This window comes from Amycolatopsis deserti, from assembly GCF_014653945.1.
Lineage (GTDB): Bacteria > Actinomycetota > Actinomycetes > Mycobacteriales > Pseudonocardiaceae > Amycolatopsis_E > Amycolatopsis_E deserti.
The window spans coordinates 392,579-505,329 of the sequence record NZ_BNAU01000001.1; the positions used below are offsets into that span (position 1 = coordinate 392,579).

Consider the following 112,751-nt stretch of genomic DNA (forward strand, 5'->3'; position numbering starts at 1 on the left):
TGTTGACCGTCCGGCCGCGCACGATGCCGATGAACTGCTCCATCAGGTCGGTCGTCTCGTCCTCGAGCCAGGACAGCGCGACACGCGACTGCGGCGCGTCGGTCAGCGGCCGGTACGTCAGGTCGCGCCGGTGGTGCAGGCGGGCGAGCGACTGCGGCACCACCAAAACCCCGACCCCGGCCGCGACCAGCTGGATCGCGTCGGCCGTCGTGGCGGGGCGCTCCAGCGCGGGACGGCCCGGCGGGTGCTCCCAGCCGAGCGTGTCGTCGAGCGGGTGCAGCACCAGCTCGTCGGCCAGGTCCTCGCTGGTGATCTCGTCCGCGGCGGCCACCAGGTGGTCCTTCGGCACGACGGCGACCGTGGTCTCGGTGTAGAGCGGGATGGCGTGCAGGCCGCTGCGGTCCGTCGGCAGGCGCAGCAGCACCGCGTCCACCGCGCGGTCGCGCACCCGGCCGGCCGCCTCCGCGGCGGTGACCTGCACCAGCTCCAGCGGGATGTCCGGCGTCCGCTCCTGCCAGATCCGCACCCACTTGCCGGGCGTCACCCCCGGGACGTACCCGAGGGTGAAGGACGTCGGCTCTGTCACCACGCCAGGTTACCGGCCGTGACCGCGGTCGTTACCCTGGACCGCATGACGTCGCAGAAGACCTCCCAGACGATGAAGCCCGCGACGGCGGCGAAGAAGCTGGGCGTGTACCTGGAAGCCACCCCCGCGGAGTTCCAGGAGGGTGTCGTCTCGCGCGACGAGCTCAACGCCCTGCAGGCCGACCCGCCGGAGTGGCTGCGCGAACTGCGCCGCAACGGCCCGCACCCGCGGCCGGTGGTCGCGGCGAAGCTGGGCGTGTCCATCGGCGGGCTGGCCCGCGCCGGGATCACCGAGCCGCTCACCACCGAGCAGATCGAGGCGCTGAAGGCCGAGAACCCGGAGTGGCTGCAGCACGAGCGCGCCACCCAGGCCGAGGTGCGCAAGGAGGCGGCGCGGCTGAAGGAGAAGAAGCAGAAGTAGGCGCGATCGAGCCGGTCTCCCGCGCGCGGGGACCGGCTTTTTTCGTACCCCTTGACGCAACCTGTTGGTTGCCATAATGTGGCAACCAACGAGTTGCGACAGGAGGCGTCATGGCATTTCCGGATCGCATCGAGCGGGTCGTCGAGCTGGGCCATCCGCCGGCGAAGGTGTGGGCCGCGCTGACCACCGCCGAAGGCCTGGGCACGTGGTTCGGCCAGGAGGCGTCGATCGACCTGCGGCCGGGTGGTGCCGGAGAACTGAAGTGGGACAACGGGTTCCGCCAGGACCTGCGTGTCGAACGGATCGAGGAACCGCGCGTGTTCGGCTTCACCTGGCGGATCTACGGCCTGCCCGAGGACGATCCGCGCCGGACCTACGTCGAGTTCACCCTCGACCCGACCGAGCACGGCACGCGGCTCACCGTGGTGGAAACCGGCTTCGCCCAGCTGCCCGACGACGAGCACCGCGAAGCGTTCGACGGCAACACCGGAGGCTGGGCCCGTGAACTGGACGAGCTGGCCGGCTACCTCGATGCCGCGTGACGCCGAGGCGGTCGCCGAGCAGGTCTTCGCCGCGCTGGCCGATCCGACGCGGCGGGCGATCCTGGCCGAGCTGGCCGCACGGGGACCGGCCACGGCCACCGACCTCGCCGGCCGGCTGCCGATCACCCGGCAGGGCGTCGCCAAGCACCTGGTCCTGCTCGCCGACGCCGGTCTGGTGACCGCCGAGCCGGGGGAGCGGCGCCGCGTGCGCTACCACCTCCGGTCGGCCCCGATGCGGGTGGCGCAACAGTTCCTCGCCGCACTGGCCCGCGACTGGGACGACCGGCTGGCGAAACTGCGCGACCACCTGGGAGGCACCGCATGATCGTCCATAGTGGAAGGTGGAGATTCCGATGAGGACACCCCCGATCGTCTCGCGGCAGGAGTGGGAGACCGCGTGGCGGGAGCTCCTGGTCAAGGAGAAGGAGCTGACCCGCGCCAAGGACGCGATGGCCGCCGCGCGCCGCCGCATGCCGTGGACCGAGGTGGACCGGGAGTACCGGTTCGACGGACCGGACGGGCCCACGACCCTGCTCGGCCTGTTCGACGGCCGCCGCCAGCTGATCGTCTACCGGGCGTTCCTCGAACCCGGCGTGCACGGCTGGCCGGACCACGCCTGCGTCGGCTGCTCGATGGTGGCCGACCAGGTCGCGCACCCCGCCCACCTGAACGCCCGCGACACCACCCTGGTGTTCGCCTCCCGGGCGCCGCAGCCGGACATCGCGCGGGTCAAGGCGCGGATGGGCTGGACGATGCCCTGGTACACCATCCTGGACGACTTCGACACCGACTTCGGGGTGGCCGACTACCACGGCACCAACGCCTTCATCCGCGACGGCGACCGCGTGTTCCGCACCTACTTCGTCAACAACCGCGGCGACGAGGCGATGGGCGGCACCTGGAGCTACCTCGACATCACCGCGCTCGGACGGCAGGAGACCTGGGAGGACTCGCCCGAGGGCTACCCGCGGACGCCGCCGTACGAGTGGTGGCACTGGCACGACGACTACCCGGCCTGATCCGTTCGCCGCGCGGCGAAAGATCGACCACCGACCGGACGCCTGGACCGCAGGTGGATGCTGTGCGCCTTCCTGGCGCTGCTGACGGTGGCGAACGTCGTCGCGGCCGCCGCGCCGGGGTTACTGGGCCGTGCTGGTGTCGCGGGATGCTCCTGATCTACGGCACGGCCGGGCTCGGCGCGGCGGCGCTCCCGCTCGAGCCCGGTCTGACCGTCACGGGCTGAGGGTGCCCGCCTGGTCCGCGACCTCCGAATCGCTGTCGGAGACCCACTCCAGCAGATCGCCCGGCTGGCAGTCGAGCACCCGGCACATGGCCTCCAGCGTGGAGAAGCGCACCGCCTTCGCGCGGCCGTTCTTCAGCACCGCCACGTTCGCCGGGGTGATCCCGACGCGCTCGGCGAACTCGCCGACGCTCATCTTGCGCTTGGCGAGCTGGACGTCGATGCGCACGACGATCGGCATCAGATCACCGCTTCCATGTCGGTGCGCAGCGTGGTCGCCTGCCGCAGCAGCGCGCGCATCACGACCATCAGCAGGCCGACCACGGCGACCCCGACCACCAGCAGGAACAGCACCAGCGGCAGCCCGGGGTCGTCGGCGTTGAAGCCGACGTAGAGGAACACCGCGACGAGCACGAGCCACCCGGCGGCGATCGCCCCCACGATCACGTTCACCCACCGCATCGAACCCTCGCTGAAGATGCGGTCCGCGCGCACCATCGTCAGCAGCCGCCACATCGCCACGATCACCACCTGGACGCACAGCACCCAGAACACGGTGACGGCGGTGGCCGGCCATCTCAGGTAGGCGAGGTCGGGGTTCTCGCGGGCCATGTGGGCGAACTGCCCGGGCAGCGACATCACCTGGAACAGCACCAGGATCCCGAACAGCGCCACGAGGAAGATCCGGAGGAGGGGGACGACCCAGCGTTCAGCGACCATGCACCGAGTATCGCGCGGTATCTATCGAAAATCAATTGATTGCTGTCGTTTCTCGGCTACCCGGCGATGTTGACCTTGGTATTGACCCACATGGTGGGTCTATGTTCATAATGCGGAGGTCAGTGCAACGAGGCACGAGCGACAGGACAACCGCATGTCAGACACGGCAACACTGATCAACACCGGGGTCACGGTCGCGGCCATCGTGGTGTTGATCGTCCGCTTCCGGCTCAACCCGGTCATCGCGCTGGTGCTCGGCTCCTGCTACCTGGGGCTGTCCACCGGGCTCGGCGTGAGCAGGACGGTGGAGGAGATCACCACCGGCTTCGGCGACGTGATGGCCGAGATCGGCCTGCTCATCGCGTTCGGCGTGCTGATCGGCGCCATCCTGCGCGATCTCCGGGCCATCGAACGCCTGGTGGACAAGCTGCTCAAGGTGTTCGGCCCGCGCCGGATCCCGTATGCGATGGCGCTGACCATCACCACCGTGCTGCAGTCGATCTTCCTCGACGTGCTGCTGGTGATCTCCGGTCCGCTGGCCAGGGGGATCGGCAAGCGGCTCGGCCCGCGCGGCCTCGCGCGCATGGCCACCGCGCTGGCGATCGCGCTGGAGTGCGGCATCGTGTTCACCGTTCCCGGCGTCGGCGCGCTGGCGCTGGCCGGGCTGTTGCACGTGCCGCTGGGCAAGTACCTGCTCTTCGGGCTCGTCGTGGTCATCCCGACGGTGACCGTCGCGATCGCGATCATGTCGGTGCTCTTCGCGCGCGGCTGGTGGGACCCGGCCAAGGACGAGATGGCCGACGAGGTCGTGGCCGCGGAAGCGCCGCGGGGTGGTCCGGGCACGGTGGCCGCGGCGGACCTGCGCAAGCCGCCCGCCCTGCCGGTGGTGTTCAGCCCGCTGCTCGGCGCGCTGGTGCTGATTGCCACGGGTGCCGTGGCCGAGATGCTGGAGTGGTCCAACCCGGTCGTGGCGTTCCTGTCCAGCCCGGTGGTCGCGCTGCTGCTCGGTCTGGTCGGCACGTGTCTGATCGGGCGGCGGTTCATGGGACAGCCCGCGGTGGAGTCCGCGCTCGGCTCGGGCCTGCGCGACAGCGGGCAGATCCTGCTGCTCAACGGCGTCGGCGGCTGCCTGGCCGCGGTGCTGGCCGCCGCCGGGCTCGGCGACATCCTTGGCAAGTACTTCTCCGCCGGCACCTGGGCGCCGCTGCTGCTGGTGTGGCTGATGGCCGCGGTGCTGCACATCGCGGTCGGCTCGGTGACGATCTCGGCGATCACCTCGGCCGGCCTGCTCGCCCCAATCGCCCCGTCGCTCGGGCTGGACCCGGTCCTCATCGCGCTGGCCGCGGGCGCCGGATCGCTGTTCATGGTCCACCTGACCAGCAACACGTTCTGGCTGCTGCAGTCGCTGCTCGGGCAGACCACGCGCGGCGCGCTGAAGACCGTCTCGGTCGGCGTCTCGGTCGCCTCCGTGGTGGCGCTGGGCCCGATCCTGGCCCTCAACCTTGTCCTCTAGGCACGGAAGGGTTCCGATGGACACCGAACACGCACACCTGCCGTTGCGCGGGATCCGGGTCCTGGAGCTCGGCAACTACATCGCCGGGCCGACCGCCGGGCGGCTGCTCGCCGACCTGGGCGCCGAGGTGATCAAGGTCGAGCGCCCCGGTCGCGGCGACGAGCTGCGCAGCTGGCGGCTCTACGCGGGCACGGTGTCCATGCTGTTCCACACCGTCAACCGCAACAAGAAGTCGCTCGCGGTCGACCTGCGGACCGCGCCGGGGCGGGAGATCGTGCTCGACCTCGTGCGCCGCTGCGACGTGGTGATCGAGAACTTCCGCCCCGGCACGCTGGAGAAGTGGGGCCTGGGACCGGCGGAGCTGGAACGGGTCAATCCGGACGTCGTGCTCGCCCGGATCTCGGCGTTCGGCCAGACCGGGCCGCTGGCCGGACGGCCCGGGTTCGCCGCGGTGGCCGAGGCGATGGGCGGCATGCGCAACCTGGTGGGGGAGGCCGACCGGCCGCCGTCGCGGATCGGGGTGTCCATCGGGGACTCGATCGCCGGGCTGTACGCCGCGTTCGGGGTGATGGTCGAGCTGTACGAGCGTGCCGTGGTGCCGAGGCGGAGGCCGCTGCGCGAGCGGGTGGTCGACGTCGCGCTGCACGAGGCCGTGTTCTCGATGATGGAGTCGCTCGTCCCGGACCACCTCGCCTACGGGGTCGAGCGGCAGCGCGTGGGCGGGCGGATGGAAGGCATCGCGCCCAGCAACGCCTACGAATGCGGCGACGGCGCCAGCGTGGTGATCGCGGGCAACGGCGACTCGATCTTCCGCCGCTACATGCACGCGATCGGCCGTCCCGACCTGGCCGAGGACCCCGGGCTGGCGGACAACGCGGGCCGCTGGGCGCGGCGCGACGAGCTGGACGAGGCGATCGGGGAGTGGACCCGCGGCCGCGACCGCGACGAGGTGCTCAAGGTGCTCGACGAGGCCGGGGTGCCGGCCGGTCCGATCTACACGGCGGCCGACATCTGCGCCGACGAGCAGTACCGCGCGCGGGCGATGATCCAGCCGCTGCAGGTCGACCCGGGCACGGGGCAGGAGGTGCCGATCGGGTTTCCCGGGGTGGTTCCGGTGATCGGCACCGAGTCGCTGCCCCTGCGCACGCCGGGTCCGAAGCTCGGCGAGCACACCGAGGAGATCCTGCACCTGCTGGGCCGGAAGGACGCGCGGGAATGACCGATCTGCGGGACGTGACGCTGCGGGACGGCCTGCAGCTCACCGGGAAACCGCTGCCGACCGCACGCAAGGTCGCGGTGATCCGGGAGCTGCTGGACGCCGGGGTGCCCAGCATCGAGATCGGCTCGATGGCGCGCCCGGACCTGGTGCCGCCGCTGGCCGACACGCTCGACGTGATCAGGTCGCTGGAGCCGGGCGAGCTGGCGCGCTGCTGGGTGTGGGTCGCCACGCCGCGGCACGTCGAACGCGCCGCGGACGCCGGGGCGGTGAACTTCCAGTACTGCCTGTCCGCCTCGGACGCGCACAACCAGGCCAACCTCGGACGCTCCACTGAGGACAGTCTCGCGGCGATGCCACGGGCGGTGGCGGCGGCCGCCGCGGCCGGTGGCCGCATCCAGCTGTGCGTCGCCACGTCGTTCACTTGCCCGTTCACCGGCGCGGTGCCGGAGGAGCGGGTGCTGGCGATCGCGCGCGACCCGCGCGCCGAGGGCGCCGGGGACATCGTGCTGTGCGACACGCTCGGGCAGGCCGTGCCCGCGCAGGTGACGAGCCTGGTCAGGCGGGTGGAGACGGAGACACCCGCGCGGCGCATCGTCTACCACGGGCACGACACGTGGGGCCTGGGCGTGGCCAACACGCTGGCCGCGATCGCGGCGGGGGCGTCCGAAGTGGATGGTGCGCTGGGCGGGCTCGGCGGATGTCCCTTCGCGCCCGGGGCCAGCGGGAACGCCGCCACCGAGGACCTGCTGTTCGCGATGCGGCCGTCGTGGCTCACACCGTCGTCGTTCGCGCGGATCGTGCGGTTGTCCGGTGACCTGCTGGACGAGCTGGGCGAGCCGAACCGGTCGCGGGCCGCGCAGGGAGCCCGCACGAGCGCGACGGCGTTCCCGTGGGCGACCGGCGAGGCGGCGAGCTGCCGGTGAGGTTCCTCGGTCGATGACCCGTGAGCGGCTCAGGCCGGGAAGCGGCCGCCCAGTGCCCGCGTGATCCGTTCGGCGTGTTCGACCAGCACGTCCACCCATTCCAGGCACTTCTCGTACGGCATGCGCATCGTCGGGCCGCTGATCATGAGCGCCCCGACCAGGTCGGCCGCCGAATCGAACACCGGCGCGGCCAGGCCGGAGGCGCCGTCCACGCGCTCGCCCACCGTGATCGCGTAGCCGTCGGCCGCGGTCTGCTTGATCAGGCGCCGCAGCTCGTCCCGGTCGGTCACCGTGCTCTCGGTCAGCTGCGGCAGGTCCTCCCGCAGCACCTCCTCCGCCAGGCCCGGCGACCACGCCAGCAGCACCCGCCCGGACGATCCGACCGTGATCGGCGCGATCCTGCCGACCGACATCTCCCGGCGCAGCGCGTGCCGCGTCTGCGCGACCGCGATGCACACCCGGTGGTGCCCCTCCGCGCGGAAGAAGCACGCCGTCTCACCGGTCGCATCGCGCAGGTCCTTCAGCACCGGGTTCACCGCCGACAGCACGTCGAGGTCCTTGCCCGCCGCGGCCCCCCAGTACGCCATCCGCACCCCGAGCCGGAACCCGTCCCCGGCGCGGTCGAGGAAACCGTGCGAGACCAGGTTCGTCACCAGCCGCTGCACCGTCGACTGCGGCAGCCCCGTCTTCTGCTGCAGCTCCCGCAGCGTGAGCGAGGGCTGGTGCAGGGTGAACGCGTCCAGGATGTCGACGATCTTGCCCAGCACGAGCAGCGGACGCTGACCGCCCTCACCGTCCGCCCTGCGCTCGTCCGCGGTGCTCATAGGCAGAAAATACGGCACCAGCATCAGATCGGCGTGCAATCGGCGCGGTCGGTCCAGTTCGCGCCGCACAGGTACAGCGTGATCGGCGCGGTGTAGCCGTAGCGGGCGCCGAGCGTCGTGTACTCGGTGACGTCCACCCGCCCGGCGACGTAGTGGTCGGTGGCGGTGCCGACGGCGGTGTCGCTGTAGGTCGGCGTGCCGGGGCCGGTGCCCTCGTCGGCGATGCCCCAGAAGCGGCCCATGTGGTAGGCCGCGCAGATGTTCACGTCGAGGAGGTAGGCGCCGGCGGTGCCGCACTGTGTGGCCTGCGTGCCCGGGTCGACCGGCTGGCCGTGTCCCATCCCGGTGATCTGGAAGTACTCGACCACGCCGCCGTAGACCCGGTGCGGGTAGCCGGCGACGGTGTCGCTCACGTCCGGCGTCTGGTCGGTGCCGGCCACGTCGGTCCACTGCTCGACGAGTTCGGTGGCGTTGCGCGGGGCGACGGTGGTGTCGGCGGTGCCGTGCCAGATCGACACCCGCGGGTGCGTGCCCGAGTGGTCGGCGGCGGCGCGCACCTTGTCGCCCCACTGCGCCGGGGCCTGATCGGTGCCCGGGTTCATGCAGCTGAACGCGGTCACGGTGGAGGTCGCGCACCCGTAGGGCAGCCCGGCGACGATCCCGCCGCCGGCGAACACGTCCGGGTAGGTGGCGAGCATGACCGCGGCCATCGCGCCCCCGGCGGACAGCCCGGTGACGTAGGCCGGCGATGCGCCGAGGTCGGCCCTCGTGCGGTCGACCATCTGCTTGATCGACAACGCCTCGCCCGAGCCGCGGCGCGTGTCGGCGGGTTCGAACCAGTTGAAGCAGCTGTTGGCGTTGTTGGCGGAACTCTGCTGCGGGAACACGACCGAAATGCGCCACTGGTCGGCCAGCTTCATCCAGCCGGTGCCGGTGGCGTAGCCGGTCGCGTTCTGGGTGCAGCCGTGCAGGGCCACGACGACCGGGCGGCCGGCGGGCAGGCCGTCGGGGGCGTAGCGGAACATGCGCAGACCGCCCGGGTTCGAGCCGAAGCCGGTCACCTCCTGCAGCGTGGCGGCCTGCGCCGGAGGGGCCAGGCCGAGCAGGGCCAGGACGAGCGTCAGCAGGGCGGTCAGGGCGCGGCGCATCGGCACACCTCCACGTCGAGGTCGGAAACCGGTGCCGCTGATGGTAAGAACCGATCCGGGCTGCGACCGCGTTGCCGGGCAACACAATCGCCGCGCCGATCATGGTGGCGGTCACCACCGCGAATCCCGCGGTTTCGGTGGCGCGACCGGCCGGTTCGTGCTCTGATACCGGATCATGGACCAGCGGTGGCGAGTGCCCGGCTACACCGAACTGGAGGTGCTCGGCACCGGCGGCTTCGGCCACGTCGTGCTCGCCAAGCACGACGCCTCCGGGCAGCTCGTGGCGATCAAGTACCTGCATTCCGAGTTCCTGACCGACCCCGGGATCCTCGGCGGCTTCCGCCGCGAGGCGCACCTGCTGCACGGTGTGCGCAGCCCGCACGTCGCGCGGCTGCACGAGTTCGTCGAACGCCCGGAGGGCGCCGCGCTGGTGATGGAGGCCGTCCCCGGGGTCTCGCTGCGCGTGCTGCTGGCCGCGGAGAAGACCCTGGCGCCCGAATCGGCGCTGGCGATCCTCAAGGGCTCATTGCTGGGGCTGGCGGCCGCGCACGCCGTCGGCGTCGTGCACCGCGACTACAAGCCGGGCAACGTCCTGGTGTCGCAGGCGGGGGAGTCCAAGCTGGTGGACTTCGGACTGGCCACATTGGACGGTCAGGCCGGGCTGGCCGCCGGGTCGCCCTCCTACATGGCCCCGGAACAGTGGGCGGGCCTGCCGGGGATGCCCGCCACCGACGTCTACGCCGCCACCTGCGTGTTCTTCCAATGCGTCACCGGGCACCGGCCGTTCGAGGCGGACACCACCGAACGGTTGCGCGCGCTGCACCAGTCCGCGCCGGTACCGCTCGACGCGGTGCCCGAGCCGCTGCGGGCGCTCATCGCGCGCGGCATGGCCAAGGACCCCGGGCAGCGCCCGGTCACCGCCGAGGCGTTCGTGGCCGAACTCGAGGCCACCGCGCGCGCCGCCTACGGCGCGGACTGGGAAAGCCGCGGCTGGAAGCGGCTCGCCGCTCCCGTCGCCGCGCTGACCGCCCTCACACCGCTCGCGCTGCTCGCGACCGCCGGCTCCGCGGCGGCCCCGGTCGCCGCCGCCGCGCCGGCCGGAGCCGGGATCGCGGCCACGACCATCGGCAAGGTGGTCATCGGCGTCCTGGTGACCGCGGTGCTCGCCGTCGGCGGATTCCTGGTCTACCAGCAGTTCGACGACCCGCCGCCGCCGGTGCTCACCGTCGCCATCGAGACCACGACCGGCGCCGACACCGCCCTGCCGATCACCTACGACCTGCAGTACCCCCGGGTGACCGGGCACGCCGACGCCGCCGTCCAGGATCGGATCAACGCCGCGTTGCGGGCGCCGGTCGATGAGCGCCTGCGGTCGGTGCGGGCGGGGCTGGCCGATCCGGACATCCTCGCCGACATCCGGAGCCGGGGCGAAACCGTGGGTGTGCGCACCACCGCGGTCGTCACGCTGCGCACCGACCGGCTGGTGTCGGTGCGCTACGACCACGCGCTCGACTCGGACTTCCTGTCCCACGCCAGCTGGCGGTTCCCGGAGAGCGTCACCGTCGACCTGACCACCGGGCGGGTCCTCGGGCCGCGGGAGATCTTCCGCGACGACGTGCTGACCGCGCAGGGCATGGCGACGCTGACCGAACGGCTCGTGGCGCACTCGGCGAACGGGTTCTGCCGCCGGGTCAGCGTCAGCGGGTCCGGGGCACCGGCGTCGATCGACACCGCGGACACGCCCGGCGGGGGCGACCACGTGCCGGCCGCCGATGTCGTGTTCACGAACGCCGGGGTGGATTTCCTGGTGCGGTACTCCGACCTCGGCTGCGACACGGCCTCCGGTCAGGAGACGATCACGGTTCCGTATGCGGAGATCGCGGACCTGCTCCGGCCGGAGCTGCTCGCCATGCTCGGCCGCGGCGGCGGTGTCCCGTCGTCCACGCCGCCGGCGGACGACGGCACCTACACGAACGCGCGGTTCGGGTTCACGGCCCTGGTGCCCGAGGGGTACCAGCGGCAGCCCTACGCCCCGCCGGGCGGCGACGGCATGGAGTTCAGCGACCCGAGCCTCGGGGCGGCGATGACGGTGTGGGGAGCCAACAACCCGAGCGGCCGCTCACCCGCCGACGTCCTGGCCTCGACGGCGGAGGACATCCGCGCCGAGGGCGGGCAGGTGACGGTCCAGCGCGTGGAGGGCGAGCTGTACACGATCTCCGGCTACCGCGGCGATGGCCGCATCTTCTACGAGCGCGGTTTCGTCGGCCCCGGCTCGACGGCCACCCTGCGGTGGGTCTACCCGCGGGCGAGCAAGGAAGCACTGGACGGGCCGGTCAGCCGCACGGTGAAGACCTTCCGGGCGGGCGACCTCAGCCGGCCGCACTGAGCGGGCGCGGTGGCTCGCGGACCCTCGGCTTCCCCACGCGCGGCTGGATGACCTGCACACCAGGCTCGCCGCCACGCGCCGGCCGGACGAGCTGCCGAGGTGTGCCCGTCGCGGACCTGACCGGTGGGCAGTGCGGTACCTGCTGCCGGTCGTGCCCGCGCGCCCAGCGGCACCGGGAACACCTGCGGCGCGACCCGCCGGTTCCCCGGAGCTCGACGCGCCTCTGCTCACCTACGCCGGCTCCGCTGGACGAGCTGGCGGGCGATGAGGTTGCGCTGGATCTCGTTGGTGCCCCCGCCCACAATCATCAGCGGCGCGTCCCGAACACCCCCGGTGCCGGGTCAGTTCATCGTCACGGAGAAGCCCGACAGGGTGAAGCGGGCCGGGACGCCGTTGGTGGAGCAGAACTCGATGCCGTAGCCGATCTGATTCACCGTCGGGTTCGGCGGGATGTAACCGCGGCCGACCGCCCAGCCGATCATCGCCTTGAGGTCGAGGTTGCCGGAGTACTGGGTGGTCTGCGCGACGAACGCGAGGTAGCCGCCGCCGTCGTACCACACGTCGTAGGTCACGCCGCCCGCCGTGTAGGTGGCGACCTTGTCGCCGTTGGGCACCTGGTTGTGGTTCTCGGTCCACACCATCAGCTCGGTCACCCCGGGCTGCTGGCCGACGCCGTTGAGCCAGATGTCGTAGGCCACGTCGTAGATCCCGGTGGCGGGCCCGCGCCCGGCGAAGGTGGAGGTGATCGTCGAGTAGTCGGACAGCGGGGCGCCGTTGAGGTCGTTGATGTCCTTGTGGACGTTGGGATACGTCTTCACCGACGTCGTGTCGGTCTGGGTGGAGTCGACGTACCAGTTGTCGAAGGAGCAGGCGTGGAGGGTTTCCGGGCCCGCCTCGGCCTGGTTCCACATGTTGTTGTGCACGTAGTAGCCGCCGTCGGACCAGCCGCCGTCGGGGTCGCTGGTGGTGAACACCGGGTCGGTGCAGGTCCGGTCCGGGGCCGGGGCAGCCGCGGCGGGCGTGCTCGTGGCGGACACCGACCGCGTCGTGCTCTGGGACGTCCTGCTCTGGGACGTTGTGCTTTGGGACGTCGTGCTTTGGGACGTCGTGCTTTCCCGCGCCGCGCTGCTGCTCGACGTGCTGGGCGCGCTGCTGCCCGCGGCGGTCGTCGTGGTCGGCGCCGGGGCCGCGCTGGACGAGTGCGCATGGCTGGCGCGGGAAGCTTGCGCCGCCCACGAACTGCCCGGCTCACAGGCGGTCGTGCTGAGCAGGAGCAGGGGAGCGGCGAGCAGCACCGCCGGGATCGTGCGTTTCATGTGTGCGTCTTCCGTACCTGTCGGGTGGTCCCCCAGCCGAACGGTTCGGAAAGCTAGCACAGATAACGGCAAGATCACATCAATGTCACGGGAAAGTGTCTTCTGGGCCACTTCGCCCGCCGGTGCCAGCACGGTGGAGCACGTCGGGCCGGTGATCTTGGGGGGCGATGTGACCAGGGGACGAGTGGTGGCGCCGATCCGGCTGGTCCTGGCCGCGAGCCTCGTGCTGGCCGGCTGTGCGACGCCCGATCCGGGACCGCCGGTGCCCGAGCCCGCCGTGACCACCGTGGAGTTCGAGAACCGGCTCGCCGAGCACCTGTCCCGCTTCGCGACCGAGGTGCTGGAACCCGACGCGCAGGTGGCCGCTCCGGTGCGCTCGCGCGCCGCCGGCTGCCCCGGCGGGCCGGACTGGGGCGTCGTGCCGCGGGCGGAGGCGACCGTGACCGCGGGCGAGCAGACCGAGAAGTTCCTCGAAGACCTGCAGACCTGGATGGGTCGCAACGGCTTCGAGGACGCGTTCGAGGACGACGACCGCCGCTGGGCGGCCGACGACACCCGGACGGTGACCGGCTCCGGCGGCGACGGCACCGTGGTCCGCGTGCACCTGGCCCGGAACAGCCCGCGGTTCACCATCACCCTGGCCGGCCCGTGCACGTGGCCGCCGGACCGGCCCGGCGGCCCCCCGGAGACGGGCGTGCTCGCCCCGTTGCCGCCGCCGTCCGCGCCGTCCTCGCTCGGCGATTCCAGCTACCTCGACCCGGCGGTGTGCCGGTCCCCGAACCTCTACGTCCTCAACGACGACGCGCCCGTATACACGGGTCCCGGGCCGCACCCGATGGCGGTCGTGACCTACACCGGCCGGAAGAACTACGACGAGGAGGAGTTCGTGCACGACGAACTCCTCCTGTCCCGGAGCCTGGCGGCCCCTCACACCTCGGAGAGTTTCCCCGCGAAGTCGGCGCACCTCGTCGTGTGCGTGCACATCGGGATCACCGGCGACACCGGCCGGGACGTGACCTGCCGCTACACCTCCGAGCCGGCCGGATCGGGCAGCGGCGTCCCGGTCACCTTCGACCTGTACGACAGCGTCTACCGCGTCGCGGTCCGCGAGGCGCGCACCGGTGCGAAGGTCGCGGAGTTCACCCTCCCCGGAACCCGCGGCGGCGCGGACACCTGCCCGTTCCAGCTGCAGGGCCGCGATTCCCGCCTCACGCTGGCAGTCGACGACTCGGAGCTGGAACGCCGTCTGCGTCCGGTGTTCGACGGGCGCCGCTGAGGCGTCACCCGCGGCGTTGCTGCGCCTCCAAGCGTTCGGCCTCCTCGCCGCCGATGGCTTCGCCGCGGGCGACCAGCCCGGCCACGTCGGACAGCGGGATCTGCTTGAGCACCAGCGACAACGCGAACGCGATCCCGATGAACGGCAGCAGGTACCAGAACACCGGGGCGAGCGCGTCGGCGTAGGCGGTCACCACTCCGTCGCGCACGGGCTCGGGCAGCTGGTTCAGCGCGGCCGGGTCGAGGGTCGCCGTGGTGGCCGAGGCGTCCGCGGCCGAGGCGCCGGCCGCGGTGAAGACGCCGTTGAGGTTCTCCGTCAGGCGCGTGGTGAAGATCGTGCCGAACACCGCGGTGCCCAGCGCCGCGCCGACCTCGCGGAAGTAGTTGTTGGTGCTGGTCGCGGTGCCGATCATCGCGGCGGGCACCGCGTTCTGCACCACCAGCACGACGACCTGCATGATCAGCCCGAGCCCGGCGCCGAACACGAACAGGTACCCGCAGATCAGCCAGATCGGCGTGTCCGCGGCCAGGGTGGTCATCAGGACCATCGCCGCGGCGGTGACGACGGTGCCCAGGATCGGGTAGACGCGGTAGCGCCCGGTCTTGGTGATCGCCGACCCGGACACGATCGAGGTGCCGATCAGGCCGACCATCATCGGCAGGAGCAGCAGGCCGGACGCGGCCGCCGAGGTGCCCGCCGACATCTGCAGGAACGTCGGCACGAACCCGATCGCGGCGAACATGCCCAGGCCCAGCGCCAGCCCGATCGCGGTGGCGTTGACGAAGATGCCGTTGCGGAACAGGCTCAGCGGGATGATCGGGTCCGCGGCGCGCTTCTCGGCCACGACGAACGCCACCGCCGACACGAGCAGGCCCAAGCCCCACGCCCAGGTCTCCAGCGCCGCCCAGCCGTGGCCGGAGTCGCCGCCGAAATCGGTGAAGAAGATCAGGCACGTGGTGGCCAGCGACAGGAACACCACGCCGGCCAGGTCGATCGGCTGGGTCGCCTTCTTGCTCGGCAGGGTGAGCGCGAGCAGCGCGATGACGAACGCCGCGACGCCGACCGGGATGTTGATGTAGAACGCCCACTGCCAGGTGAGGTGGTCGACGAAGAACCCGCCGAGCAGCGGGCCGCCGACGGCCGAGAGCCCGAAAACACCGCCGAGCGGGCCGAGGTACTTGCCGCGCTCGTTGGCGGGCACGATGTCGGCGATGATCGCCTGGGACAGGATCATCAGCCCGCCGCCGCCGAAGCCCTGCAGCGCCCGGAACACCACGAACACCCAGAAGCCGGTGGCGAACGCGCACCCGACGGAGGCGAGGGTGAACAGCGCGATCGCGACGAGGAACAGCCGCCGGCGGCCCAGCACGTCGCCGAACTTGCCGTAGATCGGCATCACGATCGTGGTCGCCAGCAGGTAGGCGGTGGTGATCCACACCTGGTGCTCGACGCCGCCGAGGTCGCCCACGATCGTCGGCATCGCGGTCGCCACGATCGTCTGGTCGAGGCTGGACAGCAGCATGCCCGCGATGAGGGCGCTGAAGATGATCCAGATCCGCCGCTGGGTCAGCAGCAGCGGGGCGGGCGCGGTGCTCGTCATGACGTCCGTTCGGTTTCGGGGGACAGGAGGGTGCGCGCGGCCTCGAGCCGGCGCGTGAGGAGGTCGGCGAAGGGCGTGGCGCTGCCCTCGGTGACGAACTCGCGGACGGCCGCGCCGGCCAGGGCGCCGACGACCTGGACGGCGGTCGCGGCGCGCAGATCGCCGCGCGGCAGGCCTTCCCGCCGTTCGACCAGCTCCACATCGGACTGTTCGTCGCGCAGGAGCTGGTCGAGGAACTTGGCGAGCAGCCGGGGTTCCCGTTCCACGGCGGCCCGCACCTCGCGCCACTTCTCGACCGTCATGTCGGCGCGGGCCCAGCGCTGCGCCGTCAGCTGGGCGAGGTCTTCGAGCAGGGGAGCGGTGCCGGCGAGGAAGGCGGCCACGAGGTCCTCGTCGTCGCGGTGCGCGGACCGGCCCAGGACGGCGTCGTCCTTGGTGGCGAAGTAGTTGAAGAAGGTGCGGCGCGCGATGCCGGCGCGTTCGCACACCTCCTCGACGGTGAAGCCGGTCAGGCCCCGTTCGGCGGTGAGCCGGCGCGCCACGGTGGTCACCCGGGCGGCGGTGGCGGCCATCCGCGCGGAGCGGCCGGTTGGTGCACTATTCATATCATAGTGCATTGTTGCACTCTCGCCACCAGAGTGCAAAGCCATTCCCGAATGGCGGATTGCGTGGCCGGGGTTGGGTTGACGTACCGCGCCCGAACGGGGCGCACGGTGCCGAAAGGGCTCCCGCCATGACCACTGGCCTCCCCGCGTTTCCCGCCGCCGACGAAAGACCGCTCGACACGTGCCTCCGCCTCCGCGAGATCGCCCCGGTGGTCCGCGCGGAGTTCCCCGGCGGCGTGCCCGCCTACCTCGCGCTCACCCACAACGCGGTCCGGGAGGTCCTCGCCGGCGACAACAAGACGTTCGCCCGCGATCCCAAGCACTGGCCCGCGCTGCACGACGGCTCCATTCCCGCGGACTGGCCGCTGCGCAGCATCGTCCAGGGCGATCACCTCTCGACCAAGGACGGCGCCGACCACCGGCGGTTGCGCGGCCTGGTCGGCAAGGCGTTCACCCCGGCGCGGGTGCTCGACCTGGAGCCGCGCATCCAGGCGCTCGTCGAGGAGCTGCTCGACGGGGTCGTGGCCGCGGGCGACAGGGTGGATCTGGTGCCCTCGTTCACCGAGGTGCTGCCGATGGCGGTGATCTGCGAGCTGTTCGGCGTGCCCGGCCCGGAGCGGATGCGGTTGCGGAGGTGGACCGCCACGCTGCTGGCCCACACCACCCCGGCGGAGGAGGCGTTCGCGACGCAGGAAGCCCTGATGGCCTACCTGCGGGACCTGGTGGAGCGGAAGAAGGCCCAGCCCGGCGACGACCTGACCACCAGCCTGGTCCAGGCCCGCGACGAAGGCGACCAGCTCACCACCGACGAGCTGGTCGGCGTGCTGTGGCTGATGCTGATCGCCGGCCACGAGACCACCGTCCACCTGCTCGGCAACGCCGTCATCGCGCTGTCGCGGAACCCGGGCCAGCTCGAACTGGCGAAGCGCGAGGACCGCTGGGCCGACGTCGTCGAGGAGACGATCCGCTACCGCCACTCGGTGATGATGACCAGCTTCCGCTTCACCCTGGCGGACGTGACCATCGCGGGCGTGGACATCCCGAAGGGCAACGCGGTTGGCGTGGTCTACCAGGCGTGCGGGCTCGACCCGGAGGTGTACGGCGAGACCGCGGGGGAGTTCGACATCACCCGCGAGCAGGGCGCGAACCTGGGGTTCGGCCACGGCCCGCGGTACTGCATCGGCGCGCCGCTGGCACGCCTGGAGAGCCGGCTGGCGCTGGCCGCGCTGTACCGGCGGCTGCCCGGTCTGACCCTGGCCGTCGATCCGGACGACATCCCGTACTCGCCGTCGTTCTTCACGATCGGCCCGCTGTCGATCCCGGTGAACCTGGGCTGACCGGACGGGGGGCGAGGTGCCTCGCCCCCCGGACCGTCAGTCGTTGCCGGCTTCCAGCGCGGCGTGGTCGAGCAGTTCGACGTCCTCGGCGCTGGCGCCGCGCGAGGCGATCACCTCGGCGCCGCCCTCGGTCATGGCGCCGATCAGGCCCGTCGAGGCGGCCTGGGCGGCGCCGACCAGCGAGGGCTGCTGGGTGCCGCCGGTGCCGACCATGCCCAGGCCCGCGTACTGCTCCAGGCGTGAGCGCGAGTCGGCGATGTCCAGGTTGCGCATGGTCAGCTGGCCGATGCGGTCGACCGGGCCGAACGCCGCGTCCTCGGTCCGCTCCATCGACAGCTTGTCCGGGTGGTAGCTGAACGACGGGCCGGCGGTGTCCAGGATCGAGTAGTCCTCACCGCGCCGCAGCCGCAGCGTGACCTCGCCGGTGACCGCCGTGCCGACCCACCGCTGCAGCGACTCGCGCAGCATCAGCGACTGCGGGTCCAGCCAGCGGCCCTCGTACATGAGGCGGCCCAGGCGGCGGCCCTCGTTGTGGTAGCTGGCGATCGTGTCCTCGTTGTGGATCGCGTTGAGCAGCCGCTCGTAGGCGGCGTGCAGCAGCGCCATGCCCGGGGCCTCGTAGATGCCGCGCGACTTGGCCTCGATGATCCGGTTCTCGATCTGGTCGGACATGCCCAGGCCGTGCCGCCCGCCGATCGCGTTGGCCTCGAGCACCAGGTCCACCGCGGAGGCGAACTCCTTGCCGTTGATCCGCACCGGGCGGCCCTGCTCGAAGGCGATGGTGACGTCCTCGGTGGGGATCTCGACCTCGGGGTCCCAGAAGCGGACGCCCATGATCGGCTCGACCAGCTCGATGCCGGCGTCGAGGTGCTCCAGGGCCTTGGCCTCGTGGGTGGCGCCCCAGATGTTCGCGTCGGTCGAGTAGGCCTTCTCGGTGCTGGCGCGGTAGGGCAGGTTCCGGGCGGTCAGCCACTCCGACATCTCGGTGCGGCCGCCCAGTTCGGTTACGAAGTCGGCGTCCAGCCACGGCTTGTAGATGCGCAGGGCCGGGTTGGCGAGCAGGCCGTAGCGGTAGAAGCGCTCGATGTCGTTGCCCTTGAAGGTGGAGCCGTCGCCCCAGATCTGGACGTCGTCCTCGAGCATCGCGCGCACCAGCAGCGTGCCGGTGACCGCGCGGCCCAGCGGGGTGGTGTTGAAGTAGACGCGGCCGCCGGAGCGGATGTGGAAGGCGCCGCAGGCCAGGGCGGCCAGCCCCTCCTCGACGAGCGCTTCCCGGCAGTCGACCAGCCGCGCGATCTCCGCGCCGTAGGTCTTGGCCCGGCCCGGCACGGAGGCGATGTCGGGCTCGTCGTACTGCCCGATGTCGGCCGTGTAGGCGCAGGGGACCGCCCCCTTCTCGCGCATCCACGCGACCGCTACGGACGTGTCGAGGCCCCCGGAGAAGGCGATCCCGACACGTTCACCGACAGGCAGAGAGGTGAGCACCTTGGACACGAGGACAGTATATGCATGGCGATGCATGATCATGCAAAGGGGGCGGGGGTGTTCCCGGCCACGTGGGTCAGCCGGCGGAGCAGGTCCCGGGCTTCCCCGCGGCACAGCCGGCTCAGCCGGGCGAGCAGACGAGCGGCCTCGACCCGCACATGCCGCGGCGCCGCCTCGTCGTGGGCCACTTCGCGGGCGACGACGGCGGCCTCTTCCCGGCGATCGGCCCGGAGGCGGGCCATCGCCGTGGCGGCGCGCAGCCGGACCCGCGGGCCGAGCGTCCGGTCCGCCGCCAAGGCGCGCAACCCGAGCGCGCCGTCGAGGCTGTCGAAGTGCCCGATCGCTTCGCAGACCCGGACACGGGCCAGTGGCGTGCCGGTGTGGCGGAGGTGGTGCAGGACCCGCAGCATCTCGCCGCGCAGGTCGGGCCGGTGCCCGGCGAGTTCCCGGGCGGCGTCGGTGCGGACGAGGTGCGGCAACGTCTCGTCGTTCACGATTTCCTGCAACGCGGGCGCTCCCAGCTCACGACCGCGGTCGCCGGACGACATCAGGTCGCGTGCCGCGCGCCACCGCAACGCCGGACGGCCCGCGGGATCCGTGGCGAGGGAGTGCAGAGTCCGCACACCGGCCGAGCGGTCGGCGACGGTGTACCTGGCGAGCCGGTTCGCGACGGTCCACCGGATCGCCGCCGGTGCCGACCCGTCGTCCCGCATCCGGCGCAGCTGGTCGAGGCCGTCCAGGTCGCGCAGGAGGAGGCGGACCTCGACGCGGTCGAGGTCACCCACCACCTCCTCGTCGAGCACGCCGCGCAGGTATCCGGCCACCACCTCGGCGGAGACCAGGTCCACCAGCACCTCGGAGGCCTCGGCGTGGTCGCGCCAGTGCCGGGACTGGTCGGCGAGCACGGCGTGTGCCTCCGCGACGCGACGACGCCGCCAGTCCGCGCCGAGTTCGGCGAGTTTGTCCCACGCGAGGCGGCCGAACCGCTGCTGGGTGAACTCCGCGAGCACCGCGACGGCTCGCGGCAGGTGCCCGGGCGAGAGGCCGGCCAGCGTGGCGGCGGCCTCGACGCGTTCCGTGGGCGAAGCCTCCGGAGCGGTGAGGAGGTCGTGCAACGCCGACTCCGCGTCCGCGATCAGGTCCGGATCGTCCCAGGCGGTGAGACCGGCGAACCGCTCCTCGGGAGCGACCGCCGGGTCGTCGAGAAGCGCGAGCCGGGTCTCCCGGGTCTCCCGGCCGCGGTACCGCTGCGCGAGCCGCGCCCGGAACCAAGCCGTGGCCGCGGGGTCCCGGGCACGCAGGAGGTTGGCCTGCAGCAGTTCAGCGGTCTGGCCCGAGCTGAGCGCGTCCCACCAGTACACGGCGAGCTCGTGTTCGTGCGCGGCGCGTTCCGGGTCGCCGGCCAGCCGCCACAGGACGGCCAGGCAGCGCTCGGCCTGGGAGCCGTCGAGCTCGGCCAGGTTCTTCGCGGCCTCGCACCGGTCGGTGTGGGACTGCTGCTCGTCCTCGAGGACCTGGCGGAGGAAGACGGCCGCCTCGTTCCGCCGGTCGGGAGCCAGGGACGCGATCCGCATCCACACGTCCACGCGGTCGGAGAAGCCCAGGCAGTCGTCGGCCGCCTGGGCCTCGAGCTCGGCCAGCGCTTCCTCCCGCCGGCTCGGATCCAGCTCGGCGAGCAGCGCCGCGGCGATCTCGCACCGGAGGCGTTTCGGAGCACGGCCGGCCAGGACGTCGCGCAGCCCCGGCGCCAGGTCGGCGCCGAGCACGGCGAGGGTGCGCAGTCGCCGTTCCCAGCGGTAGTCGGAGGTGCCCCGGCTCGACAGGACCACGGCGGCGGCCGCGTCGATCCGGTCCGGTGCCGCCCGGGCCAGGGCGACCGCCGCGTCGCCGCGGGACTCCCCGTCCGCCGTCTCGTCGAAGGCGATGCGCTCCAGCGCCGTGATCACCTCGGGATCGCCACGGTGACCGAGGTTGTCCAGAGCCTCGGCCACACCGCACACGGTCGCCGCGGTGGCGGCCGGCGCGCGCAGCACTTCGCGAAACGCCTCGGCGGCCTCCTCGCGCGGCGCGTGCCCCAATCCCGTCAGGCTCCGCGCCAGCCAGCGGAGTTCCAGGGCCGGCACGGTGCCCGACCGCAGGAGGGCGACCACACCGTCCAGTGCGTCGCGGTGGTACGGGCGGCCCAGGTCCACCAGGGTGGTGGCCGCGGCCCTCCGGGCGTCACCGCGCCGCATCGGGTCCCGGAGCACCTCGATCGCCGCGCGAGCCAGTGCCTCGTGGTCGTCGGTGTCGGAGAGCTGAGGCGCCGGGTAGTCCCGCCACGCCGTCCAGGTCGAGCCCTCGTCCGGGCCTAGCAGGCGGAGCAACTCCGCGGCGGCCCGGTCCCCGGACGGGCCGTCGAGACGTCGCAACAGCCGCCAGGTGTCGGACCGCAGGTCCGGGTCCCTGCGGCGGTGCGCGATCTCGCTCAGGTGCTCGACGATCTCCGGGTGGAACTCCGGTCCCAGGCGGGCCAGCTGCTTGGCCGCCTCGAGGCACAGGTGGGGATCGGCCGCCCCGTCGGCGAGGGTGCCGCGGAGGGCGTCCACCGCGGCCGCCCGGTGTGGTTCCCCGGCCGCGGCCAGCCACGCGAGCGCCGCCATCCGCTCGAACCCGGCGGCCAGGGGATGTTCGGCCAGGCGCTGGAGCAGCGGAGCGGCTTCCCCGGCGTACCGCGGCGCGGCGTCCCCGAGACTGCGGGCCGCCCACAACCGCTGGTTCACGGTGGCTGTGGGGTCGGCGAGAACCGCGCGCAGGTGCGCGACCGCCTCCTCGTGCGAGCCGAGATTGGCCAGCGAGTCGGCCAGGAATCGCCGCTCCGCCGGGGTCACGCCGAACTCGGTGCCGAGGGCCTGCAGGAGGGTGACCGCGTGCGCGCGGTGCTGCGGTCCCAGCTCCGCCAGCGCCTCGACGGCGAAGATCCGCTCGACCCGGTCGTTGCGCCGGTCCTTGATCCATCCGGTCAGCGCCGCCACCGCTTCGTCGAGGTGGGGTGTGCCCAGCGAAGCCAGAGCCTGGGCGGCGTCGGTCAGGTCGGTGTTGAGCCCGGTGTGCCGCCCGAGGATGGTGCGGAACACGTCCGCGCACCGCTCGTGGAACTCCACCCCGATCTCCACCAGGCCGGTCGCCGCTTCGACCAGATCGCGATCGGGCGCCCAGGAGTCCGCCAGGACGGACTCGAGCGCCCGCACCGCCCGCGCCCGGGCCGCGGAACCGAACGCCGACAGCACGACCGCGGCCTTGCGGCGATCCAGGCCGCTCGTGCGGGGGTCGCCGAGCACGGAGACCAGGCCGTGCTCGGCGATCGCGCGGTCGTCGCCGCCGCACTCCGACAACGCCTCGGCCGCCGCGAGCCGGACCTCCACGGCGATCGCCTCGTCGTCGATCACCGCACGCAGCCGGCGGCGCGCGGCGTCGCCTTCCGCGCCGCGCAGCCGGGTGGCCAGCGCGGTCGCGGCCTCCACCCGCGACGGCCACGGGAGGTCCTCGTCGGTCATCAGACCGGACAACCAGCCGGCGATCCCGGGGTGGTGGGTGGCGCGGCCGGCCTGCGCCAGGATCTCGCCGCCCGGGGATTGTGTGGTGCGCGCCCAGGCGCGCACGGTCGCCAGGAAATCGTCGACGACGCCCACTCCGGCGGGCACGCGCCAGGCCAGCAGGCGGGCGGCGAGGAGGTGCTCGTCGGCGCTGCCCGCGTGCAGCCAGCCGATGAGGCGATCGGCCTCGGTCGTGTGCAGGCGGGTGTAGTGCAGCAACACGGCCCGGGCGTGGCGGCCCCGGTTGTCCCCGTTCGCGGCGTGCAGCAGGAGGGCGAAGTCCGGGTGCACGGGGTCGAACCGCGCCGGGAGCAGCCTGGCCTGTGCCGTCGCGGCCAGGTGCTCGGCGAAGCTGTGGTGCAGGAACCGGAGGTCGCCGGCGCGGCGGACTAGCGGGCCGGCCGCGGTCAGCGAGGAGATCAGCTCGTCCCCGGCGTCCGCGGTCCAGCCGGGAACGTGCTGCTCGGCCCAGGAGAGTGCGGCGTCGGTCAGCGAGGTGTCGGCCTCCAGCCGCACCCGGCCCAGGTGCTCCAGCAGCGGTCCGCACACCTCGTCGAACCGGCCCGGCCTGGTCGCCTGGGCCGAGCGGAGGTATTTCAGGTAGCTCTCGTAGAGCTCGTACTGGCTGTCGGGCAGCGGACGGTCGCCGTGCTGCTCGAAGATGATCGCCGCGATCGTCGCGAGCAGGGGCACGCGGACGAGCTCGTCCAGGTGGGCCGCACGGATCTGCCGGACGAACCGGTCGGCGTCGTCGCCAGGGCCGAACCACTTGCCCGCGAAATCGCGCAGTGCCTTCTCGTCGAAGGGCTGGAGTTCGTAGCGGTTCGCGCCGATGCGCTGCAGCGGGGCGAGGGCGGCGCCGTCGATCGGCCGCGTGGTGAGGACGATCCGGTAGGGCGCCTCGGCGGTCGAGGCCCACGCCGCGAGCACGGTTACCAGGCGGTCCCGCTCCACGGCGTCGGCGACTTCGTCCAGCCCGTCGACGAGCAGCAGCCAGCGGCGTCCGGCGACGCGCTCGCCCAGCCGTTCGGGGTCCACGGGCTTGGCGAGCAGCGCGCCGTACTCGGCGCGGATGCTCGCCGCGATCGCGTGCGGGAACGGCGTGTCGAGGCGGGACGCGAGTTCCCGCGCGGTCAGCCGGAGCGGCAGGACCGGCTCGAGCGCGCCCGCGTGGCCCTCCTGACCCGGCGCCCACCACCCGGCGAGATCGGCCGCGAGCCGCAGCGACAGGGTCGACTTGCCCTGGCCGGGGCCGCCGGTCACCACGACGTGGTCGTCGCTGGCGAGCACGTCGTGCACCGAGCGCGACGGCGGGCGCACCACGAGCCGGGCCACCGGGGCCGCCGGGTTCACCAGCCGGCCCCGGTCGTCCACGATGGGGGCCGGCCGCTCCGGCTCGGGCTGGTCGTCCTCCGATCCGCTGCCGAGCTCCTGGCGCACGTACAGCGTGGCCAGCGCCGGGCGCCGCGCGCCGGGCAGCCGGTACGGCAGTTCCTGGGCGGCCTGGGCCTGTGCCCGGAGCAGGGCCTGGACGTCCGCGGGCAAGGCCGCGGCCTCGCCCCAGCCGGCCGGTGCGGCCGGGTGGGGCGCCGGTGCGGCGCCGGGCGGGGACAGGTGGAAGTGCACGCCACCGGTGATGGATCCGGCCTGGACAGCCGCGCCGTGGACCGTGCCGCTCAGGTCGTTGCTGATGCGCTGCTCGTCCACGCCCCCTCCTTCGCCGCGGCGAAGGCATCTTCTCACGAAGATCGGTTGTGGCGGGACGGAACGCGCTAGTCCGCGGCCGCGGCGGTGGGGATGTCGTTCGCCGCGGCCCAGGCCGCCACGTCCTGCCGCTGGATCGCCGCTGCCATCAGGTCCGGGAACACCTCCGGCGTGCAGGCGAACGCCGGGATCCCGAGCGCCGCCAGGGCCGCCGCGTTGTCGTGGTCGTACGCCGGTGCTCCGTCGTCGCTCAGGGCCAGCAGGCAGATCACCTGCACGCCGTCGGCCTTCAGCGCCTGCGCGCGCTGCAGCATTTCCTCTTCGTTGCCGCCCTCGAAGAGGTCGCTGATCAGCACCAGCACCGTGTCCCGCGGGGCGTCGATCCGGGTCTGGCAGTACGCCAGCGCCGCGTTGATGTCCGTGCCGCCGCCCAGCTGGACCCCGAACAGCAGCTCCACCGGGTCGGACACCGACTCGGTCAGATCCGCCACCGCGGTGTCGAACGCGATCACCTGCGTGCGCAGCGACCGGATCGACGCCAGCACCGCCCCGAAGACGCTCGCGTACACCACCGACGCCGCCATCGACCCGCTCTGGTCCAGGCACAGCACGATCTGCCTGCTCACGCTCGGCAGCCGCCGCCCGAAACCCACCAGCCGTTCCGGCACCACGGTGCGCTGCTCGGGCTGGTAGTGCTTCAGGTTCGCCAGGATCGTGCGGTTCCAGTCGATGTCACCGTGCCGTGGGCGGCTCGTGCGGTTGGCCCGGTGCAGCGCCCCGCTCACCGCCTGCCGCGTTGGTTGCGCCAGCCGCTTCTCCAGGTCCTCGACGACCTGGCGCACCACCGCCCGCGCGGTTTCTCGCGACCGCTCGGGGATGGCGCGGTTGAGCGACAACAGCGTGCCCACCAGGTGCACGTCCGGCTGCACCGACTCCAGCATCTCCGGCTCCAGCAGCAACTGCCGCAGCCCCAGCCGCTCCATCGCGTCGCGCTGCATGACCTGCACCACCGAGCTGGGGAAGTAGCCGCGGATGTCGCCCAGCCACCGCGCCACCCGCGGGGACGATCCGCCCAGCCCGCCGCGGCGGTCCTTCTCCTTGTCGTACAACGCCTCCAGCGTCGCGTCCCGCTGGGCGTCCACACCGGACAGCGACACCCCGGTGCCGTCGGCGTCCTGCCCGCCGAGCATCATCCGCCACCGCCGCAACCGGTCGCTCATCCCAGCAGCTCCAGGATCCGCGGCACCACCAGGGCCGCCCGCTCGTGGTCCAGGTCCTCGTCCGCCGCGCGCACCCCGGACGCGCCCTCGCCCCGGTCGAGGCGCTTCACCCGCAGCCCGATCTCCCGCCGCTCGGTCGCGGTGAACTCGGCGAACGTCCGGCGCAGCAACGGCAGCAGGTGGTCGAACACGTCCTCGCCCACCCCGGTGGCCCACCGGTCGACGATCTCCAGCAGCTCCGGCTCGTGCACCAGCAACGCCGCCTCCCCGGACAGGAAACCCTCCAGCCAGCCCGCGGCCTGTGTGGCGTCCGCGGCCAGGGACAGCTGCCGCGACAACCGGCCCGCGGCGTCGGTCACGTCGAGCAGCCCGGCGTCCAGCAGCAGCCGCACCGCGCGGCCGGCGATCAGCCCGGGCACGCCGAGCCGGTCGGCGACCGTCCGCAGCGCGCCGTACCAGACGTCCCGCAGCTCCCGCTGGTCGAGCAGCCCGATGCCGCGCTGCACACCGTCGAGCAGCTGCCGCACCTCACGCCCGGCGTCTTCGTCGAGACCCGCGCACGCGGCGGGCAGCCCGACCGCGATGCGCGTGACCACCCCGGTCAGCACGCGCTGCACCAGCTCGGTGTCGGCGCGGCGCACGTTGCCGTAGCGGCGGACGCGTGCCATCGGCTCCACCGCCGCCATCAGGCGCGTGGTGTCGTGCTGGCGCGCCGCGCGCTCGTCCAGCGCCGCGAGCACACCCGCCAGCGCCTCCGGCAGATCCGCCGTCAACGTGTCTTCCACGAGCGCGCTCAGCTCCGCGATGTCGGCCTCGGCGGTGCGGTGCGCCACGACGGCCGTCGCCGCGGACTCGATCGTGGTGCCGTGCCCGCTCGCCTCGATCAGCGCCACCGCCAGCTCCGGGTGCCACTGCAGCACCCACGACTCGCGGAACGTGCCCTTCGTGCGCGAGGTCTCCGCCGGCTCACCCCACCGCACGCCGAGCAGCAGCAGCCGGTGCAGCAGCTTGCTGCGTTCCAGGTGCGTCGGCGTGCGCAGGTCCAGGTCCAGCGGCTGCTCGGCCGCGCTCTGCTTGAGCCGCAACCGTTTCCGCGTCGCCTCCAGGTCCTTGGCCAGCGGCACCATCGGCGTCTCGGCGGGCACGCGGCCGAGGATGTCGCCGACCAGCAGCTCGCGGGCGACCAGCCGCATCGGGACCTCCGACCCTCCACAGAGGACCGCCTGACAGGCTTCCAGCACCTCGGGCAGCCCGGGGTGGGGCCGGTTGCGCAGCACGGCGAGCGCGTCGGCGAGCCGGACCGCTTCGATCACCGCGGCCGGGGACACGTCGTGCTGCTCGCGGCGCAGCAGGTGCGCCACCCGCACCAGCCAGCGGCCCACCGCCTCGTCCCGGGCGGTGGTGAACAGGTGGTGGTACCAGCCGGGGGAGGAGATCCCGGCGCCGTAGCCGCTGGCGAAGGCCAGCCGCGACGACGTCCACGGCACCCAGGTCGCGGCGACCTTCGTCGTGCGCAGTCCCTTGAGCAGCCGGTTGTCCGCGGCCTGCGACGGGAAGTCCGATGGCACCAGCACCGGCGCGTGCCAGGCGCCGCACACCACCGCGACGGTTTCGGCGCCGCCGCGGATGACCGCACGCAGCACCCGCCGCATCGCGGCTTCGCGGCGTTGCGTGCGCAGATCCGGCACGTGCCCTTCGCGCAGCGCGCGCATGGCGTCCAGCAGCGCGTCGAACACCTCCAGCCCGTGGTAGCGCAGCTCGACCGCGTCCTCCCACCAGCGCTCCGGATCGTCGTAGCCGGCGGCCCCGGCCAGGGTCGCGATCGGGTCGATCGGCGGCTCGGCTTCCGGGTCGTTTTCGTCCTCCAGCACCAGCGCGACGTTCGCGGGCAGGTCGAGGAACCGCACCTGCCTGCCGTGCTCCAGCGCCCACCGCAGCGCCACCCACTCCGGGGAGAACACCGCCATCGGGTAGAACGCGGCGGTCGCGGGCCGGTCGGCCGCGTACACCAGCCCGGCCACCGGCGGCCGCATGCCCGCCGCGGCGGCGAGCGGGGCGACCGCGTCCAGCTCCGGCGGCCCCTCGATCAGCACCACCTCGGGATCGAGGCGGCCCAGGGCGTCGGCCACCGCGCGGGCCGAACCCGGCCCGTGGTGGCGGATGCCCAGGACGTGGACGGTCACACCAGTTCCCGGCACGCGCGGTAGAGGTCGGACCACGGCTTGCGCTCGCGGACCACGGTCTCCAGGTACTCCTGCCACACGATCCGGTCCTGCACCGGGTCCTTGACCACCGCGCCGTGCAGGCCGGCCGCCACGTCGTCGGCCCGCACCACGCCGTCGCCGAAGTGCGTGGCCAGGGCGATCCCGTTGGTCATCACCGAGATCGCCTCGGCGGTGGACAGCGTGCCGGACGGCGACTTGATCTTGGTGCGGCCGTCGGTGGTGACCCCGTCGCGCAGCTCGCGGAACACCGTGACCACACGGCGGATCTCGTCGATGTTCTCCGCCCCGGCCGGCAGCTGCAGCGACCGGCCCAGCTGCTCGACCCGCAGGCGGACGATCTCCACTTCGGACTCCGCGTCGTCCGGCAGCGGCAGCACCACCACGTTGAAGCGGCGCTTGAGCGCGGCGGACAGGTCGTTCACACCGCGGTCGCGGTCGTTGGCCGTGGCGATCACGTTGAAGCCGGCCAGCGCCTGCACCTCGCTGTCCAGCTCCGGGATCGGCAGGGTCTTCTCGCTGAGGATGGTGATCAGCGCGTCCTGCACGTCGGAGGGGATGCGGGTCAGCTCCTCGATCCGCGCGATACCGCCGGTCTCCATCGCGCGCAGCACCGGGCTGGCCACCAGCGCCTTGGGCGAGGGGCCTTCGGCGAGCAGGCGCGCGTAGTTCCAGCCGTAGCGGATCGCCTCCTCCGCGGTGCCGGACGTGCCCTGCACCAGCTGCGTCGAGTCGCCGGAGATCGCCGCGGCCAGGTGCTCGGACAGCCACGTCTTCGCCGTGCCGGGCACGCCCAGCAGGAGCAGCGCGCGGTCGGTGGCGAGCGTGGCGATCGCGACCTCGACCAGCCGCCGCGCCCCGAGGTACTTCGGCGTGATCGGGGTGCCGTCCGGGGCTTCGCCGCCCAGGACGTAGGTGGCGACCGCCCACGGCGACAGCTTCCAGTTCGGCGGCCGGGGCCGGTCGTCGGCGGCCGCGAGCGCGGCCAGCTCGTCGGCGTGCTGCTGCTCGGCGTGTGCTCTCAGCACATCCGTCATGTGAACTCCTGCAGGATGGTCGCTCGGATGGTCAGCGCGTGGGCGATGCCGCGCAGGGCACGCGCGACGGGCTTGTGGTCGGTGCCCAGCGCCAGCAGCCAGTTCTCGACGGCGGCGAGCGCGGCGGGGTGCAGGTGCTCGGCCATCGCGCGGGCGGCCAGCCGCAGGACGGCCTCGGCCTTGCCGGTGCGCAGCCGCCCGACGATCTCGGTGGAGAACGCCGCCGGCCACGGCCCGGGCGCGGCGGCGAGCAGCGCACCGAAGCGGGCGTCGAGTTTGCGGTGGCCGCTCAGGATTTCCGCGGCGGTGTCCGGGGTGAGCGCGGCGATCATCTCCGGGGTGGGCTGGTGGCGGGCGAGCGCGGCGAGCCACTCCCGGTCGTGCTGGCGCAGCGCGGCCTTGGTCCAGCCGAGCAGGACGTCGTGGTCCGCCGCGGGGATCCAGCGGGTGTCCCAGGTGGACAGTGGGGTGGCGGCGAGGATCTGGATCAGCCGGGACGCGGCGCGGCCGAGGCCGGGTTCACGGTGGTCGGTCACGCCGTCGCGACGGGCGGCCGCGTCGGGTTCACCGGGCAGGTCGAAGGCGCCGTCGGCCTGGTGCAGCTGCCGGGCGCGCTCGGCCATGCGCCGGGCGCGGGCCGAGGCGGGCAGGTGGTCGAGCAGGGCGGTGGCGGCCGCACGGACGGTCGCGGCACGGTCGTCGAGAGCGCGTTCGAGCAGACGCTCGTCGTCGGCGGACAGGCCGGTGCGCAGGGTGTCCAGGAACGCGGCGCGGGTGGCGGCCGGTTCGGCGGCCCAGGTTTCCTCGACCAGTTCGCGGGCGCGAGCGGGCTCGGTGGCGCGCAGATCGGCCAGCAGCGCCACCCGCTCGGCGCGGGTGCCGGTGGCGAACCGCTCGGCCACCTCACTGGGCGGGACGGTCGCCGCCCAGCTCCACGCCGGGTTGTGCCCGGCCAGCCAGGTGCCGCGCGGGCCGATGACCTCCCGGACGAGACCGCGGACGGTGGTGGTGGTCGTGCCGAACCGGAGCAGGTCGGGCAGCAGCCGGTGCGGCGGGCGGCGTCCGGCGTCGCGGGCGGCGGTGAGCCAGTCGGTGGTGAGCGGTTCGGTGCCGACCTCGAGGCGGATGGCGCGGGTGAGCAGCAGTTCCAGCAGCTGGGCGGCGGCCGGGGTGCACTCGGGGCGGCCGTCGGGCGCGGCGGGTTCGGCTGGGGTGCCGCGCCAGGTGGGCGGGGTCCAGCCGGCGCGACGGTAGCCGGTGGCCAGCGCCGCCGCGGCCAGGACGGCGGCTTCGGGGGTGTCGGCGGTGACCGTCCCGGCGCCGGGGACGCCGGAGGCGGCGAGGTCGAACGGGCGGCGGCCGGTGCCGACCAGCGCCGCGCCGAGCAGATCGTCCCACGCGGTCACAGCGCCACCAGCCGGTCCTCGACCTGCACGCTCAGCGGGTGCAGGCGCTCGTCGATCCACTCGCCGAACACCGGCACCGGGTGGCCGCCGGAGAGGGCGAGCAGCTGCCACACGTCGGTGTCCGGGGCCAGGGTCAGGGCGGTGCCGTCGGCGTCGACGAGCAGCGGCGGTTCGCCGGGGACCACGGTCATCCCGGCCAGCGCCAGGGGGACACGGCGCAGCCACGGGTTGCCGGCCAGCCACCCGGCGGCCTGGGCGAGGGCGGTGCGGACGTCGGTGGCGTGCGGGAGGCCGGAGCCGGGGGTGACCTTGTGCTCGTCGCCGGTGAGCAGGGCGCGGCGGGGTGAGCCGCCGGGGTAGCGGGCGATCTCGCCGTCCACAACGGACCCGAGGACGTGCGCGACCTTGAGCGCCTGGCCCGCGGCGGCGAAGTCCAGCAGCACCACGGTTTCGCCGGTGCGTTCGCCGTAGAGCCAGGTGCGCTGGGACAGCAGGCGCTCGTCCTCCTCCTGGCTCAGGCCGACGACCCACCACCGGTCGGTGACGCGATCGCCGATCTCGTCGCGGCGGCGGGCCCAGCCCAGCACCGTGCGCAGATCCCCGAGGGCGGCCTCGTCCAGCTCGGCCCGGCGCCGCCACGCCCGCACCGCGAGGTACCAGCGGCCGAGCTCGCCGAGCAGGTGCGGCGCCCAGTCGGCGCGGGCGTGCACTTCCGCTCCGGCGGCGCGGACTCGATCGGCCAGCCCGGGCAGCTGGGCGTCGACCAGGCGGGCGGCGGCGGTGTCCCAGAAGCCGGGCGGCTGGCGGCGGGCGGTGGCCAGGCCCTGGCGGACGAGGTCGTGCAGCCACAGCTCGAAGTCGTCGATCCCGGCCGACATGAGCGACTCCCGCTCGGCGAGCCGCCTGGCCTGCGCTTCCGGGTCGGGCTTGGCGGGGTCCTTGCGGGGCGCGGCCGGGGCGACCCAGTCGGCCGGGCCGGCGTCCTCGGCGACCGACCCGTCGCCGGCGGCCCACATGAGCAGCAGCGCCAGGCCGTGCTTGCAGGGGAACTTGCGGCTCGGGCAGGTGCAGCGGAACGAGGGCTCGGTGAGGTCGACGGTCACCTGGTAGGGGGAGCGGGCACTGCCCTGGCACTTGCCCCAGACGAGTGAGCTGGTGCTGCCGAGGTCCGACCACGTGCGCGGATTCGCCAGCCCGCGGGCGGCGCGGGCGGCGCCGGCGTCCGGGGCCAGCGCCAGCACCCGAGCCACCGTCCACCGCGCACCCACGCGGCCAGCCTATCCGCCACCCCCGCCGACGGCCCGGCACCGGGTGGGCCGCTTTCCTCGGCCCCGGCCCCGGCGCGGGCCACCGCTGCTCGCGTGAAGCCCCGGGTCAGGCGCGCGGACTGCCCGTCGTGCCGCGGACCACCAGCTTGGGCTGGATGACCAGGTGCGCGGGCTCCCGCGCGGGGTCGTCCAGGCGGGAAACCACCGCGCGGACCGCCAGCTCGGCCTGCCGTTCCGGCGCCTGCGCCACGGTCGTCAAGTCGATGTGCGACAGCTGCGCCAGCGGACTGTCGTCGAAACCCACCACCGAGATGTCGCCCGGCACCTCCAGCCCGGCGCGCCACACGGTGTCCAGGAAACCCACCGCGCACCGGTCGTTGCCGGCGAACACCGCGGTCGGCATCGACGCCCGGTCGGCCAGCAGGGCCCGTGCGGCCCGCGCGCCGGACTCCTCCGTCTGGTCGCCCGGGATGACCGAGATGTGCTCGGCCAGCCCGTGCCGCCGCAGCGCCGCCTTGTAGGCACGGCGCCGGTCGGCCGACCCGGGGCCGTCGCCGCCGTCGATGTGCGCGATCGATCGGTGCCCCAGCTCCACCAGGTAGTCGATGATCTGCCGGACCCCCTGGGCCTCCGCCGCGTGCACCGCGTCCACCGCGGCCCCGCTGAACCGGCGGCCCACCACCGCGGTCGGGATGCGCGCCGCCAGATCCTGCACGTACCCCGGCTCGAGGTTCGGGCCGAGCAGCACCAGGCCCTCGCACCGGTGGCTGAGCAGCGCCTCCACCGCGGACTGCTCGGCCCGGCTGGGCGCGGTCGCCGACAGCAGGATGTCGTAGCCCAGCTCCTCGGCCACCGGGTACACGCCCTCGATCAGGTCGGCGTGGAAGGGGTTGCGGATCGTGAACATCACGCCGAGCACCTTGCTCCGGTTCCGGGCGAGCATCTGCGCGGCGCTGTCCGGCCGGTAGCCCAGCTCGCGCGCCGCGGCGAACACCCGCTGCCGGGTCTCCTCGCTCGGCCCGCGCTCGTTGCGGAACACCAGCGAAACCAGCGCCCGCGACACCCCGACCCGCTGGGCCACGTCACCCATCGTCGGGCGCCGCCCGCGCCTCGCCTTGCCGGGCTCGTGCCCGGCCTCTGCGCTCATCCACTTCCTCCGCGGCTCTTGACACCACTGTCGGCTGTCTTCATAGTACCGGGTACTAGAGCGCGCTAATAGAGCGCGCTAACAGACCCCGCAGGCCACACACAAGGAGGTGTCCGGGTGACCTTCGACGTCGTCACCATGGGCCGCATCGGCGTGGACATCTACCCACTGCAGACGGGCATCGGCCTGGAGGACGTCACCTCGTTCGGCAAGTACCTGGGCGGTAGCGCGACCAACGTCGCCGTCGCCGCCGCGCGGTACGGGCGCCGGACGGCGGTCGTCACCAAGACCGGCGCCGATCCGTTCGGCCGTTTCCTGCACCGGGCACTGGCCGGCTACGGCGTGGACGACCGCTTCGTCGGCACCTCGGCGCACCTGCCGACCCCGGTGACCTTCTGCGAGATCTTCCCGCCGGATGATTTCCCGCTCTACTTCTACCGCTTCCCGAAGGCCCCCGACCTGGACCTGGCGCCGGAGGAGCTGGACTTCGACGCGATCCGGGCCGCGAAGATCTTCTGGGTGACGGTCACCGGGCTGTCCCGGGAACCCAGCCGATCCGCGACCCTGGCCGCGCTGGAGGCCCGTGGCCGCCAGGGGATCACGATCCTGGATCTGGACTACCGGCCGATGTTCTGGGAGTCCCGCGACCAGGCCCGCGAGTGGGTGGGCAAGGCCCTGGACCACGTCACCGTCGCCGTGGGCAACCTCGACGAGTGCTTCACCGCGGTCGGTTCACGCGAGCCGCGGCAAGCCGCGAAATCGTTGCGGGACAAGGGGGTTGCACTGGCGGTGGTGAAGCAGGGCCCGAAGGGAGTCCTGGCGGTGGACGACGACGGGGAGGTCGAGGTCCCGCCCGTTCCGGTGGAGGTGGTCAACGGCCTGGGCGCGGGGGACGCGTTCGGCGGGGCCCTGTGCCACGGGTTGTTGTCCGGGTGGGACACCGCGCGGGTGATGCGTTTCGCCAACGCCGCGGGGGCGCACGTGGCCGGTGAACTGTCCTGTTCGGACGCGATGCCGACCGAAGACCAGGTACTGCGCAAGCTGGGAGAAACACAGAGTGTCTGAGACAGTGCGGCGGATCGTGGCGAAGCGGGTGCACGACCCGGAGACGATCGCCGATGCGGCGGCGCGCCGGGCGCGGGCGAAGTCGCCGTTCAACGACAAGGGCCGGACGATGATCATCGCCGCGGACCATCCGGCGCGGGGCGCGAACGCCGTCGGCGGGGATCCGCTGGCGATGGCCGACCGCGGCGAGCTGCTGGACCGGCTGTGCCTGGCCCTGGAGCGCCCAGGGGTGACGGGGGTGCTCGCGACCGCGGACATCCTCGAGGACCTGCTGCTGCTGGGTGTGCTCGACGGCAAGACCGTGATCGGGTCGATGAACCGCACCGGCCTGGCCGGATCGAGCTTCGAGATCGACGACCGGTTCGCCTGCTACGACGCGGCCTCGATCGACCGGATGCGCTTCGACGGCGGCAAGACGCTGACCCGGATCTGCCTGACCGACCCGGCCACGCCGGGAGTCCTGGAGAACACGGCGCGGGCGGTGAACGAGCTGGCCGACCGGAAGCTGATCGCGATGGTCGAGCCGTTCCTGTCGCACTGGGCGGACGGCAAGCTGCGCAACGACCTCTCCCCGGAGGCCGTCATCAAGTCCATCACCATCGCCTCCGGGCTGGGCCGGACCTCGGCCTACACCTGGCTGAAGCTGCCAGTGGTGGCGGACATGGAGCGGGTGATGGCCTCGTCGACGCTGCCCGCCGTGCTGCTGGGCGGCGAGGTCAAGGACCCGGACGCGGCGTTCGCCTCGTGGCAGCGGGCACTGGCGTTGCCCACGGTGCAGGGGCTGGTGGTGGGGCGGTCACTGCTCTACCCGCACGACGGCGACGTCGCCAAGGCAGTGGACACGGCGGTGGGGCTGCTGTGAACCTGTATCGCGAGGCGGGCAGCACCGCCGAGGGACCGTTCGACGTGGTGGTGACACCGGAGTCGGCCGGCTGGGGCTACTCCGGGCTGCGGGTGCTGGAGCTGGACGGCACGGAAACGATCACCACCGGTGGTTCCGAGACACTCGTGTTGCCGCTGTCCGGCGGTTGCACGGTCACCGTGGACGGGGAGGAGTTCGAACTCACCGGCCGCGCCGGGGTGTTCGATTCGGCCACCGATTTCGCCTACCTGCCGCGGGACGCGGAGGCCACGATCACCGGCACCGGCCGGTTCGCGCTGCCCGCGGCGAGGACGGAGAAGAAGCTCCCGGCGCGGTACCAGCCGGCGCGCGCGACCCCGGTGGAGCTGCGGGGTGCGGGCAACTGCTCCCGCCAGGTCAACAACTACTGCCTGCCGCACACCTTCGACGCCGACCAGTTGCTGGTGTGCGAGGTGCTCACGCCGGGCGGGAACTGGTCGTCCTACCCGCCGCACAAGCACGACGAGGCCCGCGAAGGCGAGAGCGTGCTGGAGGAGATCTACTACTTCGAGGTCGCCGGCGGCGGCATGGGCTACCAGCGGGTGTACGGGTCCTCCGACGTGCTGGCCGAGGTGCGGTCGGGCGATGTGGTGCTGATCCCGCACGGCTGGCACGGGCCGTCGATGGCCGCGCCCGGTTACGACCTCTACTACCTGAACGTGATGGCCGGTCCGGGCCCGGAGCGGGCCTGGCTGATCTGCGACGACCCCGCCCACGGCTGGGTGCGCCAGACCTGGGAGTCCCACGAGACCGACCCGCGGCTGCCCTTCCGGAGTGCGAAATGAGACTGACCACGGCCCAGGCGCTGGTCAAGTTCCTGGCGAACCAGTATTCCGAGCGCGACGGCGTCGAACAGCGCCTGATCCCCGGCACGTGGGGCATCTTCGGGCACGGCAACGTGGCCGGGATCGGGCAGGCGTTGCTGCAGTACGCCGAGGAGATGCCCTACTACCTGGCCCGCAACGAGCAGGGTCAGGTGCACGCGGCGGCCGCGTTCGCCAAGATGCGCAACCGGCTGCAGACCTTCGCCTGCACGGCGTCGACCGGCCCGGGTTCGACGAACATGATCACCGGCGCGGCCCTGGCCACCACGAACCGGCTGCCCGTGCTGCTGTTGCCGTCGGACATGTTCGCCACCCGTTACCCGGACCCGGCGTTGCAGCAGCTGGAGGACACTCGCGGCGGCGACGTGACGGTCAACGACGCGTTCCGGCCGGTGTCGAAGTACTTCGACCGCGTCACCCGCCCCGAGCAGCTCATCCCGGCGGCGCTGGCGGCGATGCGGGTGCTCACCGACCCGGTCGAGACCGGTGCGGTGACGCTGTGCCTGCCCCAGGATGTGCAGGCCGAGGCGTTCGACTGGCCGGCGGAGTTCTTCCGCCGCCGCGTCTGGCACGTCGGCCGCCCGGTGCCCGAACCCGATGCCCTGGCCCGCACCGCCGAGTCGCTGCGTGGTGCGAAGGCACCGTTGATCGTGGCCGGCGGGGGAGTGGTGTACTCCGAAGCCGAGGCCGAGTTGCGCGCGTTCGCCGAGGCCACGGGCATCCCGGTGGCGGATACGCACGCCGGCAAGGGCGCCGTCCCGTGGGACCACCCCTGCGCGGTCGGCGGGATCGGCTCCACCGGAACCACCGCGGCCAACGCGCTGGCGGCGGAGGCGGATGTGGTGCTCGGCATCGGCACCCGCTACTCCGACTTCACCACCGCCAGCCACACCGTGTTCGGCAATCCCGAGGTGCGGTTCGTCAACCTGAACGTGGCCCGGCTCGACGCCGCCAAGCATTCCGCCGAGATGCTGCTCGCCGACGCCAAGCTCGGCATCACCGGCCTGCACGAGGCCCTGGGTGACTGGCAGGTGGACGACGCCTACCGGTCCCGCGCCCGGATGCTGGCCGACGACTGGAACCGCAAGGCCGACGCCTGCTTCACCGTCGGGCACCAGCCGCTGCCCGCCCAGACCGAGATCCTCGGCGCTCTCAACGCCGCCTTGGACGACCGGGACGTGGTGATCAACGCCGCCGGATCGATACCCGGCGACCTGCAGATGCTGTGGCGGGCCCGCGACCCGAAAGCGTATAACGTCGAATACGCCTTCTCCTGTATGGGCTACGAGGTCGCGGCCGGGGTCGGCACGAAGATGGCCGCACCGGACCGGGAGGTCGTCGTCCTGGTCGGCGACGGCTCCTACCTGATGATGGCCCAGGAGATCGTCACCATGGTCGCCGAGGGCCTGAAGGTGATCATCGTCCTGGTGCAGAACCACGGCTTCGCCTCGATCGGCTCGCTGTCGGAAACCCTGGGGTCGCAGCGGTTCGGCACGCAGTACCGCTACCGCAGCGACGACACCGGCCTGCTGGAAGGTGGTGTGCTGCCGGTCGACCTGGCCGCCAACGCCGCCAGCCTCGGCGCCACCGTCCTCCGCGCCTCCACAGTGGACGAATTCCGGACCGCGATCGCGCGGGCCAAGGCGAACACCACGACCACCGTCGTGCACGTGGAAACCGACCTGTACGGCCCCAACCCGCCCGGATCGGCGTGGTGGGACGTGCCGGTCAGCGAGGTTTCCGAACTCGAGTCCACCCGCAAGGCCTACGAAACCTACTCCGCCACCAAACGAGCACAGCGCCACTACCTGTGAGGAACACCGTGAACACCATCGAACACTGGATCAACGGCGCGCGCACGCCCGCGGGCTCGGCCCGCACCGCGCCGGTCTACGACCCCGCCACCGGGCAGCAGCAGGTCGAGGTGCTGCTCGCCGAACCGGCCGATGTGGACACCGCGGTCGCGGCGGCGGGCAAGGCCTTCGAGTCGTGGGGCAACTCCTCGCTCACCCAGCGCACCCGGATCATGTTCGCCTTCCGCGAGCTGCTCGTGCGCCACGAGGACGAGCTGGCGCGGATCATCTCCGCCGAACACGGCAAGGTCATCGACGACGCGCGCGGCGAGATCGTCCGCGGCCGCGAGGTCGTGGAGTACGCGTGCGGCATCGCCGATGCGCTCAAGGGCGGCTTCTCCGACCAGGTCTCCCGCGACGTGGACGTGCACAGCTTCCGCCAGCCCCTCGGCGTGGTCGCCGGCATCACGCCGTTCAACTTCCCGATCATGGTGCCGCTGTGGATGCACCCGATCGCCATCGCCACCGGCAACACCTTCGTCCTCAAGCCCAGTGAGCGCGACCCGTCGGCCTCGAACTTCGTCGCCGAGCTCTACGCCGAGGCCGGTCTGCCGGAGGGCGTGTTCAACGTCGTGCACGGCGACAAGGTCGCCGTCGACGCGATCCTGGACCACCCGGACATCGCGGCGGTGTCGTTCGTCGGCTCCACCCCGATCGCGAAGTACGTGCACGAGCGGGCCACCGCGTCCGGCAAGCGCGTCCAGGCACTCGGCGGGGCGAAGAACCACGCCGTCGTGCTGCCCGACGCCGACCTCGAGTTCGCCGCCAACCACCTCACCGCCGCCGCGTTCGGCTCCGCCGGCCAGCGCTGCATGGCCATCTCCGTCGGGGTCGCCGTCGGCGAGGCGGGCGACCAGCTGGTCGGGATCCTGGAGCGCAAGGCCAAGGAGGTCAAGGTCGGCCCCGGCTCCGACGCCGGCAACGACATGGGCCCGGTCGTCACCCAGGCCGCCCGCGAACGCGTGATCAACGCCGTGGCGAGCGGGGCCGAGCAGGGCGCCACCGTCGTCGTCGACGGCCGCGGCCTCACCGTGGAGGGCCACGAGGGCGGCTTCTTCGTCGGCCCGTCGCTGCTGGACCACGTCACCACCGAGATGGACGCCTACCGCGAGGAGATCTTCGGCCCGGTCCTGGCGATCGTGCGGGTGGACACCGTCGACGAGGCGATCGCGCTGATCAACGCCAACCCCTACGGCAACGGCACCGCGATCTTCACCGGCAGCGGCGAGGCCGCGCGCCGGTTCCAGCGCGAGGTCAAGGTCGGCATGATCGGCGTCAACGTGCCCATCCCGGTCCCGATGTCCTACTACTCCTTCGGCGGCTGGAAGGACTCCCTGATCGGCGACAGCCCCATCCACGGCCCCGAAGGCGTGCGCTTCTACACCCGCGCCAAGGTCGTCACCAGCCGCTGGCCGCACACCGGCAGGTTCACCGCAGGCTTCAACTTCCCCACCTCCAGCTAGGAGCACCATGACCACCGCGACGACGCGCACCGTGATCGGCAACCTCTGCCTCGGCTCCGCCCCCGACTCGTGGGGCGTCTGGTTCCCCCAGGACGAGCAGCAGGTCCCGCACACCCGCTTCCTCGACGAGCTCGTCCAGGCCGGCTACGAATGGCTGGAGCTGGGCCCGTTCGGCTACCTGCCCACCGACCCGCGGCAGCTCGCCGACGAGCTGGGGGAGCGCGGCCTGAAGGTCTCCGGCGGCACCACCTTCGGCGCCCTGCACCGCCCCGACCAGTGGGACGACATGCTCGCCACCACCCGCAAGGTCGCCGAGCTGACCGCCGCCGCGGGGGCGCATCACCTCGTCTACATCCCGCCGATGTACCGCGACGAAAAGACTGGCGCCTACACCGAGTCGCCCGAGCTGACCGCGCAGCAGTGGGCCTCCTTCGGCCGGCGCGCCGACGAGCTGGGCCGGATCCTGCTGGAGACCTACGACGTGCGGCTCGTGCTGCACCCGCACGCCGACAGCCACATCCAGACCCAGGCCGAGATCGAGCGCTACCTCAACGAAAGCGACGCCCGCTACGCCAACCTGTGCCTGGACACCGGGCACGTCGCCTACGGCGGCGGCGACGCCGTGGACCTGATCCGCCGCTTCGGCGAGCGCATCGGCTACGTCCACATCAAGCAGATGGACCCCGCGGTGCTCGACCGGGTGCGGGCGGAGAACCTGTCCTTCGGCGAGGCCGTCAAGCTCGGCGTGTGCGTGGAACCACCCGCCGGGGTGCCGAACCCGGCCGCGGTGATCGACGCGCTGTCCGAACTGGACGCCGAGATCTTCGTCATCGTCGAGCAGGACCTCTACCCGTGCGCCCCGGACGTGCCCCTGCCCATCGCCGTGCGCACCCGGGAGTACCTGAACTCGTGCGGCCTGTCCGGCATCCGCCGCCCGGGAGGGGAGCGCGCATGACCGTCCACATCGGAGTCATCGGCACCGGGATGATCGGCCAGGACCACATCCGGCGCCTGACCGACGTGGTCACCGGCGCCGAGGTGGTCGCGGTGACCGACGTCGACGGCGCCCGCGCCGCCGAAGTCGCCTCCGGCATCGGCGCCCGCGCCCTGCCGACCGGGCAGGACGTCATCGCCGACCCGCTGGTCGACGCGGTCGTGGTGACCAGCTGGGGCCCCACGCACGCCGAGTTCGTCCTGGCCGCCATCGCGGCCGGCAAGTACGTGTTCTGCGAGAAGCCGCTGGCCACCACCGCCGAGGACTGCCTGCGCATCATCGAGGCCGAGCAGTCCGTCGGGCGGCGGTTGGTGCAGGTCGGGTTCATGCGCCGCTACGACGCCGGTTACCGCGCGATGAAGGAGGTCCTCGACTCCCGCGACCTGGGCCACCCGCTGATGATGCACTGCGCGCACCGCAACCCCACGGTGCCCGAGGCCTACCACTCGGCGATGGCTGTCCAGGACACCGCGGTGCACGAGATCGACACGATCCGGTGGCTGCTGGACGAGGAGATCGTCTCCGCGCAGGTGATCCGCCCCCGCCGCACCGCGAACCGGTTCGAGCACCTGGTGGACCCGCAGTTCATGCTGTTCGAGACCGCCAGTGGGGTGCGGGTCGACCTGGAGGTGTTCGTGAACTGCCAGTTCGGCTACGACATCCAGTGCGAAACCGTGTGCGAGACCGGCACGGTGCGGCTGCCCGACCCGGCGGACGTGATCGTCAAGACCGCCGCCGTGCAGCGCACCGGCGTGCTGCAGGACTGGAAGGACCGCTTCGGCGCCGCGTTCGACCGCGAGTTCGTCGAATGGATCGCCTCGATCGACGACGGCAGGCTCGCCGGCCCCAGCGCCTGGGACGGCTACGCCGCGGCGGTGACCACCGACGCCGGCACCGAGGCGCTGGAGACCGGGCGGGTGGTGTCGGTGCGCCTCAAGGACCGCCCTGACCTCTACGGGAGCTGACGTGAAGATCGCACTCGACCCCTACATGCTGCGCGGCCTGCCGATGCGCGAGATGGTCCGCACCGTCGCCGACATCGGCTACGAATACATCGAACTGTCCCCGCGCGCCGACTTCATGCCGTTCTTCCTGCACCCGCGCGCCGACGACGACAAGGTCGCCGAGCTCAAGCGCGTGCTGGCCGAGACCGGTGTGCGGCTGGCGAGCGTCCTTCCGCTGTACAAGTGGTCCAGCCCCGACGAGGCCGAGCGGCAGGCCGCGGTCCGCTACTGGAAGCGGATGATCGAGGTGACCGCCGAGCTGGGCTGCCCGCTGATGAACTCCGAGTTCAACGGCCGCCCGGAACGCGCCGCGGAGAGCGAGGCCGCGTTCTGGCGGTCGATGGAGGAGCTGCTGCCGGTCTTCGAACGCGAGGGCATCGCCCTGAACCTCGAAGCGCACCCGGACGACTTCTGCGAGCTCAACGACCCCGCGGTGGACCTGGTGCGCGCCATCAACAAGCCGTGGGTGAACTACCTGTACTGCGCCCCGCACACGTTCCACCTCTCCGACGGCGCGGGCGACATCGCCGGGATGATGCGCTACGCGGGCGACAAGCTGCAGCACGTGCACATCGCGGACACCTTCAACCACAAGGCGTCCTCCGGCCTGCGCTACATCCTCAACCCGCCGGGGACCCCGGCGCGCATCCACCAGCACCTGGACATCGGCCAGGGCGAGGTGGACTGGGACGCCTTCTTCGGCACGCTGCGCGAACTCGGCTTCGACGGGGTCGCCACGGTGTGCGTGTTCGCCTGGGAGGAACGCGCCGTCGAATCCTCCACTTTCATGCTCGAACGGGTTACCAAGGAACTGACCGCCTAGAGGAAGAAACCCTCATGTCACACGTCAAAGACGACGCACCATCCGGGCAGACCCTCCCCGAGGACCAGCGGGGGCCGCACCAGCGGCGGCTCCGCCTGGTCACCGTGATCGCCACCTTCGGCGGGCTGCTGTTCGGTTACGACACGGGCGTGATCAACGGCGCCCTGCCCTACATGCAGGCCGACCTCGGGCTCACCGCCCTGACCGAGGGGCTGGTGACGAGCTCGCTGCTGCTGGGCGCGGCGCTCGGCGCGGTGCTGGGCGGGCGGTTGTCCGACCGCCGCGGCCGCCGCCGCACCATCCTCGCGCTCGCGGTGGTCTTCCTCGTCGGCACGCTCGGCTGCACGTTCGCGCCGGACACCACGGTCATGGTGATCTCGCGGTTCGTGCTCGGCCTGGCCGTCGGCGGCGCGTCGGTCACCGTCCCGACCTACCTGGCCGAGGTGTCGCCGGCCGAGCGGCGCGGACGGCTGGTCACCCAGAACGAGCTGATGATCGTCAGCGGTCAGCTGCTCGCGTTCACCTTCAACGCGATCATCGGCAACGCCTTCGGCGAGAGCGGTGGCGTGTGGCGGTGGATGCTGGTGCTGGCCACGCTGCCCGCGGTGGTGCTGTGGTTCGGGATGCTGGTCATGCCGGAGAGCCCGCGGTGGCTGGCCTCGCGGGAACGGTTCGGCGACGCGCTCGCGGTGCTCAAGGACGTCCGCTCGGCGCGGCGCGCGGAGGCGGAGCTGGCCGAGGTGCGGCAGCTCGCGCTGGAGGACCGGCAGGCCAAGACCGGCGGCTGGTCGGATCTGGCTACCCCGTGGATCCGGCGGCTCGTGCTCACCGGCGTGGGCATCGCGATCGTCCAGCAGATCACCGGCGTCAACTCGATCATGTACTACGGCACGCAGATCCTCACCGACGCCGGGTTCTCCGCCAACGGCGCGCTGACCGCGAACATCGCCAACGGCGTGATCTCGGTGCTGGCCACGTTCGCCGGGATCTGGCTGCTCGGGCGGGTCGACCGCAGGCCGATGCTGATCGCCGGGCAGATCGGCACCACCTCGGCGCTGCTGCTGATCGGGTTGTTCTCGCTGCTGCTGCCGGAGGGGATCGGGCGCGCGTTCGTCGTGCTGTCGCTGACGGTGACGTTCCTGGCGTTCCAGCAGGGCTCGATCTCGCCGGTGACGTGGTTGATGCTGTCCGAGATCTTCCCGCTCAAGCTGCGCGGGTTCGGGTTCGGGCTGTGCGCGCTGGTGTTGTGGCTGACCAACTTCGCGGTCGGGCTGCTGTTCCCGCTGCTGGTCGAGGCCATTCACATCTCGGGCACGTTCTTCCTGTTCGCCGCGCTCGGCGTCGGGGCGATCACGTTCGTGGCGAGGTTCGTGCCGGAGACCCGCGGCCGGTCGCTGGAGACGCTGGAGAAGGAACTGCGCACCCGCTACACGGGGACGGTGACGGCCTGATGGCGGTGCTGGTCGCGGTGACCGATTCGGACGAGGGCACCCTGGCGCTGGACACTGCGGTCGCCGAAGCCCGCCGCCGCGGGACCGGTCTGCTGGCCGCCAACCTGCGGCTGGCGCCGCTGGACGTCGCGCACGTGCCAGGCGACGTCGAGACGACCGTGCTCGAGCGCGAGCCGGACGTCGAGGTGGGGCAGCACGTGCTCGGCCTGCTGGAACGCCACCGCGACGAGGTGGATCTGCTGGTGATCGGCATGAAGCGGCGCAGCCCGGTGGGCAAGCTCGTGCTGGGCAGTCTCGCCCAGTTCCTGCTGCTCAACGCGGACGTGCCGGTCCTGGCGGTGAAGGTGCCCGCGTGAGGGAGCACCGGCCGGGGCGGGTGCGCCCCGGCCGGTGGGTCCGTCAGGCCATCTCGGGGACGCGCAGGTGCGCCAGGGCCAGTTCGAACTCGGCCACCTCCAGGATCTCCACGCCGGCTTCCTCGGCGCCGCGCGAGCGCAGCGCGTCGGCCCGGTTGCGGGTGCTCGCCATGTTCTCGCGGTTGTCGTAGGTCACCGAGGAGACGGCGATGCCGGCCTCGCGGTCGATCATCAGGCTGGCGCTGCAGAACCCGTCGAGGCGCTCCAGCTCGGGCAGCAGGCCCATGCGGTAGGTGTCGATGGCGCGTTCGAGCTCCTGGAAGCGGGTCCAGGTGACGCGGCAGCAGGCGCCCTCGGGCGCGGGGCGGGTGCGGTGCAGCACCGCGATCTCCCATTCGTCGACCTGGGCGCGGTTGCCGCCCATCACCTCCGCGGCGTGGTCGCGCAGCGGGCGCACCCGGTCCGCGCTGTCCCGCATCGCCTCCCGCGACTCCCACGAGGTGGTGGCGATACAGCGCCCGGAGTCGCGGTCGACGAGCATCGACAAGCCGACGCAACCGGGCATGTTCATCAGCTCCGGCATGACCTCGTCACGCATGTGGGCGATGCCGGCGTCGATGGTGTCCTGGTGAGCTTGCACCGTGGTGGAACGCGCGAACACGCCTTCCACCCCCTCTCCGGTCGAGGCGGCGTCCCGGCGGCGCCGCCGGTAGCCCTCCACCTTGCGCCGGAGCGCGGGTGAGCGCAACAGGGGGCTAGTCGACGATGTACCACTGCCCGCCGCGGTATTCGAGGACCGCGTCGCCGAGGTCGTTTTCCGTGAAGGGCGTGTCCGCGCGCACCGCCGTCGCCGGGATCTCCATCCGCCCGGCGGTTTCGGTCACCCGGGCCCGGTCGACCGTCGCCGTGCGCAGGGCTCGCTTCTGCGCCGGCGAGATCATCTGGAAGGTGATCGGGATCGTCTGCTCGCACGGCCCGAAGCCCTGGTCCTCGGCCTTCTTCGCAGCGGGGCCGGCGATCTCGCACACCACCGCGAGGTCCTCCCGGCCCACCGCGTGCAGGAACTCCTCGTAACGCCGGATGCCGTCGGACGCCGACGGAGCCGACGACGTGGGCGGGGCCGACGACGCTGACGGTGGCGGGCTGTCCTGCTTGCGGTACAGCGTGGCGGACGCGGTCGCACCGCCGCCGGTGTAGGTCATCTTCAGCGCCTCGCCGTCCCGGTGGAGCGTCATCGTGCCCTCGGTGACGCAGTTGCCGGCGTCCTTCTCGAGGATCCTTTCGCGCAGCTCCAGCTCCTGCGGGGTCGCGCCGGTCAGCCGGAGGATCCCGCTGCAGGCCAGGTGCGGATCCGGATCCGTCCAGGTCGTGCGGTACTCGACCGGGTTCGACTCGCCGTCCAGGACCACCCGCATGTGGTACGGGCGCGTCGCCGGGGACTGCTCGACCGGGTCCCGCGTCTCCCAGGTGCCCGCGAACCCGTCCGGCAGCCGGGCGGGGACGGCGCAGCGGCGGTCGGTGAACACGTCGGCCAGCTCCCGTCCCGGGTAGGGGCCGGCCGGCCCGGAGAAGCCGGGCACGAGCGATTGCGCGCCCCACGCGCCGCGGTAGCCGTACCACGGCTCGCCCTCGAGCGCGCGCGGTTGCGTGTTCCACAGGTCGCCCTGCGACGTCCAGTCGAAGGTGGCGCCGGAGACGTGCCAGCCCTTCGACGGGTACGACGCGTGCGACCCCTTCGCCGAGTACACGACGGGGTGCCCGTCCTCGTGGTCCAGCTCCGGCCAGGGCACCGAGCACGGGGCGGCGCCGTGGCCGAAGAAGGTCACCGCGACCGGTTCGCCGTGCCGCAGCTGGACGGCAACGCGCTCCCAGTCGCCCTCGTGCGTGTTGCCGACCGGGGTGCCGGCGGGCCGGAGTTCGTTGCGGCCGTAGAAGAACCAGTACACGTACGCGGAGCGCTCGTCGTCGGCGCGGTGGTGCTCCCAGTACATCGGCGGGGGAGCGTCGTCGGGCTGGACGCCGTCCGGCGCGTCGAGGTAGAACCCGCCGTCGGAGTCCGGCGAGACCTCCTCGCCGGAGTGGCGGGCACAGGGGAACAGCGGCTTGCCCGGCGAAGGCACAGCGGGGTCGGCGTCCTTGTGGTGCTTGTAGACGGGACCGCGGAGGGCGCCGGGTTCGACCGGGTCGGCCACCGGTTCGCGGTCGGCGCAGTCGTCGTGCTCGTACCGCAGCACCGACTGCCGGATGTACGCGGTCGCGTCCATCGGCGTGAACCGCTCGTCACCGGCGAGCCACACCCGCGGCGCGAACTGCAGCGCGGTGGGTTCGTCCGCGCGCGCCGGCGTGGGCGCGGTCTGCTCCTTGGGCCCCGGGTCGTGGTCCTGGCAGGCCGTCAGCAACGTCATGGCCAGCAGGGCCACCCCCAGCAACGCGCGCATTTGGAGGACTGTACGCAACGGACGCCGCCCGCGTGGCCGTTTCCCCGGATCTCCTCCGTCGGTGATTGTTTTTCCGGTTCCGGCGGAACCGGGTCAGCGGCTGTCGCATCGAACCGGCACTTCGACGAGGAGGTCACCGTGGCTGAACTGCCCGATCACGAATCCCAGCCGGGAACCGGCTTCGACGTGGTACCCGGCTCGCTGGCGAGGGCCGCGACAGGGCTGAGCGAAGCGTCCGACACCTGGCGGGACGCACGCGAACTGCTGCTGGGTAGCGACCTGCGCCTGGACTGGCTGGGCGCGCTCGCCCGGCGCAGCGCGTCCATTTCGGACGGTGTCCGGTCCTATCAGGACGCCGTCGCGGAGGTGCGGCTGAACCTGGCCCGGGGAGCGACCGTGCTGGCGGAGTCCGAGCTGACGCTCAAGCAGATCGCCGGCGTCTACGCCCACGTCGACGAGGAGTACGCCTCGGCGTTCGGGTACCGGAGGGGATCGCGTGGCTGAGCCGAGCCTGCCGCTGGCGTTCGACGTGGTGATCGTGTGCGCGGAGAGCACGGGTTACGACGAGCTGGCCGACCTGTTGCGGACCGCGCCGGACTGGGAGCCGCGAACCGCGGCGCTCGACGCGCTGGCGGAGCTGTGGGGCGACGAGCTGGGCCGGCGGTTCGCCGACTGCAAGAACCAGCTGGAGACCGTGAAGAGCGAGGTCAAGCACGTGTGGGCCGGGGACGCCGCGTACGCGTTCGCCCGGCACGTCGACGACACCCTGGCCCGGCACGCGGAGTACCAGGCCGCGGCCGGGCAGGTCGCCGTCGCCCTCGGCCGGGTGAACAAGGCGATGGCCACCTGCGCGGCGGATTGCCACGGCGCCGTCAACGACGCCGCGGCCGCGATCATGAGCGCCGGCCTGCTCGGCGTCGCCGGGTTCGCTTCGGGCACCGCGCCGGTGTCGGTCACCGGCGCGGTGCTCACGATCATGGCCACCCTGTCCGGAAAGGTGGCGCAGATCCAGGCGATCGTCGAGCGCGACGCCGGCGCCGCGCTCGCCGAACTCCGCGAGGCGTGCAACACCCTGGCGCAGCTCACCCTGCCCCCGGCGATGGCCGAATCGCTGAAGGACCCCGCGCACTGGCTGCCGAAGCCGTACGGCAGCACCGTCCTCGCCAAGGTGCCGCCCGGCTTCGGCGAGCATCTCGCGCAGGTCAGCGCGGACCATTTCGGCAAGGACGTGAGCGCCGCGGCGCTGCGCCGGTTCGAAGCCGGCTTCGACCTCGACGGGGACGGCCTGGAGGAGGACGAGTACCTGGCGGCCGCCGAGGCGATCAGCGGGTACGCCGACGACATCGAGCTGGACGGCTCACCGGTTCCGGCGCCGGCGGCCAAGGTCACCGAGGAACCGGTGGTGGGGCCGCCGCCCCTGGAGATGCCGGGCGCGCAGCCGGTGGCGCCGCCGCCGCTGGCCGTCCCGCGGGTGGGGGGCGAGTGATGCCGGAGTTCCTATCGGTGGCCGGGCTCAGCCGCGAACTCGACACCCACCGCACGAGCGCCCTGCGCGGAGCCGTCCGGGCCGAAGTGGACGGTCACGGCAACCTGGTCGGCCTCGAACTGGACGCGGTCGCGGTGCGCGGCGCTCACCCGCAGGTGCTGGGTGGCGAGATCGTGCGTGCGGTCGCCGCCGCCCGCGCCGCCGCGAGCGAGCGCCGGCGGCGGGCGCTGGCCTCGGTGCTACCGGGGATGCCGTCGTGACGGGTTTCGACGCGCTGGCTCGCGAGTCCGACGAGCGCCTGCGCGAGATGGCCCGCGCCGCCGCCGACCGCGCCCGGGCGACGGTCACCGCGGCGATCGACGGGGGATTCGGGGAGGTGCTGGTCGGCGGGACCGGCGTCCTCCTCGACGTGCGGCTCGAGGCGGCGCGTCTGCGGTCGGTGCCGGCGGCGCGGCTGGCCGAGGCGGTGGCGGACGCGATCCGGCGGGCCGAGCGCGAGCTGTCCGCACCGCCGGCTGAGGTGGCGCGGCCGCGGCGCGGGCGCCGTCCGTCCCCGGACGAGCCGGAGGAGTTGTTCACCGGCCTGGCCGACGAGCACCGGCGCCGCGCGGCGCGCGAGCGCGTGTCGTGCTGCCCGCACTGCGGTGGAGCGCTGCCGGTTCAGGATTGACCCGGCTGCGCCTCCAGGCGCTGCTTGAGCTGGTCCAGCCGCACGGGCAGGTCCTTGCGCGTGTTCCGGCGCGCCAGGACGGCGAGGACCTTGCCGACGCCGTGGCCTTCGAAGCCGATGCCGTACTCGACGTGCGTGCCCGTGCCGCCCGGCGCGAACGTGACGTCGACGTGCGCCCGGACCGGGCCGTCGATCCCGCGCACCGCGTAGTGCCGATCGGGCTCGTAGGCCGTGACCTCCCAGCCGATCGTCCGGTCGGCTCCCATCACGTGGCGGACCTCGTGCCCGCGCGTGCCGACGGTGACGTGCGCCGGATCGTCGAAGCCCGCCGTGCGGACATCGGGCTGCCAGTCCGGCAGGTGGGCGGCGTCGGTGACGTAGCCGAACACCTCGTGCGGGCTGCGGGCGATGTCCACGGTGGCGACGGTCCTACCGGAGGTGCCTGTCATGACCCAACTCCTTTCGCGGGTCCGCGAGCCTCGAGGGTAGGCCGGTCCGGCGGCGCCGCGGAAGGGACTCAGGTGTGCGCCGGCACCCCGATGCCCGCGCTCAGCGCCAGCGCCGCCGCCTCGCCGCGGGAGCTCACCTCCAGCTTCTGCAGCACCCCGGTGACGTGGAACTTCACCGTGCTCTCCGTGACGCCCAGCTCCGCCGCGATCGCCTTGTTGCGTTTGCCCTGCGCGAGCAGCGTCAGCACCTCCCGCTCGCGGCGGTTGAGGTTCGTCAGCCGCGTCTCGCCCGAGGACTCGGCCGGCGGGGCGAGCGGCAGCGAGATCGTGACGCGGCTGCCCCAGCCCGGGGCCGCGTCGATGTCCACCGTCGCGCCCAGCGTGCGGGCCCGGCCCTGCAGGCCGCGGCGCAGCGCGTCCACGTCCAGCTCCCCGGACCCCTGGTCCCGTACGTCGACCACCAGCCCGGCGCCGTCGCCGGACCAGGCGATCCGCAGGCGCGTCAGCCCGGGCTGGGCGGTGAACGCCAGCACCGCGGTCCGCGTCATCGCCCGGGCGGCGTGCGCGATCTCGCCCGGCAGCGACCCGCCGGCCGGGGCGACGAACTCGATCGGCGCCTCGTGGTGGCGCAGCATCTGCCGGATGTCGGCGCGCAGCCGGGCGAACGCCTCCGGTGCGGGCTCCTCGGACAGCGCCTGCTCCGACTTCCGCGCCGACCGCAGCGCCAGCAACGCCGCCGACGCCGAGTCCGCCGCCGCCAGCCGGGCCCGGCCGTCGTCCAGCGCGCTGGACCGCAGCGTGGTCAGGATCGCCACCAGCGCCGCCTCGTGCGCGGCCGCCATCTCGGCGATCGTCCGCTCCCGCTCGCTGGAGGCAGCGCGCGACTCGGCCAGGTAGTCGGGGCTGGCCTGCGCGACCTGCTGGCTGATCGAGGTCGCCACCAGCCCGAAGATCGCCGCCAGCAGCTCCGGTTCGGGCAGCCGCCGCCGCGCCGCGCGGGGGACGAGCACCAGCAGCGTGCCGGCCGGGTCCCGCACCACCCACACCCTCCGCGGCGCGCCCGCGATCGACGCGGTCGTGCTCACCGGACGGCCGGGCTCGACCGCCGCCTTCAGCTCCTCCAGCTCACCGATGGTGACCTTGTTGATCATCTCCGTCGCGCCGGCCACCTTGCGCGGCCGCCCGGTGCACTCCCGGGTGAAGATGACCAGCGCGGTGTGCGGCCACCGCTCGGCCAGCAATCGCGACAGGCGGCGGGCGATCTCGTGCAACGGCCCGTCCACGACCTCCCGCAGCGCCACCAGGCCCGACACGGCATCCATCCGGCCACTCTAACCGGAGGTCGAGGTTTTACTGGTCCGACGACCAGGTCGCGAAACGGCTCCGCAGGGTTACCGTCGCCAACGGTATGCGTCACCGCGCATGCTTCTCCACCGAAAGGAACAGCCGATGCCACAGACGGTCCGCGGCGTGATCGCCCGCTCGAAGGGAGCTCCGGTCGAGCTCACCGACATCGTGATCCCCGATCCCGGCCCCGGTGAGGTCGTGGTCGCGATCGCCGCGTGCGGGGTGTGCCACACCGACCTGACCTACCGCGAGGGCGGCATCAACGACGAGTTCCCGTTCCTGCTCGGGCACGAGGCCGCCGGCACCGTCGAAAGCGTCGGCGAGGGCGTCGAGGAGGTCCAGCCGGGCGACTACGTCGTCCTCAACTGGCGCGCCGTGTGCGGCCAGTGCCGGGCGTGCAAGCGTGGCCGTCCGCAGTACTGCTTCAGCACCTTCAACGCCAGCCAGAAGATGACGCTGACCGACGGCACCGAGCTGACCCCGGCGCTGGGGATCGGGGCCTTCGCGGACAAGACGCTCGTGCACGCCGGCCAGTGCACCAAGGTCGACCCGGCCGCCGACCCCGCGGTCGCGGGCCTGCTCGGGTGCGGCGTCATGGCCGGGCTGGGCGCCGCGGTCAACACCGGCGCGGTGGGCCGCGGCGACTCCGTCGCGGTCATCGGCTGCGGTGGCGTCGGCGACGCGGCCATCGCCGGAGCCCGCCTGGCCGGGGCCAACAAGATCATCGCGGTGGACCGGGACGCGAAGAAGCTCGAGTGGGCGGTCGAACTGGGCGCCACGCACACCGTCAACGCCACCGAGACCGACGTCGTCGAGGCGGTCCAGTCGCTGACCGGCGGGTTCGGCGCCGACGTCGTGATCGACGCGGTCGGCCGCCCGGAGACCTGGAAGCAGGCCTTCTACGCCCGCGATCTCGCGGGCACGGTGGTGCTGGTCGGCGTCCCGACCCCGGAGATGCGGCTGGAGATGCCGCTGCTCGACTTCTTCTCCCGCGGCGGCGCGCTGAAGTCGTCCTGGTACGGCGACTGCCTGCCCGAGCGCGACTTCCCGGTGCTGATCGACCTGTACCTGCAGGGCAGGCTGCCGCTGGAGAAGTTCGTCAGCGAGCGCATCGGCCTGGACGGCGTCGAGAAGGCCTTCCACACCATGCACGCCGGTGAGGTGCTGCGCTCGGTGGTGGTCTGGTGAGCTTCCGCATCGACCGGGTCGTCACCTCCGGCGTCTTCGAACTCGACGGCGGCAGCTGGGAGGTCGACAACAACGTCTGGCTGATCGGCGACGACCACGAGGTGGTGGTGGTCGACGCGGCGCACGACGACAAGCCGATCGTCGAGGCCGTGGCCGGGCGCAAGGTGGTCGCGGTGATCTGCACCCACGGCCACAACGACCACGTCACCTTCGCCCCGCAGCTGGGCGAGCAGCTGTACGCGCCGGTGATCCTGCACCCGGGCGACCAGGAGCTGTGGGACATGACCCACCCCGGGCAGGCGTTCTGGAAGGCCGACGACGGTCAGCGCGTCGCCGTCGCCGGCACCGAGATCGAGCTCGTGCACACCCCGGGCCACTCGCCCGGCTCGGTGTGCCTGCACCTGCCCGAGGCGAAGGCGCTGTTCACCGGCGACACCCTGTTCGCCGGCGGTCCGGGCGCCACGGGCCGCTCGTTCTCGGACTTCCCGACGATCATCGGCTCGATCCGGGAGCGGCTGTTCAGCCTGCCGGAGGACACCCGGGTGCACACCGGCCACGGCGACGGAACCACCATCGGCGCCGAGGCGCCGCACCTGGCGGAGTGGATCGCCCGCGGCTACTGAGCCGTTTCGCCCCGGCCGGGCGGCGTGGGTCCGGCGCGCCCGGCGAGGCCCCGGGGACCCGCGCCGCCCGGCCGGCGCGCGGTAGCGCGCGACCGACCCGCGGTTCGCGGCGGCGCTGGACACCAGCGGGACGCCGGGCGCGCGGATGGTTTCGATGCGGGCCGCCGTCGGCGGTCAGTGTGCGGCCGTCACCGGTTGCGGCGCGCGGCGGACGAACAGCGCGGTCACCAGGGCGAGCACCCCGACCACACCGGCCACCACGAACGCCGTGCGCAGGCCGCCGGCGTCGGGGGTGCCGGACGGGTCGGCGCTGCCGAGCGTGGCGACGCTGACGAACACCGCGGTGCCGAACGCGCCCGCGACCTGCTGCAGCGTCGCCAGGATCGCGCTGCCGTGCGAGTACAGGTGGTCCGGCAGCACGCCGAGCGCCTCGGTCATCAGCGGGGTCATCATGAACCCCAGGCCCGCCATCAGCAGCACGTGGATGACGATCACCGCGGCCAGCGGCGATCCCGGGCCGAGCAGGGCGAACAGCCACATCGACACCGCCAGCGCCAGCGCGCCGGGGATCACCAGCGGCCGCGCGCCGAACCGGTCGAACAGCGCTCCGACCGGGCGGCCGAGCAGGCCGAGCGTCAGACCGCCGGGCAGCACCGCCAGCCCGCTGACGAACGTGCTCGTGTGCAGCACGGTCTGCAGGTACAGCGGCAGCATGATCGAGGCGACCCCGAGCAGGCACACGAACAGCAGCGCGGCCAGCACCAGCGCCACCACGAAGCTGCGGTGGGTGAACGGCCGCAGGTCCAGCAGCGCCCGGTCCGCGCGCTGCAGCCGGGTCTGCCGCCAGGTGAACACCGCGAGCAGTGCGAGCCCGCCGGCGATCGTGGCCCACGGCGGCACCGGGGCGTGCCCGCCGCCCTCGCCGATGCCGGCCAGGCCGTAGAGCACGCCGCCGAACCCGAGCGCGGACAGCAGCACCGACGGCACGTCCAGCGGCACCTTGCGGGTGGCGCCCTCGAGGCGGAACCAGCCCGCGCCGACCGCGAGGGCGGCCAGCGCGAGCGGCAGCACGATCCAGAACATCCAGCGCCAGCCCAGCGACGCCAGCACCGCGCCGCCGATGGTCGGCCCGACGGCCGGGGCCACGGCGATCACGATGGTGATCGTGCCCATGGTCGCGCCGCGCTTGTGCGGCGGCACCAGGCGCATCACCGAGGTCATCAGCAGCGGCAGCATCACGGCGGTGCCGCACGCCTGGACCACGCGCCCGGCCAGCAGCATGCCGAAGCCCGGCGCCAGGCCGCTGATCGCGGTGCCCAGGCTGAACAGGGTCAGCGACGCGACGAACACCCGGCGCGGGGTGAACCGTTCGAGGAGGAACCCGGTGGTCGGGATGACCACCGCCATGGTCAGCAGGAACCCGCTGGTCAGCCACTGCACCGTGGTGGTCGAGACGGCCAGGTCGGCGGTGAGGTCGCGCAGCGCGACGCTGAGGATCGTCTCGTTCAGGATCATCACGAACGCGGAGACGACCAGCACGCCGATGAGCAGCCCGGACCGCGGCGGCGCCTCGGCGGCGGCGTCGGTCGGAGTGGTCGCGGGGGCGGCCATGCATGCACCTCACAGGAAATCAGTGGTCGGGATCGCGGCGCCGGCGCCGCCGGAACGGCCGCACCCCATCCCCCAGCAGGGCGGGCGAACACAGCCGAACCACTTATACGGTGCGAACGTGCCAGGCGTCCACCGAATTCCGCGGCGCTCGGCGAGGGCCGCGGCCGGGCGCCCTGGGCCGTCGCCACCGTGCCGCGAGATTGGACCCGCCGGCGAACTGTACGGCGAGGCCGACCACGCCGAGCGCCCCCTGCCCGACGGCCTGCACCCCGACGCGGCCACCCACCGGCGCATGGGGGAGCGGTTCGCCGAGCTCGCCTTCACCGGTCCGTTCGCGGCGCGCTAACCGGCCTCGGCTACGGGGTCCGCACCGTCTTCCAGCTGCTGTCGGAGGCGAACCCGGTCGGGAAGTTGTCCTCGGTGGAGCTGCTGTCGAACAGGCAGAACTGCACCCATGCGGGACCGTCCACCAGCGGCGCCTTGCCCGCCACCCGCTTCAGGACGAACCGGGTGGTGTGCCAGTGGCCGTCGCAGTCCACGGTCAGGCCGGCGGGGTCCTGCGCGTAGTGGTAGTTCGTGTCGTACCAGGAGGTGGCCCGCTGGCTGCTGCCCTCGCCCTCCAGGTCCGCGCCGCCCTGCTTGACCGAAACCCACAGGTGCGTGCCTTCCTCCCCGCCGTAGCAACGGTATTTGGCGAGGACGGCCGCCGAATCGGCGTCGGCTCCGGTGACGATCACGTTCTGGCCCACCCAGGCCACCTCCGGCGCCGGCAGCGGGTCGGCGGACGCGGCGGCGGCGGGGACCGCGGCGAAGCCGGCGGCGAGCAGTGCCGCCGCGGCGGCCTTGGCAGTGCGCATGGTGTGACCCTCTCGGTCGATCGGTGTCCACGTCGGACTCCGCGTAGGTCGCGTCCGGCGCCGCGCCCGTTAACGCCACCGCGATGTTTGTTGTCCACGCGGTGCCGCCGTCACCGCAGGATGTTCACCGCCCGGGCGACGACCAGCACCACGAGCACGAGGGACACCACCGACTGGGCCAGCATCGTGAGCTTCGCCCACGGCTTCAGCGGCATGACGTCGGTCGGGCTGAACGCGGTCGCGTTGGTGAAGGCGAGGTACAGGTAGTCCAGGTACCCCGGTTCCCACTCGGGCGGGGCGAGCCCGGGACTGGTCATCTGGGGGAACAGCAGGTCCGGGTACTGCCGGGTGCCCGCCGCCCGCGCGGCCGGGCCGCCGCGGTCGAACTCCCAGTACCACAGGGAGAACACCACGACGTTGGTCAGGTAGATGCCCGCGCCGGCGGCCAGCAGCGGGCCCGCCTGGTCCCCGATCGAACCGTCGAGGATGTGGCCGACGAGGAGGACGGCCGATCCGGCGTTGCCCGCGCTCACGACGAACACCAGGCTCAGCGCGACCTTGCGGGCGTGCCGGTGGTCGCCGGCCGCCCGGCCCGGGCCCAGGAGCACCAGTGCCACCAGCAGCAGCGCCGACAGCCCGGGCAGCACCCAGTGCGGCTGGAGCACCAGGCGATCGGGCAGGAGCAGCTGCAACCCGATCACCACCGCCACGGTCAAAGCCGCGGGCCACCGGTGGGCGCCCGCGGTGGGCCGCCGCCAGGCCGGGAGTTCGCCGGTGTCGTGAAACGCCATGCACGGATCATCCTCCCTGCCGCCCGCGGCGGGATGACCTACGATCGGTCCACTCCCGACCGGGAACGGGGAGCGAGGAGGCGCGCGATGCTCACCGTGCACCGCGCCGAGAGCGCCGGCACCCTCGTCGGTGCTCTCGCCGAGCTCCTGCGCGCGCCCCCGGACGACCCGTTCGCCCCGGAAGTCGTCGCGGTGCCCGCGAAAGGGGTCGAGCGGTGGCTCGCGCAACGGTTGTCGGCCACGCTCGGGATCGCCGCCAACATCGACTTCCCCCACCCGGACCGCCTGGTCGCCGGCGCGCTGGCGGCGGGCGGCACCACGCGGCCCGAGGACGATCCGTGGGCCCCCGGCCGTCTGCTGTGGACCGTGCTGGAGGTGATCGACGACTGCCTCGCCGAGCCGTGGTGCGCGCTGCTGGCGCACCACCTGGGCGCCGCCGACGAGCCCGGCTCGCACCGCCGGGGCCGCCGCTACAGCACGGCCGAAGCAGTGACCCGCCTGTTCCGCGCCTACGGCGAGAACCGCCCGGCCATGCTCACCGACTGGGCGGCCGGTGTCGCCTCGGACGGCGCCGGCGGCACCGTGGACGAGGACCTGGCCTGGCAGGTCGAGTTGTGGCGGCGGGTGCGGGCGCGGGCGGGGGTGCCGAGCCCGGCCGAACAGCTGGCGGACGCCTGCCGGCGGCTGTCCGCCGAACCCGGCCTGGTGGACCTGCCGCGGCGGGTGTCGCTGTTCGGGCCGACCCGGCTGCCCCACGCCCACCTCGAGGTGCTCGGCGCGCTCGCCGACCATCGCGACGTCCACCTGTGGCTCACCCATCCGAGCCCGGCGATGTGGGAGACGCTCGCCGGTCACCCGGCGCCGGTGCGGCGCGCGCAGGACGACAGCGCCGCCGGCCTGCGCAACCCGCTGCTGGCCGGGCTGTCCCGGGACGTGCGCGAGCTGCAGCACCGCCTGCGGGGACGCGGCGCGGACGTGCACCACCCGGGTCGGGAGCCGGGCACCGGCACCCTGGCCGCGGTGCGCGCGGACATCGCCGCGGACCGCCCGCCCGGAGCCGCCGGTCTCGTCCGGCACGACGGCACCATCGCGATCCACGCCTGCCACGGTGCGGCCCGCCAGGTGGAGGTGCTCCGGGAAGCCCTGCTCGGGCTGCTCGCCGCCGACGACACACTGCAACCCCGCGACATCATCGTGATGTGCCCGGACGTGGACGCCTTCGCGCCGCTGATCACGGCCGCGTTCGGGCAGCCCGGGTCCGCCCGGCACCCCGGGCACCGGCTGCGGGTGCGGCTGGCCGACCGGGGACCGGCCCGCACCAACCCGGTGCTGGACATCGTCTCGACGCTCCTGCGGCTGGCGGACGGGCGGGTCACGGCCGGCGAGGTACTCGACCTGGCGGCGAGCGAGCCGGTCGCCCGCCGGTTCGGGTTCACCGCCGACGCCGTGGAGACGTTGCGGACCTGGACCGTCACCGCCGGAGCCCGGTGGGGCCTGGGTGAGCGGCAGCGCGCCGCCCACGGCCTGGCCGGCGTCCGGCAGAACACCTTCGCCACGGCCCTGGACCGGCTGCTGCTGGGGGTCGCCGCGGACGAGAGCGAGCACGAGTGGCTGGGGCTCGCGCTGCCGCTGGACGACGTCGACTCCAGCGACGTGGACCTGGCGGGGCGGTTCGCCGAGCTCGCCGACCGGCTGGCCGCGACACTGGCCCGGCTCGCCGGGGAGCAGCCGGCCGTGGACTGGACGGCGGCGCTGGAGTCGGCGCTCGACCTGCTCACCGCCGTGCCACCGGAGCTGTCCTGGCAGCGCGTGCAGGCCTCGCGGGAGCTGGCCGCGGCCAACGAGCACGCGGGTGCGACGCGGCTGCGCCTGGCCGACGTGCGGTCGATGCTGGCCCGGCGGCTGGACCCGCGCCCCACCCGGTCGAACTTCCGCACCGGGGACCTGACGGTGTGCACGCTGGTGCCGATGCGGTCGGTGCCGCACCGGGTGGTCGCCCTGATCGGCCTGGACGACGACCTGTTCCCGCGCGACGCGGGCGCCGACGGCGACGACGTCCTGGCCCGCGACCCGTGCGCGGGCGAGCGCGACCCGCGCAGCGAAGACCGCCAGCTGCTGCTGGACGCCGTCCTGGCGGCCACCGACCACCTGCTCATCTGCTACACCGGCGCGGATCCGGTCACCGGCGCCGTCCGGCCGCCCGCGGCGCCGCTGGCGGAGCTGATCGACGTGGTCCGGGCGACCGTGACCGATCCGGGCGCGGTGGTGACCCGGCAGCCGCTGCAGCCCTTCGACGCGGCGAACTTCGCCCCGCCCGCGCCGGCCAGCTTCGACTCCGACGCGTTCGCCGCGGCGCGCGCGGCCCGGCGGCCCTCGCCACCGCCGCCGTTCCTGCCCGCCCCGCTGGCGCCGGTGCGCACGGACATCGCCCTGGACGACCTGGTCGCGTTCCTCGCCAACCCGGCCCGCGCGTTCCTGCGGCAACGCCTCGGCATCACGCTGCCCGGCCCGGCCGGGGAGATCGGCGACGCCCTGCCGCTGGCCGTCGACGGGCTGGTCCGCTGGGAGATCGGCACCCGCATGCTGGCGGCCGCGCTGGCCGGCGCCGCGCTGCCCGACCTGTGCCAGGCGGAGCTGCGCCGCGGCACCCTGCCCGCCGGACGGCTGGGCACCACCGCGGTGGACGCCATCGCGCGCAGCGTGGACGTGGTCCGCAACGCCGCGGCGCCACACCTGGACGTGGCCGCGACGAGCGTCGACGTCACGGTGGCCCTCCCCGGGCACCGGCGGATCACCGGCACCGTCGCGGGCGTGCGCGGAACGGTTCTGCTGAACGCCTCCTACTCCGCGTTGTCGCCCAGGCAGCGCGTCGCCGCCTGGGCCCGGCTGCTCGCGGTCGCCGCCGCGACCGGTGACCCCGGTTGGCGCGCCGTCACGATCGGCCCGGTCAAGGCCGAGGCGCCGGCGGCGCGCCGCTCCACCCTCGCGGTGCCGTCCGGTGCCGGCGAGATCCTCGTCCAGCTGGCCGACCTGCACGACCGGGGGATGGCCGAACCCCTGCCGCTCGCGCCCGCGGCAGCCGAGCGGTACGCCGCCCGGCGCCTGGCCGGGATGGACGCCGAGGAGGCCCGGCTCGACGCGGCACGGGCCTGGACCGGCGGGACGGTCCCGGGCGAGAACGCCGACGAGGCGGTTCGGTTCGTCCACGGCACCGGGGTTGCGTTCGAGCGGGTGTGGGACACCGCGCCCCGCTCCGGCGAGCAGTGGCCGGCGGAGACGTCGCGGTTCGGCGTGCTCGCGCGGCGGGTCTGGGACCCGTTGCTCGGGGCTGAGGAGGTGGGGCCGGCATGAGCCCCGGGGAACGGTTCGACCCGGCCGGTGCCGAGCCGGCGGGCACCACTGTCATCGAAGCCAGTGCCGGCACGGGCAAGACCTACGCGATCAGCGGGCTGGCCACGCGGTACATCGCCGAGGGCGTGGCCGAGCTGCCGCAGCTGATGGTGGTCACCTTCGGCCGCGCCGCCACCCAGGAACTGCGTGAACGCGTCCGCGCCCGCCTGGTGGCCACCGCCGCGGCACTGGCCGATCCGCCGCGGGCCCGCGACGGCGACGACGAACTCGTGGCCTGGCTGGCCCGGGGCGACGACGACGCCGTGCGGACGCGGCGGCGCCGGTTGTCGCGCGCGCTGTCGGATTTCGACTCCGCCACCATCGCCACCACCCACAGCTTCTGCCAGCGCATGCTCGACAGCCTCGGGATCGCCGGTGAGCGGGAGCCGGACGCGGTGCTCGTCGAGCAGGTCGACGACCTCGCCGAGGAGGTGATCAGCGACCTCTACCTCGCCCGGTACCGCGACGCCGGACAGCCGCCGCTGTCGCCGGCGCAGGCGCGGGCGGCGGCCTGGGCGGCGATTCGGGACGGGCAGGCCGCGCTCGCGCCGGCCGGCGCCGATCCCGCCACGCCGGCCGGCCAGCGGGTCGACTTCGCCGCGGCCGCGCGGGAGGAGGTGCGGCTGCGCAAGCGGCGACTCGGCATCCGGGACTTCGACGACCTGCTGGTGCTGTTGCGGGACGCCCTCGCGCACCCCGTGCACGGCCCGGCCGCCCGGCGCCGGGTCCGCGACCGGTACCGGGTCGTGCTCGTGGACGAGTTCCAGGACACCGATCCGGTGCAGTGGGAGATCCTGCGCCTGGCGTTCCACGGCAGCATCCCCCTCGTCCTGGTCGGCGACCCGAAACAGGCGATCTACGCCTTCCGGGGCGCCGAGGTGCTCGCCTACCTCGACGCCGTCCGCGTGGCCGGCCACCGGCTCGAACTGGACGTGAACTGGCGCAGCGACCCCGGCCTGCTGACGGCGCTGGAGCGGGTGTACGCGGGTGCGGCGCTCGGCCACCCGGAGATCGTGGCCCACCCGGTCGCGCCCGCCCACACGGGGGAGCGCCTGCCCGGGGTGGCGCCACTGCGGTTGCGCTACCTCGGCCGCTCCGGCTGCGGACCGCTGAACACCAGCGGCTTCCCGGCGGTGGCGGCCGTGCGCCGGCGGGTGGCCGCCGACCTGGCCGACGACGTCGCCGGCCTTCTCGAGAGCCGGCCCCAGCTGGGCGTGGACGGCCTGCGGCGCCCGCTGGAACCCGGCGACATCGCCGTCCTGGTGCGCAACCGAACCCAGGTCGCCCTGGTCCGCGACGCGCTGCAGGACGCCGGGATCCCGTGCGTGCTGACCGGAGGCACGAGCGTCTTCGCCACCCCGGCGGCGGAGGCCTGGCTGCGGCTGCTGCAGGGGCTGGAGCACCCGCACCGGCCCGCCGCGGTCCGGCTGGCCGCGCTCACCCCGCTGATCGGGACGACGGCCACCGAGCTGGACGCCGGCGGTGACGACCTGGTGTCCGAGCTCGCCGCGCTGCTGCGGGACCTGGCGGGCACCTTCACGCGGGCGGGAGTCGCGGCGATGACCGAGCGGCTCGCCGGGCGGACCCGGCTCGACGAGCGCGTCCTCGGCGTGGACGGCGGGGCGCGGCTGCTCACCGACCTGCGGCACCTGGCGCAGCTGCTGAACCGCGCCGCGACCGCGCAGTCACTCGGGCTGACCGCGCTGGTCCGCTGGCTGGCGGCGCGCATGTCCGCCGAGGACCAGCTGGTCACCTCGGCCGACCGCAGCCGGATGCTCGACCGGGACACCGCGGCGGTGCACATCGTGACGATCCACGCGTCCAAGGGCCTGGAGTACCCGGTGGTGTACCTGCCCTTCGGGTGGGACGGCGGCAAACCCCCGGACGTGGCGTCGCTGCTGCTGCACGAGGACGGCCGGCGCGTCCGCGACGTCGGCGGAGCGGACGGGCCGGGGTACGCCGCCCGCCGGGCCCGGCACCAGCAGGAGGAGTCGGGGGAGGACCTGCGGCTGCTCTACGTCGCCCTGACCCGCGCGATGTGCCGGGTCGTGGCCTGGTGGGCGCCGACCCTCAACACCCGGGCCGCGCCGCTGCACCGCCTGCTGTTCGGCCGCGCGGCCGGGCGGGCCGGCCCCGCCGCCACCGCCCCGATCCCCGCCGACGCGGACCTTCAGGCGAGGTTCGCGGACTGGGCCGGTCGCGCGGGCGGCACCATCGCGGTCGAGCCCGTCCCCGCCACGCCACCCGCGGGGCGACGGTGGCGGCCACCCGCCGAAGCGGAGCCAGAGCTGGCCGTCGCCACGTTCACGCGGGAACTGGACCTCAGCTGGCGCCGGGCTTCTTACAGCGCGCTCACCGCCGCCGCGCACGCGACCCCGGCCGCCGGGAGCGAAACCGACGAGAAGGTCACCGTCGACGAGCCGGACACCCCGCCGGCGACGTTCACCGAGCCGCCCACCGGGATCGTGGCGGCATCGCTGATGAACGACCTGCCGTCCGGGCCGGAGTTCGGGACGCTGGTGCACACCGTCCTGGAGAACGTCGACACCTCCGCGGACGACCTCGCGAGCGAGGTGCGGCGGCGCTGCGCCGAAGCCACCACGCGCCGCGCGTCCACTGTGGACGCCGACACGCTGGCGACCGCCCTCACGGCGGTGTTGCGCACCCCGGTGGACGGCGCGGCGCTCGCCGGCGTCGCCCCCGGCGACCGGCTCACCGAGCTCGACTTCGAGTTCCCCGTGGCGGACGGGGTGAGCGTGTCCGGGATGGCGGAGCTGATCCGCCGCCACCTGCCGGCCGGCGATCCGCTCGCCGGCTACCCCGACGTGCTCGCCACCCTGAGCCCGCCCCCGCTGAGCGGGTTCCTCACCGGCAGCATCGACGCCGTCCTCCGCCGTCCGGGGCCGGAGTTCGCCGTCGTCGACTACAAGACGAACAAGCTCTTCCCCGGTCCGGTCGACGTCGCCTGGTACACCCAGGAGGCGATGGCGCGGGAGATGCTGCGCGCCCACTACCCGTTGCAGGCCCTGCTGTACCTGGTCGCGTTGCACCGCTACCTGCGCTGGCGGCTGCCCGGCTACGACCCGGCGCGGCACCTCGCCGGCGCCCGGTACCTGTTCGTGCGCGCCATGATCGGCCCGGACACCCCGCCCGGCCGCGGCGTGTTCGCGTGGCGCCCGCCCGCCGCGCTCGTGACCGAGCTGTCCGCCCTGCTGGGGGGATCATGACCGCGCCGCTGACCACCCTGCGCGCGACCGGGGCGCTGCGCGCCTTCGAAGCGGCGGGGGTGCTCGCCCCGGCGGACGTCCACGTCGCCAGCCGGCTCGGCAGGCTCGGTGGCGAGACCAGCGAACCGGTGCTGCTCGCGACGGCGCTCACCGTCCGGGCTCTGCGCCTGGGCTCGGTGTGCGTCGAGCTCGGCCGCCTGCCCGACCTGGCCGCCGACGCCGGCGACCTGCCGTGGCCGGACCCGTCGCGCCTGACGGAGGCGGTGCGGCGCAGCCCGCTGATGACCGGTGGCGCCGCCGGGCCCCTGACCCCGCTGACCCTGGTGGACACGCCGGGCGGGCCGTTGCTGTTCCTCACCCGCTACCACCGCCAGGAGGAGATCGTCCGGACGGCGCTGGCCGACCGGGAACGCGATCGTCCCGCCGTCGACCTCGGGGCCGCCGCGGCCGCGCTGGCCGCCCTGTTCCCCGGCCCCGCCCCGGACCGGCAGCGCGTGGCCGCCGCGCTGGCCGCGACCGAGTGGACCACGATCGTCGCCGGCGGGCCCGGCACCGGCAAGACCCACACCGCCGCCCGGATCCTCGCCCTGCTGTTCGCGTTGCACGGGCCCGCGCTCCGCGTCGCGCTGGCCGCCCCGACCGGCAAGGCCGCCGCCCGGTTGCAGGAATCGATCGGCGCGCAGGCGGAAGAGCTCGGGCTGCCGGCCGGTCTGGTGGCCACCACGCTGCACCGGCTGCTCGGGCCGCGGCGCGACAGCCGCGGCCGCTTCACCCACCACGCCCACAACCGGCTGCCCCACGACGTCATCGTGCTCGACGAGACCTCGATGGTGTCGCTGACGATGATGGCGCGCCTGGCCGAGGCCGTGCGCCCGGCGACCCGGCTGATCCTCCTGGGCGACCCCGACCAGCTCGCGTCCGTGGACGCCGGGGCGGTCCTGGCCGACCTCGTCGCCCGCCCACCGGCCCGGCCGCCCGGCCCGGCCCTCGCGCGGCTCGTGCCCGGCGACCTCGGCGCGGAGGGTTTCCCGGACGCCGAACGCGACCAGCTGGGCAACGCGGTGATCCGGCTGCGTCACGGCCACCGCTTCGGTGCCGGCATCGCCGCCCTCGCCGACGCGGTCCGGCGCGGAGCCGCGGACGAGGCGATGGCCGTCCTCACCTCCGGCGACGAGACCGTGGACTTGCGTCCGCCGGACGACCTCGCCGGCGTGCGGGACGACGTCGTCACGACCGGCCTCGCGCTCCTCGACGCGGCCGAACGCGGCGACCTCACCGCCGCTCTCGCCGCGCTCGGCACCCACCGGCTGCTGTGCGCGCACCGCGAAGGGCCGTCCGGGGTGGGGCACTGGTCTCGCCGGTCACTCGCGTGGCTCAGCCGGGCGAGCGGCCGTGTTCTCGACCCGGACCGCCGGTACCCGGGCCTGCCGTTGCTGGTGACCGAGAACGACGACGACGCCGGTCTCAGCAACGGCGACACCGGTGTCGTCGTCCGGCGCGACGGCGGACTCGTGGCGGCCTTCGACCGTGGCGCGGGACCGCTGCTGGTGCACCCGGCCCGGCTCAGCTCGGTCCACCCCGCCTACGCCATGACGATCCACCGCAGCCAGGGCAGCCAGTACGACAGCGTGACCGTCGTCCTCCCCGACGAGACCTCGGCCATCCTCACCCGGCAGCTGCTCTACACCGCGATCACCCGGGCGCGCCGCCGCGTGCGGATCGTCGGCCGTGAGTCAGCTGTCCGCGCCGCGCTCGGCCGCCCGGCCCTGCGTGCCTCCGGCATCGGCCGGACGCCGTAGCGGGCCGTCCTCGGTACCGAGACAGGACCGCAGCGCGTCCAGGTAGGCGACCGTGTTCGGGGCGTTGATCAGGCCCGGCTGCATCCGGTTCATGACGTAGGCGAAGGTCAGCCGCCGGTCGAGGTCGTTGAGCACCACCGACCCGCCGAACCCGCTCCACCAGCAGGTCCGGCCCTCCACCGCGTAGCCGAGCCCGAACCGGACGGGCGCACCCAGCACCCGGTCCACCCCGTCGGCCTGCACGTCGAAGATCCGCTCCACAGTGGACGCCGACAGGTACCGCCTGCCCTCGATCACGCCGCCGTGCGAGACCACCGACTGCAGCCGCGCCACCGAACGCGCGTTGCCCTGCCCGTTCAACCCGCCCAGCTCGGCCGCGAGGAACGGCCGGGTGGTCGTCACCGCGGGCGCGATCAGCGGATTGGTCAGCGTGCGCACCGCGATCGGGTCGAGCGCCGCGTAGTCCACACCGGACGATGGCGGCGGAACCAGCGTGGCGACCCGGGAATCGACGTCCGGCGGCGCGCCCAGCCAGTAGTCCGCCCCGAGTGGCTCGGCGAACTCGGTGCGCAGCACGGTGCCCAGCGAACGCCCGGTCACCCGCCGGACGAGCTCGCCGAGCAGGTGCCCGTGGCTGACCGCCTGGTACCCGGAACCCTCGCCGGGCGGGAACCACGGCTCCTGCGCCGCCAGCAGCGCGGCCGCCCGTTCCACGTCACAGATGTCCTCGAGAGTGACCGGTGCGTCCCACCCGCACACGCCCGACGTGTGGCCCAGGACGTGCCGCACCAGCACGCCCTCCTTGCCCGCGGCGCCGAACTCCGGCCAGTACCGCGCCACCGGCGCGTCCGGGTCCAGCAGCCCCGAATCGACGAGGGCGAGCGCCACCAGCGCCGCCATGGTCTTGGTCAGCGAGTACGTGGTGACCAGCGTGTCCCGCGTCCACGGCACGCCGGGGGAGGCGAAACCACCCCACAGGTCCACGGCCACCACACCGTCGGAGATGACGCAGACCGAGGCGCCCGCCTCGTCGCCGTCGCGCAGCCGCTTCGCCAGCAGGTCGCCGAGCGCGGCGAACCGCGCGTCGCAGTGGCCGTTCACCGGACGGCCGCCGCCCGCTTCCGGCCCGCCTCGATCTCCCGGTGCAGGTCCCGGACGTAGCGGGCGAAGTCGAGCTGGATGGTGTGCCGCGGCGCGGAGTAGTACTGCCCCAGGTGCTTCGCCTCGTCGCGCGCGATGATCGCCTCCATCTCCGCGACGCTGGGCAGCTCGTACTCCCCGGTGAGGTGCCGGGCGATCAGCTTGCTCTGCTGCTCGGCCAGGTTCACGATCGTCGGCGACGCCTGCGCCAGGCCCGCGAAGTACAGGTTGCCGATGCCGGGCTTGACGATCCGCTTGAACAGCGGCAGCCGGTGCTGGGCGTCCGGCAGCAGCTCCGGGTCGTCGAAGAACGGGAACGCCATCCGGTACCCGGTCGCGCACACGATCACGTCCGCCTCGATGCGCGTGCCGTCCACGCACACCACGGCGTCGCCGTCCAGCCGCTCGATCGCGGGCACGCAGGTCAGATCGCCCGAGCCGGCCTTGGCGAGGAAGTCCACGCTCACCGACGGGTGCGCCGACAGCGGCTCGTGATCCGGTTTGGGCAGACCGTAGTCCTCCATGTTGCCCAGCGTCTTCTTGATGGCGCGCCGGGACAGGGCCAGGCCGAGCTTCTTCGGCATCCACGGCGGCATCATCATCTTGTCCGCCGGTTTCCCGCCGCGGTACTTGGACAGCACCCACACCCCGCGCCGCGCGGACACCCAGACGTGCCGGGCGATCGAGCGGTGCGACAGCTCGGAGGCGATGTCCAGCGCCGAGTTCCCCATGCCCACCACCACGATCCGCTTGTCCCGCATGTCGACCGGGTCGAACGGGCTGCGGTAGGCGTGGCTGTGCAGGACCGGCCCGTCGAAACTGCCGGGGTAGTCCGGCAGGTAGGGGTTCCAGTGGTGGCCGTTGGCGACCACGAGCGCGTCGTAGTCGCGGGTCTGTCCGGTGGACAGGGTGACCCGCCAGGTGCCGTCGGCCTGCCGGGCCGCGTGCTCCACCGCGGTGCCGAAGGTGATCGTGTCGCGCAGCCCGAAGTGGTCGACGTAGTCGCGGAAGTACTGGTGGATCAGCGAATGGTGCGGGAAGTGCGGCCAGTCCGCGCCGGCCGGGAAGTCCTCGAACTGCAGGCGCGTGGTCGAGGTGTCGATGTGCAGCGACTGGTAGCAGGCCGAGCGCCCGTTGGGGTTGCCGAAGTACCAGTTGCCGCCGACGTCGTCGGATATTTCGAAGCAGTCGTAGGGGATGTCGTGGTCGCGCAGCCGCTTCGCGGTGGTGAAGCCGGAGCAGCCGGCGCCGATGATGCAGACGGTCGGGAGTGAACTCAACGCGTACCTCCTGTGCCGGCCACGATGCCGCCAGCCCACTGTGACACGTTCGCTGACGGTGTGTCCAGTGAGTAGGCTGACCGTCATGACCCTGCGGGAGCGGCAGAAGCAGCAAACCCGGCGCGACCTGCTGGAGCACGCGAAGGCGTTGTTCGTCGAGCGCGGGTACGCGGCGGTGACGATCGACGACATCGTCTCCGCGGTGGGCTGCAGCCGCGCGACGTTCTACCTGCACTTCACCGGCAAGCCCGAGGTGCTGCAGAAGATTGGCGCGGAGACGATGGCGCAGCGGGCGGTGGCGGTGTACGCCGAGCTGGACGAGGTGCTCGACTCCGGCTCGCGCGCCGAGTTCACCCGCTGGATGCGGCGCGCGGTGGCGTGGTTCGAGGAGAACCAGGCGATCCTGCCGGCGTGGGACGAGGCGGTGGCGCTCGAACCGGAGTTCCGGGCGATCGCCAAGCGCGCGGTCGACGAGCTGCCCGCCGCGATGCCCCGTTACCTGCAGCGCTGGGGGCCACAGCGGCGGGCCGAGGCGCACCTGCGGATCGAGCTGCTGGTCAGCCAGCTGGAGCGGTTCTTCACCCGGTGGGCGGTGCAGGGCACCATCACCTCCACGGCCGACGAGGCCGCCGAGGTGCTCAGCGACATCTGGTTCCCGGCCCTGCGGCCACCCCGCTGAGACGATCGCCGTCTCAGTCGGATGCCAATCGGATATTGGACATCTTGGTGCCGGGGTGCGATGGTCGAAGACATCTCTGCCCAGCCGTGAAAGGACGACGGATGTCCGTGGATGTCGTGATCTGCGAGCCGCTGCGCACGCCGATCGGCCGGTTCGGGGGAGCGCTGGCCGGCCAGACCCCCGCCGCGCTCGCCGCGCACGTGCTGTCCGCCGTGGTGGAGCGCACCGGCGTGGATCCCGAGCGCGTCGACGAGGTCATCCTCGGGCACGCCTACCCGACCTCGGAGGCGCCCGCGATCGGGCGCGTGGCCGCCCTCGACGCCGGGCTGCCGGACACGGTCACCGGCATCCAGATCGACCGCCGCTGCGGTTCGGGCCTGCAAGCCGTGCTCGACGCCGCGATGCAGATCCGCGCCGGGTTCAGCGACGTGGTGCTCGCCGGTGGCGCCGAGGTGATGAGCGCCGCGCCGTACTACACGCACGAGGGCCGCTGGGGCATCAAGGGCGCCGGGCTGCAGCTGCACGACTCGCTGGCGCGCGGCCGGGCCACCGCGGGCGGGGTGCACCACCCGATCCCGGGCGGGATGATCGAGACCGCGGAGAACCTGCGCCGCGAGCACGGGATCTCCCGCGAGGACCAGGACGCGCTGGCGCTGCGCTCGCAGCAGCGGGCGGCCCGGGCGATCGAGGGCGGGCTGTTCAAGGAGGAGATCGTCCCGGTCACGGTGCGCTCCCGCAAGGGTGAGACGGTGGTCGACGCCGACGAGCACCCGCGCCCGGACACCACGGCCGAGGGCCTGGCGAAGCTGAAGCCGGTCATGATCCGCACCGACCCGGAGGCGACGGTCACCGCGGGCAACGCGAGCGGCCAGAACGACGCGGCGGCGGCGTGCCTGGTGACCAGCCGGGAGACCGCGGACAAGCTCGGGCTGCGCCCGCTGGTGCGGCTGGTGTCGTTCGCGCGCGCCGGGGTGCCCGCGGAGACGATGGGCATCGGGCCGGTGCCCGCGACGCGGGCCGCGCTGGCCAAGGCGGGGCTGTCGCTGGGGGAGATGGACCTGATCGAGCTGAACGAGGCGTTCGCCGCCCAGGTGCTGGCCTGCACCCGCACGCTCGGCCTGAGCGACACCGACGAGCGGCTCAACGTCAACGGCTCCGGCGTGTCGCTGGGCCACCCGGTCGGCGCGACCGGCGCCCGGATCCTGACGACGCTCGCGCGGGAACTCACCCGCCGTGAGGCGCGCTACGGCCTGGAGACGATGTGCATCGGCGGCGGCCAAGGCCTGGCGGCGGTCTTCGAGCGGGTCGCCTGACGCCGCGGGCGCGCCGGTCACCAGCGGCGGCCCCGGCGCTGCTCCCCAGGTGATAGACCGCGCGCTGCTCGCGCACGGCCACGCCTCCTTCGCCGAGCCGGTGAGGATCACCGGCCTGTCCCGGGGACGACGCACGTCACGCTTCGGTGTCGGGGGCAACCGGATCGTGCCGTGGAGCGAGTTAGCGGCATGGTCGCCGTGAGGGTTTTCGTCGCGCTGCTCGGCTTGCTCCTGCTGGGCGGGTGCGCCGCGCAGCAAGCGCCCGTGCAACCGGCGCCCCCGCCGCCCAGCGCCGCGGCACCGGTGGAGCCGGAAGCGTTGGATATCCCGCGGATCGGCGCGCGGTCCACGCTCGTTCCGCTGGGGCTGAACGCCGACGGCACCATCGAGGTGCCGCCGGTGACCCAGCCGATGCAGGCGGGCTGGTACCGCAACGGGCCCACGCCGGGCGAGGTGGGACCGGCGGTGATCCTCGGGCACGTCGATGGTGGCGGGCAGAAGGGGATCTTCCACCGGCTCAGGGAACTCGCGCCCGGCGACGAGGTGTCGGTGTCGCGAAAGGACGGTTCGGTCCTGCGGTTCGTGGTGACCCGCGTCGAGCAGATCGACAAGGACTCCTTCCCCACCGAGGCGGTCTACGGCGACACCTCAGGGCCCGAGCTCCGCCTGATCACCTGCGGCGGCAGCTTCGACCGGGCCGCGCACAGCTACCGGGACAACATCATCGTCTTCGCCGTGCTCCGGTGAAGACCGATTCTGGGAGGAAAACATCATGCAGCACAAGAGAATTCTCGCCGGCGCCGGGTTGCTGGCCGTCGCGGCCGGGATGCTGAACGTGCCCGCGGCCAACGCGACCGCGCCGCCACCGAAGCTGAGCGTGTCCCCGTCCTCGGTGGCGGTGGGCGAGGTGCTGCAGTTCACCGCGACCTGCGCGGGTTACGCCAGCACCGTGACCTCGCCCGGGCTGACCGCGCCCGTCACGATGACCCGCACGGTCGACGGCTACCTCGGCTGGGGTGACGCCGCCGCCAAGCCCGGCAGCCACACGGCCACGTTCACCTGCTCCGGCAGCGCCGGCCCGGCCGGCAACGGCACGGCGACCGTCACGTTCACCATCACCGGCCCCACCCCCACCACGACGACGAAACCCCGGCCGGACACGTCCACGCGCCCGCCGGCCCCCACGAAGGCCCCGTCGAAGACCACGCCGAAGGCCCCGTCGAAGGCCCCGCAGGTCAAGGTGCTGCCGAAGGGCGCCCCGGAAACCGGCGACGGCACCTACGCGGGGTAAGGCGCCCGGCCCGGACCAGGGGTGCTGCCGGGCAGGCCGCCCGAGGGGCGGCTTGCCCGCGCAGCGTTCGGGAGCCACCGGCGCGGCGCTCACCGTGCGCCCCAGCGCCGTCGGCGAGCTGCCCCGGTCAGTCCGGCACATCCCGGTCCGCCACGTGCACGGCACGCCCGTCCTGGTACACGGCGAGGATCCGTTTGCCCAGGTCCCGCACGTCGAGCGGATCGCCGTCGACGATCACCAGGTCCGCGCGCTTGCCCGGGGCGATCGAGCCGAGCGTGGACTCCAGCCCCATCAGCTCGGCGGCGGACAGTGTCGCGGCGTGCAGGGCCTCGCCCGGGGACAGGCCGTGCTCGACGAGCAGCTCCAGCTCCAGCAGGTTCTCGCCGTGCGGGTACAGCGGCGCGTCGGTGCCCATCGCGATCCGCACCCCCGCCTCGACGGCGCGCCGCACGCTGTCGCCGGAGCGTTGCCGGATCTTCTCGGCGATGTGCTCCGGGTAGGGCACACCCGCCTCGAGGGCCTGCCGCAGCCCGACGCCCGCGCTGAGCGTCGGCACCAGCCAGGTGCCGCGCGCGGCCATCAGCTCCAGTGTCTCGTCGTCCAGGAAGTGCCCGTGCTCGATCGAGCGGACCCCGTTGCGCACGGCCGCTTTCGCGCCCTCGCCGTGCGCGTGCGCCATGACGTGCAGGCCCGCCGCCGACGCCTCGGTCACCATCATGGCGATCTCGTCGTCGCGGAAGTGCGGGATCCGCGGCCCGGCGCCGCTGGAGACCACCCCGCCGCTGGTGGCGACCTTGATGACGTCCGCGCCGGCGCGCACCAGTTCGCGGATCTTGCGCCGGATCTCCTCCGGGCCGTCCACGATGACCGGTGGGCGGCCCGGGTGCGGCGGCAGCAGGTCCACCACGCACGTCGAGGGCCACCACGGGTCGCCGTGCCCGCCGGTCTGGCTCAGCATGTTCAGCGAGATCTGCATGCGCGGCCCGGGGATCAGGCCGCGTTCCTGCGCGACCCGCATCCCGAGGTCGGCGCCGGCCGCGTCGCGGACCGTGGTCACCCCGGCCGCGAGCGTCCTGGCCATGTTCCGCGCGCCCTCGTAGAACTGCAGCGAGAACGGCTCCTGCGCGGCGGCGAACAGGTCCGCGCCGGTCATGGTGAGGTGGACGTGGCAGTCGATCAGCCCGGGCAGCACGCCGCGGCCGTCGCAGTCGACCTCCTCGTCGCCGTCGAGGCCGGTTCCGACGTCGGTGATCCAGCCGTTCTCGACCGCCACGTCGGCCGGACCGGCGGTTCGGGAGGCGGCGTCGAACACCGTGCCGCCGCGGAACACCGTGCGGGTCATCGCTGCCCCTCGCGTGCCAGTTCCACTGTGGACAGTCCGCGTTCGGACTGCCGCCGGATGAGCGGCGCGAGCGCGAACAGCACCAGGGCGAGGACCACCGCGCCCATCCCGAGCAGACCGAAGTACGCGGCCGCCGACCCGGCGTCGTAGAACTTCACCAGCTGCGCCCCGATGCCCTGCCCGGCGGCGTTCGACGACAACCACAGGCCCATCGTCTGGGTGGCGAACGCGGCGGGCGCCAGCCGGGTCGTGGCGGACAAGCCGATGGGGGACAGGCACATCTCGCCGATCGTGACCACGGCGAGGCTGCCGATCAGCCACAGCGGATTGGTCTGGCCGGGATTCGTCGCGGGCAGCACGAGCATCAGGTAGGACAACCCGGCGATCGCCAGGCCAGCCGCGAACTTGTGCGCCGTGCCGGGGGAGCGGGCGGACCGGTCGAGCCGCAGCCACATCAGCGCGAACAGCGGCGTGAGGACGATCAGCACGAGCGACCCGACGGACTGGAACCACGACGCCGGGATGGTGAACCCGAACGCGCCCAGGTCGGTGCTCTCGTCGGCGTACTGCGCGATCACCGTGGCGCCTTGTTCCTGGATGCACCAGAACGCGACCGCGGCGACGAACATCGGGATGTAGCCGCGCACGCGTGCCCGCTCCGCCGCGGTCGTGCGCTTGCTGCGCAGCATGACCGTGAAGTAGCCGACCGGCAGCGCGATCGCGAGCAGGCTGATCAGGTCGACGACTCCGCCCGGGCCGAGCGCGCCGGTGCCGGTCGTCGCGGCGAGCACGGCGACGACCACCGCGACCCCGGCCACCACCGCGACCACGCGCGAGCGGGGCACCTCGCTCAGCCGCAACGGGTTCTTCGGCGCACTGCTCAGCGGGCTGAGGTGGCGCTGGCTGCGCACGTAGACGACGAGGCCGAGCGCCATGCCGATGGCCGCCAGGCCGAACCCGAGGTGGTAGTCGTACCGTTCGCCGACGGTGCCCACGACCAGCGGCGCGGCGACCGCGCCGACGCTGATCCCCATGTAGTAGATGCTGAACCCGGAGTCGCGCCGCGGATCGTCGCGGGCGTAGAGGTCGCCCACCGACGAGGAGATCGTCGGCTTCAGCAGCCCGGTGCCGCCCGCGATGAAGATCATCGAGGCGAACAGCGCGCCGGCCCCGCCGGGGATCGCGAGGCAGACGTGGCCGCACATGATCAGGACACCGCCGGTGAGCGTCGCCCGCCGGTCTCCGAGCAGCCGGTCGCTGATCCAGCCGCCCAGGATCGCCGCCATGTACGTCGCCGAGCCGTAGACCGCGATCAGCGACTTCGCGCTGCCCGGGTCGATGCCGAGACCGCCGTCCAGTATCCGGTCGGTCATGTAGTACAGCAGCAGCGCGCGCATGCCGTAGTAGGAGAACCGTTCCCACGCCTCGGCGAAGAACAGCCCCACCAGCCCGCGCGGCTGGCCGAAGAACACCCGATCCGTACTCCCCACGCCAACCTCCGAGCCGATCTGTCAGTGGGCGCAGACGTTACATCGGTGTGAGCCGGTGATCAATGCATGATTCGACTGTCTTCCCTGGTTTATGTCGTCGTCGCGACTTTCGCTGGGCGATTTGCGTGAATGAATCGTCGGCCGGGTAGGTATGCGTTAGGTTGTCCCCGTGCACGGAAACCTGGACGAGATCGACGAGCGGCTCGTCCGCGCCCTGCACGAGGACGGCCGGGCCTCCTACGAGACGCTGGCCCGCCTGGTCGGGCTGGCCCGGTCCACCACGAAGGCCCGCGTGCAGCGCCTGCTGGGCGAGGGCGGGCTCCGGCTGGTCGGGGCGATCCACCCGGCGGTGTTCGGGCTGCACCAGCTCGGCCACGTGACCATCGAGACCGACGGCCCCGCCGGCCCGGTCGCGCGGCAGGTCGCCGAACTCGACGAGGTCTCGTTCGTCACCACCACCGCGGGCCGGTTCGCCGTCACCGCCGAGCTGCGCACCGCCGACCTGGAGTCCTTCGCCCGTGGCCTCGCCCGCGTGCAGGCCGTGCCGGGGGTGCGCGCGCTGCAGACGATGACCTACCTGCGCATCTGGAAGGACCCCTACTTCCCGCCCGGACCGCTGGAGAGCCCCGGCCCGCTCGCGCACATCGAGCTCGACGCTTCCGACCACGCGTTGCTGGCGCACCTGCGCGCCGACGGCCGGGCCTCCTTCGCCGAGCTGGCGAGCGTCACCGGCCTCTCCCCGGGAGCGGCGCGCGCCCGGGTGCTGCGGCTGCTGGAGACCGGGGTGGTCCACATCGGCGCGCTGGTGCGGTTGACGCCGCTGAGCCGCGTGCACACGATGGGGTTCGCGCTGGACGTCAACGGCGACACCGAGCCCGTGGCGCGCAAGATCGCCGCGCTCGACGAGATCGACTGCCTGGCCACCGGGATCGGCTGGTGCGGCGGAATCGGCACCATCCGGGCCGGCTCACTCGACGACGTGCTCGCCACGCTGGAGCGCGTGCGCGGCCTGCCGGGCGTGCGGACGGTCGAGGCGTGGACGCACCTGCGGGCCATCAAGGAGGAAAACGACCGGGCGCTGCCGCTGGCCGAATAGGTCCGGTGCGGCCGGGGAAGTCGGCCGTCGCGCGTGGTCTGACGTGTCCGCGCTGCCCGGCGACACCCAGATCCGCGCCCTCGAAGTGACCACGGCAACGAGCTGTACCGGCTGTGGGGCGGGTGACCGGACGGATCCGTGGACACACCGTGGTTCGCCGGGCAAGAGGCGTTCGGCCCTAGCCGGGCGGTCGCGGACCGGGTGTGATCGGGCCGGTGCAGACCGATTTCACCGCCGTGCCGGACTGGTTCTCCTGGGAGAACAGCGGCGCGTCGATCGCCACCGCGGGCGGGGACGTCGTGCTCCTGATGGTCGACGACCCGCCCGGCCAGAACGCCGCCTTCTACCGCGTAGGGCGCGGGCTGGACGGCACCGGCGCACTGACCGGCGGGTGGACCGCCTGGCAGCAGGTGCCGGACTGGTTCTCCTGGGAGAACGACGCGGCCGGGGTCGCCGTGGCCGACGTGAATGGCGACGGCGAGCCCGACCTGATCGTCTACCTGATCGACGCGCCGGACGGCCCGAACCAGGCGTTCTACCGCGTCGGCTGGTCGCTCGACCGGGACACCGGTGCGGTGACCGGCGGCTGGACGCCGTGGCAGCCGGTGCCGGATTGGTTCGCCTGGCTCAACGCCGGCGGGGACATCACGGTCGCCCGCACCGCCGGCGGCCTGCAGCTGGTCGTGTTCATGGTCGACGCGCCCGAGGGTGCGAACGCCGGTTTCTACCGCAGCGGCACTCTGAACCCGGACGGCGTGGTGGCGGACTGGCGGCCGTGGCGCGCCGTGCCCGACTGGGGGTTCTGGGACAACCAGGGCGCGGCCGTGGCGGTCGCCGACCTCGACGGGGACGGCAACGACGAGCTGATCGTCCTGACCGTCGACAACCCGGCCGGTCAGAACCGCGCGCTGTGCACGATCGGCTGGCGGCTCGACGACGAAGTGCGGCCCGCGGACGGCTGGGGACCGTGGATTCCGGTGCCGGACTGGGGGTTCTGGGAGAACCAGGGCTGCGGCCTCGCCGTTGCCGCGTTCGGCGGCGAACCGCACTTCGTCGTGCTGGCCGTGGACAACCCGGCCGGGCAGAACGCCGCGCTGCACCGGCTGCTGCACCCGCTCACCGACCTGCACATGGCGCGCGAGATGGGGGCGTGGCGCCTGCTCGAACGCGACTCCGGCACCCTCGCCGTGCACGCCGCGCTGCTGCGCACCGGGGACGTGCTGTTCTTCGCCGGGTCGAGCAACGACCCGGACCGGCACAACGCGCACCTCTACGGCACCACGGTGTGGCACTACCCCGGCGAGGACGTCGAGCAGCCGCACACTCCGGTCGACCTGTTCTGCGTCGGGCACGCGTTCCTGCCCGACGGCCGGCTCCTCGCCGCCGGGGGAACCGGGCAGTACGACCCGTTCCTCGGGCTGCGGCAGTCGATCGTGTTCGACCCGGACACGCTGACCTGGACGGCGCAACCGGACATGGCCGGCGGCCGGTGGTACCCGTCGCTGCTCGCGCTGGGGGACGGGCGGGTCCTCGCCGTCGCCGGGCTCGACGAGACCGGCATGCTCAACACCGTGCCCGAGGTCTACACCGGCGGCGCGGGCTGGGCCACGCGGCCCGGGTCGGCGCACTGGCCGATGTACGGGCACCTGTTCCTGCTCGCCGACGGCCGGGTGTTCTACAGCGGCGGCCAGTACGGCAGCAACAACGGGGTGGGGCCGGGCGTGTGGGACCTGGCTTCGAACGCCGTGACCGGCGTCCCTGGCCTGCCCGACGCCGGGCGGCGCAACCAGTCGGCGAGCGTGCTGCTGCCGCCGGCGCAGGACCAGCGGGTGATGATCGCCGGTGGCGGGCCGTGGGACATGCACGACCAGTCCGGTGCGACCGCGTCGGCCGCCATCGCGGACCTGTCCGCGGCCGCGCCGCGCTACACGCCCGCGGCTGACCTGCGCATGGCGCGGATGCACCTCTGCGCGACGCTGTTGCCGGACCGGACCGTGCTGGTCAACGGCGGTTCGATGATGGAGGAGCACGCCGACGCCGCGGCGCTGGCAGCCGAGATCTTCCACCCGGCGAGCGGGGCGTGGACGATGGCCGCGGAGAGCCGGGTGCCGCGGCTGTACCACTCGGTGGCGCTGCTGATGCCCGACGGCAAGGTCGTGACCGCGGGCTCCAACCCGGCGCGCAAGACCGAGGAGATGCGCATCGAGGTGTTCTGGCCGCCGTACCTGTTCGCCGGGTCGCGCCCGCTGGTCGTGGTGACCACGCCCGAGGTGCACTACGGCGGGACGCTGGAGGCCGGCGTCCCGGACGCGGCCGACATCGGGAGCGCGTCGCTGATCCGCCCCGGCTCGACGACGCACTCCAGCGAGCTGGAGCAGCGGCTGGTGGATCTGCCGGTGACCGTGGCCGGGACGGACCGGCTCCGGATGGAGCTGCCAGGCTCGCCGGACCTGGCTCCGCCGGGCTGGTACCTGCTGACGGTGGTGAACCACGCGGGAGTCCCGTCGCCCGCGGTGTGGGTGCGGCTGAGCTGACCGGTCAGGCCGCCAGGCGCTGGAACAACGCTCGCGTGTGCACGAGCGTCCGGGCGGTGCGGCGGCCGGCGGCGGAGGCCGCGGGAGGGCGCCCACGGATGTCGAATATCCATAGTGGACTGCCGCGAAGCTGGCGGGACCGGCACGGACGCATGCTCGGCGCGATGACCGCCGAGGAGCGGCAGGGGCTGATGCTGGGGCCGCGGGCGCTGGCCCGCGAACTCGACGGCCTCCCCCCCCCCCCCGCACGACGCCAGTTGACCCCGGGTGACTTGACCCCGGGTGATCCCACCCCACAGGGAGATCACCCGGGGCCGGACCGGGTGGCCGGAGGCCCGCCGGGGCGGGCTTTCCGGCCGCCCGGGTGGACCGGGTGGCGTGGCTGCCCGGGAGCACGGCGGCCCGGCCCCGCCCAGCGGGCTGGGCCGGGCGCGCATGGCGGGCCGCGGTCGCCGGCGGACCTTCAGGTGAACCGGCGCTCGGCGCGGGCTGATCGTCATGCGAACCGGCGGTTGCTGGCCGGCTGGCTGTCATGCGAACCGGTGCTCGGTCGCCGGCCGACCTTCACGTGAACTGGTGCTCGGCGGTGGGCTGACCGCAACGCGAGCCGGCGCTCGGCGGCCGGAATGGGTCCTCTGCCGGAGGCACGACACCGCCTGGACGGGGGGTCGCCATCCAGGCGGTGGGCACTGCCCGGGCGCCGGTCACCGCCCGGGCATCGTCCGAACGGGGGTTACCGTCCGGGCGGGCGCGGTCATCCCTCAGCCCAGCGCGGGCACCGCCAGGCGGCGTTCGTTCGCGGTGGCGTCGTCGGGGGCCTCCTGCGCGGTGCGTTCCGCCTCGACGCGCGCCCGGTAGTGCGCCACCTCGCGGTCGCGGCGCTCGGGCGACCACCCCAGCTCCGCGGCGATCAGGTCGGCCACCACCGGGGCCGCCGCCAGGCCGCGGTCCCGCTGCTCGATCGAGATCCGCGTCCGCCGCGTCAGCACATCTTCCAGGTGCAGCGCCCCCTCGTGCGTGACGGCGTACACCGCCTCCGCCTTGAGGTACTCCGGCGCGCCCGGGATCTCCTCGCCCAGCTCCGGCCGCTGCCCGACCAGCTCCAGGACCTCCTCGATCGCCGTGCCGTACCGGCCCAGCAGGTGCTCGATCCGCGACACCGGCAGGCCGGCGCGCCGGGCGAGCGCGTACCGGCCCTCCCAGACCTCGGCGTACCCGCGCGCGCCGACGATCGGCAGCCGGTCCGTCCACGACGGCGGCGCCGGACGGTCCACATCGGACATCGCGGCGTCCACCGCGTCCGCCGCCATCACCCGGTACGTCGTGTACTTCCCGCCGGCCACCACCACCAGCCCCGGCACCGGGTGCGCCACCGCGTGCTCCCGCGACAGCTTGGTCGTCGCGGTCGCCTTCGCCGCCAGCAACGGCCGCAGCCCGGCGTACACACCTTCGATGTCGTCGTGGGTCAACGGCTTGCGCAGCACCGCGTTGACGTGGTCGAGCACGTAGTCCACGTCCGCGCGGCTGGCCGCCGGGTGCTCGCGGTCCAGGTCCCACTCGGTGTCGGTGGTGCCGACGATCCAGTGCGGGCCCCACGGGATCACGAACAGCACGCTCTTCTCCGTGCGCAGGATCAGCCCGGTGTCCAGGTCGATCTTCTCCCGCGGCACCACCAGGTGGATGCCCTTCGACGCGCGCACCGTGAACGGCTTCTCGATGCCCGCGGCCTCGGCGATGTCGTCGCTCCACACGCCGGTCGCCGCGATCACCACCCGCGCCCGGACGGTGATCTCCGCGCCGCTTTCCCGGTCGGTCACCCGCGCGCCGACGACCCGCTCGCCCTCGCGCACCAGCGACGTCACGCGCGCCCGCGTCACCACCGCCGCGCCCTGGTCGGCGGCGGTGCGGGCGATCATCATGGTGTGCCGGGCGTCGTCGACCTGCGCGTCGTAGTACTGGATCGCGCCGATCAGGGCGTCGTCGGCGAGGCCGGGCGCCACCTCGAACGCGCGGCGCCGGCTCAGGTGCCGGTGCCGCGGCAGCGCCCGCGCCCCGCCGAGCGTGTCGTAGAACGTGACCCCGGCCCCGATGTACCCGCGCTCCCACACCCGGTGCTGGAGCGGCACCAGGAACTTCACCGGCCGCACCAGGTGCGGCGCGAGGGTGCGCAGCAGCAGCCCGCGTTCACGCAGCGCCTCCCGCACCAGCTTGAAGTCCAGCTGCTCCAGGTAACGCAGCCCGCCGTGGATCAGCTTGCTCGACCGGCTCGAGGTGCCGGCCGCCAGGTCGCGGGCCTCGACCAGGGCGACCGACAGCCCGCGCGAGGCGGCGTCCAGCGCGGCGCCCGCGCCGGTCACACCACCACCGACGACGAGCACGTCGAACTCTTCGTTCGCCAGGCGGCGCAGCGCGTCACCACGGTAGGCGGGGGACAGGGGTTGGGACACGGCTTTCTCCTTGCGGTTTCGTTACTCGACGTCGACCCAGTCGAGGGTGCGGCCGACGGCCTTCTGCCAGCCGGCGTAGCCCTCGGCGCGCTGGGCGTCGCTCCAGGACGGTTCCCAGCGCCGGTCCTCGTTCCAGTTCTGTTCCAGCTCGTCCGTCGACCCCCAGAACCCGGCGGCCAGCCCGGCCGCGTAGGCGGCACCGAGCGCGGTGGTCTCGGCGACGACCGGCCGCGACACCGGCACGCCGAGGATGTCGGCCTGCAGCTGCATGCACAGCTCGTTCGCGGTGACGCCGCCGTCCACGCGCAGCACGTCGAGCGTGACGCCGGAGTCGTTCTGCATGGCCTCCACCACGTCGCGCGTCTGGTAGCAGATCGACTCCAGCGTCGCGCGCGCCAGGTGGGCGTTGGTGGTGGCGCGGGTCAGGCCGACGATCGCGCCGCGCGCGTCCGAGCGCCAGTACGGCGCGAACAGCCCGGAGAACGCCGGCACGAAATAGATCCCGCCGTTGTCCTCCACCTGCCGGGCCAGCGTCTCGCTCTGCGACGCGCCGCTGATGATGCCCAGCTGGTCCCGCAGCCACTGCACGGCCGACCCGGTGACGGCGATCGACCCTTCCAGCGCGTACACCGGCTTGGCGTCGCCGAACTGGTAGCACAGCGTGGTGAGCAGCCCGTGCTTGGAGCGGACCAGCTCGTGGCCGGTGTTGAGCAGCAGGAAGTTGCCGGTGCCGTAGGTGTTCTTGGCCTCGCCGGGCCGGAAGCACACCTGCCCGACGGTGGCGGCCTGCTGGTCGCCCAGCACGCCGGTGATCGCGATCTCGCCGCCCAGCGGGCCGTCGGCGCGGGTGGTGCCGAAGTGGCCCGACGACGGCTTGATCTCCGGGAGCATCCGGCGCGGGATGCCGAAGAACGACAGCAGCTCGTCGTCCCAGTCCAGCTTCTCCAGGTCCATCAGCATGGTGCGGGAGGCGTTGGTGACGTCGGTGACGTGCACACCGCCGTCCACCCCGCCGGTGAGGTTCCAGATCAGCCAGCTGTCGGTGGTGCCGAACAACGCGTCGCCGTTTTCGGCGTCCGCGCGGACGCCGTCGACATTGTCCAGGATCCACTGCAGCTTCCCGCCGGAGAAGTAGGTGGCGGGCGGCAGGCCGGCCTTGCGCCGGATCACCTCGCCCTGGCCGCCGCGCTCCAGCGCCGAGGCGATGCGGTCGGTGCGGGTGTCCTGCCACACGATCGCGTTGGTGTAGGGGCGGCCGGTGCGCCGGTTCCACACCACCGTGGTCTCGCGCTGGTTGGTGATGCCCAGCGCGGCCAGGTCGGCCACCGTCAGGTTCGCCTTGGTCAGCGCGCTGGCGATCACCGCGCGGGTGCGCTCCCAGATCTCGGTCGGGTTGTGCTCGACCCAGCCCGGCCGGGGCAGGATCTGCTCGTGCTCGAGCTGGTGGCGGGCGATCTCGTTGCCGCCGTGGTCGAAGATCATGAAACGGGTGCTGGTGGTGCCCTGGTCGACGGCACCGACGAAGTCGGGCATGGTCACTCCTTCGTGAACTCAGGCGGTGGGCTCGAGGGCCTTGGCGGGCCCGATGTCCTCGGTGCGGGGCAGGTGGCGGCTGATGAAGTACTTGTAGATCGCGCCGCCGATCACCGCGCCGACCAGCGGGGCGACGATCGGCACCCACCAGTACGGGCTGCCGTACTGGTCGTTCCACGCGGTGTCGTAGCCGGTCAGCCAGGACGCCAGGCGCGGGCCGAAGTCGCGGGCCGGGTTGATGGCGTAGCCGGCGTTGGTGCCCCAGGCCATGCCGATCGCGACCACCAGGAAACCGACGACGACCGGGCCGAGGTTGGCCGCGGGCGCGGTGTTGCGCAGGTCGGTGATGGCGAAGATGACCAGGGCCAGGATCGCGGTGCCGATCACCTGGTCGCGGAAGGCGCCCCAGTCGCCCACCGGGAGGGTGCCGTTGCCGGGCAGGGTCGAGAACACGCCCTGGGTCTTGATGGTCAGGCCGGGGTCGACGGCGTTGAGCACTTCGGTGTAGTTCCAGCGCACCAGCAGCGCGGCGACGAACGCGCCGGCGGTCTGGGCCAGGGCGTAGGGGGCGACCTTGCGCCACGAGAAGCCCTGGAACACCGCGAGCGCGACGGTGATCGCGGGGTTGAGGTGGGCGCCGCTGATCCGCGAGGCGACGTAGACGCCCAGCGTGACGCCGATGCCCCAGGCCCAGGCGATGCTGTCGTGGTCCCCGATTCCGGCGGCCGCCACCTGGGCCACCACCCCGCATCCGAACAGGATGAGGATCATCGTCCCCACGAACTCGGCGGCGAGTTCGCCGGCGAGCCCGTGAGCCTTGAGGCTTCGCGTCATTGCTTCCTCCACAAAGGACCGGTTCCCCCATTGGTGACGCCGAAGCTATGACCGGCGGACAGACCCGGGCAACGCGCCGCGGTCGGCATTGTCGAACACTCGGAAGCGCGGTTCGACATTGTCGAACCCGGTGCGGGCGCGTTAGGGTCCCCGCTGTGCCCGGTCCGATCCAGTCCATCGAGCGCGCCGCCGCGATCCTGCGGCTGCTGGCGCGCGGCTCCGGGCGCCTGGGCGTGGTCGAGATCGCCGAGTCGCTGGAGCTGGCCAAGGGCACCGCGCACGGCATCCTGCGCACGCTGGCCGGCGTGGGCTTCGTGGAGCAGGACCGCGACACCGGCAAGTACCAGCTCGGGGCCGCGCTGCTGCACCTGGGCAGCAGCTATCTCGACGTCAACGAGCTGCGCTCGCGGGCGATCAACTGGGCCGACGCGCTGGCCGCCCGCAGCGGCGAGGCGGTGCGGATCGGCGCCCCGCTGCAGGGCCGGGTGCTGGTGGTGCACCACGTGTTCCGCCCGGACGACAGCCCGCAGACCCTCGACGTCGGCTCACTGCTGCCGCTGCACGCCTCCGCGCTGGGCAAGGTCCTGCTCGCCTACGACGCCGCGCTGCTGGCGTCCTGGCGCTCGGCCGGACCGGAGACCTACACCCGCCGCACGCTCGCGCCGGCCGCGCTCACCCGGGCGCTGGCCGAGGTCCGCCGGGCCGGGTGGGCGGCCGAACGCGGCGAGATGGTGCCGGGGGAGGCCGGGATAGCCGCGCCCATCCGCGGGCACGGTGGCATCGTGGTCGCGGCGATCGGCGTGTCCGGCGCCGAGGACCGGATCTGCGAGCCGAGCGGGACCCCGAAACCGCGGCTGCTCGAGCACGTCCGCGACGCGGCCAGGGCGGTGTCGCGCGACCTCGTCGCGTCCCGGTGAGGAAGGAGGTGCGGTGCAGCACTACGTGATGGCGGTCGACCAGGGCACCACGTCGACCCGGTGCATCCTGTTCGACGCCCGCGGCCGGCTGGTGTCGGTGGCGCAGCGCGAGCACCAGCAGCACTTCCCGCGCCCCGGCTGGGTCGAGCACGACGCGACCGAGATCTGGCGCAACCTCGCCCGGATCGTGCCGCAGGCCCTGGCCGACGCCGGGATCGGCGCGGACCAGGTGGCCGCGCTCGGGATCGCCAACCAGCGCGAGACCACCGTGCTGTGGGACCGGCACACCGGAGTGCCGGTCGGCCGGGCCGTCGTGTGGCAGGACACCCGCACCGACGGCATGGTCGAGGCGCTGGCCCGCGAGCCGGGCGCGGACCGCGTGCGGCGGCTGTGCGGGCTGCCGCTGGCGACGTACTTCTCGGCGCCGCGCATCCGCTGGCAGCTGGAGCACATGCCGGGGCTGCGGGAGCGGGCCGAGCGCGGCGACGTGCTGTTCGGCACGATCGAGAGCTGGCTGATCTGGAACCTCACCGGCGGGCCCGAGGGCGGGGTGCACGTCACCGACGTCACCAACGCCTCCCGCACCATGCTGATGAACCTGCGCACGCTGTCCTGGGACGACGAGCTGCTGGAGTTCTTCGACGTGCCGCGCGCGATGCTGCCGGAGATCCGCTCCTCGACCGAGGTGTACGGCACGACGATGCGGGTGGTGCCGGGGATCCGGATCGCCGCGGCGCTCGGCGACCAGCAGGCCGCGCTGTTCGGGCAGACGTGTTTCGCGCCCGGTGAGGCGAAGTGCACCTACGGCACCGGCAGCTTCCTGCTGCTCAACACCGGAACCACGCCGGTTTTGAGCACGCACGGGATGCTCACCACGGTCGGGTTCCGCATCGGCGACGAGCCCGCGGTGTACGCGCTGGAGGGGTCGATCGCCGTCACCGGGTCGCTGGTGCAGTGGTTCCGCGACGGGCTGGGCCTGATCGGAAGCGCGCCCGAGATCGAGACGCTGGCGCGGACGGTCTCCGACAACGGCGGGTGCTACATCGTGCCGGCGTTCTCCGGGTTGTTCGCGCCGCACTGGCACAGTGAGGCGCGGGGTGTGATCGCGGGGCTGACGTCCTACATCACGAAGGGGCACCTGGCGCGGGCGGTGCTGGAGGCCACCGGCTGGCAGACGCGCGAGGTGGTGGAGGCGATGAACGCCGACTCCGGGATCGCGTTGTCCACGCTGCGGGTGGATGGCGGGATGACCGCGGACAACCTGCTGATGCAGTTCGTCGCGGACGTGCTGGACGTGCCGGTGGTGCGTCCGATGGTGGCCGAGACGGTGTCGCTGGGCGCGGCGTACGCGGCGGGGTTGTCGGTGGGGTACTGGCCGGACCTGGAGGGGTTGCGGCGCAATTGGCACCGCGCGGGTCAGTGGCTGCCGGAGATGGACCCGGCCCGGCGGGAGCGGGAGTACGCGCACTGGCGGCAGGCGGTGGAGCTGACGTTCGGGTGGACGCGCCCGTCCCCGGCGGCGACCCCCGGGACCGACGTGACGGAGCTGGTGCAGGCCGACCACCGGCGGCTGGAGGAGTTGTTCCGGGAGCTGCGCAACGACCAGGCCGACCGGGTGGCGCTGGCGGGCGAGCTGGCGGCGCTGCTGACCGCCCACGCCACGGCGACTTCGCGGGTGCCGCACCCGGCCGCGCCGGGGGTGGACATCACCGCCGACGTGGTCGCGCTGGTGGAGTCGGGTTCGGAGAAAGCGTTGCTGCGCCTGGAAACCGCCGTGGAGGACCACATCCGCGCCGAGGAGCGCGGGCTGCTCAACGACCTGCGCCGCACGGTGTCCCCAGCCGAGCGGCTCAGTTTGGGCCGGGCGTATGCGGCGGAACGGGCCCGGCGGTTGGATGCGAGTCCGGAGTTGGGTCGCGGGCTGCGCCTGTGAAAGCGCAGCCCGCGCCCGGCAGTCCTCAGCCGATCAGGTCGTCCACCGTGGGGGCGATCGTGCCGAAGAGGTCGCCGATCGTGGTCAGGGCCGCGGTGTGGAGCGTGCCGGCCGCGACCGGGGTTCCGTCCGGGGCAGGCAGGGTCCGCGCGGCGCTCGCCTCGGCGACGACCGTCGGGCGGTAGCCGAGGTTGAAGGCGCCCTGGGCGGTGAACATGACGCACATGTGGGTCATGAAACCGGCCAGCACCAGGTCCTGCCGCGAGCCCAGCTCGCGCAGCGTCTTCTCCAGCCCGGTCTCGTGGAAGGCGTTCGGCACCTGCTTGACCACCACCGGCTCCCCGTCGATGGGCGCGACCTCCGGGCTGATCGCGCCGATCTCGGCCCGGATGTCGTACGGGCTGCCCGGGCCGCCGTCGTTGACGACGTGGACCACCGGGGCACCGGCCTGCCGGGCGGCGGCGAGCAAGCGGGCGCCGGCCACGAGCGCGGGTTCGGCGTCGCCGAGGGCCATCACCCCGGTGCGGTAGGTGTTCTGGTAGTCGATCAGCACCAGGGTGGCGTCGGCGAGCCGGGGCAGCTCGGTGCCGAGGCCGATCACCTGGCGCAGGGTCGCGGAAACGGTCATGGCGGAACTCCTTCTGGGCAGGGGAAACTACGGGCGCGGCGGGATTGCCGTGCCCGGAAACAGGGGAACCGGGTCAGACGGTGGTGCGGAAGCGGCGGCGGTAGGCCGCCGGGGTGGTGCCGATCTGCTTGCGCATCGCCCGGTGCAGGGTCTCCACCGACCCGAGCCCGCAGACCGCGGCGACCCGGTCCAGTGGCTCGTCGGTGCTCTCCAGCAGACGGCGGGCCGCCTCCACCCGGGCGGCCTCGACGTAACCGGCCGGGGTGGTGCCGGTCTCCTGCCGGAAGACCCGGGCGAAGTGCCGCTCACTCAGGCACATCCGGGCCGCCAGCGCCGCGGTGGACAGGTCGTCGTCGAGGTGGTCGGCGATGAACATCCGCAGTTCGTCGATGTCCCGGCGGGAGGCAGGCGGCCGGCTCAACGGCACCGAGAACTGGCTCTGCCCGCCCTGGCGCTTGAGGTACATGACCAGCTGCCGCGCCACCGCCAGGGCGACCTCCTCGCCCAGGTCCTCGGCCACCAGCGCGAGCGACAGGTCCATGCACGCGCTGATCCCGGCGCCGGTCCAGACGTTGCCGCACCGCACGAAGATCGGGTCCGGGTCGACCCGCACCGCCGGGTGGTCGGCGGCCAGCTGGGCGGCGGTCGACCAGTGGGTGGTCGCGGTCTTGCCGTCCAGCAGCCCGGCCGCGGCCACCACGTGCGCCCCCACGCACACCGAGGCGACCCGGCGGGCCAGCGGCGCGGTCGCCTTCACCCAGGCCACCACCTCCGGGTCGATCCGGGCGACCGGTCCGTCCGGGTGCAGGTCGACCGCGCCGGGCACGAGGAGGGTGTCCAGCGCGCCGTCCACGTCGGCGAAGGCGAGGTCGGTCACCAGCCGCACCCCCGCGGACGTGGTGACCACGCCGGACTCCGGTCCGGCGAGCTGGACGCGGTAGCCCGCGGCGCCGCCGGTCTCGCGGTTGGCCAGCGCGAACACCTCGGCCGGGCCGGTGACGTCGAGCAGGTCGACGTCGGGGAAGACCGCGATCACGATGCGGCGGGTGGTTGCCATGCACCCATCGTGACCGGCGAGGGGGCATGTCGGCAATGACGGTGTTCTGTCACATCCGGACACGCCTCACAATCGAGTCCGCTGCCTCGTCGTACCTGGGGAGCACACCACCGAGGGAGCCGTCATGACCACCGATCCGAGCCTGGGCGCGATCATCAGCGAGCGGCGCCAGCTGATCAACCTCGCGTACCGCCTGCTGGGCACCCTCGCCGACGCCGAGGACGTCGTGCAGGAGACCTACGCCCGGTGGTATGCGCTGTCCCGGGCGGAGCAGGACGCGATCGCCTCCCCGGGCGCGTGGCTGACGACCGTGGCCAGCCGCATCTGCCTCGACCTGCTCGGCTCGGCCCGCGCCCGCCGCGAGCGGTACGTGGGCGAGTGGATCCCGGAGCCGCTGCCCGAGGGCGGGCGCGCCGGTGACCCGGCCGATCGCGTCACGCTCGACGAGTCGGTCAGCATGGCCTTCCTCGTCGTGCTGGACGCGATGACCCCGGCCGAGCGGGTGGCGTTCGTGCTGCACGACGTCTTCCGCTACCCGTTCGCCGAGGTCGCCGAGATCGTCGGCCGCACCCCGGCCGCCTGCCGCCAGCTGGCCAGCTCGGCGCGCCGTCGCGTCCGGGACGCCCGCGTGCCCGTCACGCCCGCGGAGGAGCGGGCCGAGGTCGTGCGGAACTTCAAGCGGGCGTGGGAAACGCAGGACATCAAGGCCCTCGTCGGCTTGCTGGACCCCGGCGCGACGGTGATCGCCGACGGTGGCGGGGTGGTCAGCGCCGCGCTCCACCCGATCGAGGGCGCCGAGGAGATCGCGCGCTACCTCGCCACGCTCGCCGAGCACGCGCCCGCTCTGGGGCTGCTGGAGCGCACGGTCAACGGCCAGCCCGGCCTGGTGGTGCGGGACTCCGGCCGCACCGAGGCGGTGATGGCGTTCGAGGTCGCCGCCGGCCGCATCACGTGCATCTGGGCGGTGCGCAACCCGGAGAAGCTGCGGCCGTGGACCGATTCCTGACGCCTTCCCGTTTGTCTAGGCTGGGGCCGGACAGCGGGGGTGTGCGATGGGTGTGGGCGGTGCGGAGTTCCACCGGATGGTGGACGCGCTGGCGGAGGTCGAGCGCGGCAAGGGCAGCGAGTACACGTCGTTCAGCGTGCGCGGCAAGCGGTTCGGCTACTACTGGCCGCGGACGGAGACGGTGGGCCTGAAGCAGACGCTGATCGAGCAGCAGGCGCTGGTCGCGGAGCGGCCGGAGGTGTTCGAGGAGCAGTTCACCGCGGGCGGGTTCGGCTGGGTGGTGGTCCACCTGGCCGGCATCGAGGCCGACGAGCTGGCCGAACTGGTCTACGAGGCGTGGCGGCTGTCCGCGCCGGAGGAGCTGATCGCCGCGCAGCCGCTGCCGCAGCCGCGCTAGCGGTCACCACGTCACCGGCGGCACCACCTCGCCGGTCGCGCGTCCGTCCGGTTCCAGCAGCCAGCCCATCCGCTTCGGGGTGCGCAGGTTGATCCCGTTGTCCCGCACGGTCAGCCACGGCAGCTTCTCCCCGATGAGGCGCTCCAGGCGCAGCAGATCGGCCACCGACCGCGTCCACACCGTGAACGCGATGTTGCTGTCGCCCGTGGTGGACACGCACATCCGCAGCTCCGGCAGCGTGGTGATCGCCTCCACGGTGCGCTGCTGGTCCGCCGGGGCCACGCTGGCCAGCCACGTGCTGCTGATCGGCCAGCGCGACACCGACTGGGCGACCTCGCACCGGAACGACAGCAGCCCCGACGCCAGCAGCCGCGCCAGCTGCCGCCGCACGGTCGCCGGGTTGCGGCCGGTCAGCGCGGCCAGCTCGGCCGCCGTCCGCCGGCCGTCGTGCGCCAGCGCCTCGATCAGCGGGCCCGCGTTCGCGGGCGGGGTCACGCCCGGCGCCGGGCGCGTCGCGCGGGCCGCGGCCTCGAACGCCAGCTCCTGCGACCGGTTCAGCGCGTCCAGCCGCCACGAGCTGCCGTCCCGGTGGGTGGCGCTGACGACGTGCGTGCGCTGCCGCTGCACGCCGGGCATCCGCGGCAGGTCGTCGAGCACGAACGTGGTGAGCCCGGCCAGGTCCGGGGTGATCACGGTGAGCAGCAGGTCCCGGCCGCGGGTGGACTCCTCGACGGTGACCGCCCGCGGATCCGCGCACACCGCCCGCACCGCCTCGTCCCGCGCGCCGGGCAGGCAGTCCACCTCGACCAGGGCCAGCACGATCCGCCGGTAGTCCCCGCCCGGGTGGGCCGTCACCCACGCCACCCCGCCCTCCCGCAGGCGGGCCCAGCGCGCGGCCACCGTCGCCGGTGTCGTGCCCAGGATCCGGGCCGCGTCCGCCCACGTCACCCGCGGGGCGATCTGCAGCCCGTGGAGCAGCTCGAGATCCCGCTCGTCCGGATCGGGATGCACGAAAACCTCCCTCAACGCCGAAGCCGTGCGCGGATCGTGCGATTTCCGCTGCCGGAGAGTATCCGTTCCGCACACTCCGGGGAACAACGTGACGACGAGGAGGGTGGAAGCCGATGTCGGTCGTGGCGGACGCCAGGGCGATGGCGGAGGACCTCATCCGGCTGCGGCGGGACCTGCACCGCGAGCCCGAGGTGGGCCTGCACCTGCCCCGCACGCAGGAGCGCGTGCTCGCGGCGCTGGACGGCCTGCCGCTGGAGATCACCACCGGCCGCAGCTCGACCGCGGTCACCGCGGTGCTGCGCGGCGACGGTTCCGGCCGGGCCGTGCTGCTGCGCGCCGACATGGACGGCCTGCCCGTCCAGGAGGAGACGGGGCTGGACTACGCCTCGCGCGTCGAGGGCACCATGCACGCCTGCGGGCACGACCTGCACACCGCGATGCTCGCGGGCGCGGCCCGGCTGCTGTCCGATCGCCGCGACCGGCTGGGCGGCGACGTGGTGTTCATGTTCCAGCCGGGGGAGGAGGGCTGGGAGGGCGCGCGGGCCATGATCGACGAGGGCGTGCTCGACGCCGCCGGCCCGCGCGTGTCGGCCGCCTACGGGCTGCACGTGTTCTCCACCTTCGCGCCCGGGTTCGCCAGCCGCCCGGGCCCGATGCTGGCCGCCTCCGCGTCGTTCGCGGTCACCGTGCACGGCCGCGGCGGGCACGGCTCCGCCCCGCACCTGGCGCGCGACCCGGTGCCGGTGGCCGCCGAGATGATCACCGCCCTGCAGACGATGGTCACCCGCCGCTTCGACGTGTTCGACCCGGTCGTGCTCACCGTCGGCGTGGTCCAGGCCGGCTCCCGCAGCAACATCATCCCGGAGACCGCCCGGTTCGAGGCCACCGTCCGGACCTTCTCCCGCGACGCCGGGGAACGCGTCCGGGACGCCGCGGTCCGGCTCGTGCGGGGCCTCGCGCACGCCCACGACGTCGAGGTCGAGGCCGAATACCTGGAAGCCCGGCCCGCCACCGTCAACGACGCGGACGAGACGGCGTTCGCCTCGGCGGTCGTCCGCGAACCTTCGGCGACGACCGCTACGCCGGCATGCCCAACCCGATCGCCGGGGCCGAGGACTTCTCCCGGGTCCTCGCCGAGGTGCCCGGCTGTTTCCTCGCCCTCGGCGCGCTGCCGGCCGGCGCCGACCCGCGCCGGGCCGCGTTCAACCACAGCCCGCACGCCGTGTTCGACGACTCCGTGCTCGCCGACGGCGCGGCCCTGTTCACCGAGCTGGCCCGGCGCCGGCTCGCGTCCGAAGGAGACCGACGATGACCGAAACCGCGCAGCGGGCCACCCGCACCGCCGCTCCCCGCCGCACCACCACGCTGATCGGCACCGGCCTCGGGCACGCGCTCGAGTGGTACGACTGGGGCATCTACGCGATCTTCGTGCCGTTCTTCGCCACGCAGTTCTTCGACCACACCAACGAGTTCTCCGCGGTGCTGTCCAGCCTGGCGGTGTTCGCGGTCGGGTTCGTCGCGCGGCCGCTGGGCGGGCTGCTGTTCGGCTGGTTCGCCGACCGCGCCGGACGCCGGACCGCCATGTCGGTCACGGTCGCGACCATCGCGGCCGCCAGCTTCGTCATCGGCGTGGCCCCCACCTACGCCGCGATCGGGGCGTGGGCGTCGCTGATCCTGCTGCTCGCCCGGGTGGTGCAGGGCCTGGCCTGCGGCGGGGAACTGCCGTCCGCGCAGACCTACCTGTCCGAAATGGCGCCGGCGCGGCGGCGCGGGCTGTGGTCCAGCCTGATCTACATCGCCAGCGTCTTTGGCAACGCCGTCGGGGTGGTGCTCGGGCTCGTGCTCACCGTCGCGCTGACGCCGGAGCAGATGCAGTCCTTCGGCTGGCGCGTCCCGTTCCTGCTCGGCGGGGTGTTCGGGCTGATCGCGGTCTACCTGCGACGCAACCTCGCCGAGAGCGAGACGTTCACCGCGGCGCGGCGGGAGAAGGTGCGGCTGTGGCCGGCGATCGTCGCGCACCGCAGGCAGGCGCTGCAGGTGATCGGGCTGGCCGTCGGGTTCACCGTCGTCTACTACTCGTGGGTGATCGCCGCCCCGGCGTACGCGATCAGCTCCCTCCACATCGGATCGACCGCCGCCCTGTGGGCCGGGGTCGGCTCGGCGGTGATCCTGATGGTCACCATGCCGTTCTGGGGCATGCTGTCGGACCGGATCGGCCGCAAACCGGTGCTGCTGATCTCCACCCTCGGGTGCGCGGCGCTGCTGTTCCCGGTCCAGTTCCTCGTGCGCACCAGCGCGTGGCAGCTGTTCCTGGGCATGAGCCTGGCCGCGGTGTTCATCTCCGCCGGCGTGTCGATCCTGCCCGCGGTGTACGCGGAGATGTTCCCGACCGCGATCCGCGCGCTCGGGCTCGCGGTGCCCTATTCGATCGCCGTCGCGGCGTTCGGCGGCACCGCGCCGTATCTTCAGGCGTGGGCCGGCGCGGAGTTCGGCCGGTCCGCGTTCACCGGATACCTGGTCGTGCTGATGCTGGTGTCCAGTGCCGCCATCGCCACCCTGCCCGAGACCCGAGCCAAGGAACTGAGCTGAGCCCATGTCCCTGCTGGACGCGCTGACCGCCGGTCACCACATCGCCGACCTGTCCCAGCCGCTGGAGAACGGCATGCCGTCCTCGCCCACGCATCCGGCGTTCCGGTTCGCGCTGGCCCAGCGGCACGGCGACGTGGTCCGCGAGGACGGCCTCACCGGCTCGCACGAGCTGATCGTGATGGGTGGGCACGTGGGCACCCACATGGACGCGGTCAGCCACGTCGCCGCGGACGGCGTCTTGCACGGCGGGGTGCCGGTGGCCGATGCGTTGGAGCGGGGACGCTACCGGGTCGGCGGCATCGAGGCGGTGCCGCCGATCCTGTGCCGCGGGGTGCTGTTCGACATCCCGCGGCTGCGGGGCGTGCCGCGGCTCGGGCCGGGGGAGGCGGTCACCGCCGAGGATCTCGCCCGGACCGGTCTCGAGCCGCGTGCCGGGGATGTCGCGCTGGTGCGGACCGGGTGGGCGCAGCTGTGGGACCGGCCGGCGGACTACCTCGGCGGCCCGGGTGGTGTGCCGGGACTGGACGCGGGCGGCGCGCGGTGGCTGGCCGAGCGCGGGGTGCGCGCGGTCGGTGGCGACACGATCGCGCTGGAGCGGATCAGCCCGGAAGCCGGGCTGGGGCGGCTGCCGGTGCACCGGATCCTGTTGCAGGAGGCCGGGGTCAACATCATCGAGGTGATGAACCTGGAGGAGCCGGCGGCGGCCGGGGTGGACGAGTTCCTGTTCGTGTGCGCGCCGCTGCGGGTCGTCGGCGCGACTGGCGCGCCGGTGCGGCCGCTGGCAGTGTGGTGACGCGTGGGTGATCAGCGGGACCGGATGCTCGCCGGGGAGCCGTATCGCGCCGACGATCCGGAGTTGCAGGCCGGGTTGCGCCGCGCGGCCGGGTTGCAGCGGCGGTTCAACGCGAGCGGGGACCCGGCGGTGCTGCGGGAGCTGCTGGGCTCGGTGGGGGAGGACGTCGAGGTGCGGCCGCCGCTGTACGTCGACTACGGCTCGCACATCACGATCGGGCCGCGCACGTTCCTCAACTACGGCGTGGTGCTGCTCGACGTCGCTCCGATCACGATCGGCGCGGACGTGCAGATCGGCCCCGGGGTCCAGCTGCTGACCCCGACGCACCCGCTGGACCCGGAGCTGCGACGGGCGAAGTGGGAGGCCGGGAAGCCGGTGACGGTGCAGGACAACGTGTGGCTGGGCGGCGGGGTGATCGTGTGCCCGGGCGTGACGATCGGGGCGGACACCGTGGTCGGCGCGGGAGCCGTGGTGACGCGTGACCTGCCGGCGGGCGTGGTGGCGGTGGGCAATCCGGCGCGGGTGGTGAAAACGCTCTGAGTCGTGTCGATCCGGCGCGTGGTGGTTCGACGTACCGGTATCAGGCACGAGGAGGAGGGACCGCGGCGATGACCACCACGACACTGCTGAGCCGGATCGCTCTCGACGACGCGCTCGTCGCCGAGGACCACGCCGAGGAGAGCGGCTTCCTGGACCCGCTGGACCGGATCACCTGCCCGGTGCACCGCCGCTGGATCCACCAGTGCTGCCACAGCGACCTGCACGTCAGCCAGGTCAGCGGGCACCGGTGGTGCCGTCCGTGCAAGCGGGCGCTGGAGGTGGCGGTCGACGAGGTGCTCGGCACGGTCACCCTGCGCTGCCCCAAGTGCGCCCGGGGAAGCCACACCCGCGCCGACGCGCAACTGATCGCAGCCTGCGAAGCAAGCCTCGCCGCGGCGACCCGCATCGTGCGGCGCGCGGCCTGACCGATTCCGTTCGGCGGGGGCCACACCATCCGCAAACTCCACTAGGTCGAGTTGGCCGGTTACGCGGTCAAGCTCGGGTTGCCCGGTCTCCGAGACGCTGGAGATCTCGGCGCCCGCGGCCAAGAAGCGCGTCTCGCGGGGGCGGCGGGCGTTGGCGACCTCCTCGATCGCCCCCCTCGCCCGGGAACCTGACGGACTGGCTGTCGCGATTGCTGCGGATGCTGCCGGACCAGCAGCGGGAGATCGTCGTGCCGCGGGTGGTGGTCGGCCTGTCGGCGGAGGAGACCCCCCAGGTGGTCGGCTCGACGCGCGTTGCGCAGCACCGGGCTCTCGCGCACCTGCGCCGGGCGCTCGGGAAGGCACGCTAGCGCGCCGACCTCGCCCGCGGCCCGCCCGGCCACTCGGCCGGCCCGAGATCCGTCCCGGCCGGCCGGCTCCTCCTCGCCACCAGCCGGTTCGAGTCCACCACCTGGTCGGCCACGGTCGGCGGATCGCCGCTGGGCGGCGCCGCGAGCCGATCGTGTTCGTGGCGGACAGGACCGTTGACAAAAGGCAGGTAAATACCTGCATAATGGTCGGCGTGAGCGCGGAAGCGATGGACGCGGTGTTCAAGGCGCTGGCCGACCCCACCCGGCGGCTGCTGCTGGACCGCCTGCGGGAACAGAACGGCCAGACGCTGAGCCAGGTGTGCGAGCGGCTCGGCATGGCCCGCCAGTCGGCGACCCAGCACCTCGACGTCCTGGTGCGGGCCGGCCTCGTGACCGTCGTGCGCCGCGGGCGGCAACGGCTGCACTACCTCAACCCGGCGCCGATCCACGAGATCGAGCAGCGCTGGATCGCCGAGTTCGACAAGCCGCGGCTGCGCGCGCTCACCGCCATCAAAGCCCGAGCCGAGGAGTACGCCATGACCGTCCCCGACTACGTCTACGTCACCTACATCCGTGCCAGCGCCGAACAGGTGTGGCACGCCCTCACCGACGCGGACCTCACCGCGCGGTACTGGGGGCACTCCAACGTCTCCGACTGGCAGCCCGGCTCGCCCTGGGAGCACCGCCGGGCGGACGGGTCCGGCGCGGTCGACGTCGTGGGGGAGGTGATCGAGTCCGAGCCCCCGACGCGCCTGGTCATCACGTTCGAGGACTCACCGCGGGAGTCGCGGGAGCCGTCGGTGGTCACCTTCCTCGTCGAACCGCACCAGGACATCGTGCGGCTCACCGTGACCCACGAAAAGCTGCCCAACCGGGAGATGCTCGACGGCATCTCCAGCGGGTGGCCCGCGGTGCTGGCGAACCTGAAGTCGCTGCTGGAGACCGGCGACGTGCTGCCCCAGGCGCCGTGGGAGATGTCCGGAGCGCACGCGTGATCCCGGCGCTGCGAGACGCCTACCGCGGCCTGCTCGACGCCGCCGCCGGTGAATTCGCCGAGCCGCCCGCCGGCGAGTGGACCGCGGACGAGGTCCTGGCGCACGTCTCGATCATCGACGCCGTCACGCTCGCCGCGGTGTCCGCGGTCGCCGCGGGCGAGAACACGACCTACGACAACCGCATCGCGCAGGACGGCTGGACGCTGGCGCGGGTGAGCGCGCTGGCCGGCGGACGCGCGGGGCTCCGGGAGCGCATCCGGCTCCAGGGCGAGGCGCTGTGCACGCTGGCCTCCTCGCTGAGCGAGGCCGAACTCGACACCCCGGTTCCGGCGCGGCTGCTGTCCGGCGGAACGGTCCTGGTCGACGAGCCGCTGCCGCTGCGGGACCTGCTCACCGGCCTGGCCGGGAGCGAGCTGCCAGGGCACACCCGGCAACTGCTCGCCCTCCGGCCGGGCTGACCGCGCGCCCGCTCTGTGGGACGGCTACCACCGGAGCGCGGAACTCCCGCATGATCTCCGCGTGGTGACACGAATCCTCCGCGCGCTCGCTCGCGCACTCGCCGGTGTCGGTCAGGCGATGGCCCCGGCCGGGGCGCACGATTCCGGCTTCGCGTTGCCCCGGATGGACTACCCGCCGGTGGGCCATCCGGCGGACCGGCTCACCGAGCCGCTGTCCGCGCGGGAACGGCAGGCCTTCCACGTGCTGACCGCGGATCTGGCGCTGTGACCGGGCCGGTGCGGCGCCGGACGGTGCTCGGCCTGGCGGGAATCGCCGCCGCCGGTCCGTTGTGGACGACCGCGGCCGCGGCGGCCGACACTCCGATCGTGAAACCGCTGCCCCCGGAGGACTTCACCCTGCTCGGCACCAACGCCGAAATGCGGTGGGACTCCCCGCACCCGGTCGGCGACATCGTGCCGGTGTCGCGGTTCTTCGTGCGCAACCACACCGCCACGCCCCGCCTGGACGCGCGCACGTGGCGGCTGGAGGTGTCCGGTGACGGGCTGCGCGGCGGGCCGGTCACCTTCACCTACGACGATCTGCTGCGCCTGCCGTCGCAGACGATCACGGCGGCGATCGAGTGCGCCGGCAACGGGCGCGGGTTCTTCACCTCCCAGCAGGGGCAAACCGTGGCAGGCACGGCGTGGCGGCTCGGCGCGATCGGGGTGGCCCGGTGGCGCGGCGTCCCGCTGGCGACGCTGCTGCACCGCGCCGGACTCGCCCGCGACGCGGTCGACGTGCTGCCGGAAGGGCTGGACGCGGACTACGTCACCGGCGGGGTGAACCTGGGCCGCGTGCGGCGGCCGCTGCCCATCGGCAAGGCGCTCGACGACGTACTGGTCGCCTACGAGATGAACGGCGAACCGCTGCCGCCGGACCACGGGTTCCCGGCGCGGCTGGTGGTGCCCGGCTGGATCGGCATCGCTTCCATCAAGTGGCTGGGCCGGATCCAGGTCTCCCGCACCCCGCTCGACTCGCCGTGGGACACCCAGTACTACCGGCTCACCGGGCCGGGCTACCCGGCCGAAGGGCAGCTGCTGACGCGGCAGAACACCAAGAGCGTGTTCGAACTGCCGTGGGGCGCCACGCTCGCGCCGCGCCGGGAGCACGTGCTGCGCGGCCGGTCCTGGTCCGGCACCGGCGGCATCCGGCGCGTCGAGGTCAGCACCGACGACGGCCGCACCTGGCGGACGGCCACGTTCACCGGCAGCGGCCGTGGATGGCAGCGGTGGACGCTGCGGTGGCGCCCGGAACCGGGCGAGCACACCCTCCGGGCGCGCGCGGTGGACCGGTTCGGCGTGGTCCAGCCGGACGTCGAGCCGTACAACACGCAGGGCTACCTGTTCGGCGCGGTGGTGCGGCATCCGGTGACCGTGCGCTAGGGATTCCGTTCGAAGACGAGAGCCGCGTCCTCCGGGGAGCGGGCCCTCGTGGTGATGGTGACGGGGCAGCCCAGCACACCGGACAGTTCCTCGCCCAGCCCGGCGACCTCCGCCGCCCGCGCGCCGGGCCGGACCGCGACGACCAGGTCGAGGCCGGAGTCAGCTCGGTCGCCGGAGCCGGGCAGCCACGCGCGCGTGACCGGGTAGCGGGCCAGGACTTCCCGGGCGCTCCGGTGGTAGCGCGCCAGAAGTTCGCTGGGCCGCAACGTGTTCACCAGATCCGTCGCCAGGCGGAACCCCGCCGCGTGCAGCAGTCGTTCCAGCATGGCGACCGATGGCTGCCGCCGGCCGGCCTCGATCGTCGCCACCGTGGACTGCGGCACGCCCGCCAGCCGTGCCAGTTCCCGTTGCGACAGCCGCCGCCGCGCTCGCGCGGCCGCCAGCAACCGCGCCGCCGTACCGCCCGTGGCGGTGACTGCGGATCCGCTCTCGATTCCCTCGCTGTTCGTGGTCGCTCCGCCACCCATTTCCCAGCACATTGTCAGGCGATTATCCGTGACCATTTCGCCGCGTGCACGGAACCCGCGGGTTGAACCCCGTCTTGACGCGGCAGTAGGAAAACAGTGGGGAGATCTTCTGACCGGAACGCGGCGTGGAAATTGATTTTCGGGCGCCGCTCACCGTTTTCTCCGCCACGCCGCGGGGTAGCTCAGTGCCGGTACATCCTGCTCGCCCCGAGGTGTTCGGGGGGTGGCGCGTGGGTTGTCGGAAGAACTCGCCAATCGCCTGAGTCAGGAGGACAACGAATGAAGGCAGGAGCGCGTGTCGCCCTCGGCGTCGGGCTCGGCTATCTGCTGGGCCGCACGAAGAAGATGCGCTTGGCGCTGATGATCGCGGCCGCGGGCGCGACCGGGAAGACCGGCGTCACCCCGGGCAAGCTGCTGCAGAACGGCCTGAGCCAGCTCGGATCGTCGGAGGAGCTGACGAAACTGACCGGCGTCGCCCGCGATCAGCTGGTGAGCGCGGCGAAAGCGGCCGCGGTGACGGCCGCGACGCAGCGCATCGAGTCGCTCAGCGAACGTCTCCAGGACGGGGCGAAGCGGCCGTCCGACGAGGAGGCGGCCGAGGACACCGACGAGGAGACGGCCGAGGACACCGACGAGGAACCCGAGGAGACCGAGGAAGCGCCCGAAGAGGACGAGGAGCCCGAAGAGGAGCCCGAGGAGGAGCCCGCGCGTCCCGCGCGCGCTCGCCGTACGTCCGGCCGCCGGCGCGCCGAACCCGAACCCGAACCCGAGGACGAGGGCGAGGACGAAGAACCCGCTCCCACCCGGGCCCGGCGCGGCCGCACCACCCGGGCCACCACCGGCCGCACCCCGGTCCGCCGGGCACGGAGGTGAGTGCCGTGGCCACCGACCGGATCAAGAGCACACTCGACAAGACCGCCGACAAGGCCACCGACACCGCATCCGGTGTCGCCTCCGCGCCGTCCGGCCAGCTGACCGCGGCGTTGCGGAAGCTGGCCGGCGCCGCTACCTCCCGCGCGTCGTCGGCGGTGACCGACCGGATCACCTCCACCACCGGCCGGCTCCAGGACTACGCCACGGGCGGCGGCGGCGGCAACGGCGGCGGCCTGATCGAGGCCGTCACCGGCACCGAGCCCAGCGTCAAGGGCAAGGCGATGATGGGCGCGGTCAAGGGCGGGCTGTCCGGCCTCGCGGACAAGGTCAAGAACGCGTTCACCAGGGGTGGTGGCAAGGGCGCCAAGCTCAAGGTCACCAACATCGTCGAGCACGTCGACATCGGCGCCCCGATCGACCTGGTGTACGACCAGTGGACCCGCTTCACCGACTACCCGCGCTTCATGAAGAAGGTGGAAAACGTCGAGCAGGTCAGCGACGAGAAGCTGGAGTGGAAGGCGCAGATCTTCTGGTCGCACCGCACCTGGGAGGCCACGATCCTCGAGCAGGTGCCCAACGAGCGCATCGTCTGGCGCTCCAAGGGCGCGAAGGGGCACGTCGACGGCGCGGTGACCTTCCACGAGCTGACCCCGGACCTGACCCGGGTCGTGCTGGTGCTGGAGTACCACCCGCGGGGCCTGTTCGAGCACACCGGCAACATCTGGCGCGCCCAGGGGCGGCGCGCGCGGCTGGAGCTCAAGCACTTCCAGCGGCACGTGATGACCGAGGCGGTCCTGCACCCGGACGACGTCGAGGGCTGGCGCGGCGAGATCCACGACGGCCGGGTCCAGGACAGCGAAGAAGAACCGGAAGAAGCCGAGGAAGAACCGGAACCAGAGGAAGAAGAACCGGAGGAAGAACCCGAAGAAGAAGCCGAGGAGGAGCCGGCGCGGCGGCCGCGTGCCCGGGCCTCGGCCGGCCGGGGACGGGGGAGCAGGCGATGACCACAGCGGTGCAGCCGTCCGGTGGCGGTGGGGGCCTGGACCGGCCCACCTCCAGCAGCCTCGCGGACGTGATCGACACGATCCTCGACAAGGGGCTCGTCCTGGACGCCTACGTGCGGGTGTCGCTGGTGGGGATCGAGCTGTTGACCATCGACGCCCGCGTCGTCGTGGCCAGCGTGGACACCTACCTGCGGTTCGCCGAGGCGGTGAACCGGCTCGACATCTCCGATACCGAGCAGAAGGGACTGCCGGACCTGCTCGAGGACGTCACCGCCGGCGGGTCGAAGGCCAAGACCCGGGGCGCGCTGGAAGCCGCCGGCGACAAGCTGCAGGACCTCTTCGGCGGCGGCGACGAGGAGCGGGAGCGCGCCGGGCGCCGGAAGGGCGGTGAGCGATGAGCGAGGAACGGGACACGGTGGTCTACGTGTACGGCATCGTGCCGTCGGACGTGGAGACCGACCCGGAGGCCCGCGGCGTCGGCGACCCGCCGGCGAAGGTGCGGGCGGTCAAGCACGACCGGATCGCCGCGCTGGTCAGCGAAATCCCGCGGGACAAACCGCTCGGGCGCCCCGAGGACCTCACCGCGCACGCCGCGCTGCTCGACGCGGCCGCCGCCGAGGTTCCGGTGCTCCCGCTGCGGTTCGGCGCCGTCGTCACCGACGAGGACGCCGTGCGCACCGAACTGCTGGAAGGCAACCAGGACGATTTCGCCGCGGCTCTCGGTGAGCTGGAGGGCAAGGCCGAGTACGTGGTGAAGGCCCGCTACGTCGAGGAGGCCATCCTGCGGGAGATCCTCGACTCCGACGAGCGGCTGGCCCAGCTGCGCGAAGCGATCCGCGGCAAGCCCGAGGACGCCACGCGCAACGAACGGATCGCCCTGGGCGAGGGGATCGGCAACGCGATCGCGGCCCGGCGGGACGCCGACACCAAACGGGTCGCCGACGCACTGGCCGAGCTCGGCGCCGAGGTCGCCGTCCGCGAGCCCACGCACGAGGAGGACGCGGTGCACCTGGCGTGCCTGGCCGAGACCGCGAAGCAGTCCGATCTGGAGGACGCCGTCGACCGGATCGCGCAGGACTGGTCGGGCCGGGTCGAGGTGCGCCTGCTCGGCCCGCTCGCGGCCTACGACTTCGTCGTGACCCAGCGGCCGGAGGGGTGAGCCGATGGGTCTGCTGTCCGGGATCCTCGGTCTCCCGCTGCTGCCGGTCCGCGGGGTGATCCAGCTCGGCGAGCTGATCCGGCGCCGGGTGGACGAAGAACTCGCCGCGCCGGTGTCGATCCGCCGGGAACTGGAAGCCGCCGAGCGGCGACGCGCGGCCGGGGAGATCTCGGCGGAGGAGGAAGCCGCGATCCAGCAGCAGGTCCTGCGGCGGCTGGACGTGACCGAGACCGACGAGGAGAGGTGACCGCTTGTGGCTGCACGCGATGAGGACGGCGCCCTGTCGGCGTCGCAAGCGGCGTCCCGGGCGCTGGCGCACGTCGGCGAGCTGATCAGCAGCGACCCGGTGGCGGTCACCTCGGTGGAACCCACCGAGGACGGCTGGCTGATCGAGGTCGAGGTGATCGAGGACCGGCGGATCCCGTCGTCGTCGGACCTGCTCGCGCTCTACGAACTGGAACTGGGCACCGACGGCGACCTGCTCGCCTACCGGCGCACCCGGCGGTACGCGCGGGGACGGGCCGACAGCGGAAGCGGGGTGGGCTGACATGGCCGCGGGGCAGCAGCCGGCCACCACCGCGGGACAGAGCGCCGCACCCGCGCTCGGCAACCACCAGCCCGCCAACCTCGGGGACATCCTGGAGAGAGTGCTCGACAAGGGGCTGGTGATCGCCGGGGACATCCGGGTCAACCTGCTCGACATCGAGCTGCTCACCATCAAGCTGCGGCTGGTGGTCGCATCCCTGGAGACCGCGCGGGAGGTCGGGATCAACTGGTGGGAGAGCGATCCGTGGCTCTCCGGCGACACCACGCGGCTCCAGCGGGAGAACCGCGAGCTGCTCGCCCGCGTCGAGGAACTGGAGTCCGGGCGCGACCGGGCCGCGATCGAGGACCGGCGCGGTGACTGAGGAACGGGGGATCTGGCTGTACGCGGTGACCCGGGCGGGTGCCGGGACCGCCGGTGACGCGCGCGGTGTCGCCGGCGAGCCACTGCGGGTGATCGAGGCGCGCGGGCTGGCCGCCGTCGTCGGCGAGGTGCCGCTGGACACCTTCGGCGAGGAGGCCCTGCACCGCAACTTCGAAGACCTGGACTGGCTCGGCGCCGTGGCCCGCGCGCACGACGCCGTGGTTGGCGCCCTGGCCGGAGCCGGCCCGGTCGTGCCGGTCCGGCTCGCCACGGTGTACCACGACGACGAGGGCGTACGCCGGGTCCTCGAACACCGCGGGCACGAGCTGGAACGCACGCTGCAGCGCGTGACCGGACGGACCGAATGGGGTGTCAAGGTCTTCCTCGAGACGCCCGAGCCCCCCGAGCCAACCGAGCGCACAGAGCCGCCGTCCCGCCGGGGGGCCGGGACGGCCTACCTCGCCCGCCGCCGGGCCGAGCGGGACACGCGCGAGGAAACCGAGCGGCTGGCCCGTGAGCAGGCCGGCAAAGTCCATTCGCGACTCGCGGCGCTGGCCGCTGGGGCGCGCCTGCACCCGTTGCAGAGCGCGGCGTTGTCCGGCGACGCCCAGCAGATGGTCCTCAACGCCGCCTACCTCGTCGGCGACGGCGACGCGCGGGCCTTCGCCGAGGCGGTCGCGGCCTGCGACGACGCCAGCCCGGCGATCCGGGTCCAGCTCACCGGGCCGTGGCCGCCGTACTCGTTCTCGTCCCTGGAGGAAACATGAGCGAACCGGTTCCCGTGTCCGTCGCCGACCGGCCGGTGGCGCTGGTCGACCTCCTCGACCGGGTGCTCGCCGGCGGGGTCGTGGTGACCGGCGAGATCACCCTGTCCATCGCCGACGTCGATCTGGTGCACATCTCGCTGCGGACCCTGCTGTCCTCGGTGAGCGCACTGCTGCCCGCCGATGACTGAGCCCGCGAAGCGCCGTCTCGACGCCGACCCGGAGACCGTCGAGCGCGGTCTGGTCAGCCTCGTGCTGACCGTGGTGGAACTGCTGCGGCAGCTCATGGAGAAGCAGGCGCTGCGCCGGGTGGACCGCGGCGACCTCACCGACGAGCAGGTCGAGCTGATCGGGCTCACGCTCATGCGGCTGGACGAGCGCATGAGCGAACTGTGCGAGCATTTCGGCGTGTCTCCGGAGGAATTGAACATCGATCTCGGCCCGCTGGGCCCGTTGCTGTCCGAACGACGCTGACCGGAAAAGGTTTCACACGCAATTTTCCGGGAATCCGCCAGCATCGCCGAACAATGGAGTTGCGATGGCTGTAACCGGAATCATCAGTGCCTTGATCGTCGGGTTGGTCATCGGTGTTCTCGGTCGTCTGCTGGCGCCCGGAAAGCAGAACATCCCGATGTGGCTGACCATCGTCGTCGGTATCGTCGCGGCCCTCGCCGGCACCGCGATCGCCCGGGGTGTCGGATACGCCGACACCGACGGTATCGACTGGCTCGAAGTGCTGACCCAGCTGGTGCTCGCCGTCCTCGGGGTCTCGCTGGCCTCCACCCTGCGGGGTGGCCGCCGGCGCAAGCTCATGCACTGACCCCGCCGGGGTCGTCAGGGATGTGAAAAATGAACATCACCCAATTCTGGAACGACGCGGTAGGAAAAGTAATCACCTTCCTGCCGAAGTTCGCGGTATTTCTCGTTGTCCTGATCATCGGATGGCTCGTCGCCAGCGCGCTGCGCAAGGTCGTCAAGGTCGTGCTCGAGCGATTGCATTTCGACCGGGCCGTGGAGCGCGGCGGTGTGAAGCGGGCGCTGGAGCAGTCCCGGTACGACGCCAGCGGGCTGCTGGCCGCGCTCGTCTACTACGCGGTTCTGCTGATCGCGCTGCAGCTGGCGTTCGGCGTGTTCGGCCCCAACCCGGTCAGCGCCATCCTCGCGGCGATCGTCGCGTGGCTGCCGCGCGCGATCGTGGCGATCGTCATCGTGGTCGTCGCGGCGGCCGTGGGCAGCGCGCTGCACGACCTGGTCCGCGGCGCGATGGGCGGGCTCAGCTACGGCCCGGTGGTCGCGAAGATCGTGCAGGTCGTGGTGATCGCGTTCGGTGTGATCGCGGCGCTGAACCAGATCGGCGTCGCCACCGCGGTCACCGGGCCGGTGCTGATCGCACTGCTCGCCACCGTCGGTGGTGTGGTCGTGGTCGGCGCGGGCGGCGGCCTGATGCGGCCGATGCAGCAACGCTGGGACCGCTGGCTCAACCGGGCCGAGGAGGAGATCCCGTCGGCCCGCACGCGTGCCGAGGCCTACCAGCGCGGCCGGGAGGACGCCGAACGCGAAGCCGTCGCGGGCGGCCGGCGCACCGAGGCGGAGACCGCCACGATGGCCCAGCCGCAGGAACGCACCGCGGCGATGCCGCAGTCGTCGCCGGGGACGGCGTCGATGCCGCGGCGGCCGCAGGACCGGCCACCGGCCTGATTCCGTGCCGAACGGGGTGCCGCCGCCGCGGCACCCCGTTCGCCTGCCCGCTGGGGAAGCGCTTTCCGCGCGATCAGCGTGGGGCGTCCGGGTTCGTGCCGGCCTGGAGTTTCGCGGCGAGGACGGCCGCCTGGGTGCGCCGTTCGAGGCCGAGTTTGGCCAGCAGCCGCGACACGTAGTTCTTCACCGTCTTCTCCGCGAGGAACATCCGCTGCGCGATCTGCGCGTTGGTCAGGCCCTCGCCGATGAGGTCCAGCAGCGTGCGCTCGCGCTCGGTGAGCCCGGCCGCCGGGCCGTCGTCGGCGTCGGCGCGCAGCTTGGCCATCAGCGTCGACGCGGCGCGGGTGTCCAGCAGTGACCGGCCGGTGCCGACCGCCCGCACGGCCGAGACCAGCTGCAACCCCTGGATGTCCTTGATGGCGTAGCCGCCGGCGCCGGCGAGGATCGCGTTGAGCATGGCCTCCTCGTCGGTGTAGGAGGTCAGGATCAGCACGTTCAGCTCCGGGATCCGGGACCGCAGCTCGCGGCACAGCTCGATGCCGTTGCCGTCGGGCAGGCGCACGTCCAGCACCGCCACGTCCGGGCGCAGCGCCGGGATCCGGGCCATCGCCTGGGCGGCCGTGGCGGCCTCACCGACGACCCGCAGCTCGCGGTCGGCTTCGAGCAGGTCGGCGACTCCGCGCCGGACGACCTCGTGGTCGTCGACCAGGAACACGGTGATCACGGCAGGACCCTTCCGAAGGCGGATCACCCCAATGTAGGCCGCGGCCACGCCGAGCGGCCGGGCGGAAGTCACCTCGGGTGAGGACCAAGGTCACTTTCCGTCTCGCCCACGCCCAGGCGGCGCAGCGCTTCCGGCAAGTGGTCGAGCAATGGCTGCGGCGTCTGGCCGCCGAGGGTCGCGCGCAGGTAGAGGCCGTCGCCGACCAGGCCGACGATCTCGGCGGTCAGCGGGTCGCCGATGTGCTCGGCCAGCAGCTCCGACCACAGCCTGCCGACCTCGTTCATCGTCTCGGTGACCTTCGGTTCGCTGCCGATCAGCCGCAGCGCGGCGATCGAGGCGCGGTGGGCCGGCTTGGTCATGTCGGCGTCGGTCACCGACGAGAGCAGCCAGTAGCGCACCACGCCCTCGGGGGCCGTGCGCGCGTGCTCGACGTCGGCCGCGGTGAGCCGTAGTAGCCGGTCCAGGAGTCCGTCGAGCAGGGCGTCCTTGGAGCCGAAGTGGTACAGCAGCCCGCCCTTGGACACCTTCGCGCGCGCGGCGACGGCGTCCAGGGTGACGGCGGCCGACCCGCTCTCGATGAGGATGTCCTGGTAGGCGTCGAGGATCTGTTCCCGCGCGGAGGGGCGTCCCATGGCGCTTGACTATACCGTCCGGACGGTTTAGTTTCGAGGCAGGGGCAAACTGTACCGTCCGGACTGTTCAGAAAAGGGTTGTGATCGTGATGGCCGGGGGACGCCGGGACTGGCTCGCGCTGGGGGTGCTGGTGCTGCCGGTGCTGCTGATCAGCGTCGACATGACGGTGCTCGGGTTCGCGCTGCCGTACCTGAGCGAGGACCTCGGCCCGACCGGCGCCGAGCAGCTGTGGATCGTGGACATCTACTCGTTCGTGCTCGGCGGGCTGCTGGTCCTCATGGGCACGCTGGGGGACCGGATCGGGCGGCGCAAGCTGCTGCTGTCCGGCGCCGTCGCGTTCGGCGCGGCGTCCGTGATCGCGGCGTTCGCCACCAGCCCGCTCATGCTGATCGCCGCGCGGGCGCTGCTCGGGGTCGGCGGGGCGACGCTGATGCCCTCGACACTGGCGCTGATCCGCACGATCTTCACCGACCCGGCGCGGCGGCGGACCGCGATCGCCGTGTGGGGCGCCGGGTTCTCCGGTGGCATGGCGCTCGGGCCGGTGCTGGGCGGCTGGCTGCTGGAGCACTTCTGGTGGGGCTCGGTGTTCCTGATCAACGTGCCGGTGATGCTGGTGCTGCTGGTCGCCGGGCCGCTGCTGCTGCCGGAGGCGCGGGACCCGCGGCCCGGCCGGTTCGACCCGCTGTCCGCGCTGCTGTCGCTGGCCGCGGTCCTGCCGGTGGTGTACGGCATCAAGCGGTTCGCCGAGCACGGCCCGGATCCGCTGGCGGCGGTGAGCGTGCTGGCCGGGGCGTTGTTCGCGGTGGTGTTCGTGCGGCGCCAGCGTGCGCTGCCGGACCCGATGCTGGACCTGGTCCTGTTCCGGGACCGCCGGTTCAGCGCGTCGGTGCTGACGAACATGCTCGGGGTGTTCGCCCTGGTCGGGCTGTTGTTCCTGGTGCCGCAGTACCTCCAGCTCGTGCTCGGGTTGCGGCCGCTGACCGCGGCGTTGTGGCTGCTGCCGACCACGGTCGCCGGTGTCGCGGGTTCGTTCGCCGCGGCGCGCCTGGCCCGGCGGGTTCCGGTGCCGCGGCTGATCGGCGGGGGACTGCTGGCCGCGGCGGCGGGGTTCGCGGCGCTGGTGGCGCTGGGGGGCCACAGTGGACTGGCGATCCTGGTGGCCGGCATGGCGCTGGTCGGGTTCGGGGTGTCGTTGTCCGAGACGCTGACCAACGACCTGATCATCACCGCCGCGCCGCCCGCACGGGCCGGTGCGGCGTCGGCGATCTCGGAGACGGGGTTCGAGCTGGGCGGCGCGCTCGGGACGGCGGTGCTGGGCAGCATCGCCGCGGCGGTCTACCGGGCGGGCGTGCCGGCCTCGGCGGGGGAGACGGCGCGGGAAACCCTCGGCGGAGCGGTCGCGACGGCGGCCGGTCTGCCCGCGGGGGAGGCGGACGCCCTGCTGGCCGCGGCGAAGGAGGCGTTCGTGCACGGCGTGCAGGTGAGCGCGGTGGCCGGGGCTGTACTGCTCGCCTACACCGGGGTGCAGGCGCTGGTTTTGCTGCGGTCTGGCGGAACAGGCGCAGCACCCGCGCGTGCGCGGCACCGAGAAGCGGCTCCGCGCGGTTGACGAGGGCGGTTGACGAGGTCCCGCGGCTCCGCGGCCCGCGTGCCGCGCGGGGTGGCCGCGGCGCTCGAGCCTCCGCCCGGAACTGAACGCTGGGACCCGGGAGCCCCGGCAACGCCGGGCCTGGGCCCGCTGCGCGTGGGTCTTCGGCCTGGTAGCCCTCCGTGCGAGCGGCCACTCCCGCGAGCAGCGCTCGGTAGTGCTGCGCCGGATACTCGCCCGCGCGGCGGAGCGTCAGTTGCGCGTGCGCGCGGACCAGCGACGCCGGATCGGCCAGTGTCCACCGCGTTGGTGCGGTCGCGGATCGGTGCGCAACAGGCGCAGCACCGACGGGTCCGCGCTGCCGGGGCGCGAGTACAGCCCAGCCGGATCTTCAGATCCCCGTCCCGCAGCCCGGCCCCCAGCTCCCGGGCGCGGCACGCGAGCGGGAACAGGCCCAGCGCGGTCATCGGGTCGCGGAAGAGGTGGCGCAGGCACTCCCGCCGGGCACGCTCGCCGGGCGCACCGTTATCGCGTCGTGTGGGCGCCGCCGTTGACGTGGATCGTCTGGCCGGTGATGTGCCGCGCGCCCGCCGAGGCCAGGAAGTACGTCGTCTCCGCGACGTCGTCCGGGTGGCCCGGCCGTCCGTTGTGCGTCGCGGCGATCAGGGCGTTGCGGCGCTCCTCGCTGAGCTTTCCCTGGAAGAACCCGGTTTCCGCGATGTAGCCGGGGGCGATCAGGTTCGCCGTCACGCCCTTCGGCCCGACCTGCGACGACAGCCCCGCCGTCCACGCCGCCAGCGCCGCTTTCGCCGCCCCGTAGGACGACGCGGCGTACTCGGCGCCGATCGACCCGATGTTGATGATCGAGCCACCCGGCCGCAACCGGTCCCGCACCGCCGTGGTGGTGAGCACGGCGCTGAGCAGGTTGGCGTCCAGGTTCGCCCGCCACGCGCGCAGCACCTCCCCGAGCCCGTCCCCGGCGGGGGCGGTGAGATCGGTGTTCCCGCCCGCCATGTTGACCACCACGTCCAGCTCCGGCCCCAGCTCGTCCGCCATCCGCGCCACCTGCTCCGGATCCGTCGCGTCGCAGGTGATCGCCCGGGCGCCGATCGCGGCGGCGGTCCGGGCCAGCCGCTCGCCGTCGCGGCCGGTGATCACCACGGTGTCCCCGCCCGCGCGGAACCGGGCGGCCACCGCCCGGCCGATGCCGTTCCCGCCCCCGGTGACCAGCACGATCCGACTCAACTGAGCACTCCTCTCTGCTATGTTTAGCTCTAAACGTAGCGGAGGAGGCAGATCGTGTCGAACGACTTCGGCGCCGAGGGCTACCCGATGGCCTCGATCCTCAGGTGGCCCGCGCACGACATCGCTGAGTCGTGGCGGCGCGAACTCCCCGGCGTGCGCACGGAGTCCATCGAGATCATCACGCCGGTGTGGCGGATCGCGAAGCTCCTTGCCGACGACCGGCGCCGCACCCTGGCCGAGCTCGGCGTCGATCCGTCCACACTGGACCTGCTGAGCGTGATCCGCCGGTCCGGCCCGCCGTACGAGCTGACCACCCGGGAGATCACCCGGCGCACGCTGGTCACCCCCGGCGCGGTCTCCCAGCGCGTGGCCCGCGCCGAGCAGGCCGGGCTCGTCGAACGCGCCCCGTCGGCCGCGTCGCGCCGCGCGGTGGCCGTCAAGCTCACCGACGCCGGTCACCGCCTGATCGAAACCACCGTGCGCCGCCTGCTGGAGCACGAAGCCGACCTGATCGGCGGGCTGGCTCCGGACGAGCGCGCGGCCCTCACCGGCCTGCTCGCGCGGCTGGAGCAGACGCTCGCGCCGGAACCACCGTGAGCGCGAGGACCACGGCCACGACGAACACCAACGCGTACCCCTGCACGGGGGTGGCGCCGTACTCGTGCGCGGCCGGTAGCCGAGCTTGACGGCGAGCACCGACCCGGCCACCACCCGAGCGCGAAGGGCAGGAACTGCAGCCCCGCCGGCGCCGGCCCGGTCCCGAGCACCCGCTGCAGGTACAGGGACATGAAGTAGAAGGCCGACGCCATCGCGGCGCCGAAGAGCAGGTTGGCGCCGGCGACCGCGCGGTTGGTCAGCAAACCCAGGAGCACCGCCGGGTCGCGGGCCGGCGGCGATCGGCGACCGGTGGCCGGAACTTTCGGCCCGCGACACCTACGCGGACGGGCTGCGCGCCCTGGCGGACGGGCTGCTCGCCCAGCGGGGATGACGCTGGCGCCCGCTCAGCCCCGCTCCTCCTGGATGGTCGTGTAGCGGTTGGGCAGGGGCATGCAGTACAGGCCGCCGGTTTCGTTGGTCAGGCAGTAGACCGGCTGCGTGGCGTCGGAGTTGCCCGCCTCGACCTGCTCGCCGACCTTCTGGATGGTGATGTGCTGCGGGTCCTGGGGCGCCGGAACGGGGCCCTTGTCCCACGGGTGCCACGCCAGCAGGCCGCCGCCGATGCCGGCGACCAGGATCGCGGCGGCCAGCAGGCCGCTTCCGGACCGGGGCTGGGTGGCCACCTGAGGCTGCTGCGGTGCGGGAGCGTTCGGGTGCGACATGCCGGACAGTCAACATCATCCGGCCCCCGATCGGGCAGCGGCCGGGGCCGGCGGGCGGCCGGCCCCGGCGCACCGGTCAGGCGGTGCCGGTGAAGGTCCAGACCGCGATGGAGCCGGGGCCGACCACCAGGTTCGACTGGCCGATCTGCTCGACGTGCAGCGGCACGGACCTGTTCAGCGTGAACACGACCTGCTTCAGGCCCGCCCGCTCGCGCGGCACCACGTCGTAGCGGATGGTCGTGCCGCCGCCGCTGGCGACGACGCTGCCGTCGGACAGTGTCACGACCTTGAACCCGCCGGCCTTGAGCACGGGCACCGTGATCGCGAGGTCGGCGGCGGTGACGCCGATGCGGATCGCGGCGACGTCGCGCATCAGGTGGTTCTGGTAGTCGTCGGGCAGGTACCGCTCGCGGCTGACGTCGTCCGGCGAGGAGGCCGGCTCGGTGTTGCTGCGCGGATCGGCGAAGTACTCCGGCAGGTACTCCATCGCCCAGCCGTCGTACGCCTGGTAGGCGGGCGCGGCGCGCACGGTGTCGAACCACGGCACCGGGGCGCCGTCGCCGAAGTCCCGGGTCTGTCGGTAGTCGACCGGGGTGACGCCTTGGTCCTGGAGCCGCTGCCGGACCGTCCCCAGGTCGCCCGCGTGCTCGGTGGACACGGCCGTGCCCGCCGAGCCGAACTGGCCGTCGGTCCCGGGCAGATCGCCGACGCCGAACAGCTCGAGGTAGGTCTCCCGGCCCTTGAGGTAGCGGCCGGTCCAGGTGACGCCGCCACCGGTGGTGGTGCGGACCTCGAAGCTGGCGAAGTCCCGCAGGTAGGCCGAATGCTCGACGGCGTCGGCGGTCTGTCTGTCGACCACCGCGTAGGCGTGGTTGTAGAACAACAGTTGCGGCACGCGGCCGTCCTCGTCGGCCTGGGCCGCGGGCACGGCCATGGCCGCGCCGGTGACGGCCAAGGTGAGTGCGGTGATCGTCCGCCGGATACGCAGTTGGGTGATCATGTCGTGAGTGAATCCCGTTCAGTCAACCTCACCGCCGGGGTTCATGGTCTACACTGGTGATCGCGGCCCGCACAGTTCTGCCTCGGGCCGCGTTCTGATGTCGACCACCACGCGCCGCGACCGCCGCCGGTCTGCGCCGGGCAGGACGACCCCCCGACGTTCGGAGATCTTCCCTTGACTTCATCCCCCGTGCCCTCCTTCGCCGCGCTCGGCGTGCCCTCGGTGCTCGTCGCCGCGCTGGCCGAGCGGGGCATCGAGGCGCCGTTCCCGATCCAGGCCGCCACGCTGCCGCACTCGCTGGCCGGCCGGGACGTGCTCGGCCGGGGCCGCACCGGCTCCGGCAAGACGTACGCGTTCGCGCTGCCGGTGCTGGCCCGGCTCGCCGCGAGCGGCACCCCGCGCCGTCCCGGACGGCCCCGCGCGCTGATCCTCGCGCCGACCCGCGAGCTGGCCACCCAGATCGACGCGGCGCTGGCGCCGCTGGCGAAGGCCCTGTCGCTGCGCACCATGACGGTGTTCGGCGGGGTCGGCCCGGGGCCGCAGATCGCCGGGCTGCGGGCCGGGGTGGACATCCTGGTCGCCTGCCCCGGCCGCCTGGCCGACCACCTGGCGAGCGGGCACGCGCACCTCGACGCGGTGGAGGTCACCGTCCTCGACGAGGCCGACCACATGGCCGACCTCGGGTTCCTGCCGCAGGTGAAGCGGCTGCTGGACCGCACCCCGCGGCAGGGGCAGCGGCTGCTGTTCTCGGCCACCCTGGACGCCGGGGTCGACGTGCTCGTCAAGCGGTTCCTCACCGACCCGGTCACCCACAGCGTCGACTCGGCCCGCTCCCCGGTGGCGACGATGGAGCACCACGTGCTGCACGTCCAGGCGGACGCGCGGCTGGACGTGCTGGTGGACCTCGCCGCCGCGCCCGGCCGGACCGTCGTGTTCACCCGGACCAAGCACCGGGCGAAGGCGCTGACCCGCAAGCTCGTCGCGGCGGGCGTGCCGGCGGTGGAGCTGCACGGCAACCTCGGCCAGACCGCGCGGACGCGCAACCTGGCGGCGTTCTCCGACGGCAGCGCGACCACGCTGGTGGCCACCGACATCGCGGCCCGGGGCATCCACGTCGACGACGTGGCGCGCGTGATCCACGCCGACCCGCCGGTCGAGCACAAGGCCTACCTGCACCGGTCCGGGCGCACCGCCCGCGCCGGCGCGGAGGGCACGGTGATCACCCTGATGACCGACGACCAGGTCGCCGACGTCCGCGACCTGACCCGCAAGGCCGGGATCACCCCGGTGACGACCCGGCTGGCGCTGGGGCACCCGCTGCTGGCCGAGCTCGCGCCGGGGGAGCGGGTGTTCGTGACCCCGTCCGCCGCCGGCGCCGGGGCGGCCCGCACACAGCCGCGCCGGGGCGAGTCCCGCCGAGGCGAGTCGCGCCGGGGCGAGTCGCGCCGGGGCGAGTCCCGCCGGAGCGAGCCGCGCCGGAGCGAGCCGGGCCGAGGTGAGTCGCGGGGCGAATCCCGGCGGAGCGAGCCGCAGCGGGCCGAATCCCGCCGAGGCGAATCTCGCCGGGGCGAGCCGCGCCGGGCGGAGTCGCGGCGAAGCGAGCCCGGGCGGGGCGAGGCGCGGCAGAAGCCGGGCCGCGCCACGGGTGCGGCGCCCCGCCAGCCGGGCGGGGCCGCCGCGTTCTCCGCGGGCGCCCGCAGCGGCCGCCGCCGGGGCGCCTCGTCCCGCTGACCCGCGGGGCGCACTGGACAATCTGTCCAGCGAAACCGGCGAAACGCCACGCAGATCGTGCACAGTGATCAGCCGATGCGGTGACACTTGCGCAGCCCAGACGCCGCACCGCACCCTTCCCGCCATGCAGGAAGCTGATCTCCCCGCGCTCCACCGGCTGATGCTCGTGGCACGCCGGCTCGACGAAGAAGCCATCGCGTTGCAGCGTCAGGGCGTTCTCCCCGCCTACGCCCCCGCCAAGGGCCAGGAGGCCGCGCAGGTCGGCAGCGCCGCCGCGCTCGACCTGAGCCGTGACTTCGCCTTCCCGTGCTACCGGGAACTCGGCGTCGCGGTGGCGATGGGCGTCGATCTCGCCGGCTACCTCGCCACCCACCTCAACCTCTGGCACGGCGGCCTCTACGACCCGCGGGCCTCCCGGCTGGCGCCGTTCAACGCCGTCGTCGGCGGTCCGGTCACCCACGCGGTCGGGTGGGCGATGGGCGCGAAGCTGGACGACACCGGCGGCGCGGCCATCACCTACTTCGGCGACGGCGCCAGCTCCCAGGGCGACGTGCACGAGGCGATGAACTTCGCCGGCGTGTACCGGCTGCCGGTGGTCTTCTTCTGCCAGAACAACGGCTGGGCGATCTCGGTGCCCACCTCCGAACAGGTCGCCGGCGGCTCGGTCGCCGCCCGCGCAGCCGGATACGGGATCGAGGGCGTGCGCGTCGACGGCAATGACGTGGCCGCCGTGTTCGAGGCGACCCGCGCCGCGCTCGACCGCGCCCGCGACGGCGGCGGCCCGACGGTCATCGAGGCCATGACCTACCGGCTCGGCCCGCACTCCACTTCGGACGATCCCGGCCGCTACCGCAGCCTCGACGACGAGCGCGCCTGGGCCGAGCGCGACCCGCTCCTGCGGGCGGCGCGGCAGCTCACCGCCGAGCAGGTCGCCGCCGCGGAGGAGCACGCCGCCACCGCGGTGAGCCAGGTCCGCGCCGACCTCCTCGCCCTCGCCGCGCCCCCGGCCGAGGACCTGTTCTCGTTCGTCTACCGCGAGCCCACGACGGCCCTGCTGGAGCAGCAGCGGGCGTGGAAGGAGTCCCTCGATGCCTGAGTTGTCGTTGCAGCAGGCCCTCAACCTGGCCCTGCGGCACGCGTGCGAGGACGACGACCGGGTGCTGATCTTCGGTGAGGACGTCGGCACGCTCGGCGGGGTGTTCCGGGTGACCGACGGCCTGCGCGACAAGTTCGGCGAGCACCGCGTCTTCGACACCCCGCTGGCCGAGTCCGCGATCATGGGCATGGCGGTCGGGCTCGCGATGGCCGGGTGGCGGCCGGTGCCGGAGATCCAGTTCGACGGGTTCAGCTATCCGGCGATCGACCAGATCGTCAACCAGGTCGCGCGCATGCACTACCGCAGCCGGGGTGTGCTGAACATGCCGGTCACGTTGCGGCTGCCCAGTTTCGGCGGGATCAAGGCGCCCGAGCACCACGGCGAGAGCCTGGAGGCGCTGTTCGCGCACGTGCCCGGCCTGAAGGTGGTGTCGCCGTCCACCCCGGCCGAGGGCTACCACCTGCTGCGGCAGGCGATCGCCGATCCCGACCCGGTGATCTTCCTGGAGCCCAAGTCCCGCTACTGGCACCGCGAGACGTTCGACCCCACCGAGGCCGTCGAGACACCGCCCGTCGGCACCAGCCGGATCGTGCGGCCGGGCAAGCACGGCACGCTGGTCGCCTGGGGTGCGATGGTCGCCCGCTGTCTGCAGGCCGCCGAGCTGGCCGCCGAAGACGGGGTCGAGCTGGAGGTCCTCGACCTGCGCTGGCTCAAACCGATCGACGCCGCCGGGCTCGCCGAGTCGGTGGCCCGGACCCGCCGCGCGGTCGTGGTGCACGAGGCGCCGCTGACCGCCGGGCTCGGCGCCGAGGTGTCCGCGCTGATCACCGAACGCTGCTTCGCCGACCTGCGCGCGCCGGTGCAGCGGGTCACCGGCTTCGACGTGCCCTACCCGTCCGGCGCGCTGGAGGACGAGTACCTGCCCAGCATCGACCGCATCCTGACCGCCGTGCAGACCACCCTGGAGTACCGCCGTGGCTGAAGTGACCTTCCCCCTGCCCGACCTCGGTGAGGGCCTGATCAGCGCCCGCGTGCTGGAGTGGCTGGTCGCCGAGGGCGACTGGGTCGAGCGCAACGCGCCGCTGGTCGAGCTGGAGACCACCAAATCCGCCGTGGAGATCCCCTCGCCCCAGTCCGGCCGGGTCACGCGCCTGCACGTCGGCGAGGACGAGGAGCTGGCGGTGGGGGAGCCGCTGGTCACCTTCACCGTCGAGGACGCGGGCATCGTCGGCACGGTGCCGGAGGAGAAGAAGCCGCGGCGGCGGGTCCGCCTGACCCTGCCGGAGGACTGAGCCGTGTTCGCCACCGCCGCCGACGGCGTCAAGATCTGGTACGACACCGCGCCCGGGCCGCGTCCGGTGCTGCTGATCCACGGCTTCGCCTCGGACAGCCAGCGCACCTGGGAGCAGACCGGCTGGATCCGCGCCCTGGCCGGCCACGGGCACGTGACCGTGGATCTGCGCGGGCACGGACGCAGCGACCGGCCCGCGTCCGGGTTCTCGCCGCGGACGCTGGCGCGGGACCTGCTGGCCGTGCTCGACGAGGCGGGGCTGTCCACTGTGGATGTCGTCACGTACTCGATGGGCGGGCTGGCCGGGTGGGAGCTGGCGCGGCTCGCGCCGGGCCGCGTCGGGCG

105 protein-coding genes and 4 pseudogenes (2 of these 109 running past the window's edge) are annotated in these 112,751 nt (G+C 73.1%); 69 read left to right on the forward strand and 40 right to left on the reverse strand.

Annotated features, from left to right (window positions below; all coding sequences use genetic code 11):
* Positions 1-589, reverse strand: the 5' portion of a protein-coding gene (locus tag IE290_RS01945) for a LysR substrate-binding domain-containing protein (RefSeq protein ID WP_191242748.1). 140 nt of this gene lie to the left of the window's left edge; 589 of the gene's 729 nt are visible here — the first part of the coding sequence; its start codon is at positions 587-589; its stop codon lies beyond the left edge, outside the window.
* A gap of 42 nt (positions 590-631) precedes the next feature.
* Here IE290_RS01945 and IE290_RS01950 point away from each other — a divergent pair, with 42 nt between their 5' ends.
* The 4 genes from IE290_RS01950 to IE290_RS01965 all read left to right on the forward strand — a co-directional run bounded on the left by IE290_RS01950 (position 632) and on the right by IE290_RS01965 (position 2,567).
* Entirely contained in the window at positions 632-1,006 is a 375-nt protein-coding gene (locus tag IE290_RS01950) for a DUF5997 family protein (protein ID WP_191242749.1), read from the forward strand.
* Between the two features lie 110 nt (positions 1,007-1,116).
* Complete coding sequence (locus IE290_RS01955) at positions 1,117-1,548, forward strand: SRPBCC domain-containing protein (protein WP_191242750.1); 432 nt, start codon at positions 1,117-1,119, stop codon at positions 1,546-1,548.
* Positions 1,538-1,873: an ArsR/SmtB family transcription factor gene (locus tag IE290_RS01960; protein WP_191242751.1), complete on the forward strand. Its 336-nt coding sequence runs from the start codon at positions 1,538-1,540 to the stop codon at positions 1,871-1,873. The genes IE290_RS01955 and IE290_RS01960 overlap by 11 nt, the downstream gene beginning before the upstream one ends.
* A 28-nt stretch (positions 1,874-1,901) precedes the next feature.
* On the forward strand, positions 1,902-2,567 hold the full coding sequence (locus IE290_RS01965) for a DUF899 domain-containing protein (RefSeq protein ID WP_191242752.1): 666 nt from the start codon (positions 1,902-1,904) through the stop codon (positions 2,565-2,567).
* Between the two features lie 213 nt (positions 2,568-2,780).
* On the opposite strand, the gene IE290_RS01970 is transcribed toward IE290_RS01965, so the two are convergent.
* Positions 2,781-3,029: a helix-turn-helix domain-containing protein gene (locus IE290_RS01970; protein WP_191242753.1), complete on the reverse strand. Its 249-nt coding sequence runs from the start codon at positions 3,027-3,029 to the stop codon at positions 2,781-2,783.
* Complete coding sequence (locus IE290_RS01975; protein WP_191242754.1) at positions 3,029-3,508, reverse strand: DUF2975 domain-containing protein; 480 nt, start codon at positions 3,506-3,508, stop codon at positions 3,029-3,031. Before IE290_RS01975 ends, IE290_RS01970 begins: the two co-directional genes overlap by 1 nt.
* 154 nt (positions 3,509-3,662) lie before the next feature.
* Here IE290_RS01975 and IE290_RS01980 point away from each other — a divergent pair, with 154 nt between their 5' ends.
* The 3 genes from IE290_RS01980 to IE290_RS01990 are packed head-to-tail and all read left to right on the forward strand — an operon-like array spanning position 3,663 to position 7,163.
* Positions 3,663-5,021 carry a GntP family permease gene (locus IE290_RS01980; protein WP_191242755.1) on the forward strand — a complete coding sequence of 453 codons (1,359 nt, stop codon included), beginning with the start codon at positions 3,663-3,665 and terminating at the stop codon, positions 5,019-5,021.
* 16 nt (positions 5,022-5,037) lie between these two features.
* Complete coding sequence (locus IE290_RS01985; protein ID WP_191242756.1) at positions 5,038-6,240, forward strand: CaiB/BaiF CoA transferase family protein; 1,203 nt, start codon at positions 5,038-5,040, stop codon at positions 6,238-6,240.
* Positions 6,237-7,163 (forward strand): hydroxymethylglutaryl-CoA lyase-like TIM-barrel protein, encoded by a 927-nt coding sequence (locus tag IE290_RS01990; protein ID WP_191242757.1) that lies wholly within the window; start codon positions 6,237-6,239, stop codon positions 7,161-7,163. The genes IE290_RS01985 and IE290_RS01990 overlap by 4 nt, the downstream gene beginning before the upstream one ends.
* Before the next feature lie 29 nt (positions 7,164-7,192).
* Here IE290_RS01990 and IE290_RS01995 read toward each other — a convergent pair whose 3' ends face one another.
* Positions 7,193-7,987 carry an IclR family transcriptional regulator gene (locus tag IE290_RS01995; protein ID WP_191242758.1) on the reverse strand — a complete coding sequence of 265 codons (795 nt, stop codon included), beginning with the start codon at positions 7,985-7,987 and terminating at the stop codon, positions 7,193-7,195.
* A 23-nt stretch (positions 7,988-8,010) separates the two neighbouring features.
* Positions 8,011-9,135, reverse strand: a complete 1,125-nt coding sequence (locus tag IE290_RS02000; RefSeq protein ID WP_191242759.1) for an extracellular catalytic domain type 1 short-chain-length polyhydroxyalkanoate depolymerase — start codon at positions 9,133-9,135, stop codon at positions 8,011-8,013.
* A gap of 175 nt (positions 9,136-9,310) precedes the next feature.
* On the opposite strand from IE290_RS02000, the gene IE290_RS37600 reads away from it, so the two are divergent.
* Positions 9,311-11,521: a serine/threonine-protein kinase gene (locus IE290_RS37600; protein ID WP_229874050.1), complete on the forward strand. Its 2,211-nt coding sequence runs from the start codon at positions 9,311-9,313 to the stop codon at positions 11,519-11,521.
* 227 nt (positions 11,522-11,748) lie between these two features.
* On the opposite strand, the pseudogene IE290_RS38465 reads toward IE290_RS37600, so the two are convergent.
* Positions 11,749-11,844: pseudogene (locus IE290_RS38465) on the reverse strand (hypothetical protein); the annotation flags it as partial.
* Positions 11,845-11,862: 18 nt separating this feature from the next.
* On the reverse strand, positions 11,863-12,837 hold the full coding sequence (locus IE290_RS37605) for a GH12 family glycosyl hydrolase domain-containing protein (RefSeq protein ID WP_229874051.1): 975 nt from the start codon (positions 12,835-12,837) through the stop codon (positions 11,863-11,865).
* A gap of 82 nt (positions 12,838-12,919) precedes the next feature.
* Between IE290_RS37605 and IE290_RS02020 the strand changes: the two genes are divergently transcribed.
* Positions 12,920-14,113, forward strand: a complete 1,194-nt coding sequence (locus IE290_RS02020) for a hypothetical protein (protein ID WP_191242760.1) — start codon at positions 12,920-12,922, stop codon at positions 14,111-14,113.
* A gap of 4 nt (positions 14,114-14,117) precedes the next feature.
* Here the strand turns inward: IE290_RS02020 and IE290_RS02025 are convergent, their stop codons facing one another.
* Positions 14,118-15,713, reverse strand: a complete 1,596-nt coding sequence (locus IE290_RS02025; protein ID WP_191242761.1) for an MDR family MFS transporter — start codon at positions 15,711-15,713, stop codon at positions 14,118-14,120.
* The gene (locus IE290_RS02030; RefSeq protein WP_229874052.1) at positions 15,710-16,318 is read right to left on the reverse strand and encodes a TetR/AcrR family transcriptional regulator; all 609 of its coding nucleotides are present in this window, start codon (positions 16,316-16,318) and stop codon (positions 15,710-15,712) included. Before IE290_RS02030 ends, IE290_RS02025 begins: the two co-directional genes overlap by 4 nt.
* Positions 16,319-16,446: 128 nt before the next feature.
* On the opposite strand from IE290_RS02030, the gene IE290_RS02035 reads away from it, so the two are divergent.
* The gene (locus tag IE290_RS02035) at positions 16,447-17,655 is read left to right on the forward strand and encodes a cytochrome P450 family protein (RefSeq protein WP_191242762.1); all 1,209 of its coding nucleotides are present in this window, start codon (positions 16,447-16,449) and stop codon (positions 17,653-17,655) included.
* 36 nt (positions 17,656-17,691) lie between these two features.
* On the opposite strand, the gene argG is transcribed toward IE290_RS02035, so the two are convergent.
* From argG to IE290_RS02075, 8 genes are all read right to left on the reverse strand, one after another.
* A complete protein-coding gene (gene argG / locus IE290_RS02040) occupies positions 17,692-19,149 on the reverse strand; it encodes an argininosuccinate synthase (RefSeq protein ID WP_191242763.1) in 1,458 nt (485 codons plus the stop codon).
* A gap of 29 nt (positions 19,150-19,178) precedes the next feature.
* Positions 19,179-24,422 carry an NACHT domain-containing protein gene (locus tag IE290_RS02045; RefSeq protein WP_191242764.1) on the reverse strand — a complete coding sequence of 1,748 codons (5,244 nt, stop codon included), beginning with the start codon at positions 24,420-24,422 and terminating at the stop codon, positions 19,179-19,181.
* A 65-nt stretch (positions 24,423-24,487) separates the two neighbouring features.
* On the reverse strand, positions 24,488-25,639 hold the full coding sequence (locus IE290_RS02050; RefSeq protein ID WP_191242765.1) for a VWA domain-containing protein: 1,152 nt from the start codon (positions 25,637-25,639) through the stop codon (positions 24,488-24,490).
* Entirely contained in the window at positions 25,636-27,822 is a 2,187-nt protein-coding gene (locus IE290_RS02055; protein ID WP_191242766.1) for a DUF5682 family protein, read from the reverse strand. The genes IE290_RS02050 and IE290_RS02055 overlap by 4 nt, the downstream gene beginning before the upstream one ends.
* Positions 27,819-28,898, reverse strand: a complete 1,080-nt coding sequence (locus IE290_RS02060) for an ATP-binding protein (RefSeq protein WP_191242767.1) — start codon at positions 28,896-28,898, stop codon at positions 27,819-27,821. The genes IE290_RS02055 and IE290_RS02060 overlap by 4 nt, the downstream gene beginning before the upstream one ends.
* Positions 28,895-30,304 carry a DUF5691 domain-containing protein gene (locus tag IE290_RS02065; RefSeq protein WP_191242768.1) on the reverse strand — a complete coding sequence of 470 codons (1,410 nt, stop codon included), beginning with the start codon at positions 30,302-30,304 and terminating at the stop codon, positions 28,895-28,897. The genes IE290_RS02060 and IE290_RS02065 overlap by 4 nt, the downstream gene beginning before the upstream one ends.
* Positions 30,301-31,572 (reverse strand): SWIM zinc finger family protein, encoded by a 1,272-nt coding sequence (locus IE290_RS02070; RefSeq protein WP_229874053.1) that lies wholly within the window; start codon positions 31,570-31,572, stop codon positions 30,301-30,303. Before IE290_RS02070 ends, IE290_RS02065 begins: the two co-directional genes overlap by 4 nt.
* Before the next feature lie 106 nt (positions 31,573-31,678).
* Positions 31,679-32,719, reverse strand: a complete 1,041-nt coding sequence (locus IE290_RS02075; RefSeq protein WP_229874055.1) for a LacI family DNA-binding transcriptional regulator — start codon at positions 32,717-32,719, stop codon at positions 31,679-31,681.
* A gap of 117 nt (positions 32,720-32,836) precedes the next feature.
* Here IE290_RS02075 and iolC point away from each other — a divergent pair, with 117 nt between their 5' ends.
* From iolC to IE290_RS02125, 10 genes are read left to right on the forward strand one after another with little or no spacing between them, the layout of a single operon-like run.
* Positions 32,837-33,784, forward strand: coding sequence for a 5-dehydro-2-deoxygluconokinase (gene iolC, locus IE290_RS02080; RefSeq protein WP_268246295.1), 948 nt, complete (start codon positions 32,837-32,839; stop codon positions 33,782-33,784).
* Positions 33,777-34,646 carry a Cgl0159 family (beta/alpha)8-fold protein gene (locus tag IE290_RS02085; RefSeq protein WP_191242769.1) on the forward strand — a complete coding sequence of 290 codons (870 nt, stop codon included), beginning with the start codon at positions 33,777-33,779 and terminating at the stop codon, positions 34,644-34,646. Before iolC ends, IE290_RS02085 begins: the two co-directional genes overlap by 8 nt.
* Positions 34,643-35,470 carry a 5-deoxy-glucuronate isomerase gene (iolB, locus tag IE290_RS02090; protein WP_191242770.1) on the forward strand — a complete coding sequence of 276 codons (828 nt, stop codon included), beginning with the start codon at positions 34,643-34,645 and terminating at the stop codon, positions 35,468-35,470. Before IE290_RS02085 ends, iolB begins: the two co-directional genes overlap by 4 nt.
* The gene (gene iolD, locus IE290_RS02095) at positions 35,467-37,323 is read left to right on the forward strand and encodes a 3D-(3,5/4)-trihydroxycyclohexane-1,2-dione acylhydrolase (decyclizing) (RefSeq protein ID WP_191242771.1); all 1,857 of its coding nucleotides are present in this window, start codon (positions 35,467-35,469) and stop codon (positions 37,321-37,323) included. Before iolB ends, iolD begins: the two co-directional genes overlap by 4 nt.
* An 8-nt stretch (positions 37,324-37,331) precedes the next feature.
* On the forward strand, positions 37,332-38,825 hold the full coding sequence (locus IE290_RS02100) for a CoA-acylating methylmalonate-semialdehyde dehydrogenase (RefSeq protein WP_191242772.1): 1,494 nt from the start codon (positions 37,332-37,334) through the stop codon (positions 38,823-38,825).
* A gap of 7 nt (positions 38,826-38,832) precedes the next feature.
* Positions 38,833-39,780 carry a TIM barrel protein gene (locus IE290_RS02105; RefSeq protein WP_191242773.1) on the forward strand — a complete coding sequence of 316 codons (948 nt, stop codon included), beginning with the start codon at positions 38,833-38,835 and terminating at the stop codon, positions 39,778-39,780.
* Positions 39,777-40,784, forward strand: coding sequence for a Gfo/Idh/MocA family protein (locus IE290_RS02110; RefSeq protein WP_191242774.1), 1,008 nt, complete (start codon positions 39,777-39,779; stop codon positions 40,782-40,784). The genes IE290_RS02105 and IE290_RS02110 overlap by 4 nt, the downstream gene beginning before the upstream one ends.
* A 1-nt stretch (position 40,785) precedes the next feature.
* On the forward strand, positions 40,786-41,646 hold the full coding sequence (locus IE290_RS02115; RefSeq protein WP_191242775.1) for a sugar phosphate isomerase/epimerase family protein: 861 nt from the start codon (positions 40,786-40,788) through the stop codon (positions 41,644-41,646).
* Between the two features lie 14 nt (positions 41,647-41,660).
* On the forward strand, positions 41,661-43,097 hold the full coding sequence (locus IE290_RS02120) for a sugar porter family MFS transporter (protein ID WP_191242776.1): 1,437 nt from the start codon (positions 41,661-41,663) through the stop codon (positions 43,095-43,097).
* The gene (locus IE290_RS02125; protein WP_191242777.1) at positions 43,097-43,453 is read left to right on the forward strand and encodes a universal stress protein; all 357 of its coding nucleotides are present in this window, start codon (positions 43,097-43,099) and stop codon (positions 43,451-43,453) included. The genes IE290_RS02120 and IE290_RS02125 overlap by 1 nt, the downstream gene beginning before the upstream one ends.
* A 43-nt stretch (positions 43,454-43,496) precedes the next feature.
* Here IE290_RS02125 and IE290_RS02130 read toward each other — a convergent pair whose 3' ends face one another.
* Together IE290_RS02130 and IE290_RS02135 are read right to left on the reverse strand one after the other, a co-directional pair.
* Positions 43,497-44,114: an antibiotic biosynthesis monooxygenase gene (locus tag IE290_RS02130; RefSeq protein ID WP_191242778.1), complete on the reverse strand. Its 618-nt coding sequence runs from the start codon at positions 44,112-44,114 to the stop codon at positions 43,497-43,499.
* Between the two features lie 94 nt (positions 44,115-44,208).
* Positions 44,209-45,891, reverse strand: coding sequence for a hypothetical protein (locus tag IE290_RS02135; RefSeq protein WP_191242779.1), 1,683 nt, complete (start codon positions 45,889-45,891; stop codon positions 44,209-44,211).
* 138 nt (positions 45,892-46,029) lie between these two features.
* Here IE290_RS02135 and IE290_RS02140 point away from each other — a divergent pair, with 138 nt between their 5' ends.
* Genes IE290_RS02140 through IE290_RS02155 form a run of 4 tightly spaced genes read left to right on the forward strand, consistent with a single transcriptional unit; the run spans position 46,030 to position 48,047 of the window.
* The gene (locus tag IE290_RS02140; RefSeq protein ID WP_191242780.1) at positions 46,030-46,395 is read left to right on the forward strand and encodes a WXG100 family type VII secretion target; all 366 of its coding nucleotides are present in this window, start codon (positions 46,030-46,032) and stop codon (positions 46,393-46,395) included.
* Positions 46,388-47,377 carry a hypothetical protein gene (locus IE290_RS02145; protein WP_191242781.1) on the forward strand — a complete coding sequence of 330 codons (990 nt, stop codon included), beginning with the start codon at positions 46,388-46,390 and terminating at the stop codon, positions 47,375-47,377. The genes IE290_RS02140 and IE290_RS02145 overlap by 8 nt, the downstream gene beginning before the upstream one ends.
* A complete protein-coding gene (locus IE290_RS02150) occupies positions 47,377-47,637 on the forward strand; it encodes a YbaB/EbfC family nucleoid-associated protein (protein WP_191242782.1) in 261 nt (86 codons plus the stop codon). The genes IE290_RS02145 and IE290_RS02150 overlap by 1 nt, the downstream gene beginning before the upstream one ends.
* Entirely contained in the window at positions 47,634-48,047 is a 414-nt protein-coding gene (locus tag IE290_RS02155) for a hypothetical protein (protein WP_191242783.1), read from the forward strand. Before IE290_RS02150 ends, IE290_RS02155 begins: the two co-directional genes overlap by 4 nt.
* Here IE290_RS02155 and IE290_RS02160 read toward each other — a convergent pair.
* A complete protein-coding gene (locus IE290_RS02160) occupies positions 48,038-48,496 on the reverse strand; it encodes an SRPBCC family protein (RefSeq protein WP_191242784.1) in 459 nt (152 codons plus the stop codon). The two genes, IE290_RS02155 and IE290_RS02160, sit on opposite strands and share 10 nt — an antisense overlap.
* Before the next feature lie 68 nt (positions 48,497-48,564).
* The gene (locus tag IE290_RS02165; RefSeq protein ID WP_191242785.1) at positions 48,565-49,818 is read right to left on the reverse strand and encodes a helix-turn-helix transcriptional regulator; all 1,254 of its coding nucleotides are present in this window, start codon (positions 49,816-49,818) and stop codon (positions 48,565-48,567) included.
* A 127-nt stretch (positions 49,819-49,945) separates the two neighbouring features.
* Between IE290_RS02165 and IE290_RS02170 the strand changes: the two genes are divergently transcribed.
* Positions 49,946-51,031: an S-(hydroxymethyl)mycothiol dehydrogenase gene (locus IE290_RS02170; protein WP_191242786.1), complete on the forward strand. Its 1,086-nt coding sequence runs from the start codon at positions 49,946-49,948 to the stop codon at positions 51,029-51,031.
* Positions 51,028-51,654, forward strand: a complete 627-nt coding sequence (locus IE290_RS02175) for an MBL fold metallo-hydrolase (protein WP_191242787.1) — start codon at positions 51,028-51,030, stop codon at positions 51,652-51,654. Before IE290_RS02170 ends, IE290_RS02175 begins: the two co-directional genes overlap by 4 nt.
* Before the next feature lie 174 nt (positions 51,655-51,828).
* Here IE290_RS02175 and IE290_RS02180 read toward each other — a convergent pair whose 3' ends face one another.
* The gene (locus IE290_RS02180; RefSeq protein WP_191242788.1) at positions 51,829-53,265 is read right to left on the reverse strand and encodes a DHA2 family efflux MFS transporter permease subunit; all 1,437 of its coding nucleotides are present in this window, start codon (positions 53,263-53,265) and stop codon (positions 51,829-51,831) included.
* A gap of 214 nt (positions 53,266-53,479) precedes the next feature.
* On the opposite strand from IE290_RS02180, the pseudogene IE290_RS02185 reads away from it, so the two are divergent.
* Positions 53,480-53,611: pseudogene (locus IE290_RS02185) on the forward strand (lipase); the annotation flags it as partial.
* A 10-nt stretch (positions 53,612-53,621) separates the two neighbouring features.
* Here IE290_RS02185 and IE290_RS02190 read toward each other — a convergent pair.
* Together IE290_RS02190 and IE290_RS02195 are read right to left on the reverse strand one after the other, a co-directional pair.
* A complete protein-coding gene (locus IE290_RS02190) occupies positions 53,622-54,122 on the reverse strand; it encodes a hypothetical protein (protein WP_191242789.1) in 501 nt (166 codons plus the stop codon).
* A 110-nt stretch (positions 54,123-54,232) separates the two neighbouring features.
* Positions 54,233-54,913 carry a hypothetical protein gene (locus IE290_RS02195; RefSeq protein WP_191242790.1) on the reverse strand — a complete coding sequence of 227 codons (681 nt, stop codon included), beginning with the start codon at positions 54,911-54,913 and terminating at the stop codon, positions 54,233-54,235.
* 87 nt (positions 54,914-55,000) lie between these two features.
* Between IE290_RS02195 and recC the strand changes: the two genes are divergently transcribed.
* From recC to recD, 3 genes are read left to right on the forward strand one after another with little or no spacing between them, the layout of a single operon-like run.
* Positions 55,001-58,264, forward strand: coding sequence for an exodeoxyribonuclease V subunit gamma (recC, locus tag IE290_RS02200; RefSeq protein ID WP_191242791.1), 3,264 nt, complete (start codon positions 55,001-55,003; stop codon positions 58,262-58,264).
* Positions 58,261-61,530 (forward strand): UvrD-helicase domain-containing protein, encoded by a 3,270-nt coding sequence (locus tag IE290_RS02205; protein ID WP_191242792.1) that lies wholly within the window; start codon positions 58,261-58,263, stop codon positions 61,528-61,530. The genes recC and IE290_RS02205 overlap by 4 nt, the downstream gene beginning before the upstream one ends.
* A complete protein-coding gene (gene recD / locus IE290_RS02210) occupies positions 61,527-63,329 on the forward strand; it encodes an exodeoxyribonuclease V subunit alpha (RefSeq protein ID WP_191242793.1) in 1,803 nt (600 codons plus the stop codon). The genes IE290_RS02205 and recD overlap by 4 nt, the downstream gene beginning before the upstream one ends.
* Here the strand turns inward: recD and IE290_RS02215 are convergent.
* Positions 63,264-64,430, reverse strand: coding sequence for a serine hydrolase domain-containing protein (locus tag IE290_RS02215; protein WP_229874056.1), 1,167 nt, complete (start codon positions 64,428-64,430; stop codon positions 63,264-63,266). The genes recD and IE290_RS02215 overlap by 66 nt on opposite strands.
* Positions 64,427-65,749, reverse strand: coding sequence for a flavin-containing monooxygenase (locus IE290_RS02220; protein WP_191242794.1), 1,323 nt, complete (start codon positions 65,747-65,749; stop codon positions 64,427-64,429). Before IE290_RS02220 ends, IE290_RS02215 begins: the two co-directional genes overlap by 4 nt.
* A gap of 85 nt (positions 65,750-65,834) precedes the next feature.
* Here IE290_RS02220 and IE290_RS02225 point away from each other — a divergent pair, with 85 nt between their 5' ends.
* The 4 genes from IE290_RS02225 (at position 65,835) to IE290_RS02240 (ending at position 69,032) form a co-directional block, all read left to right on the forward strand.
* Positions 65,835-66,428, forward strand: a complete 594-nt coding sequence (locus IE290_RS02225; protein ID WP_191242795.1) for a TetR/AcrR family transcriptional regulator — start codon at positions 65,835-65,837, stop codon at positions 66,426-66,428.
* A 101-nt stretch (positions 66,429-66,529) separates the two neighbouring features.
* Positions 66,530-67,741, forward strand: a complete 1,212-nt coding sequence (locus IE290_RS02230; protein WP_191242796.1) for an acetyl-CoA C-acetyltransferase — start codon at positions 66,530-66,532, stop codon at positions 67,739-67,741.
* Between the two features lie 189 nt (positions 67,742-67,930).
* Entirely contained in the window at positions 67,931-68,488 is a 558-nt protein-coding gene (locus IE290_RS02235) for a class F sortase (protein WP_191242797.1), read from the forward strand.
* A 25-nt stretch (positions 68,489-68,513) separates the two neighbouring features.
* A complete protein-coding gene (locus tag IE290_RS02240; RefSeq protein WP_191242798.1) occupies positions 68,514-69,032 on the forward strand; it encodes a hypothetical protein in 519 nt (172 codons plus the stop codon).
* Between the two features lie 127 nt (positions 69,033-69,159).
* Here IE290_RS02240 and IE290_RS02245 read toward each other — a convergent pair whose 3' ends face one another.
* Positions 69,160-70,374, reverse strand: a complete 1,215-nt coding sequence (locus IE290_RS02245) for a metal-dependent hydrolase family protein (protein ID WP_191242799.1) — start codon at positions 70,372-70,374, stop codon at positions 69,160-69,162.
* A complete protein-coding gene (locus IE290_RS02250; protein ID WP_444541885.1) occupies positions 70,371-71,864 on the reverse strand; it encodes a peptide MFS transporter in 1,494 nt (497 codons plus the stop codon). Before IE290_RS02250 ends, IE290_RS02245 begins: the two co-directional genes overlap by 4 nt.
* A gap of 169 nt (positions 71,865-72,033) precedes the next feature.
* Here IE290_RS02250 and IE290_RS02255 point away from each other — a divergent pair, with 169 nt between their 5' ends.
* Both IE290_RS02255 and IE290_RS02260 read left to right on the forward strand, forming a co-directional pair.
* Positions 72,034-72,960 carry an Lrp/AsnC family transcriptional regulator gene (locus tag IE290_RS02255; RefSeq protein ID WP_191242800.1) on the forward strand — a complete coding sequence of 309 codons (927 nt, stop codon included), beginning with the start codon at positions 72,034-72,036 and terminating at the stop codon, positions 72,958-72,960.
* A 215-nt stretch (positions 72,961-73,175) separates the two neighbouring features.
* On the forward strand, positions 73,176-75,494 hold the full coding sequence (locus tag IE290_RS02260) for a galactose oxidase early set domain-containing protein (RefSeq protein WP_191242801.1): 2,319 nt from the start codon (positions 73,176-73,178) through the stop codon (positions 75,492-75,494).
* A gap of 761 nt (positions 75,495-76,255) precedes the next feature.
* On the opposite strand, the gene glpD is transcribed toward IE290_RS02260, so the two are convergent.
* Genes glpD through IE290_RS02275 form a run of 3 tightly spaced genes read right to left on the reverse strand, consistent with a single transcriptional unit; the run spans position 76,256 to position 80,308 of the window.
* The gene (gene glpD / locus IE290_RS02265) at positions 76,256-77,941 is read right to left on the reverse strand and encodes a glycerol-3-phosphate dehydrogenase (RefSeq protein WP_191242802.1); all 1,686 of its coding nucleotides are present in this window, start codon (positions 77,939-77,941) and stop codon (positions 76,256-76,258) included.
* 21 nt (positions 77,942-77,962) lie between these two features.
* Positions 77,963-79,474 carry a glycerol kinase GlpK gene (gene glpK, locus IE290_RS02270; RefSeq protein ID WP_191242803.1) on the reverse strand — a complete coding sequence of 504 codons (1,512 nt, stop codon included), beginning with the start codon at positions 79,472-79,474 and terminating at the stop codon, positions 77,963-77,965.
* 18 nt (positions 79,475-79,492) lie between these two features.
* A complete protein-coding gene (locus IE290_RS02275; RefSeq protein ID WP_191242804.1) occupies positions 79,493-80,308 on the reverse strand; it encodes an MIP/aquaporin family protein in 816 nt (271 codons plus the stop codon).
* Between the two features lie 155 nt (positions 80,309-80,463).
* Here IE290_RS02275 and IE290_RS02280 point away from each other — a divergent pair, with 155 nt between their 5' ends.
* Both IE290_RS02280 and glpK (IE290_RS02285) read left to right on the forward strand, forming a co-directional pair.
* Positions 80,464-81,225 (forward strand): IclR family transcriptional regulator, encoded by a 762-nt coding sequence (locus tag IE290_RS02280; protein WP_191242805.1) that lies wholly within the window; start codon positions 80,464-80,466, stop codon positions 81,223-81,225.
* Between the two features lie 28 nt (positions 81,226-81,253).
* Positions 81,254-83,158 carry a glycerol kinase GlpK gene (gene glpK, locus IE290_RS02285; RefSeq protein ID WP_191243913.1) on the forward strand — a complete coding sequence of 635 codons (1,905 nt, stop codon included), beginning with the start codon at positions 81,254-81,256 and terminating at the stop codon, positions 83,156-83,158.
* Positions 83,159-83,183: 25 nt separating this feature from the next.
* Here the strand turns inward: glpK (IE290_RS02285) and IE290_RS02290 are convergent, their stop codons facing one another.
* Together IE290_RS02290 and IE290_RS02295 are read right to left on the reverse strand one after the other, a co-directional pair.
* Positions 83,184-83,786 (reverse strand): isochorismatase family protein, encoded by a 603-nt coding sequence (locus IE290_RS02290; protein WP_191242806.1) that lies wholly within the window; start codon positions 83,784-83,786, stop codon positions 83,184-83,186.
* Positions 83,787-83,859: 73 nt separating this feature from the next.
* Entirely contained in the window at positions 83,860-84,843 is a 984-nt protein-coding gene (locus IE290_RS02295) for a GlxA family transcriptional regulator (protein WP_191242807.1), read from the reverse strand.
* Positions 84,844-84,967: 124 nt separating this feature from the next.
* Here IE290_RS02295 and sigJ point away from each other — a divergent pair, with 124 nt between their 5' ends.
* Positions 84,968-85,849 carry an RNA polymerase sigma factor SigJ gene (gene sigJ, locus IE290_RS02300; RefSeq protein WP_191242808.1) on the forward strand — a complete coding sequence of 294 codons (882 nt, stop codon included), beginning with the start codon at positions 84,968-84,970 and terminating at the stop codon, positions 85,847-85,849.
* Between the two features lie 46 nt (positions 85,850-85,895).
* Positions 85,896-86,246, forward strand: coding sequence for an MmcQ/YjbR family DNA-binding protein (locus IE290_RS02305; RefSeq protein ID WP_191242809.1), 351 nt, complete (start codon positions 85,896-85,898; stop codon positions 86,244-86,246).
* A gap of 3 nt (positions 86,247-86,249) precedes the next feature.
* Here the strand turns inward: IE290_RS02305 and IE290_RS02310 are convergent, their stop codons facing one another.
* On the reverse strand, positions 86,250-87,257 hold the full coding sequence (locus tag IE290_RS02310) for an Lrp/AsnC family transcriptional regulator (protein ID WP_191242810.1): 1,008 nt from the start codon (positions 87,255-87,257) through the stop codon (positions 86,250-86,252).
* A 113-nt stretch (positions 87,258-87,370) separates the two neighbouring features.
* On the opposite strand from IE290_RS02310, the pseudogene IE290_RS02315 reads away from it, so the two are divergent.
* The 10 genes and pseudogenes from IE290_RS02315 (at position 87,371) to IE290_RS02360 (ending at position 94,847) form a co-directional block, all read left to right on the forward strand.
* A pseudogene (locus tag IE290_RS02315) lies at positions 87,371-88,569 on the forward strand (M20 metallopeptidase family protein).
* Positions 88,566-89,846 (forward strand): MFS transporter, encoded by a 1,281-nt coding sequence (locus IE290_RS02320; RefSeq protein WP_191242811.1) that lies wholly within the window; start codon positions 88,566-88,568, stop codon positions 89,844-89,846. The pseudogene IE290_RS02315 and the gene IE290_RS02320 overlap by 4 nt, the downstream one beginning before the upstream one ends.
* 4 nt (positions 89,847-89,850) lie before the next feature.
* Positions 89,851-90,639 carry a cyclase family protein gene (locus IE290_RS02325; protein ID WP_191242812.1) on the forward strand — a complete coding sequence of 263 codons (789 nt, stop codon included), beginning with the start codon at positions 89,851-89,853 and terminating at the stop codon, positions 90,637-90,639.
* Positions 90,640-90,642: 3 nt separating this feature from the next.
* Positions 90,643-91,179 carry a sugar O-acetyltransferase gene (locus IE290_RS02330; RefSeq protein WP_308431319.1) on the forward strand — a complete coding sequence of 179 codons (537 nt, stop codon included), beginning with the start codon at positions 90,643-90,645 and terminating at the stop codon, positions 91,177-91,179.
* A 68-nt stretch (positions 91,180-91,247) separates the two neighbouring features.
* A complete protein-coding gene (locus IE290_RS02335; protein ID WP_191242813.1) occupies positions 91,248-91,604 on the forward strand; it encodes a hypothetical protein in 357 nt (118 codons plus the stop codon).
* 203 nt (positions 91,605-91,807) lie between these two features.
* Positions 91,808-91,972: pseudogene (locus IE290_RS02340) on the forward strand (RNA polymerase subunit sigma); the annotation flags it as partial.
* Positions 91,973-92,175: 203 nt separating this feature from the next.
* A complete protein-coding gene (locus IE290_RS02345; protein ID WP_191242814.1) occupies positions 92,176-92,967 on the forward strand; it encodes an ArsR/SmtB family transcription factor in 792 nt (263 codons plus the stop codon).
* Entirely contained in the window at positions 92,964-93,425 is a 462-nt protein-coding gene (locus IE290_RS02350) for a DinB family protein (RefSeq protein ID WP_191242815.1), read from the forward strand. The genes IE290_RS02345 and IE290_RS02350 overlap by 4 nt, the downstream gene beginning before the upstream one ends.
* A gap of 61 nt (positions 93,426-93,486) precedes the next feature.
* A complete protein-coding gene (locus tag IE290_RS02355) occupies positions 93,487-93,693 on the forward strand; it encodes a hypothetical protein (RefSeq protein WP_229874059.1) in 207 nt (68 codons plus the stop codon).
* Positions 93,690-94,847, forward strand: coding sequence for a sulfite oxidase (locus IE290_RS02360; protein ID WP_191242816.1), 1,158 nt, complete (start codon positions 93,690-93,692; stop codon positions 94,845-94,847). The genes IE290_RS02355 and IE290_RS02360 overlap by 4 nt, the downstream gene beginning before the upstream one ends.
* Here IE290_RS02360 and IE290_RS02365 read toward each other — a convergent pair.
* The gene (locus IE290_RS02365; protein ID WP_191242817.1) at positions 94,844-95,374 is read right to left on the reverse strand and encodes an XRE family transcriptional regulator; all 531 of its coding nucleotides are present in this window, start codon (positions 95,372-95,374) and stop codon (positions 94,844-94,846) included. The genes IE290_RS02360 and IE290_RS02365 overlap by 4 nt on opposite strands.
* A gap of 279 nt (positions 95,375-95,653) precedes the next feature.
* Here IE290_RS02365 and IE290_RS02370 point away from each other — a divergent pair, with 279 nt between their 5' ends.
* The 12 genes from IE290_RS02370 to IE290_RS02425 all read left to right on the forward strand — a co-directional run bounded on the left by IE290_RS02370 (position 95,654) and on the right by IE290_RS02425 (position 101,779).
* Positions 95,654-96,247 carry a hypothetical protein gene (locus IE290_RS02370; protein ID WP_191242818.1) on the forward strand — a complete coding sequence of 198 codons (594 nt, stop codon included), beginning with the start codon at positions 95,654-95,656 and terminating at the stop codon, positions 96,245-96,247.
* A gap of 5 nt (positions 96,248-96,252) precedes the next feature.
* Positions 96,253-97,251 (forward strand): SRPBCC family protein, encoded by a 999-nt coding sequence (locus tag IE290_RS02375; protein ID WP_229874060.1) that lies wholly within the window; start codon positions 96,253-96,255, stop codon positions 97,249-97,251.
* On the forward strand, positions 97,248-97,649 hold the full coding sequence (gvpJ, locus tag IE290_RS02380; RefSeq protein ID WP_191242820.1) for a gas vesicle protein GvpJ: 402 nt from the start codon (positions 97,248-97,250) through the stop codon (positions 97,647-97,649). The genes IE290_RS02375 and gvpJ overlap by 4 nt, the downstream gene beginning before the upstream one ends.
* Positions 97,646-98,410 carry a GvpL/GvpF family gas vesicle protein gene (locus IE290_RS02385; RefSeq protein ID WP_191242821.1) on the forward strand — a complete coding sequence of 255 codons (765 nt, stop codon included), beginning with the start codon at positions 97,646-97,648 and terminating at the stop codon, positions 98,408-98,410. Before gvpJ ends, IE290_RS02385 begins: the two co-directional genes overlap by 4 nt.
* A gap of 4 nt (positions 98,411-98,414) precedes the next feature.
* A complete protein-coding gene (locus tag IE290_RS02390; protein ID WP_191242822.1) occupies positions 98,415-98,657 on the forward strand; it encodes a gas vesicle protein GvpG in 243 nt (80 codons plus the stop codon).
* A 6-nt stretch (positions 98,658-98,663) separates the two neighbouring features.
* Positions 98,664-98,957, forward strand: a complete 294-nt coding sequence (gvpO, locus tag IE290_RS02395; RefSeq protein WP_191242823.1) for a gas vesicle protein GvpO — start codon at positions 98,664-98,666, stop codon at positions 98,955-98,957.
* A gap of 1 nt (position 98,958) precedes the next feature.
* Complete coding sequence (locus IE290_RS02400) at positions 98,959-99,318, forward strand: gas vesicle protein (RefSeq protein ID WP_191242824.1); 360 nt, start codon at positions 98,959-98,961, stop codon at positions 99,316-99,318.
* Positions 99,311-100,084, forward strand: coding sequence for a GvpL/GvpF family gas vesicle protein (locus IE290_RS02405; protein ID WP_191242825.1), 774 nt, complete (start codon positions 99,311-99,313; stop codon positions 100,082-100,084). The genes IE290_RS02400 and IE290_RS02405 overlap by 8 nt, the downstream gene beginning before the upstream one ends.
* Positions 100,081-100,272, forward strand: a complete 192-nt coding sequence (locus IE290_RS02410) for a gas vesicle protein (protein WP_191242826.1) — start codon at positions 100,081-100,083, stop codon at positions 100,270-100,272. Before IE290_RS02405 ends, IE290_RS02410 begins: the two co-directional genes overlap by 4 nt.
* Positions 100,265-100,555 (forward strand): gas vesicle protein K, encoded by a 291-nt coding sequence (locus IE290_RS02415; protein ID WP_191242827.1) that lies wholly within the window; start codon positions 100,265-100,267, stop codon positions 100,553-100,555. Before IE290_RS02410 ends, IE290_RS02415 begins: the two co-directional genes overlap by 8 nt.
* Before the next feature lie 64 nt (positions 100,556-100,619).
* The gene (locus IE290_RS02420; protein ID WP_191242828.1) at positions 100,620-100,901 is read left to right on the forward strand and encodes a GlsB/YeaQ/YmgE family stress response membrane protein; all 282 of its coding nucleotides are present in this window, start codon (positions 100,620-100,622) and stop codon (positions 100,899-100,901) included.
* A 29-nt stretch (positions 100,902-100,930) separates the two neighbouring features.
* A complete protein-coding gene (locus tag IE290_RS02425; RefSeq protein WP_191242829.1) occupies positions 100,931-101,779 on the forward strand; it encodes a mechanosensitive ion channel family protein in 849 nt (282 codons plus the stop codon).
* A gap of 73 nt (positions 101,780-101,852) precedes the next feature.
* On the opposite strand, the gene IE290_RS02430 is transcribed toward IE290_RS02425, so the two are convergent.
* Together IE290_RS02430 and IE290_RS02435 are read right to left on the reverse strand one after the other, a co-directional pair.
* Positions 101,853-102,503: a response regulator gene (locus IE290_RS02430; protein WP_191242830.1), complete on the reverse strand. Its 651-nt coding sequence runs from the start codon at positions 102,501-102,503 to the stop codon at positions 101,853-101,855.
* 68 nt (positions 102,504-102,571) lie between these two features.
* The gene (locus IE290_RS02435) at positions 102,572-103,135 is read right to left on the reverse strand and encodes a TetR/AcrR family transcriptional regulator (protein WP_191242831.1); all 564 of its coding nucleotides are present in this window, start codon (positions 103,133-103,135) and stop codon (positions 102,572-102,574) included.
* Between the two features lie 89 nt (positions 103,136-103,224).
* Here IE290_RS02435 and IE290_RS02440 point away from each other — a divergent pair, with 89 nt between their 5' ends.
* On the forward strand, positions 103,225-104,745 hold the full coding sequence (locus IE290_RS02440) for an MFS transporter (RefSeq protein ID WP_191243916.1): 1,521 nt from the start codon (positions 103,225-103,227) through the stop codon (positions 104,743-104,745).
* 504 nt (positions 104,746-105,249) lie between these two features.
* On the opposite strand, the gene IE290_RS02445 is transcribed toward IE290_RS02440, so the two are convergent.
* Positions 105,250-105,969: an SDR family NAD(P)-dependent oxidoreductase gene (locus tag IE290_RS02445; protein ID WP_191242832.1), complete on the reverse strand. Its 720-nt coding sequence runs from the start codon at positions 105,967-105,969 to the stop codon at positions 105,250-105,252.
* 54 nt (positions 105,970-106,023) lie between these two features.
* Between IE290_RS02445 and IE290_RS02450 the strand changes: the two genes are divergently transcribed.
* Positions 106,024-106,566 (forward strand): MarR family winged helix-turn-helix transcriptional regulator, encoded by a 543-nt coding sequence (locus IE290_RS02450; RefSeq protein ID WP_191242833.1) that lies wholly within the window; start codon positions 106,024-106,026, stop codon positions 106,564-106,566.
* A 404-nt stretch (positions 106,567-106,970) separates the two neighbouring features.
* Here IE290_RS02450 and IE290_RS02455 read toward each other — a convergent pair whose 3' ends face one another.
* Together IE290_RS02455 and IE290_RS02460 are read right to left on the reverse strand one after the other, a co-directional pair.
* A complete protein-coding gene (locus tag IE290_RS02455) occupies positions 106,971-107,288 on the reverse strand; it encodes a hypothetical protein (protein WP_191242834.1) in 318 nt (105 codons plus the stop codon).
* A 76-nt stretch (positions 107,289-107,364) separates the two neighbouring features.
* Entirely contained in the window at positions 107,365-108,288 is a 924-nt protein-coding gene (locus IE290_RS02460; RefSeq protein ID WP_191242835.1) for a DUF5829 family protein, read from the reverse strand.
* A gap of 189 nt (positions 108,289-108,477) precedes the next feature.
* Between IE290_RS02460 and IE290_RS02465 the strand changes: the two genes are divergently transcribed.
* The 5 genes from IE290_RS02465 to IE290_RS02485 all read left to right on the forward strand — a co-directional run.
* Positions 108,478-110,019 (forward strand): DEAD/DEAH box helicase, encoded by a 1,542-nt coding sequence (locus IE290_RS02465; RefSeq protein WP_191243917.1) that lies wholly within the window; start codon positions 108,478-108,480, stop codon positions 110,017-110,019.
* Between the two features lie 124 nt (positions 110,020-110,143).
* Positions 110,144-111,115 (forward strand): thiamine pyrophosphate-dependent enzyme, encoded by a 972-nt coding sequence (locus IE290_RS02470; protein WP_229874062.1) that lies wholly within the window; start codon positions 110,144-110,146, stop codon positions 111,113-111,115.
* The gene (locus tag IE290_RS02475) at positions 111,108-112,097 is read left to right on the forward strand and encodes an alpha-ketoacid dehydrogenase subunit beta (RefSeq protein ID WP_191242836.1); all 990 of its coding nucleotides are present in this window, start codon (positions 111,108-111,110) and stop codon (positions 112,095-112,097) included. The genes IE290_RS02470 and IE290_RS02475 overlap by 8 nt, the downstream gene beginning before the upstream one ends.
* Positions 112,090-112,407: a biotin/lipoyl-containing protein gene (locus tag IE290_RS02480; RefSeq protein ID WP_191242837.1), complete on the forward strand. Its 318-nt coding sequence runs from the start codon at positions 112,090-112,092 to the stop codon at positions 112,405-112,407. Before IE290_RS02475 ends, IE290_RS02480 begins: the two co-directional genes overlap by 8 nt.
* 3 nt (positions 112,408-112,410) lie before the next feature.
* A protein-coding gene (locus IE290_RS02485) for an alpha/beta fold hydrolase (RefSeq protein ID WP_191242838.1) crosses the window boundary here: on the forward strand, positions 112,411-112,751 show its 5' portion. The gene runs 310 nt beyond the window's last position; only the first 341 of its 651 coding nucleotides appear in the window; it begins with the start codon at positions 112,411-112,413; the stop codon falls past the right edge of the window.

What these genes read in the sequence shown, in the direction of transcription:
- IE290_RS02320 (WP_191242811.1), top strand. Translation starts at nt 88,566, where the DNA reads ATGACCGAAACCGCGCAGCGGGCCACCCGCACCGCCGCTCCCCGCCGC.
- IE290_RS02470 (WP_229874062.1), top strand. Translation starts at nt 110,144, where the DNA reads ATGCAGGAAGCTGATCTCCCCGCGCTCCACCGGCTGATGCTCGTGGCA.
- IE290_RS02290 (WP_191242806.1), bottom strand. Translation starts at nt 83,786, where the DNA reads ATGACCGTTTCCGCGACCCTGCGCCAGGTGATCGGCCTCGGCACCGAG.
- IE290_RS02060 (WP_191242767.1), bottom strand. Translation starts at nt 28,898, where the DNA reads ATGACGGATGTGCTGAGAGCACACGCCGAGCAGCAGCACGCCGACGAG.
- sigJ (WP_191242808.1), top strand. Translation starts at nt 84,968, where the DNA reads ATGACCACCGATCCGAGCCTGGGCGCGATCATCAGCGAGCGGCGCCAG.
- recC (WP_191242791.1), top strand. Translation starts at nt 55,001, where the DNA reads ATGCTCACCGTGCACCGCGCCGAGAGCGCCGGCACCCTCGTCGGTGCT.
- IE290_RS02165 (WP_191242785.1), bottom strand. Translation starts at nt 49,818, where the DNA reads ATGGATGCCGTGTCGGGCCTGGTGGCGCTGCGGGAGGTCGTGGACGGG.
- IE290_RS02370 (WP_191242818.1), top strand. Translation starts at nt 95,654, where the DNA reads ATGAAGGCAGGAGCGCGTGTCGCCCTCGGCGTCGGGCTCGGCTATCTG.
- IE290_RS02345 (WP_191242814.1), top strand. Translation starts at nt 92,176, where the DNA reads ATGGTCGGCGTGAGCGCGGAAGCGATGGACGCGGTGTTCAAGGCGCTG.
- IE290_RS02420 (WP_191242828.1), top strand. Translation starts at nt 100,620, where the DNA reads ATGGCTGTAACCGGAATCATCAGTGCCTTGATCGTCGGGTTGGTCATC.
- IE290_RS01995 (WP_191242758.1), bottom strand. Translation starts at nt 7,987, where the DNA reads ATGAGCACCGCGGACGAGCGCAGGGCGGACGGTGAGGGCGGTCAGCGT.
- IE290_RS02275 (WP_191242804.1), bottom strand. Translation starts at nt 80,308, where the DNA reads ATGACGCGAAGCCTCAAGGCTCACGGGCTCGCCGGCGAACTCGCCGCC.
- IE290_RS02025 (WP_191242761.1), bottom strand. Translation starts at nt 15,713, where the DNA reads ATGACGAGCACCGCGCCCGCCCCGCTGCTGCTGACCCAGCGGCGGATC.
- IE290_RS02365 (WP_191242817.1), bottom strand. Translation starts at nt 95,374, where the DNA reads ATGGGTGGCGGAGCGACCACGAACAGCGAGGGAATCGAGAGCGGATCC.
- IE290_RS01965 (WP_191242752.1), top strand. Translation starts at nt 1,902, where the DNA reads ATGAGGACACCCCCGATCGTCTCGCGGCAGGAGTGGGAGACCGCGTGG.
- IE290_RS02455 (WP_191242834.1), bottom strand. Translation starts at nt 107,288, where the DNA reads ATGTCGCACCCGAACGCTCCCGCACCGCAGCAGCCTCAGGTGGCCACC.
- glpK (WP_191243913.1), top strand. Translation starts at nt 81,254, where the DNA reads ATGGCGGTCGACCAGGGCACCACGTCGACCCGGTGCATCCTGTTCGAC.
- glpK (WP_191242803.1), bottom strand. Translation starts at nt 79,474, where the DNA reads ATGCCCGACTTCGTCGGTGCCGTCGACCAGGGCACCACCAGCACCCGT.
- IE290_RS02000 (WP_191242759.1), bottom strand. Translation starts at nt 9,135, where the DNA reads ATGCGCCGCGCCCTGACCGCCCTGCTGACGCTCGTCCTGGCCCTGCTC.
- IE290_RS02325 (WP_191242812.1), top strand. Translation starts at nt 89,851, where the DNA reads ATGTCCCTGCTGGACGCGCTGACCGCCGGTCACCACATCGCCGACCTG.
- gvpJ (WP_191242820.1), top strand. Translation starts at nt 97,248, where the DNA reads ATGACCACAGCGGTGCAGCCGTCCGGTGGCGGTGGGGGCCTGGACCGG.
- IE290_RS02205 (WP_191242792.1), top strand. Translation starts at nt 58,261, where the DNA reads ATGAGCCCCGGGGAACGGTTCGACCCGGCCGGTGCCGAGCCGGCGGGC.
- IE290_RS01950 (WP_191242749.1), top strand. Translation starts at nt 632, where the DNA reads ATGACGTCGCAGAAGACCTCCCAGACGATGAAGCCCGCGACGGCGGCG.
- IE290_RS02460 (WP_191242835.1), bottom strand. Translation starts at nt 108,288, where the DNA reads ATGATCACCCAACTGCGTATCCGGCGGACGATCACCGCACTCACCTTG.
- IE290_RS37600 (WP_229874050.1), top strand. Translation starts at nt 9,311, where the DNA reads ATGGACCAGCGGTGGCGAGTGCCCGGCTACACCGAACTGGAGGTGCTC.
- IE290_RS02035 (WP_191242762.1), top strand. Translation starts at nt 16,447, where the DNA reads ATGACCACTGGCCTCCCCGCGTTTCCCGCCGCCGACGAAAGACCGCTC.
- IE290_RS02415 (WP_191242827.1), top strand. Translation starts at nt 100,265, where the DNA reads ATGACTGAGCCCGCGAAGCGCCGTCTCGACGCCGACCCGGAGACCGTC.
- IE290_RS01955 (WP_191242750.1), top strand. Translation starts at nt 1,117, where the DNA reads ATGGCATTTCCGGATCGCATCGAGCGGGTCGTCGAGCTGGGCCATCCG.
- IE290_RS37605 (WP_229874051.1), bottom strand. Translation starts at nt 12,837, where the DNA reads ATGAAACGCACGATCCCGGCGGTGCTGCTCGCCGCTCCCCTGCTCCTG.
- IE290_RS02235 (WP_191242797.1), top strand. Translation starts at nt 67,931, where the DNA reads ATGGTCGCCGTGAGGGTTTTCGTCGCGCTGCTCGGCTTGCTCCTGCTG.
- IE290_RS02475 (WP_191242836.1), top strand. Translation starts at nt 111,108, where the DNA reads ATGCCTGAGTTGTCGTTGCAGCAGGCCCTCAACCTGGCCCTGCGGCAC.
- IE290_RS02390 (WP_191242822.1), top strand. Translation starts at nt 98,415, where the DNA reads ATGGGTCTGCTGTCCGGGATCCTCGGTCTCCCGCTGCTGCCGGTCCGC.
- IE290_RS02120 (WP_191242776.1), top strand. Translation starts at nt 41,661, where the DNA reads ATGTCACACGTCAAAGACGACGCACCATCCGGGCAGACCCTCCCCGAG.
- IE290_RS02125 (WP_191242777.1), top strand. Translation starts at nt 43,097, where the DNA reads ATGGCGGTGCTGGTCGCGGTGACCGATTCGGACGAGGGCACCCTGGCG.
- IE290_RS02240 (WP_191242798.1), top strand. Translation starts at nt 68,514, where the DNA reads ATGCAGCACAAGAGAATTCTCGCCGGCGCCGGGTTGCTGGCCGTCGCG.
- IE290_RS02190 (WP_191242789.1), bottom strand. Translation starts at nt 54,122, where the DNA reads ATGCGCACTGCCAAGGCCGCCGCGGCGGCACTGCTCGCCGCCGGCTTC.
- IE290_RS02135 (WP_191242779.1), bottom strand. Translation starts at nt 45,891, where the DNA reads ATGCGCGCGTTGCTGGGGGTGGCCCTGCTGGCCATGACGTTGCTGACG.
- IE290_RS02305 (WP_191242809.1), top strand. Translation starts at nt 85,896, where the DNA reads ATGGGTGTGGGCGGTGCGGAGTTCCACCGGATGGTGGACGCGCTGGCG.
- IE290_RS02435 (WP_191242831.1), bottom strand. Translation starts at nt 103,135, where the DNA reads ATGGGACGCCCCTCCGCGCGGGAACAGATCCTCGACGCCTACCAGGAC.
- IE290_RS02180 (WP_191242788.1), bottom strand. Translation starts at nt 53,265, where the DNA reads ATGGCCGCCCCCGCGACCACTCCGACCGACGCCGCCGCCGAGGCGCCG.
- IE290_RS01970 (WP_191242753.1), bottom strand. Translation starts at nt 3,029, where the DNA reads ATGCCGATCGTCGTGCGCATCGACGTCCAGCTCGCCAAGCGCAAGATG.
- IE290_RS02295 (WP_191242807.1), bottom strand. Translation starts at nt 84,843, where the DNA reads ATGGCAACCACCCGCCGCATCGTGATCGCGGTCTTCCCCGACGTCGAC.
- IE290_RS01990 (WP_191242757.1), top strand. Translation starts at nt 6,237, where the DNA reads ATGACCGATCTGCGGGACGTGACGCTGCGGGACGGCCTGCAGCTCACC.
- IE290_RS01960 (WP_191242751.1), top strand. Translation starts at nt 1,538, where the DNA reads ATGCCGCGTGACGCCGAGGCGGTCGCCGAGCAGGTCTTCGCCGCGCTG.
- IE290_RS02075 (WP_229874055.1), bottom strand. Translation starts at nt 32,719, where the DNA reads ATGAGCGCAGAGGCCGGGCACGAGCCCGGCAAGGCGAGGCGCGGGCGG.
- IE290_RS02170 (WP_191242786.1), top strand. Translation starts at nt 49,946, where the DNA reads ATGCCACAGACGGTCCGCGGCGTGATCGCCCGCTCGAAGGGAGCTCCG.
- IE290_RS02425 (WP_191242829.1), top strand. Translation starts at nt 100,931, where the DNA reads ATGAACATCACCCAATTCTGGAACGACGCGGTAGGAAAAGTAATCACC.
- IE290_RS02410 (WP_191242826.1), top strand. Translation starts at nt 100,081, where the DNA reads ATGAGCGAACCGGTTCCCGTGTCCGTCGCCGACCGGCCGGTGGCGCTG.
- IE290_RS01975 (WP_191242754.1), bottom strand. Translation starts at nt 3,508, where the DNA reads ATGGTCGCTGAACGCTGGGTCGTCCCCCTCCTCCGGATCTTCCTCGTG.
- IE290_RS02110 (WP_191242774.1), top strand. Translation starts at nt 39,777, where the DNA reads ATGACCGTCCACATCGGAGTCATCGGCACCGGGATGATCGGCCAGGAC.
- IE290_RS02440 (WP_191243916.1), top strand. Translation starts at nt 103,225, where the DNA reads ATGGCCGGGGGACGCCGGGACTGGCTCGCGCTGGGGGTGCTGGTGCTG.
- IE290_RS02245 (WP_191242799.1), bottom strand. Translation starts at nt 70,374, where the DNA reads ATGACCCGCACGGTGTTCCGCGGCGGCACGGTGTTCGACGCCGCCTCC.
- IE290_RS02400 (WP_191242824.1), top strand. Translation starts at nt 98,959, where the DNA reads ATGGCCGCGGGGCAGCAGCCGGCCACCACCGCGGGACAGAGCGCCGCA.
- IE290_RS02020 (WP_191242760.1), top strand. Translation starts at nt 12,920, where the DNA reads ATGTCACGGGAAAGTGTCTTCTGGGCCACTTCGCCCGCCGGTGCCAGC.
- IE290_RS01980 (WP_191242755.1), top strand. Translation starts at nt 3,663, where the DNA reads ATGTCAGACACGGCAACACTGATCAACACCGGGGTCACGGTCGCGGCC.
- iolD (WP_191242771.1), top strand. Translation starts at nt 35,467, where the DNA reads ATGAGACTGACCACGGCCCAGGCGCTGGTCAAGTTCCTGGCGAACCAG.
- IE290_RS02230 (WP_191242796.1), top strand. Translation starts at nt 66,530, where the DNA reads ATGTCCGTGGATGTCGTGATCTGCGAGCCGCTGCGCACGCCGATCGGC.
- IE290_RS02050 (WP_191242765.1), bottom strand. Translation starts at nt 25,639, where the DNA reads ATGAGCGACCGGTTGCGGCGGTGGCGGATGATGCTCGGCGGGCAGGAC.
- IE290_RS02105 (WP_191242773.1), top strand. Translation starts at nt 38,833, where the DNA reads ATGACCACCGCGACGACGCGCACCGTGATCGGCAACCTCTGCCTCGGC.
- IE290_RS01985 (WP_191242756.1), top strand. Translation starts at nt 5,038, where the DNA reads ATGGACACCGAACACGCACACCTGCCGTTGCGCGGGATCCGGGTCCTG.
- IE290_RS02150 (WP_191242782.1), top strand. Translation starts at nt 47,377, where the DNA reads ATGCCGGAGTTCCTATCGGTGGCCGGGCTCAGCCGCGAACTCGACACC.
- IE290_RS02195 (WP_191242790.1), bottom strand. Translation starts at nt 54,913, where the DNA reads ATGGCGTTTCACGACACCGGCGAACTCCCGGCCTGGCGGCGGCCCACC.
- IE290_RS02030 (WP_229874052.1), bottom strand. Translation starts at nt 16,318, where the DNA reads ATGAATAGTGCACCAACCGGCCGCTCCGCGCGGATGGCCGCCACCGCC.
- IE290_RS02385 (WP_191242821.1), top strand. Translation starts at nt 97,646, where the DNA reads ATGAGCGAGGAACGGGACACGGTGGTCTACGTGTACGGCATCGTGCCG.
- IE290_RS02225 (WP_191242795.1), top strand. Translation starts at nt 65,835, where the DNA reads ATGACCCTGCGGGAGCGGCAGAAGCAGCAAACCCGGCGCGACCTGCTG.
- IE290_RS02160 (WP_191242784.1), bottom strand. Translation starts at nt 48,496, where the DNA reads ATGACAGGCACCTCCGGTAGGACCGTCGCCACCGTGGACATCGCCCGC.
- IE290_RS02335 (WP_191242813.1), top strand. Translation starts at nt 91,248, where the DNA reads ATGACCACCACGACACTGCTGAGCCGGATCGCTCTCGACGACGCGCTC.
- recD (WP_191242793.1), top strand. Translation starts at nt 61,527, where the DNA reads ATGACCGCGCCGCTGACCACCCTGCGCGCGACCGGGGCGCTGCGCGCC.